General features: G+C 66.6%; 94 protein-coding genes, 1 tRNA gene and 1 pseudogene (1 of these 96 cut by a window edge). 48 read left to right on the top strand and 48 right to left on the bottom strand.

Annotated features, from left to right (window positions below):
• The 5 genes from thiD to AC1DCJ_RS09220 form a co-directional block, all read right to left on the bottom strand.
• A protein-coding gene (thiD, locus tag AC1DCJ_RS09200; RefSeq protein ID WP_478070759.1) for a bifunctional hydroxymethylpyrimidine kinase/phosphomethylpyrimidine kinase crosses the window boundary here: on the bottom strand, nt 1-775 show its 5' portion. Its footprint begins 23 nt before the window's first position; the window shows 775 of its 798 coding nt (coding positions 1-775); it begins with the start codon at nt 773-775; the stop codon falls past the left edge of the window.
• Between the two features lie 79 nt (nt 776-854).
• Nucleotides 855-2,204 (bottom strand): acyl-CoA thioesterase/BAAT N-terminal domain-containing protein, encoded by a 1,350-nt coding sequence (locus AC1DCJ_RS09205; RefSeq protein WP_478070760.1) that lies wholly within the window; start codon nt 2,202-2,204, stop codon nt 855-857.
• A gap of 105 nt (nt 2,205-2,309) precedes the next feature.
• On the bottom strand, nt 2,310-3,014 hold the full coding sequence (locus AC1DCJ_RS09210) for a LytR/AlgR family response regulator transcription factor (protein ID WP_038687758.1): 705 nt from the start codon (nt 3,012-3,014) through the stop codon (nt 2,310-2,312).
• Nucleotides 3,011-4,015 (bottom strand): sensor histidine kinase, encoded by a 1,005-nt coding sequence (locus tag AC1DCJ_RS09215; RefSeq protein ID WP_478070761.1) that lies wholly within the window; start codon nt 4,013-4,015, stop codon nt 3,011-3,013. Before AC1DCJ_RS09215 ends, AC1DCJ_RS09210 begins: the two co-directional genes overlap by 4 nt.
• Nucleotides 4,016-4,507: 492 nt before the next feature.
• A complete protein-coding gene (locus AC1DCJ_RS09220; RefSeq protein WP_478070762.1) occupies nt 4,508-5,752 on the bottom strand; it encodes an MFS transporter in 1,245 nt (414 codons plus the stop codon).
• Between the two features lie 104 nt (nt 5,753-5,856).
• Here AC1DCJ_RS09220 and AC1DCJ_RS09225 point away from each other — a divergent pair, with 104 nt between their 5' ends.
• The 9 genes from AC1DCJ_RS09225 (at nt 5,857) to AC1DCJ_RS09265 (ending at nt 18,747) form a co-directional block, all read left to right on the top strand.
• Nucleotides 5,857-6,822 carry an AraC family transcriptional regulator gene (locus tag AC1DCJ_RS09225; protein ID WP_478070763.1) on the top strand — a complete coding sequence of 322 codons (966 nt, stop codon included), beginning with the start codon at nt 5,857-5,859 and terminating at the stop codon, nt 6,820-6,822.
• 424 nt (nt 6,823-7,246) lie between these two features.
• The gene (locus AC1DCJ_RS09230) at nt 7,247-7,669 is read left to right on the top strand and encodes a hypothetical protein (RefSeq protein WP_448136083.1); all 423 of its coding nucleotides are present in this window, start codon (nt 7,247-7,249) and stop codon (nt 7,667-7,669) included.
• Between the two features lie 79 nt (nt 7,670-7,748).
• Nucleotides 7,749-7,943, top strand: a complete 195-nt coding sequence (locus AC1DCJ_RS09235; protein WP_259203111.1) for a hypothetical protein — start codon at nt 7,749-7,751, stop codon at nt 7,941-7,943.
• 18 nt (nt 7,944-7,961) lie between these two features.
• On the top strand, nt 7,962-8,300 hold the full coding sequence (locus AC1DCJ_RS09240) for a hypothetical protein (RefSeq protein WP_478070764.1): 339 nt from the start codon (nt 7,962-7,964) through the stop codon (nt 8,298-8,300).
• A 96-nt stretch (nt 8,301-8,396) separates the two neighbouring features.
• Entirely contained in the window at nt 8,397-8,897 is a 501-nt protein-coding gene (locus AC1DCJ_RS09245; RefSeq protein WP_478070765.1) for a DUF4189 domain-containing protein, read from the top strand.
• A gap of 61 nt (nt 8,898-8,958) precedes the next feature.
• A complete protein-coding gene (locus AC1DCJ_RS09250; RefSeq protein WP_478070766.1) occupies nt 8,959-9,405 on the top strand; it encodes a lysozyme inhibitor LprI family protein in 447 nt (148 codons plus the stop codon).
• 419 nt (nt 9,406-9,824) lie between these two features.
• Nucleotides 9,825-10,406: a gamma-glutamylcyclotransferase gene (locus AC1DCJ_RS09255; RefSeq protein ID WP_478070767.1), complete on the top strand. Its 582-nt coding sequence runs from the start codon at nt 9,825-9,827 to the stop codon at nt 10,404-10,406.
• A 36-nt stretch (nt 10,407-10,442) separates the two neighbouring features.
• The gene (locus AC1DCJ_RS09260; RefSeq protein ID WP_478070768.1) at nt 10,443-14,381 is read left to right on the top strand and encodes a hypothetical protein; all 3,939 of its coding nucleotides are present in this window, start codon (nt 10,443-10,445) and stop codon (nt 14,379-14,381) included.
• 121 nt (nt 14,382-14,502) lie between these two features.
• Nucleotides 14,503-18,747: an NACHT domain-containing protein gene (locus AC1DCJ_RS09265; protein WP_478070769.1), complete on the top strand. Its 4,245-nt coding sequence runs from the start codon at nt 14,503-14,505 to the stop codon at nt 18,745-18,747.
• Nucleotides 18,748-19,032: 285 nt separating this feature from the next.
• On the opposite strand, the gene AC1DCJ_RS09270 is transcribed toward AC1DCJ_RS09265, so the two are convergent.
• Both AC1DCJ_RS09270 and AC1DCJ_RS09275 read right to left on the bottom strand, forming a co-directional pair.
• Nucleotides 19,033-19,122, bottom strand: a tRNA-Ser gene (locus AC1DCJ_RS09270).
• A 156-nt stretch (nt 19,123-19,278) separates the two neighbouring features.
• Nucleotides 19,279-20,271, bottom strand: coding sequence for a LysR family transcriptional regulator (locus AC1DCJ_RS09275; RefSeq protein ID WP_038692047.1), 993 nt, complete (start codon nt 20,269-20,271; stop codon nt 19,279-19,281).
• Between the two features lie 125 nt (nt 20,272-20,396).
• Between AC1DCJ_RS09275 and AC1DCJ_RS09280 the strand changes: the two genes are divergently transcribed.
• Together AC1DCJ_RS09280 and AC1DCJ_RS09285 are read left to right on the top strand one after the other, a co-directional pair.
• Nucleotides 20,397-20,978, top strand: coding sequence for an FMN-dependent NADH-azoreductase (locus tag AC1DCJ_RS09280; RefSeq protein ID WP_038687745.1), 582 nt, complete (start codon nt 20,397-20,399; stop codon nt 20,976-20,978).
• Between the two features lie 196 nt (nt 20,979-21,174).
• Complete coding sequence (locus tag AC1DCJ_RS09285; protein ID WP_478070770.1) at nt 21,175-21,525, top strand: SH3 domain-containing protein; 351 nt, start codon at nt 21,175-21,177, stop codon at nt 21,523-21,525.
• Between the two features lie 119 nt (nt 21,526-21,644).
• Here the strand turns inward: AC1DCJ_RS09285 and serS are convergent, their stop codons facing one another.
• Entirely contained in the window at nt 21,645-22,925 is a 1,281-nt protein-coding gene (gene serS, locus AC1DCJ_RS09290) for a serine--tRNA ligase (protein WP_447594489.1), read from the bottom strand.
• 133 nt (nt 22,926-23,058) lie between these two features.
• On the opposite strand from serS, the gene AC1DCJ_RS09295 reads away from it, so the two are divergent.
• Nucleotides 23,059-23,688, top strand: a complete 630-nt coding sequence (locus tag AC1DCJ_RS09295) for an energy transducer TonB (protein WP_448136085.1) — start codon at nt 23,059-23,061, stop codon at nt 23,686-23,688.
• 157 nt (nt 23,689-23,845) lie between these two features.
• The gene (locus AC1DCJ_RS09300) at nt 23,846-24,424 is read left to right on the top strand and encodes an energy transducer TonB (protein ID WP_478070771.1); all 579 of its coding nucleotides are present in this window, start codon (nt 23,846-23,848) and stop codon (nt 24,422-24,424) included.
• Nucleotides 24,425-24,736: 312 nt separating this feature from the next.
• On the opposite strand, the gene aroA is transcribed toward AC1DCJ_RS09300, so the two are convergent.
• The 4 genes from aroA to AC1DCJ_RS09320 form a co-directional block, all read right to left on the bottom strand.
• Nucleotides 24,737-26,050, bottom strand: coding sequence for a 3-phosphoshikimate 1-carboxyvinyltransferase (gene aroA, locus AC1DCJ_RS09305; protein ID WP_478070772.1), 1,314 nt, complete (start codon nt 26,048-26,050; stop codon nt 24,737-24,739).
• Nucleotides 26,051-26,163: 113 nt separating this feature from the next.
• A complete protein-coding gene (gene pheA, locus AC1DCJ_RS09310; RefSeq protein ID WP_141056912.1) occupies nt 26,164-27,357 on the bottom strand; it encodes a prephenate dehydratase in 1,194 nt (397 codons plus the stop codon).
• 51 nt (nt 27,358-27,408) lie between these two features.
• Entirely contained in the window at nt 27,409-28,494 is a 1,086-nt protein-coding gene (gene serC / locus AC1DCJ_RS09315; protein WP_428710567.1) for a 3-phosphoserine/phosphohydroxythreonine transaminase, read from the bottom strand.
• A gap of 273 nt (nt 28,495-28,767) precedes the next feature.
• Entirely contained in the window at nt 28,768-29,568 is an 801-nt protein-coding gene (locus tag AC1DCJ_RS09320; RefSeq protein ID WP_478070773.1) for an FHA domain-containing protein, read from the bottom strand.
• 119 nt (nt 29,569-29,687) lie between these two features.
• Here AC1DCJ_RS09320 and AC1DCJ_RS09325 point away from each other — a divergent pair, with 119 nt between their 5' ends.
• From AC1DCJ_RS09325 to AC1DCJ_RS09335, 3 genes are all read left to right on the top strand, one after another.
• The gene (locus AC1DCJ_RS09325; protein WP_038687727.1) at nt 29,688-29,963 is read left to right on the top strand and encodes a polyhydroxyalkanoic acid system family protein; all 276 of its coding nucleotides are present in this window, start codon (nt 29,688-29,690) and stop codon (nt 29,961-29,963) included.
• An 87-nt stretch (nt 29,964-30,050) separates the two neighbouring features.
• Nucleotides 30,051-30,551 (top strand): phasin family protein, encoded by a 501-nt coding sequence (locus tag AC1DCJ_RS09330; RefSeq protein WP_137189799.1) that lies wholly within the window; start codon nt 30,051-30,053, stop codon nt 30,549-30,551.
• A gap of 270 nt (nt 30,552-30,821) precedes the next feature.
• On the top strand, nt 30,822-31,847 hold the full coding sequence (locus AC1DCJ_RS09335; RefSeq protein WP_137189800.1) for a restriction endonuclease: 1,026 nt from the start codon (nt 30,822-30,824) through the stop codon (nt 31,845-31,847).
• A gap of 208 nt (nt 31,848-32,055) precedes the next feature.
• Here AC1DCJ_RS09335 and hutC read toward each other — a convergent pair whose 3' ends face one another.
• Together hutC and AC1DCJ_RS09345 are read right to left on the bottom strand one after the other, a co-directional pair.
• Nucleotides 32,056-32,784, bottom strand: coding sequence for a histidine utilization repressor (gene hutC, locus AC1DCJ_RS09340; RefSeq protein ID WP_137189801.1), 729 nt, complete (start codon nt 32,782-32,784; stop codon nt 32,056-32,058).
• Between the two features lie 30 nt (nt 32,785-32,814).
• A complete protein-coding gene (locus AC1DCJ_RS09345; RefSeq protein WP_478070774.1) occupies nt 32,815-34,194 on the bottom strand; it encodes a formimidoylglutamate deiminase in 1,380 nt (459 codons plus the stop codon).
• A gap of 63 nt (nt 34,195-34,257) precedes the next feature.
• Between AC1DCJ_RS09345 and hutI the strand changes: the two genes are divergently transcribed.
• From hutI to hutU, 4 genes are read left to right on the top strand one after another with little or no spacing between them, the layout of a single operon-like run.
• The gene (hutI, locus tag AC1DCJ_RS09350) at nt 34,258-35,457 is read left to right on the top strand and encodes an imidazolonepropionase (RefSeq protein ID WP_478070775.1); all 1,200 of its coding nucleotides are present in this window, start codon (nt 34,258-34,260) and stop codon (nt 35,455-35,457) included.
• Nucleotides 35,458-35,480: 23 nt separating this feature from the next.
• Complete coding sequence (hutH, locus tag AC1DCJ_RS09355) at nt 35,481-37,022, top strand: histidine ammonia-lyase (protein WP_478070776.1); 1,542 nt, start codon at nt 35,481-35,483, stop codon at nt 37,020-37,022.
• Nucleotides 37,019-37,873: an N-formylglutamate deformylase gene (gene hutG, locus AC1DCJ_RS09360; protein WP_478070777.1), complete on the top strand. Its 855-nt coding sequence runs from the start codon at nt 37,019-37,021 to the stop codon at nt 37,871-37,873. The genes hutH and hutG overlap by 4 nt, the downstream gene beginning before the upstream one ends.
• Nucleotides 37,870-39,537: a urocanate hydratase gene (gene hutU / locus AC1DCJ_RS09365; RefSeq protein WP_313422358.1), complete on the top strand. Its 1,668-nt coding sequence runs from the start codon at nt 37,870-37,872 to the stop codon at nt 39,535-39,537. Before hutG ends, hutU begins: the two co-directional genes overlap by 4 nt.
• A gap of 189 nt (nt 39,538-39,726) precedes the next feature.
• Here the strand turns inward: hutU and AC1DCJ_RS09370 are convergent, their stop codons facing one another.
• The gene (locus tag AC1DCJ_RS09370; RefSeq protein ID WP_478070778.1) at nt 39,727-40,140 is read right to left on the bottom strand and encodes a hypothetical protein; all 414 of its coding nucleotides are present in this window, start codon (nt 40,138-40,140) and stop codon (nt 39,727-39,729) included.
• Between the two features lie 198 nt (nt 40,141-40,338).
• Here AC1DCJ_RS09370 and AC1DCJ_RS09375 point away from each other — a divergent pair, with 198 nt between their 5' ends.
• From AC1DCJ_RS09375 to AC1DCJ_RS09385, 3 genes are all read left to right on the top strand, one after another.
• Nucleotides 40,339-40,560 (top strand): hypothetical protein, encoded by a 222-nt coding sequence (locus AC1DCJ_RS09375; protein ID WP_313422354.1) that lies wholly within the window; start codon nt 40,339-40,341, stop codon nt 40,558-40,560.
• Between the two features lie 156 nt (nt 40,561-40,716).
• Entirely contained in the window at nt 40,717-42,825 is a 2,109-nt protein-coding gene (locus tag AC1DCJ_RS09380) for a TonB-dependent receptor family protein (protein ID WP_478070779.1), read from the top strand.
• 148 nt (nt 42,826-42,973) lie between these two features.
• A complete protein-coding gene (locus AC1DCJ_RS09385) occupies nt 42,974-43,390 on the top strand; it encodes an EF-hand domain-containing protein (protein ID WP_478070780.1) in 417 nt (138 codons plus the stop codon).
• Between the two features lie 15 nt (nt 43,391-43,405).
• Here the strand turns inward: AC1DCJ_RS09385 and AC1DCJ_RS09390 are convergent, their stop codons facing one another.
• The 5 genes from AC1DCJ_RS09390 to AC1DCJ_RS09410 form a co-directional block, all read right to left on the bottom strand.
• A complete protein-coding gene (locus AC1DCJ_RS09390) occupies nt 43,406-43,939 on the bottom strand; it encodes a hypothetical protein (RefSeq protein WP_478070781.1) in 534 nt (177 codons plus the stop codon).
• Nucleotides 43,940-43,972: 33 nt separating this feature from the next.
• A complete protein-coding gene (locus AC1DCJ_RS09395; protein ID WP_478070782.1) occupies nt 43,973-44,344 on the bottom strand; it encodes a hypothetical protein in 372 nt (123 codons plus the stop codon).
• Entirely contained in the window at nt 44,341-45,126 is a 786-nt protein-coding gene (locus tag AC1DCJ_RS09400) for a hypothetical protein (protein ID WP_478070783.1), read from the bottom strand. The genes AC1DCJ_RS09395 and AC1DCJ_RS09400 overlap by 4 nt, the downstream gene beginning before the upstream one ends.
• Nucleotides 45,123-45,503, bottom strand: coding sequence for a VOC family protein (locus AC1DCJ_RS09405; RefSeq protein ID WP_478070784.1), 381 nt, complete (start codon nt 45,501-45,503; stop codon nt 45,123-45,125). The genes AC1DCJ_RS09400 and AC1DCJ_RS09405 overlap by 4 nt, the downstream gene beginning before the upstream one ends.
• Nucleotides 45,504-45,582: 79 nt before the next feature.
• Nucleotides 45,583-46,167, bottom strand: coding sequence for a TetR/AcrR family transcriptional regulator (locus AC1DCJ_RS09410; protein ID WP_478070785.1), 585 nt, complete (start codon nt 46,165-46,167; stop codon nt 45,583-45,585).
• Nucleotides 46,168-46,237: 70 nt separating this feature from the next.
• Here AC1DCJ_RS09410 and AC1DCJ_RS09415 point away from each other — a divergent pair, with 70 nt between their 5' ends.
• Nucleotides 46,238-46,780: a thioesterase family protein gene (locus AC1DCJ_RS09415; protein ID WP_137189815.1), complete on the top strand. Its 543-nt coding sequence runs from the start codon at nt 46,238-46,240 to the stop codon at nt 46,778-46,780.
• 9 nt (nt 46,781-46,789) lie between these two features.
• On the opposite strand, the gene AC1DCJ_RS09420 is transcribed toward AC1DCJ_RS09415, so the two are convergent.
• The 4 genes from AC1DCJ_RS09420 to AC1DCJ_RS09435 all read right to left on the bottom strand — a co-directional run bounded on the left by AC1DCJ_RS09420 (nt 46,790) and on the right by AC1DCJ_RS09435 (nt 50,530).
• Nucleotides 46,790-47,569: an SGNH/GDSL hydrolase family protein gene (locus AC1DCJ_RS09420; RefSeq protein ID WP_478070786.1), complete on the bottom strand. Its 780-nt coding sequence runs from the start codon at nt 47,567-47,569 to the stop codon at nt 46,790-46,792.
• Between the two features lie 30 nt (nt 47,570-47,599).
• Nucleotides 47,600-48,748 carry a CDP-glycerol glycerophosphotransferase family protein gene (locus tag AC1DCJ_RS09425; protein ID WP_478070787.1) on the bottom strand — a complete coding sequence of 383 codons (1,149 nt, stop codon included), beginning with the start codon at nt 48,746-48,748 and terminating at the stop codon, nt 47,600-47,602.
• Entirely contained in the window at nt 48,741-49,742 is a 1,002-nt protein-coding gene (locus AC1DCJ_RS09430) for a glycosyltransferase (RefSeq protein WP_478070788.1), read from the bottom strand. The genes AC1DCJ_RS09425 and AC1DCJ_RS09430 overlap by 8 nt, the downstream gene beginning before the upstream one ends.
• 119 nt (nt 49,743-49,861) lie before the next feature.
• The gene (locus AC1DCJ_RS09435) at nt 49,862-50,530 is read right to left on the bottom strand and encodes an HAD family hydrolase (RefSeq protein ID WP_478070789.1); all 669 of its coding nucleotides are present in this window, start codon (nt 50,528-50,530) and stop codon (nt 49,862-49,864) included.
• 130 nt (nt 50,531-50,660) lie between these two features.
• Between AC1DCJ_RS09435 and AC1DCJ_RS09440 the strand changes: the two genes are divergently transcribed.
• On the top strand, nt 50,661-51,638 hold the full coding sequence (locus tag AC1DCJ_RS09440) for a hypothetical protein (protein WP_137189819.1): 978 nt from the start codon (nt 50,661-50,663) through the stop codon (nt 51,636-51,638).
• A 19-nt stretch (nt 51,639-51,657) separates the two neighbouring features.
• Here AC1DCJ_RS09440 and AC1DCJ_RS09445 read toward each other — a convergent pair whose 3' ends face one another.
• The 4 genes from AC1DCJ_RS09445 to AC1DCJ_RS09460 all read right to left on the bottom strand — a co-directional run bounded on the left by AC1DCJ_RS09445 (nt 51,658) and on the right by AC1DCJ_RS09460 (nt 57,430).
• Nucleotides 51,658-53,934 carry a patatin-like phospholipase family protein gene (locus tag AC1DCJ_RS09445; RefSeq protein ID WP_478070790.1) on the bottom strand — a complete coding sequence of 759 codons (2,277 nt, stop codon included), beginning with the start codon at nt 53,932-53,934 and terminating at the stop codon, nt 51,658-51,660.
• Between the two features lie 110 nt (nt 53,935-54,044).
• On the bottom strand, nt 54,045-54,368 hold the full coding sequence (locus AC1DCJ_RS09450) for a hypothetical protein (protein ID WP_478070791.1): 324 nt from the start codon (nt 54,366-54,368) through the stop codon (nt 54,045-54,047).
• A gap of 86 nt (nt 54,369-54,454) precedes the next feature.
• Nucleotides 54,455-56,917, bottom strand: coding sequence for a S9 family peptidase (locus tag AC1DCJ_RS09455; protein ID WP_478070792.1), 2,463 nt, complete (start codon nt 56,915-56,917; stop codon nt 54,455-54,457).
• Between the two features lie 144 nt (nt 56,918-57,061).
• Entirely contained in the window at nt 57,062-57,430 is a 369-nt protein-coding gene (locus tag AC1DCJ_RS09460) for a hypothetical protein (protein ID WP_478070793.1), read from the bottom strand.
• Nucleotides 57,431-57,521: 91 nt separating this feature from the next.
• On the opposite strand from AC1DCJ_RS09460, the gene AC1DCJ_RS09465 reads away from it, so the two are divergent.
• Together AC1DCJ_RS09465 and AC1DCJ_RS09470 are read left to right on the top strand one after the other, a co-directional pair.
• A complete protein-coding gene (locus AC1DCJ_RS09465; RefSeq protein WP_141056890.1) occupies nt 57,522-58,298 on the top strand; it encodes a HipA family kinase in 777 nt (258 codons plus the stop codon).
• Nucleotides 58,276-58,665, top strand: a complete 390-nt coding sequence (locus AC1DCJ_RS09470) for a DUF3037 domain-containing protein (RefSeq protein ID WP_478070794.1) — start codon at nt 58,276-58,278, stop codon at nt 58,663-58,665. Before AC1DCJ_RS09465 ends, AC1DCJ_RS09470 begins: the two co-directional genes overlap by 23 nt.
• Before the next feature lie 499 nt (nt 58,666-59,164).
• Here AC1DCJ_RS09470 and AC1DCJ_RS09475 read toward each other — a convergent pair whose 3' ends face one another.
• The 9 genes from AC1DCJ_RS09475 to ligA form a co-directional block, all read right to left on the bottom strand.
• Nucleotides 59,165-59,617, bottom strand: coding sequence for an REP-associated tyrosine transposase (locus AC1DCJ_RS09475; RefSeq protein WP_428710588.1), 453 nt, complete (start codon nt 59,615-59,617; stop codon nt 59,165-59,167).
• Between the two features lie 204 nt (nt 59,618-59,821).
• Nucleotides 59,822-60,328, bottom strand: a complete 507-nt coding sequence (locus AC1DCJ_RS09480; protein WP_478070795.1) for a DUF4952 domain-containing protein — start codon at nt 60,326-60,328, stop codon at nt 59,822-59,824.
• 60 nt (nt 60,329-60,388) lie between these two features.
• Nucleotides 60,389-62,908 carry a membrane-bound PQQ-dependent dehydrogenase, glucose/quinate/shikimate family gene (locus tag AC1DCJ_RS09485; protein WP_478070796.1) on the bottom strand — a complete coding sequence of 840 codons (2,520 nt, stop codon included), beginning with the start codon at nt 62,906-62,908 and terminating at the stop codon, nt 60,389-60,391.
• Nucleotides 62,909-63,133: 225 nt separating this feature from the next.
• Nucleotides 63,134-65,848 carry a DNA gyrase subunit A gene (gene gyrA, locus AC1DCJ_RS09490; RefSeq protein ID WP_320491493.1) on the bottom strand — a complete coding sequence of 905 codons (2,715 nt, stop codon included), beginning with the start codon at nt 65,846-65,848 and terminating at the stop codon, nt 63,134-63,136.
• Between the two features lie 462 nt (nt 65,849-66,310).
• A complete protein-coding gene (mtnA, locus tag AC1DCJ_RS09495) occupies nt 66,311-67,372 on the bottom strand; it encodes an S-methyl-5-thioribose-1-phosphate isomerase (RefSeq protein ID WP_478070797.1) in 1,062 nt (353 codons plus the stop codon).
• A gap of 43 nt (nt 67,373-67,415) precedes the next feature.
• Nucleotides 67,416-68,060 carry a DUF3011 domain-containing protein gene (locus AC1DCJ_RS09500; protein WP_478070817.1) on the bottom strand — a complete coding sequence of 215 codons (645 nt, stop codon included), beginning with the start codon at nt 68,058-68,060 and terminating at the stop codon, nt 67,416-67,418.
• A 225-nt stretch (nt 68,061-68,285) separates the two neighbouring features.
• Nucleotides 68,286-69,230 (bottom strand): EF-P lysine aminoacylase EpmA, encoded by a 945-nt coding sequence (gene epmA / locus AC1DCJ_RS09505; protein WP_478070798.1) that lies wholly within the window; start codon nt 69,228-69,230, stop codon nt 68,286-68,288.
• On the bottom strand, nt 69,227-69,712 hold the full coding sequence (locus tag AC1DCJ_RS09510) for a GNAT family N-acetyltransferase (RefSeq protein ID WP_137189830.1): 486 nt from the start codon (nt 69,710-69,712) through the stop codon (nt 69,227-69,229). Before AC1DCJ_RS09510 ends, epmA begins: the two co-directional genes overlap by 4 nt.
• A 51-nt stretch (nt 69,713-69,763) precedes the next feature.
• A complete protein-coding gene (ligA, locus tag AC1DCJ_RS09515; protein ID WP_478070799.1) occupies nt 69,764-72,226 on the bottom strand; it encodes an NAD-dependent DNA ligase LigA in 2,463 nt (820 codons plus the stop codon).
• Between the two features lie 137 nt (nt 72,227-72,363).
• Between ligA and AC1DCJ_RS09520 the strand changes: the two genes are divergently transcribed.
• Nucleotides 72,364-73,470: a pyridoxal phosphate-dependent aminotransferase gene (locus AC1DCJ_RS09520; protein ID WP_478070800.1), complete on the top strand. Its 1,107-nt coding sequence runs from the start codon at nt 72,364-72,366 to the stop codon at nt 73,468-73,470.
• 277 nt (nt 73,471-73,747) lie between these two features.
• On the opposite strand, the gene zipA is transcribed toward AC1DCJ_RS09520, so the two are convergent.
• The 6 genes from zipA to AC1DCJ_RS09550 all read right to left on the bottom strand — a co-directional run bounded on the left by zipA (nt 73,748) and on the right by AC1DCJ_RS09550 (nt 80,649).
• Nucleotides 73,748-74,479 (bottom strand): cell division protein ZipA, encoded by a 732-nt coding sequence (gene zipA / locus AC1DCJ_RS09525; RefSeq protein ID WP_478070801.1) that lies wholly within the window; start codon nt 74,477-74,479, stop codon nt 73,748-73,750.
• Nucleotides 74,480-74,527: 48 nt separating this feature from the next.
• Entirely contained in the window at nt 74,528-78,031 is a 3,504-nt protein-coding gene (gene smc / locus AC1DCJ_RS09530) for a chromosome segregation protein SMC (protein WP_428710595.1), read from the bottom strand.
• Between the two features lie 829 nt (nt 78,032-78,860).
• Nucleotides 78,861-79,313 carry a 50S ribosomal protein L9 gene (rplI, locus tag AC1DCJ_RS09535; RefSeq protein ID WP_038687658.1) on the bottom strand — a complete coding sequence of 151 codons (453 nt, stop codon included), beginning with the start codon at nt 79,311-79,313 and terminating at the stop codon, nt 78,861-78,863.
• Nucleotides 79,314-79,464: 151 nt separating this feature from the next.
• Nucleotides 79,465-79,695: a 30S ribosomal protein S18 gene (gene rpsR / locus AC1DCJ_RS09540; RefSeq protein WP_002804494.1), complete on the bottom strand. Its 231-nt coding sequence runs from the start codon at nt 79,693-79,695 to the stop codon at nt 79,465-79,467.
• Between the two features lie 11 nt (nt 79,696-79,706).
• Nucleotides 79,707-80,144 (bottom strand): 30S ribosomal protein S6, encoded by a 438-nt coding sequence (gene rpsF, locus AC1DCJ_RS09545; protein WP_038687655.1) that lies wholly within the window; start codon nt 80,142-80,144, stop codon nt 79,707-79,709.
• A gap of 166 nt (nt 80,145-80,310) precedes the next feature.
• On the bottom strand, nt 80,311-80,649 hold the full coding sequence (locus tag AC1DCJ_RS09550) for a HesB/IscA family protein (protein WP_038687654.1): 339 nt from the start codon (nt 80,647-80,649) through the stop codon (nt 80,311-80,313).
• A gap of 129 nt (nt 80,650-80,778) precedes the next feature.
• Here AC1DCJ_RS09550 and asnS point away from each other — a divergent pair, with 129 nt between their 5' ends.
• The 12 genes from asnS (at nt 80,779) to AC1DCJ_RS09610 (ending at nt 91,936) form a co-directional block, all read left to right on the top strand.
• On the top strand, nt 80,779-82,173 hold the full coding sequence (gene asnS, locus AC1DCJ_RS09555; RefSeq protein WP_137189835.1) for an asparagine--tRNA ligase: 1,395 nt from the start codon (nt 80,779-80,781) through the stop codon (nt 82,171-82,173).
• Between the two features lie 23 nt (nt 82,174-82,196).
• Nucleotides 82,197-82,502 (top strand): hypothetical protein, encoded by a 306-nt coding sequence (locus AC1DCJ_RS09560; protein ID WP_137189836.1) that lies wholly within the window; start codon nt 82,197-82,199, stop codon nt 82,500-82,502.
• Entirely contained in the window at nt 82,499-82,813 is a 315-nt protein-coding gene (locus AC1DCJ_RS09565) for a hypothetical protein (protein WP_038687649.1), read from the top strand. Before AC1DCJ_RS09560 ends, AC1DCJ_RS09565 begins: the two co-directional genes overlap by 4 nt.
• Nucleotides 82,814-82,819: 6 nt before the next feature.
• On the top strand, nt 82,820-83,455 hold the full coding sequence (locus AC1DCJ_RS09570) for an FMN-binding negative transcriptional regulator (RefSeq protein WP_478070802.1): 636 nt from the start codon (nt 82,820-82,822) through the stop codon (nt 83,453-83,455).
• A gap of 76 nt (nt 83,456-83,531) precedes the next feature.
• Nucleotides 83,532-84,194 (top strand): carbonate dehydratase, encoded by a 663-nt coding sequence (gene can, locus AC1DCJ_RS09575; protein WP_137189838.1) that lies wholly within the window; start codon nt 83,532-83,534, stop codon nt 84,192-84,194.
• Between the two features lie 26 nt (nt 84,195-84,220).
• The gene (locus AC1DCJ_RS09580) at nt 84,221-84,748 is read left to right on the top strand and encodes a 3-hydroxyanthranilate 3,4-dioxygenase (protein WP_478070803.1); all 528 of its coding nucleotides are present in this window, start codon (nt 84,221-84,223) and stop codon (nt 84,746-84,748) included.
• Between the two features lie 757 nt (nt 84,749-85,505).
• Complete coding sequence (kynU, locus tag AC1DCJ_RS09585) at nt 85,506-86,783, top strand: kynureninase (RefSeq protein WP_141056876.1); 1,278 nt, start codon at nt 85,506-85,508, stop codon at nt 86,781-86,783.
• A gap of 38 nt (nt 86,784-86,821) precedes the next feature.
• A complete protein-coding gene (locus AC1DCJ_RS09590) occupies nt 86,822-88,186 on the top strand; it encodes an FAD-dependent oxidoreductase (RefSeq protein WP_193557434.1) in 1,365 nt (454 codons plus the stop codon).
• Nucleotides 88,186-89,625, top strand: a complete 1,440-nt coding sequence (sbcB, locus tag AC1DCJ_RS09595; protein ID WP_478070804.1) for an exodeoxyribonuclease I — start codon at nt 88,186-88,188, stop codon at nt 89,623-89,625. The genes AC1DCJ_RS09590 and sbcB overlap by 1 nt, the downstream gene beginning before the upstream one ends.
• Entirely contained in the window at nt 89,622-90,308 is a 687-nt protein-coding gene (locus AC1DCJ_RS09600) for a DUF2461 domain-containing protein (protein ID WP_128096740.1), read from the top strand. Before sbcB ends, AC1DCJ_RS09600 begins: the two co-directional genes overlap by 4 nt.
• Nucleotides 90,309-90,313: 5 nt before the next feature.
• The gene (locus AC1DCJ_RS09605) at nt 90,314-91,300 is read left to right on the top strand and encodes an aldo/keto reductase (protein ID WP_478070805.1); all 987 of its coding nucleotides are present in this window, start codon (nt 90,314-90,316) and stop codon (nt 91,298-91,300) included.
• A gap of 63 nt (nt 91,301-91,363) precedes the next feature.
• Entirely contained in the window at nt 91,364-91,936 is a 573-nt protein-coding gene (locus tag AC1DCJ_RS09610; RefSeq protein ID WP_478070806.1) for a DUF2939 domain-containing protein, read from the top strand.
• 197 nt (nt 91,937-92,133) lie between these two features.
• Here AC1DCJ_RS09610 and AC1DCJ_RS09615 read toward each other — a convergent pair whose 3' ends face one another.
• From AC1DCJ_RS09615 to AC1DCJ_RS09625, 3 genes and pseudogenes are all read right to left on the bottom strand, one after another.
• On the bottom strand, nt 92,134-93,081 hold the full coding sequence (locus AC1DCJ_RS09615; RefSeq protein ID WP_038687632.1) for a 5'-nucleotidase: 948 nt from the start codon (nt 93,079-93,081) through the stop codon (nt 92,134-92,136).
• A gap of 79 nt (nt 93,082-93,160) precedes the next feature.
• Nucleotides 93,161-93,931, bottom strand: a complete 771-nt coding sequence (locus tag AC1DCJ_RS09620; protein ID WP_038687630.1) for an NAD kinase — start codon at nt 93,929-93,931, stop codon at nt 93,161-93,163.
• A 668-nt stretch (nt 93,932-94,599) separates the two neighbouring features.
• Nucleotides 94,600-99,495, bottom strand: a pseudogene (locus AC1DCJ_RS09625) (NAD-glutamate dehydrogenase); the annotation flags it as partial.
• Nucleotides 99,496-99,839: 344 nt separating this feature from the next.
• Between AC1DCJ_RS09625 and AC1DCJ_RS09630 the strand changes: the two are divergent.
• The 3 genes from AC1DCJ_RS09630 to AC1DCJ_RS09640 are packed head-to-tail and all read left to right on the top strand — an operon-like array spanning nt 99,840 to nt 104,968.
• A complete protein-coding gene (locus tag AC1DCJ_RS09630; RefSeq protein ID WP_313247068.1) occupies nt 99,840-100,499 on the top strand; it encodes a TetR/AcrR family transcriptional regulator in 660 nt (219 codons plus the stop codon).
• The gene (locus AC1DCJ_RS09635; protein ID WP_478070807.1) at nt 100,499-101,779 is read left to right on the top strand and encodes an efflux RND transporter periplasmic adaptor subunit; all 1,281 of its coding nucleotides are present in this window, start codon (nt 100,499-100,501) and stop codon (nt 101,777-101,779) included. The genes AC1DCJ_RS09630 and AC1DCJ_RS09635 overlap by 1 nt, the downstream gene beginning before the upstream one ends.
• 15 nt (nt 101,780-101,794) lie before the next feature.
• A complete protein-coding gene (locus AC1DCJ_RS09640) occupies nt 101,795-104,968 on the top strand; it encodes a multidrug efflux RND transporter permease subunit (RefSeq protein ID WP_137189849.1) in 3,174 nt (1,057 codons plus the stop codon).
• A 293-nt stretch (nt 104,969-105,261) separates the two neighbouring features.
• Here AC1DCJ_RS09640 and AC1DCJ_RS09645 read toward each other — a convergent pair whose 3' ends face one another.
• A complete protein-coding gene (locus AC1DCJ_RS09645; RefSeq protein WP_478070808.1) occupies nt 105,262-105,555 on the bottom strand; it encodes a hypothetical protein in 294 nt (97 codons plus the stop codon).
• Between the two features lie 106 nt (nt 105,556-105,661).
• Nucleotides 105,662-106,810 carry an acyl-CoA dehydrogenase family protein gene (locus AC1DCJ_RS09650; RefSeq protein ID WP_038687618.1) on the bottom strand — a complete coding sequence of 383 codons (1,149 nt, stop codon included), beginning with the start codon at nt 106,808-106,810 and terminating at the stop codon, nt 105,662-105,664.
• Nucleotides 106,811-106,958: 148 nt separating this feature from the next.
• Here AC1DCJ_RS09650 and AC1DCJ_RS09655 point away from each other — a divergent pair, with 148 nt between their 5' ends.
• From AC1DCJ_RS09655 to AC1DCJ_RS09675, 5 genes are all read left to right on the top strand, one after another.
• A complete protein-coding gene (locus AC1DCJ_RS09655; protein WP_478070809.1) occupies nt 106,959-107,888 on the top strand; it encodes an ArsR/SmtB family transcription factor in 930 nt (309 codons plus the stop codon).
• A gap of 8 nt (nt 107,889-107,896) precedes the next feature.
• Nucleotides 107,897-109,006 (top strand): homocysteine S-methyltransferase family protein, encoded by a 1,110-nt coding sequence (locus AC1DCJ_RS09660; protein ID WP_478070810.1) that lies wholly within the window; start codon nt 107,897-107,899, stop codon nt 109,004-109,006.
• A gap of 57 nt (nt 109,007-109,063) precedes the next feature.
• Entirely contained in the window at nt 109,064-111,748 is a 2,685-nt protein-coding gene (gene metH / locus AC1DCJ_RS09665) for a methionine synthase (protein ID WP_478070811.1), read from the top strand.
• A gap of 141 nt (nt 111,749-111,889) precedes the next feature.
• Complete coding sequence (locus AC1DCJ_RS09670; protein WP_478070812.1) at nt 111,890-113,095, top strand: MFS transporter; 1,206 nt, start codon at nt 111,890-111,892, stop codon at nt 113,093-113,095.
• Nucleotides 113,096-113,188: 93 nt separating this feature from the next.
• Complete coding sequence (locus AC1DCJ_RS09675) at nt 113,189-114,523, top strand: amidohydrolase family protein (protein WP_478070813.1); 1,335 nt, start codon at nt 113,189-113,191, stop codon at nt 114,521-114,523.
• Nucleotides 114,524-114,945: the final 422 nt, after the last annotated feature.

The following is a 114,945-nucleotide window of genomic DNA, read 5'->3' on the forward strand; positions in this document are numbered from 1 at the left end:
GGTGGACAGGGCCCTGACCTTGGCCTACGTCGAGCTTCTCAGCTGAGCTTATCGCAGCGCTTAGATAGGCCTTCGCCTCCCCGACTGCATCAGCTACAGGCATTTTGGGAATCAACGCGGCAAGTGCCGCAGATAGCGTACAGCCGGTTCCATGCGTGTTTCGCGTGGCGATCCTCGGGGCGTTGAAGGTCCACCTCCCTCCATCTCCGGCCAGCAGGTCGGTGCTCTCATCACCCTTCAGGTGTCCACCCTTCAACAGCACCCACTCGCTCCCAAGCTTCACCATTGCATCCAGGGTTTGATGCATCTGCTCAATGCTGGCGGCCTCGGGCACACCAAGCAAGTCGCTGGCCTCGGGCAAGTTGGGAGTGACGATCGTGCATAGCGGAAGCAGCTCATCCCTCAGCACCGCAACCGCGTCTTCCTCCAAGAGGCGGTCACCACTTTTGGCCACCATCACTGGATCCAGGACAATAGGGCACGTGGCACGCTCACGGAGCGTCTTCGCGATAGCTCGGGCAACGCCCGCGTTGGCAACCATACCAATTTTGATTGCATCCACGCGTACGTCATCGAAGACAGCCTCAAGCTGCGCCCGCACGAAATCGGGGTCAAGTGCTACAAATCGCCGGACACCTTGGGTGTTTTGGGCGACAACGGCAGCAATGACAGTCATGCCATAGGCACCCAGCGCTGAGAACGCTTTAAGGTCTGCTTGAATGCCGGCGCCGCCGGTGGGGTCTGTTCCTGCAATGCTCAGAACGTTGGGGATCACGTGTTTCTCCAAAAACCCGTTCAACCGCAGAGCCCGAGAGCTTAACGCTCGGCCTGCGCAGGGTGAACTGCCTATTCGTTCACTTCGACGCGGGGAGCGAATCACGGTCACTTTTCAGTGCCGATCGCAGGAACCGGATGACAGCCGCACCCCCCTCGCGATCTGCGCGCGCATAGCCCGTTGGGGTGCCGCCCACTTGCAGGTAAGGACCCAGGTCGTGTCGATAGGAGGTTGGCTGCCAGAACGGGGAGATCAAGTGCCCGGCATCACTGAAGTAGACGATCTCGTCCGACTTATCACGATGATGCTTCGCCAAATAGCGACTCGCCACCGCCGCCATCTCACCAGAGAAACCAAGCTGATCGTCTCCAGCCGCCACGAGCATGAGCGGGCCGTTGATATTCTCGATCGGCAACATGGCAGATTTCAACGCCGACTGCGCCGTAGCGTCTTCCTCATCAAGCCATCGCGAATCCTCCCTATACGGCAGGAAGGGCAGATCGTTCCCCTTCAAAGTCAGACCGGGCTCATCGACCGCACGGAAGTCAGCCGGTGCGATATCGCGCCGTATACCGCGGAAGGGCGCGGGACTTCCCACTATCGAGACCACGGCGCGCAGGCGCTGATCATGCGACGCGGCCGCCATGGCAATCGTGCCGCCCCAGGACCCTCCCAACACACCTATTCCAGACGCGTCGACGTAGCTTTGCTCTTGCAGCCAATCCACAGCCACCGACACAGGATCAATCGGAACCCGCACGAGGTCCTTAGGCAAGCCAGGCATGCGGTAGTAGGCCACTGACATGGCCAAGAACCCATGAGAGGCAAGCCAGGCGGCATACATGTTTGCGCTCTCAATGCCACCCTCGGAGCCACCGAGCGTAATGACGACGGGATGACGGCGGCCGTCTGTCAGCACTCCCCTGGGTGCATAGATGTTGGCGACCAGGCCAGGAGACGCCACAGTGAACGCGGAGACGTCTTCGCCGTCGATCCAGCGGCGGAGTTCGACGGTTTCCGCGACGTTTCCTTCAATAACCATTTCGAGCGTGAAAATCGCAGGCTCGAATCGCAGGTCTCCATCCCTCCTTTTGATGGGGAAAGGCGAAGGTCTTCCTGGACCGTCCGGCTTCATCGACCAGAGCAGCCCCGTCTGATCGACTCCCGTATAGCTACCCGCCTCGGCGGCCGTCGTCGAGGGGTCAACCCTGCCTTCCAGATCCGCTCGATAGACCGCGTTGGAGCGCCAGCGGGTGCCCTTTGAGTCACGCATGGCCAGCCTGAGCTCAACGACATCCGTGGGCCGCACGCCTGAGACAGACACCCCCAGTGGCGCGTCAGCTCGACTGTCTGCCGAGATGATGTTCAGCGTCGCGGCGTAACTATTGGCGCAAGCCAAAAGAAGCGATAGGAGGGCGAATCGACGCATCGAGGTGGCGCTCTTAGGGAGACCTCAAAGCGTGCGGGCAGGACGCATACCTGAGACGGACTTTGGCGTGAGCCGTGCTCTACGTGGCACCAATCGTGCAGACATCTACGGCAATCGCGGCAAACTGGCTTCGAGTTGTGTTCGGAACTGTCGACTGACCCGAAGGATCGTGCCGTCAGTGAGTTCCAAGAGAGCGTCCTGGTTTCGCGCGGAACGAAGTGCTGCGATGCGCCTTACATTCACCAATGAGGATCGGTGGATACGGAGAAACCCACTTGGTTCCAACGCCTCCGCAAGACTTGCCATGCTATCGCGGCGCAAATACGTATCCTTTCCCACATGGATGCACACGTAATGGCCAGCTACGTCGACATAGTCAATGTCTGCCGGCAACAGATAGACCGTCCGATCGCCCGATTGAACCGCTAGACGCACGGTGCGCTCGACCTTTCCATCGAGGCGCTCCCGGACACGGCGCATGGCCAACTGCAGGCGATCTGGGTCCACCGGCTTTAACAGGTAATCCAACGCCCCGGTCTCGAAGGCGCGAACGGCGTGTGCACTGTAAGCGGTGATGAAGACGATGTGCGGCACCAGTTCCTCAAGATGCTGCACGAGATCCAAGCCGCTGCCATCCGGCAGCCCGATATCGAGAAGAATGAGATCGACATCCCCAAAGTTCGCGCGCTCAAGCGCAGCTTCCAACGTTGATGCCTCCCCTACGATCGTGACGTCAGGTTCGCTCGCCAGCAACCGAATGAGTCGCGCTCGCGCAAGAGAAATGTCGTCAACAATCAGCGTGCGAATCACGGTTGATAGTGTTCCATCAGCGGGAGACGGATTGAAGCAATGAACCGATTCTTTTCACATTGAGTCGTCAACGATGCCCCAGCCCCATGCGCCAGTACCAATCGCTTCCTGAGGTGGTCCAAGCCAATGCCCAGACCGCCAGATGAGCGCCTGTTGACCGAGTTCACCACACTGATGACAAGGTCCCCGTCTTGAAGGTTGGCCCCAATATTGATCTCGACTGCCCCGTCAGTATCCGGGCCGTGTTGGATGGCATTCTCTAAAAGCGGCTGCAACACCATCGAAGGGACGGATGCGTCCCAAGCACCAGGCTCGATTTCCGCAACGAACGTAATGTTGCCGGATAGCACCTGATGCAATTCGATGAACTCAGCGCATGCCCCAATCTCGTCCCTCAAAGCCACCGCAGGAGCGCTTTCCAGCAACGCTCGAAGCAAGTTTGCGACATGACCCAAGGCCCGGTCAGCTTTGGGAGCATCACGATATCCAAGCTCGCCGATGGCATTGAGCGCGTTGAAGATGAAGTGCTGGTGTAGCCGTGATCTCAATGCTTCTTCGTTCAAACGCGCCAGAAGCCTCTCTCGCTCGCCTTTCAGGGCCGTATGGGCCAACAGCTGCCCTACCCCCATGACAGCCAGGTAAAGCGGGATGGCAAATAGAGCGGTGGCCACCAAAGCACGCTGACTGCTGCCCAGATCCAACTGCCCTTGCCCAGCAAGTCCGAACATATTCAAGACGCCATGCCCCAATCCCCAGCCCGCCCCTGTTAGAAGGGGAATCGCTAGAAGACCGAACAATGCAACCCAAATCAGGTGGTAAGCAGACCGGCCAGCTCCGATGATCCATCGTTCTGAGAGACCGAACAGCATGGGGGTGGCCAATGCCCATGGCGTGTAGCTGCCGACGAGAAACAGGAAGGCATGCAGGATATCCGAAGCGCTCCGCGCGCCATCTGATGGGCTCGTCAAGACGACGGCAGGTGTGTAGGCAAACGCGAGCACGAGCCAAGACAGCCCAACCCAACGCCATCGAACTCTCAAGATGGACTGATTGCCAGGCATTCAAGTGTTCAAAGACGTGGGAGTGGTGTTCGACTTGGTCAAAGGAGCCGCAGGGATCGAATCATCCAAGCCATTTTCTACTCCCCTAGACAGAATGCAAGAGTAAGCCATGGCACTCCAGGAAGTGGATATGCCCGGCTCTTTATGACGACTCATCGCCAAGCAACCAAGCACAAGCACGCCGAGCGCAGGGAGCATGCTCGTCAACGTCACTGTATCGCCGGGCTTGTCTTTGTCGCCGGCACCTAGGCTATGGACGATGCCGAGCTGGCCGGCGCGCTCTCGGTCCACCTGCAGCGCCGCACGTCACATGGCAACCTATACACAGCCTCTGACCTGGTTGAGGGCCATCCATCCGGGATAGCCAGCGTACTGCCCCTTCTCCTTTTCGCCATTCGGGCTGATCCCCCTGCCACTCAGGGGGGAGGACGGCTAGATGTGAAAGGCCGGACCCGCCGAGACCGTCGCCGAGCTCACCCTGACCCGAAGCGCAATGAGCAGGCTGGCCAGCAGCATCACCACCGCAGCAACGGTGAGGACGGCAACGATACCCCCAAGCCCGAACACCAAGCCGCCCAACGCGGCCCCCGCCGCGATGGAAGACTGCACAGCAGCGACCACCATCCCACCGGCACTCTCGGCCTGATCGGGCACCGCACGGGCGACCCAGCTCGACCAGGCAACGGGCACGCCGCCGAAGGCCAGGCCCCAGAGCGCGACCAGGATCGCCAGCCCGCCAACGCCCACCGGCAACAGGAGCATGCCGAGCGCGGCTGCGCCCACCAGGGCAGGCATGATCACCAACGTGACTTTCAAACTGCGCTCCATGAGCCAGCCGGCCAGTAGCGTGCCGACAAAGTTGGCCACACCGAATCCGAGCAGAATCAGGGCCAGGCCATCGGCGCTCATCTGCCCCAGGCTTTCCAGCGTCGGGCGGATATAGGTGAAGAGCGCGTACTGGCCGGTGTGCGCCAGAACGCAGCCGAGCATGCCGACCGCAACACCGGGCCTGCGCAAGAGACCCACCACCGACTCCGGGAGCGCCGCCTTGCGCGGGGCCATTCGGGGCAGCGTGAACCACTGGAACGCGAACGTGAGTCCACCTACCGCCGTCGCCGCCCAGAAGGCACTGCGCCAGCCCAGCAGCCCGCCGAGGTAGCTCCCCAGAGGAACCGATACCACCGTGCCGACCGCAATGCCGCTGAAGATGATGGACAGCGCGCGAGGCACGCGCTGCGGCGGCACCAACCGCATGGCCACGGCCGCTGCCATGCTCCAGAAACCGCCCAGCGCGACGCCCAGAAGGACGCGCATCACCAGCAGGACGCCCATGCTGGACGACAACGCCACCAACGCGTTGGAGAGGATCATCAGACCCGTGAAACTCAACAGCACCAGGCGCCTGTCGATCGACCGGGTCAGCCGGGGCACAAGCAGGCCAGCGAACAGCGCCACCACAGCGGTGACCGTCACGGCTTGACCGGCCAGCGCCTCCGACACCCCCAGGTCCGCCGCCATCGGCGTCAATAGGCTGGCAGGCAGGTATTCGGCCGTGAGCAGCCCGAAGACACCCATGGCCAGCGAAAACACGGCCACCCATGCCGACGAAGACGGCTCCCCGCTCTCCCGGGTCACAGAATCAGGCGCGCCTGCGGCATCCACTACGTTATTGCTCATCAAAGATCCCAGTGCATTCGTGCAGCCGAGAGTCTAGGGAGCGACGTCTGGATGATCTATGATTGTTCAACCTGTATTTTTGATCGAAACCCCGAGCCGTCTCCATGAGCCACGCTCCACCCCAGCCCTCCGACCTGATCAGCGAGCTGCTGACCGGCATGCGGCTGCATGGCGTTCAATACCGACGCATTCAGACCGGGCCGACCTTTGGGCTTGGATTTCCCCCGAAGCCAGGGCATGCCTATTTCCATTACCTGGCAGTGGGCGCCGCGATTCTTCGCGGCGCGGACGGCAGCCAACACCTTCTCTCCGCCGGCGATGTCGTGCTTCTTCCGCGCGGAGAAGGCCACGCGTTGCTGTCGGGCGAGGACCATCCCGTCCAGTGCCTGGAAACGATAGACGCCGCCCCGCTGGGTGACACGGTGAGTGGCATAGACACATGCCCGAGCACCCATGCCGTGCCAAGCGCCGTGCTCTTCCACGGATGCATGGTGGTCGATCTGGGGGGCATGCAAGGGTTGAGCAAGGTGATGCCGGCGGTGATGTTGGCCGATGGCAACGGCATTCAGTTTACTGGGCTGTTGCCGATGGTCGACGCGATGAAGCGCGAGGTGTGTTCCGGACGCATTGGCTTTGCAGGCATCCTCGCCCGGCTGGCGGATGCCGTTGCCGCCATGATCGTCCGTGACTGGGTGGAGCGCGGTTGCGACGGCGCATCCGGCCTGGTCATGGCCATGCGCGACCCGCGTCTATCGCTGTCGTTGCTTGCCCTGCACAGAGACCCTGGGCGTGACTGGACCGTCGAAGCGCTAGCTGCAGAGTCCAACATCTCACGTTCTGTCTTTGCAGACCGGTTCCAGACCGTCATAGGAACCGCGCCCCTGCGGTACGTGACGGAGCTGCGCATGCAATTGGCCAGCCAATGGCTGACCCACCAAAGCCTCTCCATCGAGGTCGTGGCAGAGCGTCTCGGCTACGCGTCGCAGGCAGCCTTCAGTCGCGCCTACAAGCGCGTGATGGGGCACTCGCCTGGGGCGACCCGGCGCGGGCGCGCCTTGGCCTCGCCATAGGGGGTCAGCTTGGCGGCCGCTCAAGCCGCCTGGGCGTCGTCAACGGGCTGCAGCCGGTTGGCGATCCCATCGAAGCGCGCCGCCTCTGTTCGAAGGCGATCCGCAGCAGCGCGTCGACTCGCCCTCGCCCGCCAGTCGCCACCCCGCTGCAGGTCCAGTGTGTCGGCCTGCTGCCACAGCGAAGCCGCCCGTGCGCGCGCCCAGCGCGCCTTTCCGATGTCTGCTTTCGTCATGGGTCCATGGTGAATACGGGGAGTCGCACGGCGCGATACGGAGGCAACGCTGGCTGACTGTCGTCCTGTCGCCTGACCAGGCACGGCCTGCCGGTGCCCAGCTGCCTGCGGTCCAATCGCTGAGGCCGCCTGACGTGATCGTCCAGCCATTTGGTATCTTGGGCGCCAGCTCTGCACAGATCCCGACCCCCATGCCCCGCAATACCTCGAACAATCCCTCCGCGTCGCTGCTGGACCTCCCTGCCGGCGCGATCCCGTCGGGAACAGCAACGGACAAGGCACTTCTCAGTGCAGCGACCAAGGAAGCCTACAAGCGCGTCAATCTGCTCCTGAGCGCTTACTTCGAGGATTTCAGCCCTGCGCAGCAGCGCAGGATCCGCGAGGCGATCGGAGCGAGCGCCAGTCCGAAGCCACCTAAACAGGCCAAGGTTCCCAAGGCACCCAAGGCTCCAAAGGAAGACCTGCCGCCCCGGTTCTGGCTGCCCTTCAGTGGTGAGACGTGGTCGGGACGAGGACGCCCGCCAGCAGCATTCCTCGCCTGGGAAGGCACCGTCGCCCATACCGAGTGGAAGAAGCGGCACCCCGGCGAGCGATTCCCGACCTACCCGGGCTGATTGCGGCTGCAGGGATCGCAGGCGTTTTCCAGCGCCAGCGTCTTCCTCCCCCGTCCATCCCTCTAAGCAGGAGCGGGAAATGACCCCACTCGACAAAGCAATTCGTAGAGAACTGCAGGTCGGCGACGACACGTACACACTGACCATCGACCCGAGCGGGCTCAAGCTCGTGCTGAAGGGGCGGAGGAAGGGGTTGGAGCTGCAGTGGACGGAGTTGGTCAACGGTGACGCCGCGTTGGCTGCAGCACTTCAGGCATCCCTTGCGGCCAAGTGAATCCAGGCTGGCGATCAGATGGCGCGATTCTCGATCTATAGCGGAATGATGTTGGTTGGCTACTCGTCTCTGGAGAGTGGCGATCCTCCCATGGGCGTTGCTTTCGGCCAGTTCGAGCCAGCCGCTGGGTATCTCGCCATTCAAAACGAGTGCCGCACAAATCACGTCGACCAGTCCTGCCTGACCCTTTCAGTAAAAACGGAATCGGGCGTGGTTGTTCCATCCATGGCAGTTGCCATTCTGGACTGCACTGAAGAGCTTCTGCCTGATTGCATCGAGATAACCATCCTCGGCATTCCCAGCGCTTTTTATGAAGCGTTGTTTCCTGACCATGTGATCAATTACACTCGCCAGTAACAGGGTCACGACACGTTGGCGGCAGAGGGGTCAACCGTCCAATCCATCGCCCGTTTTGGATGCCATCGGGCCATACCAAAGCGAAGGAGTTCGTACTTGAAACGCATCAGTGTTTTAGGCGCACTACTTTTGTTTTCGTGCGTCAGCGCTGGCGCGCATGCCGAAGGAAACTGCCCGGCAGGTTTTTACCCGATTGGCGGACGCGCGGCTGCAGGATGTGCTCCCATCCCTGGTAACGGCAGAGGACCACAGCAAGTGCCAAGTGCTCCAGCGCCTGTGTGGGAGGACCGCTGGGGTGCGATTGCCGGCGACAAACCACAGGGCATTCTTGGTTTCTCGACCGGATTGCCAAGTGAACCTGCCGCACAGCAAGCAGCGTTGGCTGACTGCGCGTCGAAAGGCGGCGGCCGCTGCCAGATTGAGAACTCGTATAAGAACGGCTGCACAGCCATGATTGTTGGCGAACGGGTGTACAACATCGCGTCCAGAGCGACCGTGGATGAAGCGATTGCATCCGGCATTCAAAAGTGTGAAGAGGTCGACAGGAATTGCGTGGCTTCGTACAGCGCATGCAGCCCCCCAGTCCGTATCCGCTAACTGAAAGCTTCAAACAAAAATACTCTTTCTTGACGCATCCTACGGACGGCAATCTCCCCGCATGAGAACACCAACCAGAACTTTTATCCTCAGCCTTGCACTCGTTATGTATGGATCGGGCGCGCAGGCGTATGAAAGCACCGCCCAGGTCATCAAACGTCAAGCGCCTGCAGGCATCAGCAATGTGTTCTATGGCTGCGTTGAAAAAGCGGAGTCAGACACCATCGCCCTTGCTGAATGTCAATCTGCGGAGAAGAAACGACAAGACGCGCGATTGAACACCGCTTACAGTTCGCTACTCAGCAAGCAGCGTGGTACGGACAAGGAAAAACTGATCCGCGCCGAACGCGACTGGCTGGATTTCCACAGCACCAGCAATGCCTTCGAGGTGTCACTCTATGGCAGCGAAACGGTGAGCAGCTTTCAAGTCATGCAGCGAGAAATTTTCCGTCTCTGCGAGCGCGCCAATGTTCTGGAAGAATACGTATCGATCGCAAACGATCGGTAGCCGCAACTTGTTTCGTCTGCATGCTTCCTGCCTTCCCATCGAAATCAGGATGTTGATTTCAAATCAATGATTCAGGGATCAGTGGCGGGGCATGCGGGATAGTGATGAGAACTATATCTACTCCATAGCCCTCTATACCCCTCCAAAATAGGCATAAGGGGGCGGCAGAGCTGACTGATAGCCATCAGACCTCCGCTTCGCGCGCCCATCGCGGATGGTTCAGGTAACCACCGCGGCGCTCCGCAAGCGGACATCCGATCTATGAATTGCAGCCGGCCACTTTGCGTGGGAAAACGATGGAACGCCCAACGCACGACCAAAGGTTACTCCCGACATTACATGGTATTGTTTCTAAGTTCTGGGTCGGGACGATCGGCTATATGAAGATATCACATTGTATAGAAAATGGAGGGAATGGAATGTGGGTGTTCGGATATGGGTCGCTTATGTGGGACAACTGGCAAACACCGCATGGCGGCGCGAATGGGGTGTTGGCGGAGCTAAAAGGTTATGAACGATCTTTCAACAAAGCGTCGCAAGTGAACTGGGGGACCAATACCACACCTGGCCCTACCTTAAACTTGATCGAAAAGGCTGACGGGACTTGCGTCGGCTATGCGTTTGAGTTTGACGACTCGAAACAGACCGAAGTGTTCGCTGACCTTGAACAGCGCGAAGGCAAGAACTTTCCCCTACGAAAGATGAGGGTCAAACTGGGCGACGGCCGCAAAGTGGAGGCGTATTTACCAGTCTATGTGGGGAAAAACGTCATCACAGGAAAAACTCTCGACGAGTTGGTTGCGATGGCCATGGCAGCCGTTGGGAAGGATGGTAAGGCTTCGGACTACGTGCTCAATATTGCCAAAAAGCTCAACGCGGCTGGTGTTGAAGATTGTACCGTCAACGCGTTCGCAGCCGCTGTCAGGAAGGCTCAACAGTCTGACGGCTGGCCTGTTGCTGAAGAAATTGCTGATCGCAAATCGACTCAACCCGGCGCGTAGTCGCGGCACGCCGAGTTTGCGCTAGGGATCGAATACTTGGATAAGAAGCCTGAACACAACAAGCGGAGTCGCGACCCAAAGCTGGCGTCTAAACCGGCCAAGGGTGCGTCTAGGGCCGGCTCCAACGCAGGCCGCGGCTTTCGCTACCAAGACGCCATATCCGCTTGGTTGTCGGTGAAAATATGGGCTGGCCAGCGAGCGCCCGCCATCGTGATCCCGGAAGGTGGTGACGACATCGAGCTGCGTGGCGAAGCAACGAGCTTTGTCCAGGTCAAGAGCCGACGGGAACACCTTGGGGACTATACAGAAGGCGAGACGGTCGGACACATTGAAGACCTGTGGAACCGGTCGCTTGGCTCCGCACCGCGGCCGCAGCGACTGGAACTCGTTCTTGAGCGGGAGGTGACGGGCCTCAGCCCCCTCGACGACCACCCCGCAGTCCGCTCAATCGAAGGTCCGATCAGCACCAGACTTTCAAAGTTCGGTGGAGCCTCTGATCTTCTCCCGAGAACATCGCTCACCGTTGTGACCTCACCGCAGGAATCGGCGATCAGCCTGATCGTAGATCGGTTGAACTGCGCCCCGATTGCGGCCCAGATGTGCTTTGCCGAACTGCTTGTTCGCGTGGGCTCTTTGGCAGACGCCAATGGCCGGTTGGCGCCGGAGAAATATCGTGGCGTTTCGATCTCTGACACTGAAACGGCAATCCGAGATGTCTTGGCTGCTATCGACGTTGACGCGATCGAACGCGCCCTGATGGATGGCGTCTGTGAGCCGGTCGATTTCCTCACACCTCTCAACGATCCGAACTTCTATCTTGGGGTTGATGTGGAACCCGGTCACATCGCGGCAGGTTTGGTGGCTGAACGCCCCGGAAGCAGATCGGCGTTGGTGCAAGGTATTGAACAACGCCGGGCCGCGTTGATCGTCGGACCGTCAGGGGCCGGAAAATCCGCTTTAATGTGGGAGGCCGCCAACACATTGCGCCATACGGTGCGGTGGTTTCGTATCCGTCGTCTGAGCGCGGCGGATATTCCATCTCTGCGCCAGTTGGTCCGGACGTTTCGCGCTTCAGAAGACAGTCCCCTGGGCTTTGTCATGGATGACGTCGGCCGGAATGGGCCGGAAAGCTGGGGCGGCTTGCTCAAAGAAGCGATGTCTGTGCCCGGCGTCGTCCTGCTCGGCTCGGTCCGGGAAGAAGATGTCACGCTGATTGCCGAGCGTGCGCGTGCAGCCGAAGTACGTGCCGATCCTGATGATGAACTCGCAGAACGACTCTGGCGAGAACTGCGCGAAGCTGAAAAGACGAACTGGGCAGGCTGGTACGAGCCGTGGAAGATGAGCGATGGTCTTCTTCTCGAATATGTCCATATCCTGACGCGCGGACAGAGGATGCACGAGCTCCTCGCCGACCAGGTTGCGGCCAGGGTTTCAGATCCGATGCGTTCCCTCGAACTTGATATTTTGCGATCCGGTGCTTGGGCAGGCGTAGCGAGTGCCGAAGTCGATGCATCACGATTGGCGCGCGCGCTCTCGGTCAGTGAGGCCGATCTGTCACGCGCCTTACAGCGCCTCATCAAGGAACATCTGGTCCGCTCACCTGCTCCGGGCGCGGTCACCGGTCTACACCAGCTTCGATCGGAAGAATTGCTGCAGCTCACACACCAGACGACATTGCCGACCCTCGAAACGAGTTTCGAACGGACGATCGCAAGTGTGCCCGCCACCGATCTCGGGCCCTTGGTCGCGGACACGCTATCTGCGGTGCGCTTACCTGTTTCGGCGGTGCTCGATGGCTTAATTGCCCGCTTGGAGGGCGAACAGGATGCGCGAGCGTTGGCTTCAGCGCTCCGGGGTCTGGGTTCGAGCCGCGTGTCTTCGGGCGTCGACGAATGGCTGCACACGCCTGAAGCGCGTGCGCTGCCGCGAACGCAAGTCGGAAGCGCCGCAATGTTCGGGATCGCGGGTATTGATCTGAGTAGTCTCAGCATCATCCCGGAGGTCCAAGCCGCGGCGAATCGACTTTCGCAGATCAAAGGTTCGCCGGAAGATGACCCTCGCCGCCTGTTGATGGAGCGTATGTCACCCTCTGCCTTGTCTGCTCTAATCGAGACAGCGGACCTCACGAGCCTTGATGAGATTCTCTCGGCCTTGGTCGGAATGCCTTTACCAGCCATGGTACGGACCAGCCTCGTGCATGCTCCAGAAGAGCTGTTGAACGCCGATCTAAATCTTGTGGGGTCGGTGATGGGGACACTCTCCGCTCTGGATCGTGAGATCGCCAGTCACTGGGTCGTCGAGGTCGGGCAAGAGGCGTTGTTCGCACGGGTTCAGGCAGAGACGGCTTGGGCCGGCCCTGTAACAATCAAGAGCACCGATGATGGAGTGATCGTCCGTTGCGATCTTTGGTACGTTGCGGGCTCCGTACAGGGAAATCCGCATGAAGCAGTTGTGAGTTTGTGCGAGTTAATCTTAGCCCTGTGTCCGTCGGCGGACATTGCGGTGGCCAACGCCATTACGGCAAGCGGCGAGTTGGCTGGCCTTGCCCAGCTGCCGCTCGCAACAAAGCGGATTCCCCGAGAAAAACTTCCCCCACCTTCAGTTCCTCAGTGGAATCGGCGGTGGGGTGATCTGATTTCCCGCCGCGTCGCCGCTCCGAGCTATAGCGACTATCTTGCCAGAGGCGTGACAATTCTCGATGCCCTTGTGCCGACGTTGGAGAAGGTCTTCGACGCGCATTTTCGAGGAAAGGATGCACTCGGCAATCTCGCCGACAGACTGAATGCGCTTAATGCTGATACTGAAGCGCTGACACCCCCCGCTGTTTCGTCATTGGAAGCGTCGGGTGCGGGAAGCGGAGAAGCCAATACCGCCGTCACCAAATTTCAAAACCTCCTGCACAGCGCAAGCGTCAATCTTGTCAAGAGGTTCGCGATACTGCCCGACCAAGCTGGCGCATACATTGCCTGGCTGAGCGATCTCATCGCCGATGTCGACACTGCAATTGCCGAAGAGCCTTGGCAGCTCATCGCCGACGGTCCTCCGCCAATGCTTGCCCGTCTCAAGACGCTATTGCAGACGTTGCGACTTCTGGCCGGAGAAGCCCATGAAAGGAAGCAAGCGCCAGCGGTAACTTGGGCGGCACGAGGCAAAGATGCGCGAGTAGGCAACTCCGTTCGGCTCGTATCACTCTCTGCCAAAGTTGCCGGAGAAACACGACTAGCTCAGCGAAAGGCAGAAATTGAGCGCCTGGCAGAGGAAGCCGGGGTCGCCGCACAGTTCCATCTTCGCGTTAATGCCAAGGGTATTTTACCGTGGCCGCCAGCTGATGTTCTCGCGTTCTTACCCGCGCCCGACATTGCAGATGCGGCGGTCAAGCTCGCTGAACAAGCCGAACTCGTGCGGTCGTTGGTGGACTCATCTATCCACCTGACGATCATGCCTAACATTGAGGGTGTCGCGTTCCCGGCACTCGCAAAGTCTGGTTACCAGACCCTCCTTCCTGACGTGGAAGGCGCTGCCTTCTGGGCTGAACAACTCGGATTGCCACAAGCCCCATCTGCTATGGCAAGCATGTTTGGGGAGGTGCTGAATCTTGCCGGCGAACTTGGGGCAATGGATCAAAAGTTCCTTGGCAATGAGACTCGTCCCGAAGAAGAGATTGTTGCCCGTCGGAGCTTGGAGGTCGCCTTCACAAGAAAGTATGAGGAACTGACCCGACGACTCAATGCTTTTGACCAAGCCCTGCAATCGGATGTGTCCGAATTGATCGAGCATCTGCGAACTGGGGACATTGACTTCGCCGCTGAAGCGCAGGCTGCGATTGGCGGGGCTTCAAGCAATATCGCCGAGGCGGCGGGATATGTGTCTCTGCTTTTGATGTCAGCCGAGATCGTCGAAATGTCCATCGACGGGAAAACTATCAAACGTGTTCACGCGACCGAATCCGAGCAGATCGTCGATGACCAAGAGTAAAAATAGGGACGACTTCACTCAGGCAACCAAGAATCGCCTTGCGAAGCAAGCCCGGCATCATTGTAGCAATCCTAGTTGCAGGAAGCTGACGTCAGCGCCGACCAGCGATGGCTCAAAGGAAATGAATATTGGAGTTGCCGCTCATATCTGCGCTGCAGCCCCCGGAGTTGGTGCACGCCGCTATCGCGCCGATATGACGCCCGACCAACGGAAATCGCATGAGAACGGGATTTGGCTTTGCCAAGACTGTGCAAAGGCAATTGATTCAGATGATCCCATTTTCACCGATGCATTTCTGCACTCTTGGAAGCAGAAGCACTCTGAGGACATGTGGCGCAGCGTTATCGACAAGCTTCCCTTCGGCCCGACCATGCCGCCGACGGTTGCGGAGATCAGTGCACGCTTTCAAAAAGCTGCCGCTGCAGATTTGGCCGTCTTTCGTCGAACACCCAAATGGCCGGGAACAAACGTGGCGCTCACGCTGACATTAAAGGTAAAGCATGTGGACGAGGCGCTTAGTACGCGCGCGCTTGCCAACGCGGTGACCACACTGGATGACCTCATCCTTGTCGCGGCACCCGGAATGGGAAAGACGACAACTCTCTTTCAGGTCGCCGACGGTCTGTTGGAAATCGGCAATGGCACGCCGCTTATCGTGCCGTTGGGAGATTGGGCCACCGAAGGCGACGCGTTGCTCGTATCCATCCTGAAGCGCCCTGCGTTCAACGGAATTTCCGAACAGGATTTCCACGCCGTCGCGACGAACCCCGGCGTCGTGCTACTTCTTGACGGCTGGAACGAACTGGATCCCGCCGCACGCGAACGCGCGCGCGTGCAAATCACGGCCCTCAAGACTGAATTGCCGGAGCTTGGTCTTGTCATTTCCACGCGCAGGCAGGCTCTCGACATTCCTTTCGGTGGGACGCGGGTCGATTTGCTGCCGCTTGACGACGAGCAGCAAATGGAGATTGCGCGCGCCATGCGCGGCGAGGATGGCGCACAGCTCGTCGATCAAGCCTGGCGAACAGCGGGCGTCCGGGATCTTGTGACCATCCCTCTCTATCTCACGGCACTGCTGTTGCTGCCAGAGGGCGCGCCTTTTCCGACCACAAAGGAAGAAGTGCTACGGCGCTTCGTTGCCGCGCACGAGCAGGAAGCCCGCCGTGCGGCGGCGCTTCATGCCGTGGCCCTCGGCTTCCAGCAGGACTATTTGGATGACCTCGCCGTGTTCGCCACGACAACGGCCAACACGGCGATCACGGACAGCAACGCGCGCAAATCGGTTGCCGAGACCGCGCGGGTCCTGATGACCGATGGGCAGATCACCATCACCACACAACCCGACACGCTGCTCGACACGCTTGTCAGCAATCACGTTCTGACGCGCTCCGGCGATGCGCCGGGCTATTCGTTCCAGCACCAGCAATTTCAAGAATGGTACGCCTCGCACTACGTCGAACGACTGATGCTGCAGGCCGCCAACGACCCGGCAGAACGCGAGAAACTGAAGGCCGACGTGCTGGACCAGCGCCCGTGGGAAGAAGCAATCCTGTTCGCTGTCGAACGGAGCGCGCGCGGCGACGCCGCACATAAGGCCGCATGCAGCGCGGCCATCCGCGCAGCATTTGACGTCGATCCTGTCTTCGCGGGCGAGATGATCTTCCGCGCCACCGAGGAGGTATGGGCACCGATCGGCACCGAAATGCGGGATCTTGCTGAGCAGTGGCACGCGCCAGGCAAGGTGGATCGCGCCGTGCGTTTCATGATCGCGTCCGGCAGGCTGGAATTCGCCGATCTTCTTTGGCCGCTTATTTCGCACGCAAACACCCAAGTGCATCTGCCCGTCCTCCGGGCGGCGAAGCGATTTCGCCCATCCGTGCTTGGGAACCACGCGCCGGCGCGCATCGCAGCACTGCCACCGGAAATCCGCAAGAACGTACTGCATGAAATCGCATTGCATGGCGGAATCGACGGCCTCGACCTTGCTACCGCAATCGCGAAGACTGACAGCGATCCGGACGTGAAGGCGACAGTGGTCGATGCGCTCTCATTTCGACGGGCGGATCGCCACGTCGCCGACTTGCTCGCTGACGCGGGCGACGCGACCTACGACATCCTCGCTGAAAAGGGTCACCTCGACGACATTGCAGTCGATGCCGTCCAGCAGGAACTCCGGCGAGCGGGCGAACGGCGCAAGGTTGCTGGCATTTCGCACTTTCAGCGCCTGCGCACGCTCGTTCACGCGCCGGTCGGAGATGGCCACGATACCGACGTTACTGAGATTGTTGCCGAAATGGAGATCGACCGGAAACGCGATGGCGAAATGCACTTGTTGAATGAAGTGCGAAAGCGATTTCCAGAGGCTCTCGCTAACGGGCTACTGCGCCGCGTGCGGGAGCACCGCGAACTCTTCTACGGCGCCGACGATATTCTTGCGGCCGCCGGGTTTGCCCTTGAGGACGACGCACTGCTCGGGATCGCCCTCGAAGAAACAAGCCGCCACGAAGCCCGCGCCGAGGCCGCCGCTTCAGTGCTGGGACCAAACGCTGTTGGCCGGCTGATAGACGCGTATCTTGCCGCTGGGAAAGTCGTGCGCGACGCCAGCGGGAAGTACAGCCAGGCGGCGGGTGACCGCTATCACGATCTGCGCGCCCGTATCGGCCACACGCCGGGCGCAAGTTTGGTGGCCGCCGTTCAGGCGCGGGCGGTAAACGCTGACAATGAGGAAATCGCCCAACTGGCCGAGCTGTGTTCCCGTGAGACCTACGGCGACGAAGAGCGGGCGCGACCCTTCAATGAGGAAGGCTTGGCCGCAATCGGAGTGCTGGCGCGCGAATGGGCAGAGCGCATGCTCGCCGCCGGGGATGAGAAGCGTTGGCGAGTGGCCACCATTGCAACGATGATGAGCCACGCACCGTCCGTCGCACATCTTCCATCCTTGAAGAGATTGCTTGACGACAACTTACGTCGCTATCGGGCTTTCCGCGAAAAAGCGACTGCGAGCGGCTGGAAGGATCGCGACGCTGTACACGAAGCGCAGCACCCGCACATGCACGAGTACCAACGTGCGTTCTTGGCGATCAATGCGCAGGAGACCTTTGCGCTGATGCGTGAATACCTGACGGATGAGCAATTTGGCGAGCTGGCGGCGCGTGTGCTGGCTGCCCAGTGGTTTGAGGCGAACGAACCCAAGGACGACAAGAAGTTCCGCAGCGGCGTAGATTTCTCGCGCGTGGAAGCGCGCCGCGAGGCGCGCGCCGGCGATCCCGCCGCGACATCGGTCGAGGCAGAGGCAATCTTCGACGCAATCGAGACCTTGATTGTCGACGGTTCGACGGATGCGCAGGTGAAGCTGGCAGTTGCGCTCGGCATTGTCGGAGCACGGCTCCCGCACGGCCAGCGTGACGCGACGATCCAGAAGCTCATTTCTCTCGCGCCGAGGCAGGCGCGCGCAGCCTTGCTGTTGTCGCTGAGCCTCTCTGGCGAGGACATCGACATCAAGCTCGCGGCCGACGGCATAGCTGAGACCTTTGAGGCGGCCAAGAAGGAGGCCTGGATTCTGACTCAGAGCGACGCGTATCAGCTACGTGCTTGGTTGCGCCTTTTGCCGTTCACCACGCCTATCACCGATCTGCCCGCCATCGTGCGCGGCATACCGGACGCACAGCGCAACCCACGAATGCTCGAAGAGATGGTCAGCGGACTCAGCAGTTCGTGCTCGGACGACGCAGAAGGCGTGACTTTCACGCTCGCAGAAGAAGACCCGCGTCTCTACCAGAACCACCAGTGGCGCGCGACCGCGTTGAGGCTCGGCACCGTATCCGCCGCGCGCCGCCTTGTTGATTTGACCGTCAGCGGCGCGCTCGACGGCAAGTCATACGACGGGTGGCGTTGGCAGCGCGAACTGGGCGGCTTACTTTCGGAGTTCCCAGAGGTGCGCGCCTACGTCTACTACCTTCTGAAGGATGGGCCGACAACGAAGCAGCTTGCCTTGCTAGCCAGCGCAGCTGCCGAAGACCCTGGCACGGACGGCGTACTGATGCTGATCGATTTTGAGATGAAAACCGGACGCTCGTTCCTGGCGTGGCAGGCGATCCAAAGCGCCGTCACGCAGCACGTCCCGGCAGAGAACTGGGAAGGTGCTTACAATGTCCTGCCCGTCCCCGCGGTCGAGCTGCGCCGGAAGCTGCTGGCGATGACGGGCGGCGGCGGCAAGGATGACCCCGCCGCCCGCTGTCTCAACCTCATAGACAAGCTCCGGGACGAGTACGGTGCGCCAGAATCGGAACCACGCCATCCCTATCTTGCGTCAGGGCGCCCTTGGCCGATCTTGACGCCGGATCCCGACGCAGAGGCCGGGAACTGATTCGGTAGGCGAATGATCCGGGCGAAATGTCGGCCCGAAAGCAAGCGCGTGTCTGCATTCCGGCTCTCCTATCGCAAAGCCACCAGTCCGTTCACGGCCCTAACCCGGTCATGCCGAGCAGAAGGGAAGCACGCTATGGCGTATGACCGGCGGTTGTGACGAAGGGATATCCCACATGGCAAGGCGTGCGCGAACCCCAGCCCGAAGCGCGACTGCTCAGAATGGTGCTATCTATCTGATAACAAAAGATATGGCGGGATTATTTGTGCGGTAATCGGCGGTGATTGGCGGAGAGAGTGGGATTCGAACCCACGGAAGGTTTGACCCTTCGCCGGTTTTCAAGACCGGTGCCTTAAACCGCTCGGCCATCTCTCCGTATCGGTAGCGCTGTCCGCGCCCCCGCGTGCCCAGGTCATTGCAACCTGGGCATCCGGTCGGGGCAGCGCCCCGTCCGGCATGGTTACCCGGCACTGGCCGGGGGTCGCATTCTCGCATTTCAGGTGAGGTTTGCCCACCCGGTCGGTGTCGGGCTCAGCCCGCATCCACCGCCAACGCACCCAACGCACTGGCCTTGATCTTCTCCTTGGCCCGCTCACACGCGCCATCACAATGCAGGCGCGAGGCCTCCAGCTGCGGCGGCAGGTGTTCGGCCAGGAAGTCGATGAACACACGCACCGCCGGCAGCAGGCCGCGGCGCGAGGCGAACACGGCGTGGCAGATGCCCTGCGGCAGCGACCATTCCGGCAGCACCACTTCCAGCTCGCCGCTGCGGACGGCGTCGGCGCAGACGGTTTCGGGCAGCATGGTGATGCCGAACCCGTCCTTCACCATGCTCTGCAGCAGCGGGAAGTCGAACCCGGCCACGCGCGGCTGCAGGTCCACGCGGCGCACCGCGCCTTCCGGGCCGTGCAGTTCCCAGCGCTGGCGGGCTTCGTCTTCACTGATGCTCAGGGTGACGTGGTTGGCCAGTTCGTCCGGGTCCTTGGGGCGGCCGGCGCGGTCGAGGTACTTCGGGCTGGCCACCAGTAGTTCCTGCACCTGGCCGAAGCTGCGCATGACCAGGCTGCCGTCGTCGTCCAGCCGCGAGCGCACGCGCAGGGCGACGTCGTAGCCTTCATTGATGATGTCCACGCGGCGGTTGCTGATGTTCAGCTGCAGGCGCACCTTGGGGTACTGGGCCAGGAACTTGGGCAGCAGCTTGGGCAGCTGCATCTGCGCCAATGAGACCGGCACACTGGCGCGCACCAGGCCGCGTGGCTCGGCGCTCAGCCTGTCCACCACCTCACGTGCGGCCTGGGCCTCGGCCAGCATGGTCTGGGCATGGCGGTGCACGCTGGTGCCCACGTCGGTCACCGCAAAGCGGCGCGTGGAGCGCTGCAGCAGGCGCACGCCCAGGTCGGTTTCCAGCTGGCTGATGCGCCGGCTCAGGCGGGATTTTGGGATGCCCAGCGCGCGTTCGGCCGCGGCAAAACCGCCGTGGTCGACCACCATGGCGAAGTAATAGAGATCGTTTAGGTCGTGCATACCGAAGTTCCAGATATAGAACAATACGTGGTATTCAACCACCTTTATCCCAGCCAAGCAACAACCTAACCTGTTCTCCGTCGGCGGCGCCTTGCCCGCCCCTCCCCAGATAACAGGTGATTGCCATGAAGCTTCTTCACATCGATGCCAGCGTCCTTGGCGACAACTCGGTTTCCCGCCAGCTCTCGGCCGCCGTGGTCCAGCAGTGGCGCGACCAGGTGCCGGGCCTGGAAGTGACCTACCGCGACCTGGACGCCCAGCCCGTTGCGCACCTGCGCAGCAGCTCGCTGGCCCAGACCGACGCGGCTGAAGTGGCCGACGCGGCGCTGGTGCTGGAACAGTTCCTGGCCGCCGACGTGGTGGTTATCGGCTCCCCAATGTACAACTTCAGCGTGGCCTCCACCCTCAAGGCGTGGATCGACCGCCTGGCAGTGGCCGGCAAAACCTTCAAGTACACCGATACCGGCCCGGTGGGCCTGGCCGGCGGCAAGCACGTGATCGTGGCCAGCAGCCGCGGCGGCCTGCATACCGGCGCCCCGACCGACTTCCAGGACCCGTACCTGCGCCAGGTGTTCGCGTTCTTCGGGATCGACGATGTGGAATTCGTGCGCGCCGAGGGCATTGCCTATTCGCCGCAGCACCGCACCGATGCCATCGCCCAGGCGCTGGCCACCCTGCCGCAGCCGCGTGAGCTGGCTGCTGCCTAAGGTGTAACACCACGCCGTTCCTCCTCGTCGTGGCGGCGTGGCGCGCAGCACCGGTTCTCCCTCCCCCGCCGGTGTTGCGCCTGATGGCCCCTTTTGGGGCCATCTTCTTTTTCAATGGCGCAACTGCGATGCAGGTGCTGGGCAAGGTCGATGAGCGTCATTACGCTGACCGCTTACTTGTTCAGGACGGGCCCGCATGCGCTATCTGGTCGTTGCTCCGCACCGGAGCGAATTCCCCCACCCCATCACGCTGGCGCGTGGCCAAGCGCTGCAGGTGGGTGAGCGTTATGAAGGCGCGGAAGGCTGGGACGACTGGTTCCTGTGCGAAGCCGCCGACCAGGCACCGGGCTGGGTGCCGGCGCAGGTGATCGAGCGGGATGCGCAGGGCGATGCGTTTGCCAAGGAAGACTACTGCGCGCGCGAGCTGGACGTAGACCCGGACCAGGTGCTGGTGGGTGGGCGCGTTCTGAACGGCTGGGCGTGGTGCGCGCCGGCGGGCGGCGGGGTTGAGGGGTGGGTGCCGTTGCGGGTGTTGCGGGCGATGTAACCCAGGTGAGGGGTAGAGCCACCCCATGGGTGGCTGCACGCAATGCCCGAATCGCCCCGCCAGAGCCCCCGAGGTGCTGCACAAACAAAAAACCCGCCGTTCGGCGGGTTTTTCGTGGATCAGGCGATGGTGTCCAGGCCGCCCATGTAGGGCTTGAGCGCATCTGGCACGGTGATGCTGCCGTCGGCGTTCTGGTAGTTCTCCATCACTGCAATCATCGCGCGGCCCACGGCTACGCCGGAGCCGTTGAGGGTGTGCAGCAGCTCGGGCTTGCCGGTTTCCGGGTTGCGCCAGCGGGCCTGCATGCGGCGGGCCTGGAAATCACCGCAGTTGGAGCACGAGGAGATTTCGCGGTAGGTGTCCTGCGAGGGCAGCCACACTTCCAGGTCGTAGGTCTTCACCGCGGCAAAGCCCATGTCGCCGGTGCACAGCAGCACCTTGCGGTACGGCAGGCCCAAGGTTTCCAGCACCACTTCGGCGCAGCGCGTCATGCGCTGGTGTTCGTCTTCGCTCTGCGCGGCGGTGCACGCGGCCACCAGCTCCACCTTCTCGAACTGGTGCTGGCGGATCATGCCGCGCACGTCACGGCCACCGCTGCCGGCTTCGGCGCGGAAGCACAGCGAGTGGGCGGTCATGCGCAGCGGCAGCTGGTCGGCGTCGATGATTTCGTCGCGCACGATGTTGGTCAGCGGCACTTCCGAGGTCGGGATCAGGTACCGGGTGGACTCGCCCACGGCGGTCTTGAACAGGTCGTCCTCGAACTTGGGCAGCTGGCTGGTGCCGCGCAGCGAGTCGGCGTTGACCAGCGCCGGCACGTTGGTTTCCTGGTAGCCGTGGGTGTCGGTGTGCAGGTCCAGCATGAACTGGGCCAGCGCGCGGTGCAGGCGGGCCAGCGGGCCGCGCAGCACGGTGAAGCGCGAGCCGGACAGCTTGGCCGCGGTTTCCGCGTCCAGCCAGCGGTTGCGGGCGCCCAGCTCCACGTGGTCCAGCACCGGGAAGTCGAAGCTGCGCGGGGTGCCCCAGCGCTTCTGCTCCACGTTCTCGGTTTCGTCCGCGCCGGCCGGCACGTCGTCGCCCGGCAGGTTGGGAATGCCCAGGGCAATGGCTTCGATCTTGTCGCGCAGTTCGTCAAGGGCCACTTCCGAGGCCTTCAGCTCGTCGGCGAACGCGGCCACTTCGGCCATGATCGCCGAGACGTCTTCGCCCTTGGCCTTGGCCTGGCCGATGGCCTTGGAGCGGCTGTTGCGCAGGCTCTGCAGTTCCTGGGTGCGCACCTGGATGCGCTTGCGGTCTGCTTCCAGCGACTCCAGCCCGGACACATCCAGCTCGAAACCGCGCGAGGAGCGCAGGCGTTCGGCAAGGTCGGCGGGGTGTTGGCGAAGCAGGGCTGGATCAAGCATGGCGTGTGCGATGGGGTTGGGACTGGAGGGGGATTATCGCCTGTTATGCGGATTTCTGCCGCCCGGGGGCCGCCATGTACCCCTCAGTCATTCCGGGCGTGTCAGAATCGGGGGGTTCACTACGGTATGGCTCATGTCCGCTTCCCGCTCCTCGTCTGGCAAGAACATCACCTTCCACCTGCCCCGGCGCAGCCTGATGATCGCCGGCATCGCCTTCGGCGTTGGCGTGCTGCTGTTCCTGGTGGTGTGGCTGAGCAGCCGCAACGACGACTTCTACAAAGCCGGCCCGGCGGCAACGCCGCAGCAGGTGGCCGATATCGAGCCGTTGCCCGAACCCCTGCCCGCCGCGGCCGGGTCGAGCGACATGCCCGACGCCAAGCCGCTGCCGCCCGGCGAAGAAGCCCCGCAGCTCGTGGAAACCGCGCCCCCGCCGCCGCCGGCCGCCGCCGCTGCGCCGACCGCCGAGGCCCCGGTGGCCGCCGCTGCCGGTGACCGCCCGCAGCCGATCGCCGACCAGTCGCCGCCGCCCTCGTATCCGCCTGCCGCGCTGCGTCGTGGTGATTCCGGCACGGTGGTGGTGCGCGTGGATGTGGATGCCACCGGCTACCCATCGAACGTGACGATCATCGAACGCAGTGGTTCACGCGATCTTGATCGCGCCGCATCGGATGCAGTGCGCCGTTGGCGCTTCCAGCCGGCGCAGAGCAATGGCCAGCCGGTGCCGGGCAGCATCGAGGTACCGTTCGACTTCAAGCCGCAGTAATCCGCGGCCGCCGGATCATCACGTAACGCTGATTCGGCAACGGCTCATCAAGCTGAACCTCGATGGCAATGCAGTCGCCGCGTTGACGGTGCGCTGACACATCCACAACCGGGTACGGGCAAGACTGCGGGTGTCAAAACGACATCAGGAGTTCGCCATGAGTATTACCCATGCCCATGACATGCACACGTCGCCGCAGCACCAGCGCGACGTGACCGATGAACCGGCCCGCCGTGGCACCTCGCCGTGGTTGTGGATGGCGCTGATCGTGGCGATGTTTGCCGCCGCGCTGGTCTGGTTGCGCTACGCCAACCCCAACGAAACCAGCACCGCGCCGGTTGGCGAGCGCATGTTGCCGGCGACCGAGACGCCTGCCGCCACCACTGCACCGACCCCGGCAACGCGCCAGGCCGCACCGGCCACCACCCAGCGCAAGCCGGCCGTGGCCGCGCGTAACCGCGAGGCGCGCCCGCTGGCCAGCAATGCCAAGCCGACCTACCCGGCCAGTGCGCTGCGCAGTGGCGTGCAGGGCAGCGTGGTGGCCAGCCTGAGCGTGGACCCGCGTGGGCACGTGACCGATGCCAACATCGTGCAGCGCACCGGTTCGCGTGACCGCGACCTGGACCGCGCGGTGCTGACCACCGTGCGCAACTGGCAGTTCGAGCCGGCCATGAACAATGGTCGCGCCGTGGCCAGCGTGGTGCGCGTGCCGGTGGATTTCCGTACCGAGCGCTAAGTTGAGGCGCTGAGGCGGGAACCAAAAAGGGAGGCCAATGGCCTCCCTTTTTTGTGCGGCGTAGTGCCGGGCGCTGCCCGGCAACCAGGCACATCCCGACGCAACCGCAGACACGTAGTGCCGGGCGCTGCCCGGCAACCACGCATATGCCAACGCAACGGCAGCCGGGCAGAGCCCGGCTCTACGAGCAATCACGCACCATCGTAGTGCCGGGCTCTGCCCGGCAACCATGCGATGCAACCGCAGTCACGTAGTGCCGGGCTCTGCCCGGCAACCAGGCAACGGCCGCCGGGCAGTGCCCGGCGGCGTGCGTCAGGCACTTCGCAACCCGAAGCCCGCCCCCGTGGACAGGCCGTCGAAATCCGGGAACGAGGTGGCGACGTTGGCGATGTCGTTCACCCGCACTTCGCCACTGCTGAGCTGGCCGGCAATGGCGAAGGCCATGGCGATGCGGTGGTCGCCGTGGCTTTCGATGGTGCCGCTGCCCAGCGTGCTGCCGCCGTGGATGGTGGCGCCGTCGTCGGTTTCATCCACCTGCACGCCCAGCGTGCGCAGGCCGGTGGCCATGGCGGCCAGGCGGTCGGATTCCTTGACCCGCAGTTCGGCGGCGCCGCGCACCACCGTGTTGCCCTGCGCGGCAGCGGCAGCCACGAACAGAGCGGGGAACTCGTCGATCATGTCCGGCACCAGCGCTTCGGGAATCTCCGCACCGTGCAGCGGGGCATAACGCACCACCAGGTCAGCCACGACTTCCCCGCCCTGCTCGGCATGGTTTTCTTCGCTGATGTCCGCGCCCATCAGCCGCAGTGCGGCCAGCAGGCCGGTGCGGCGCGGGTTGAGGCCCACCGCGCGCAGGCGCAGCTCGGAGCCGGGAATGATGCTGGCGGCCACCAGGAAGAACGCCGCGGAGGAGAAGTCGGCGGGCACCACGATGTCGGTGGCGCGCAGGCGCTGGCCGCCGCGCAGGCGGGCCTTGCCGGGCGAGAAGTCGATGTCCACGCCGAACGCGCGCAGCATGCGCTCGCTGTAGTCGCGGGTCGGGTGCGGTTCGCTCACCGTGGTCTCACCATCGGCATACAGGCCGGCCAGCAACACCGCGGATTTGACCTGCGCGCTGGCCACCGGCGAGGCGAAATCGATGCCCTTCAGCGTCTGCCCGCCATGCACGTGCAGCGGCGGGGTGCCGTCGCTTTCGGTGTCGATCTTGGCGCCCATCAGCGCCAACGGGCCGGTGACACGGCGCATCGGCCGGCGCGACAGCGATTCGTCGCCCACCATCACGCTGTCGAACGATTGTGCGGCCAGCAGGCCGGCAAGCAGGCGCATGCCGGTGCCGGCGTTGCCGCAGTCCAGCGGCGCGGCGGGGGCCTTCAGGCCGTCCACGCCTACGCCATGCACCACGCGCTGCGACGGCGACGGGGTGTCGATGCGCACGCCCATCTGGGCAAAGATGGCGGCGGTGGCGCGGGTGTCTTCGCCTTCCAGGAAGCCATCGATGTGGGACACGCCGTCGGCCAGCGCGGCGAACATCACCGAGCGGTGCGATACGGACTTGTCACCGGGAATGGTCAGAGTGCCCTGCAGGGGCTGGCCCTTGTGGGCAATCCAGTACGGCGTAGCGGTCATCGAAGGATCCTGTCAGGCAGCCGCGCGGGCGGCGATGCAGCGGTATGCGGGAAAGGCGGCGCGCCGGCATGGCGACGCCACCGAAGGCGCAGCGCAGGGCTGCGCCGAGACGGTCAGGGCACGGCCACCGGGTAGGAACCCAGCACCTTGATCTGTGCCGAGTGCGCGTCCAGTTCGGCCAGCGCGGCCTGCATCGAGGCGTCCTCGATGTGGCCGGCCAGGTCGATGAAGAAGCCGTACTCCCACTTGGCGTTGTGCGACGGCCGCGACTCGATGCGGTTCATGCTGATGCCGTGGCGCGCGAACGGGCTGAGCACGTCGAACAGCGCGCCGGGCTTGTCATGGATGAACACCAGCACCGAGGTGCGGTCGTGGCCGGAGGTGGGGAAGATATTGCGGCCCACCACCAGGAAGCGGGTGGTGTTGTCGGCATCGTTCTGGATGGGCTTGGTCACCACCTTCTTCAGGCCGTACACGTGCCCTGCACTCTCCCCGCCAATGGCGGCGGCGTCGTCGGCATTGCGGGCGCGGCGGGCGCCTTCGGCATTGCTCGACACCGGGATCTTCTCGGCCTTGGGCAGGTTGGCGCGCAGCCACGAGGAGGTCTGCATGAACGACTGCGGGTGGCCATACACGCGCTCCACGTCGTCCAGCCGACCACTGCGCGACATCAGGTACTGCTGCACGCGCAGTTCCACTTCGCCGCAGATCTTGAGGTTGGAGGTCAGGAACATGTCCAGGGTGATCTGGATGGTCCCCTGCCCCGAGTTCTCCACCGGCACCACGCCGAAATCGGCGTTGCCCGCTTCCACTTCCTGGAACACTTCTTCAATGCTGGCCAGCGGCAGGCCCAGCGCCGAGCGGCCGAAGTGCTTGAGCACCGCCTGCTGGCTGAAGGTGCCTTCCGGACCCAGGTAGCCAATCTTCAGCGGCTCCTGCTGGGCCAGGCAGGCCGACATGATTTCGCGGAACACATGCACCAGCACTTCATCGCTGAGCGGGCCTTCATTGCGGTCCACCACCATGCGCAGCACCTGCGCTTCGCGCTCGGGGCGGTAGTAGTCCACCGCGGCGGCGAGCTTACCCTTGGCCTTGCCGACCTGGTGGGCGAAGTTGGCGCGCTCGGCGATGAGCGCCTGGATGCTGCGGTCGATGTGGTCGATCTTGGCGCGCACGTCCGACAGCACCGGTGCGGGCGTGCTAGCAACGGCAGCGGCCTTGCCGGGGGCGGCCTTCGCAGGTGCGGCGGCTTTGGGCTTGGACGGCGGCGCTTTGGCGGCCTTGGGCTTGGCGGGTTTGGTGGCCATCTGGGTTCCAGGTGCAGTGGGGCGTCGCGCGCCCCGGGAAATACGAAAACGTCAGCCGTGGCGCTGCTGGAAATCGGCCATGAAGGCGACCAGCGCCTGCGCGCCTTCCACCGGCATGGCGTTGTACAGCGAGGCACGGATACCGCCCACGGCGGCGTGGCCCTTCAGCGCGAGCAGGCCGGCGGCCTTGGACTCGCTGACAAAGCGCGCGTTGAGGGTGTCGTCGGACAGGAAGAACGGGATGTTCATGCGCGAACGGGCGGCGGGCACCACCTCGTTGCGGTAGAACCCGCCGGAGGCATCGATGGCGCCATACACCAGCGCGGCCTTGGCGGCGTTGCGGCGGGCGAATTCCTCGACGCCGCCTTCGGCCAGCATCCACTCGAACACCAGCCCGGCCAGGTACCAGTTCCAGGTGGGCGGGGTGTTGAGCATCGAATCGCGCGCCACGTGCGAGCGGTAGTTGAAGATATCCGCGCGCGGCTGGCCGGCGCGTTCGAGCAGGTCGCGGCGGACGATCACCACCGACACGCCCACCGGCCCCAGGTTCTTCTGCGCGCCGGCGTAGATCAGGCCGTACTTGCTGACATCGAGCGGTTCGCTGGCGATGGAGGAGCTGAAATCGGCGAACAGCGGCACCTGGCCGACATCGGGGGTGTCACGGAACTCGACGCCGTGGATGGTCTCGTTGGCGGTGATGTGCACGTAGGCCGCATCCGCCGAGAGCTGCCACGTGTCGCGCGCGGGGATGTCGTGGAAGCCGTTGGCTTCGCTGCTGGCGGCAACATTGACGTTGACGTAGGGCGTGACCTGCTTGATCGCGGTCTTGCCCCAGTGCCCGGTGAGCACGTAGTCCACGGTCTGGCCGGGCTGGGCGAAGTTGAGCGCCAGCAGGGCCTGCTGGGTGGTGGCGCCACCGGCCAGGAACAGCACGGCGTAGTCGTCGGGGATACCGATCAGGCGGCGGAGGTCGGCGTCGGCCTTGGCCGCGACGGCCATGAATTCCGGGCCGCGGTGGCTCATTTCGACAATGGAGGCGCCAGCGCCGTTCCATTCCAACATCTCTTCCTGCGCCTTGCGCAGGACCGATTCCGGCAGGGTTGCAGGGCCGGCACTGAAGTTGAACGCGCGCGTCATGTCACACCTATGGGGCAAGACCCCTAGTATGCCGCAGCGCACCAGGCTTTAGGCCTTGCAGGACTAGGCGAATTTGGTTGCAAACGAATCTATCGGGGCGGGCATTGGGGCGTCACGACCAACGGTGGTGATCTACCGGCGGTGTGGGCGTCACGACCAACGGTCGTGATCTACCGGGTGGTGTGGGGTCGCGACCGACGGTCGTAATGTGCCGCGTGCGTGGTTTGCGGTAGGCACCGACCGTTGGTCGGTGCGGCGGGTGCCGATGGGGCCTTACCGCGCGCCGAACCAGAGGAGGCCGCTGATCACCGCCGCCAGCAGCAGCGCGCTGGCCAGCAGCCACGGCCAGCGGCTTACGCGCGGCGGCTTGGTCGGCGCTGCGTCGTGGGTGGGCAGGTCCAGCAGGTCGTCCTCGTCTTCGCTGACGATCCGGGTGCGGGCGTCGTGCGGCACTTCCAGCACGAACCGGTGCTGGGTATCGAACACCAGCTGGTCGCCGGGCAGCAGCCAGCAATGGCGAACCGCCACGCCGTTGACCCGGGTGGATTCGCCCGCGCCGAGGTCGCGCAGCAGCACGCGCTCGCCGTGCAACTCCAGGCGGGCGTGCTGCTCGGCAAAGGCGGGGTCGTCGATGGCGATGTCGGCCTCGGTGCTGCGGCCGATCAGACGCGGACGGTCCAGGGTGAAGCTGCGGCCGTGGTGCTGGCCGCCCAACCCGCGCAGCAGGCGCAGTTCGTCGCTGCCGGCGTCACTGCGCGGCGGCGCCTGGGCAAGCACCTCGCACTCGCCCTGGATCACCATCTCCACGCCGTCCACATACACCGCATCGCCCGCGCGGAGCATGGCCATGCGCCGCACCGGGCGGCCGTTGACGTGGATGCCGCGCGTGCCGGTGGCCACCTGCAGCCAGAGGCCGCGGTCGTCCAGGCAGAACTGTGCAAGGAGCAAGGTGCCGGTGGCGTCACCGCCCAGCCGGACGGTGCCCGAAGCGTGGCGCACGATGCGCTGCACCCCGGGCCGCAGCGGCTGGTCGGGGTGTTGGCGTTGGGTGAAGTGAACTAGCAGGTTCTGCACGCGGCGAAAGCCTAGCAGGTTGCATGTCATCGAAGAAGAAGTGTGATGCAGTCCTTGGAGTTGGGCGCAAGGATGCGCACAATGCACGCCCTTCCCGCTGCCGCCCGCCAGGAGCTCCCATGTCCAGCATTGATATCCGCCACGCCCATTCCCTGCCCGTCGATGGCGCCCGCAAGGCGATCGAAGACGTGGCCGCCAAGCTGTCCGAGCGCTTCGGCCTGCAGAGCAACTGGGTGGGCGACGTGTTGAACTTCAACGGCTCCGGCGTGGACGGTGCGATCGAACTGCAGCCCGGCCAGGTGCACGTGACCGCCAAGCTGGGCTTCCTGCTGTCGGCGATGAAAGGCATGGTCGAGGGCGAGATCCAGCGCGTGCTGAAGGAAAAGCTGGGCTGAATCCTGGCCCGTCCGCAGGCGCCGGCCATCACATGGCGCAAAGCTGACGCTGATTAGCATCGGGGTGTCCATCCACAGGATCGCCCCATGACCGCACACGACGACTTCGACGACCGCGACACCCGCAGCCCCGACGACAAGCCCTCGCTGGGCGAACAGGCCGAGCGCTTTTCGCGCAAGCTCACCGGTTCGGCCCAGCAGGTATGGCTGGCCGGTCTGGGTGCCTTTGGCCGCGCCCAGGCCGAGGGCAGCCGCGTGTTCGACACCCTGGTGCGGGAAGGCGAAACCATCGAGGCCCGCAACCGCGAACAGAGCGGCGACACGCCGCGCTGGCGCGACAACGTGGAAGAACAGCTTGGCGAGGCCCGCGAAAAAGCCGCCGGCACCTGGGACAAGGTGGAAAAGGCCTTCGATGACCGGGTGCAGGGCGTGCTCAAGCGCCTGAACATCCCCACGGCCGAGGACGTGGCGGCCTTGAACGCCCGCATCGATTCACTCAATGCCCGCGTCAACCGTGCCGAGGCGCGTAATGCCTCCCCCAACGCCGACCCGTCCCCGGGAACGCACCAGGGTCCGGGCGGCGCCTGAGACCGCTCCGGGGCCCATCGGGGCCGGATGTTGCAAAGCAGCACGGCATTGATGACAATCGAAACCGACCCGCCAATCGCTTCTTCGCCGTTTGTTCCCTCCCCTCACGGCTACGGATTGGCGGGTTTTCTGTGTCTGCTGCTCGAAAGTGAGACGTCGGTCACTGGCTGCGGCTCGGACTTCCGAGGCTTCGCATTGAAGAGCCCCCGCAGACGCCTGCGAGCGCATATAAACTGTCAATCGCACATCCGTGTTCATCTCTAGCGCCCCATGTTCTCCTGGATTCTGGCTTTACTGTTGGCCCTCATTGTCTGGACGCTTGCCGCCGCCTGGTTCTGGCTGGTGAAGCGCCGCCGCAAGGAGACCCGGCTTGGGCTCAATGCCCTGGCTGGCATGCATTGGCGTGACTTTTCCGAGATCGTCCGGCGCGCCATGCGCGAGCAGCGCGGGCTGCAGGACGTGCCCGGCGAGGTGGACGACAGCCGCGAGCCACGCAGCGATTTCCTCATGCAGGACGCTCAGCACCGCTGGCTGCTGTCGTGCAAGCATGGCCGCGCGTACCGCATTGGCACCGCGGCGGTGAACGAACTGGGCGCCGCCGCACGGCTGGCCGGGGCCCGGGGCGGCATCCTGATCACCGAGGGCATGGTCGAGCGCGATGGCCGCGTGGCCGCCGAGAAGCAAGGCGTGGAGGTGCTCGACGGGTACCTGCTGTGGCCGCTGCTGCAGCCGTACCTGCCCGGCGACATGGAAGCCCAGGTCAAGAACGCGGCCCGCCGCGAGGCGATCCGGCGGATCTCGATTGCCGCACTGGGGTCGCTGACCCTGGGGCTGCTGGTGGGCATGGGCTACCTGACCTCACGGCTGGACCAGCAGGCCGCCCCGGTGGCGGTGCCCGCGCCGGCCGCGCCACCGGTTCAAGCTGCTGCTGCGCCTGCGGACGCTCCGGTGGCGGGCGAGACGCCGGCCGCCGATGCGCCCGCCGCTGCCAAGCCGGACGCGCCTGCTGCCGCGCCGGGCATCCTGGGCGATGTGGCCGACCCGGACCCGGCCACGCTGGCGCGCTACCAGAAAGAGCTGGCCCGCACCCTGGCCGCGCAGCCGGGCGTGTTGAGTGCGTTCTGGCTTACCCGGCAGACGTTGGCGGTGAACCGGAGTGAGGAGATCGACGTGATCTGGCCGTTGGTCTGCACCGAGGTGAAGCGTTACCCGGCGCTGCGTACCGTGCGTATCCAGTTGAATCCGCGTTTGGGCGTGGACGAGCCGGTGCGTTGGCGGCAGTGCGCTACGCTTTGATGGGGTTTTAGAGCAGCCGGGCAGAGCCCGGCTCTACGCATCGCGCGTGCGGTAAGTACTGCGCGCATGGCGATGCGTTCGTCGTAATGGCGCCCGCCGGTCATGGGGCGCGGCAGAGCCCGGCTCTACGACCTTGCAATAGCGATAAATTCCGCGCGCATGGCGATGCGTTCGTCGTAACGGCGCCCACCGGTCATGGGGCGCGGCTCTACCGGGCGCCGGGGGCGAATTTTGCGACGAGGTCCCAGGCGTCGCCGAGGAACATCTGGCGCACGCAGGTGATGGGCTGGTCGCCGCGCCAGGTGAGGCGGTCGATGACCAGGCAGGCCGTGCCGGGCTTGACCTCCAGCAACGCCGCGGCGGCGTCATCGGCGCCCCAGGCGCTGATGCGGTGCTGGGCGCGGGTCCAGGACACGTTCTGCAGCAGCCAGCTGCCCGGCGCGGTGGTGTCGAAATCCACGTCCAGCACCTCAGGCACGCCCACGGGGCTGATCAGGCGGTGTTCCAGCGCGAACGGACGGCCATCGGCGCGGTGCAGGCAGCGGATGGCCAGCAGCTTGTCGCTGCCCGACAGGGCCACCTCTTCGGCGGCCTGCGGGCGCGGCGCCCGGTAGGCCCGCTCCAGCAACTGGTAGCCGTAAACGTGGCCGCGTGCGCCCACGGCCATGGCGATATCCGGAATTTCCAGCGCCACCTGTTCGAGGTGCGGTGGCTGCCGGGCCACGAACGAACCGGCGCGGCGGCGGCGCTCGATCATGCCGCTTTCAGCCAGCGCGGTCAGCACCTTGTTCACGGTCATCCGCGAGCAGCCATACTGCTCCATCAGTTCGTGCTCATAGGGAATGCGGAACCCCGGCTCCCACTGCCCACTGAGGATACGGCTTTCCAGATCGGCGCGGATGCGCTGGTTGAGGGTTTCTGCTTTCTTGCCCGTCACTCGGGAGTCCTGGATGGGTGCGACCGGCACTCAGCCGGCCGACAACAACGTCTGCAATGCGCGGGCGAAACGGGCGGCCACGGCATCACGCTGCAGGTGACGGCCCTGATGGACCAACTGGCGACCCTGGCGCCACACCGAACGCACCGCACCATTACGTGCGGCGAACACCCAGCTGTCAAGCAAGGCGTCGCCGTCGCGGGCGATCAGGGCCGGGTGCGTGGGGTCCAGTTCGACCACGTCGGCCGGGGCGCCCACCTGCAGCCCGGTGGCCACGCCCAGCGCCTGCCCGGCACCGTGCAGCGACTGCTCGAACAGCCAACGGCCGCTGGACTGGCCATCGCCCGGCGCCAGCACATTGCGCCCGCGCAGCTGCAGGCGCTGGCCGTACTCGAGCAGGCGCAGCTCTTCGGCCGCATCGATCAGCACGTTGGAATCCGAGCCGACGCCGAAGCGCCCACCGGCGCGCGCGAACGCCTGCATCGGGAACAGCCCGTCGCCCAGGTTGGCCTCGGTGATCGGGCACAGCCCCGCCACCGCGCGACTGGCCAGCATGCGCTGCACTTCGTCGTCGTCCACGTGGGTGGCGTGCACCAGGCACCAGCGTTCGTCCACGGCGGCGTGTTCGTACAGCCAGCGCACCGGGCGCAAGCCGCTCCACGCCACGCAGGCGTCCACCTCGCGGGTCTGCTCGGCGATATGGATGTGCACCGGGCCGGGGGTGAGCGGCAGCAGTGCGTTGAGTTCCTCGCCGGTCACCGCGCGCAGGCTGTGCGGGGCGATGCCCAGCACGGCGTCATCCAGGCCCTGCAGCGCCTGGGTGCAGCCCTGCAGCAGCGCGGCGAAACCGTCCACGTCGTGGATCAACCGGCGCTGCGCCGGGTTGGGCGCGGCACCGCCGAAATCGGCATGGGCGTAGAACACCGGCAGCAGGGTCAGGCCGATGCCACTGCCCTGCGCGGCGGCGGCGATGCGCTCGGCCATCTCGGCGCGGTTGGCGTACGGGGTGCCATCGGCGGCATGGTGCAGGTAGTGGAACTCACCCACGCGGGTGAAGCCGGATTCGAGCATTTCCACGTAGGCCTGCTCGGCGATGGCCTGCACCGCGTCGGGCTGCAGGTGCGCCAGGAAGCGGTACATCAGCTCGCGCCAGCTCCAGAAGCTGTCACCGCTCTGGCCGCCGATCTCGGTCAGCCCGGCCATACCGCGCTGGAAGGCATGGCTGTGCAGGTTACCCAGCCCCGGCAGCGCGATGGCCAGCGTGGTGTCGCCCGGCTGGGCCGGCACGCCGGCACGCACCTCGGTCAGGCGGCCGCCGGCACACACAATGCGCACATCGCGGGCCCAGCCCTGCGGCAGCAGTGCGTGGGTGGCATGGAAAACAAGGGTCGCGGCGGGGGTGGCTGGCATCACTGGACATCCCGGAAGTGGCGCCTATATTGTATAGACATATAAGCCGATGTGGTTGCTGCCATGCACTGTGACACCCTCTGGTACCACGCCCACCTGATCACCGTCGATGGCCCGGGCCTGGGCGTGATCGAAAACGGGGTGATCGCCGCCACCGACGGCCGCATCGTGTACGTGGGCGCGGCCGGTACCGAGACGCACCTGCAGCCGGCGCAGCGTATTGACTGCGGCGGCCGCTGGATCAGCCCCGGGCTGGTCGACTGCCACACCCACCTGGTCTATGCCGGCAACCGCGCCGGCGAGTTCGAGCAGCGCCTGCAGGGCGTGAGCTATGCCGACATCGCGCGCGCCGGCGGCGGCATCGTCTCCACTGTGCGCGCCACCCGCGCCGCCAGCGAGGCCGAGCTGATCGCCGCCAGCCTGCCGCGCCTGGACGCGATGCTGGCCGAAGGCATCACCACGCTGGAAATCAAATCCGGCTACGGGCTGACCTTGGACGATGAAACCAAGCAGCTGCGCGTGGCCCGCGAACTGGGCCGCGTGCGCGCGATGGAGATCGTGCCGACCTTCCTGGGCGCGCATGCGATTCCGCCCGGCCGCGATGCGCAGGACTACATCGACGAGGTGTGCAACGTGATGATTCCGGCGGTGGCCGCGCAGGGCCTGGCCGAAGCGGTGGACGTGTTCTGCGAGAACATCGCCTTCAGCGCCGCGCAGGCCGAGCAGGTATTCGTGGCCGCCCGCCAGCACAGGCTGGCGATCAAGATCCACGCCGAACAGCTCAGCAACCAGCATGGCGCGGCGCTGGCTGCACGCCACGGCGCCTTGTCGGCCGACCATATCGAACACCTGGATGCCGAGGGCATCGCGGCGATGGCGGCGGCCGGCACCGTGGCGGTGCTGCTGCCGGGCGCGTTCTATTTCACCCGCGACACCACCCTGCCCCCGATTCCGGCGCTGCGTGCAGCCGGCGTGCCGCTGGCACTGGCCACCGATTCCAACCCCGGCACCTCGCCACTGACCAGCCCGCTGCTGGCCATGAACATGGCCGCCACCCTGTTCCGCATGACCGTGGACGAGTGCATCGCCGGCTTCACCCGTGAAGCAGCGCGCGCACTGGGCCGTACCGATCGCGTGGGTCGGCTGGCGGTCGGCCTGGACTGCAACCTGGCCCTGTGGGACATCGAGGCACCTGCCGACCTGGTGTACCGCATGGGCTTCAACCCCCTGCACGCGCGCGTGATGCGCGGCGTATCCGTCTGATTCTTGTGATGTCTGGAGATTCCATGAGCACTACCCTGACCCTGCAGCCCGGCGCGGTGACGCTGGCGCAATGGCGCGCGATCTTCGATGGCGCGCACGTGCGCCTGGACCCGGCCTCCGCCGCGGCGGTGCTGCGCAGCGCGCAGACCGTGGCCGATATCGTGGCCAAGGGCGCGCCGGTGTACGGCATCAATACCGGCTTCGGTAAGCTGGCCAGCGTGCGCATCGAGCGCGAAGACCTGGCCACCCTGCAGCGCAATATCGTGCTGTCGCACGCCGCCGGCGTGGGTGAGCCGATGCCGGCGCCGGTGGTGCGGCTGATGATGGCGCTGAAGCTGACCAGCCTGGCCCAGGGCGCGTCGGGCATCCGCCCGGAAACGCTGGCGCTGCTGGAGGCCTTCCTGCAGCACGACATCGTGCCGGTGATTCCGTGCCAAGGCTCGGTGGGCGCATCGGGCGACCTGGCCCCGCTCTCGCACCTGGCGAGCGTGATGATCGGCGTGGGCGAAGCGTTTGTCGGTGGCGAGCGGCTGCCGGCCGCCGACGCGCTGGCCCGGCACGGCCTTGCACCGCTGGTGCTGGGGGCGAAGGAAGGCCTGGCCCTGCTCAACGGCACCCAGTACTCCACCGCCTACGCGCTGGCCGGCCTGTTTGCGATCACCACCGTGTTCCAAGCCGCGCTGGTCACCGGTGCGCTGTCGGTGGAAGCGGCCAAGGGCTCGGACACGCCGTTCGACCCGCGCATCCACAGCATCCGCGGCCAGCGCGGGCAGATCACCACCGCCGCCACGCTGCGCACGCTGATGCAGGGTTCGGCCATCCGCGAATCGCACCGCGACAACGACGTGCGCGTGCAGGACCCGTACTGCCTGCGCTGCCAGCCGCAGGTGATGGGCGCGGCGTTCGACGTCATGCGCCAGGCGGCCACCACGCTGGCGATCGAAGCCAACGGCGTGTCCGACAATCCGCTGGTGTTCACCGACACCAATGAAGCGCTGAGCGGCGGCAACTTCCACGCCGAGCCGGTGGCCTTCGCCGCCGACATGCTGGCCATGGCCATCTGCGAGATCGGCTCGATCAGTGAGCGCCGCACCGCGATGCTGGTGGACCCGGCGCTGTCCGGCCTGCCCGCCTTCCTCACCCCGAAGCCCGGCTTGAATTCGGGCTTCATGATTCCGCAGGTGACCGCCGCGGCGCTGGTCTCGGAGAACAAGCAGCGCGCCTATCCGGCCAGCGTCGATTCGATTCCGACCTCGGCCAACCAGGAAGACCATGTGTCGATGGCCGCGCACGGGGCGCGCCGGCTGCTGGCGATGGCCGAGAACGCGGCCAACGTGGTTGGCATCGAGCTGCTGGCCGCCGCGCAGGGCTGCGACTTCCATGCCCCGCTGCGCTCCAGCGACGCGCTGGAAGGCGTGCGTGCGCGCCTGCGCGAGCAGGTACCCACGCTGCAGGACGACCGCTACTTCCATCCGGACATGGTGGCTGCCACCGCGCTGGTGCGCAGCGGCGCACTGGCCGAGGGCCTGGCCGACGTGCTGCCGCAGGTGGAGCCGCTGGCATGACCACCCACCCGGACTGGCTGCAGGTGCACGAGGGCGATGCGCCGCTGATCGTCAGCTTCCCGCATACCGGCAGCGAGCTGCCGCACGACCTGATCGAGGGCTACCACTCGCCATGGCTGGCGCGCCGCGATGCCGACTGGTGGGTGCATGAGCTGTACGACTTCGCCCGCGGCATGGGGGCCACGACCGTGCGCTCGGCGATCTCGCGCTCGGTGATCGACCTCAACCGCGACCCCAGCGGCGTGTCGCTGTACCCGGGCCAGAACACCACCGGCCTGTGCCCGCTGACCACGTTCGACAACCAGCCGCTGTACCACCCGGGCAGCGAGCCGGACGAAGCCGAGATCGCGCGCCGCCGCGACACGTATTTCGCGCCGTACCACGACGCGCTGGCCGCGCAGATCGCACGGCTGCGCCAGCACCACGGCACCGTGGTGGTATATGACGCGCACTCGATCCGCTCGCATATTCCGCACCTGTTCGACGGCGAGCTGCCGCAGTTCAACCTCGGCACCGCCGGCCCGTCGGGCGCGGTCGATACGTCCTGCGACAACACGCTCAGCGACGTGGTGGAGAACCTGCTGAAGATCAGCGGCCTGTCCCACGTGCGCAACGGCCGCTTCAAGGGCGGCTGGATCACCCGCCACTACAGCAACATTCCCGGTGGCGTGCACACCCTGCAGATGGAACTGGCCTGCCGTGGCTACATGCACGAGCCGGCCCCGGACCAGGTGGACGAACACAGCTGGCCCACCCCGCTCGACCCCGACCACGCCGCACCGCTGCGCCACACCCTGGCGCAGGTGCTCAACGCCTGCCTTGCATTCGCTACGAACCGGAGCGCCGCATGACCCGCAACGACCCGTCCCGCACCATCATCGCGCCTACCGGCACCACGCTCACCGCCAAGAGCTGGCTGACCGAAGCGCCGCTGCGCATGCTGATGAACAACCTGCACCCCGACGTGGCCGAGCGGCCGCAGGAACTGGTGGTGTACGGCGGCATCGGCCGCGCCGCGCGCGACTGGGAAAGCTTCGATGCGATCGTGGAAACGCTCACCCGCCTGGACGACGACCAGACCCTACTGGTGCAGTCGGGCAAGCCGGTGGGCGTGTTCCGCACCCATGTGGATGCGCCGCGCGTACTGATCGCCAACTCCAACCTGGTGCCGCGCTGGGCCAACTGGGACCACTTCAACGAGCTGGATAAGAAGGGCCTGGCGATGTACGGCCAGATGACGGCCGGCAGCTGGATCTACATCGGCGCGCAGGGCATCGTGCAGGGCACCTACGAAACCTTCGTGGAGATGGGCCGCCAGCACTACAACGGCAGCCTGGCCGGCAAGTGGCTGTTCACCGGTGGGCTGGGCGGCATGGGCGGCGCGCAGCCGCTGGCTGCGGTGATGGCCGGTGCCTCGTGCCTGGCGGTGGAATGCCGCAAGAGCAGCATCGAGATGCGCCTGCGCACCGGCTACCTGGACACCTGGACCGACAACCTGGATGAGGCGCTGCGCCTGATCGAGGAATCGTGCACGGCCAAGAAGCCGCTGTCGGTGGGTCTGCTCGGCAACGTCGCCGACGTGCTGGACGAACTGCTGCTGCGCGGGGTAAAGCCGGACCTGCTGACCGACCAGACTTCCGCACACGACCCGGTCAACGGCTACCTGCCGCAGGGCTGGACGGTGGAAGAATGGGACGACAAGCGCGTGTCCGCGCCGAAGGTGGTGGAGAAAGCCGCACGTGCCTCGATGGCCACCCACATCCGCGCCATGCTCGCCTTCCACGCGCTCGGCGTGCCCACGGTGGACTACGGCAACAACCTGCGCCAGATGGCGCTGGAAGAAGGTGTGGAAGACGCGTTCGATTTCCCCGGTTTCGTGCCCGCCTACATCCGCCCGCTGTTCTGCCGCGGCATCGGCCCGTTCCGCTGGGCCGCGCTGAGCGGTGATCCGGAAGACATCGCCAAGACCGACGCCAAAGTCAAGGAGCTGATCCCGGACAACCCGCACCTGCACCGCTGGCTGGACATGGCCGCCGAGAAGATCAAGTTCCAGGGCCTGCCCGCGCGCATCTGCTGGGTGGGCCTGGGCGACCGTGACCGCCTGGGACTGGCCTTCAACGAGATGGTCGCCAACGGCGAGCTGAAGGCCCCGGTGGTGATCGGCCGCGATCATCTGGACAGCGGCAGCGTCGCCTCGCCGAACCGCGAAACCGAGGCGATGGCCGACGGTTCCGACGCAGTGTCCGACTGGCCGTTGCTCAACGCCCTGCTCAACACCGCCAGCGGTGCCACCTGGGTGTCGCTGCACCACGGCGGCGGCGTCGGCATGGGCTTCTCGCAGCACGCCGGCATGGTAATCGTCTGCGACGGCACCGAAGCGGCCGCCAAGCGCATCGCACGCGTGCTGTGGAACGACCCGGCCACGGGCGTGATGCGGCATGCCGATGCCGGGTATGAGATCGCGGTGGAATGTGCGAAGGAGAAGGGGCTGGATCTGCCGGGGATTCTGGGCTGATCCCGATGCGTCCCGACCCACGGTCGGGACCTACCGCGCCTGATGCGTCCCGACCAACGGTCGGGATCTACCGTTCCGGATGCGTCCCGACCAACGGTCGGGATCTACCGCTCCGGATGCGTCCCGACCAACGGTCGGGATCTACCGCGGGCCGCGTAGAGCCGGGCTCTGCCCGGCTGCTCCTGTTGCCTAATCGTCCAACGGCACGTCACCGTCCCAATTGAACGACGGCATCCACTTCGCCACATCCTCCACCGGCTGCGGCAGCCGACCTTCCAGCCAACCCAGCAGATCATCCGGCGAGAATCCTGCGTCACTGGATTGAATCTGCCATGACAGAAACTCGCTGGCCGGACCATTGAGGTACGGCGGCGGCGCGACGGGCATGAACGTCGTCGGCAACGCTTCGGTCACCGACAACCCGTTGATCACGTAGGCAAGCTCCTGCACGGCACTCCAGGCCAGCGGATGCGCAAGATTCAGCGTGAACCCCACGTACCAAGTAATGTCCCCGCCCCGGCCCCAGTGCATCGGCGACGCCGACATGGCCGGAATCTTCTGCAGGTACTCCAGCAGTTTCTTGAATTCGCCTTGCTTGGCCAAGTGGTTCTCCAGAGAAGGTTTGTGCAACCGCCAGTATCGCTGAAGCAATCCGTGCTTCCACAAAGATATGCATGCGATTCAGTACGCAGCGCGACTCAAGGTTTCAGATTTTCTGCCGATCGTGTGACAGCGCCAACAACTGTCGATATCAATGCGACGGCGGCGCAAGGATCACTCAACCACAATGGAGTTGTACGCATGGCACACGAAATCACCATGGACCTGTCCACCAAATTCGTTCTGCACAAGGACGTGGAACTGGCGGTCAGGAAGGACGGCAAGCTGCTCGGCACCGCGTTGATCAGCAAGGGGAACATCCAGTGGGTTCCGGCCGGAAACTCGGTGAACAAGAAGCAGTTGAGCTGGACGAAGTTTGCCGCCCTGATGGAGGAGCACGGCAAGGACGTCAAGATGAAGTAACCGGCCGTACCACCCGGGAAGCCGCCCACCGGTCAGTTTCCCGGGGGCGGACGCCAACGGAACCCGGTTGGGCTGGGCCGTACGGCATGGACGGGTGACGTGCTACGCCAGACCTGTTAACTTGCGCGCCATCTTTTTGGTTTACAGCCCTTACGCATGTCGCTTTCGTCGTACCGCCCCTGCCCGACCCTGCTGTCCCTGGCCGTCGCCCTCGGCCTGTCTGCCGCCGCCCACGCCGCCCCTCAGGCAACCACCCTGGACGCGGTCAACGTGACAGCCTCCTGCGAGACCGAGCAGGCGCGCGCCGCGCTCAAGCGCGTACCCGGCGCCAGCAACGTGGTGGACCTGACCAAGGCCGACGGCCGACTGTCCACCAGCGCCGATGTGCTGGCCTACCAGCCCGGCATCAGTGCGCAGTCGCCGGGCAACGAAGGCGCCAAGGTGTCCATCCGTGGCTCGGGCATCAACCGGGGCCCGGGCGCGCATGCATCGGGCATTGCGGTGTCGCTGGATGGGCTGCCGTTGAGTGGCCCCGGCGGCACGCCGTATGAGCTGCTTGAGCCGATGTGGTTGAGCCGGGCCGAGGTGCTGCGCGGTGCCAACGGGTTCGAGCGCGGCGCCTTGGCGCTGGGCGGTGCCATCAATTACGTTAGCCGCAACGGGCGCGATTCGGCCGGGCTGGAACTGCAGTACGAAGCGGGCAGTCGCGGGTACCAGAAGCGCAGCGTCGGCTATGGCGGGGTGAGCGGTGATATCGACTACTACCTGGCCTACACCGATACCGAATCGGACGGCTACCAGCGCCACGCCGCCAGTGACGGCAAGGGCGCCATGGCCAACCTGGGCTGGCAGATCACCCCGACCCTGGAAACGCGCTTCTTCGTGCGTTACCGCGAGACCAATCACGAAACGCCCGGGCGCCTGACCCGCGACCAGATCCGCAACGACCCGCGTGCGGCCAACCCGGCCAACCTGGCCATCGATGCACGCCGTCCGCAGCCGGGCAGCACCTGGATCGGCAACATGACCACCTGGCAGATCGACGAGGCGTCCTCGCTGCAGGCCGGGCTGGTGTATCACAAGTACCCGATGGACTTGAACGAAAGCCTGTACCGGCAGCAGCTGGACTACAGCAACCTCAACGCCACCGTGGACTACCGCCACCGCCACCTGCTGTTGGGCCGCACCAGCGTGACCACGCTGGGCCTGCGCGTCACCCACGACCTGGACGCGGACGTGCGCGAAACGCTGCGCTTTGCCAGCAACGGCTATGCCGCCGGCACCCACACGCGCGACTTTTCGCACCACGGCACCGACAGCACGCTGCACATCGGCAACGACCTGGCCCTGACCGACGCGCTGCACCTGCAGACCGGGCTGGCGCTGATCAACACCCGCCGCGATGTGCAGGTGACCTGGCCGGCCACGCCCGAGCGCCTGCGCGAGCACCAGAGGGACTATGCGCCGCGGCTGGGCTTCACCTGGCAGCAGACCCCGCAGACGCAGTGGTTCGGTAACCTGAGCCGCTCGGTGGAACCGGCGCATCCGTGGTCGATGATCTGGGGCTCGAACCAGTATTTCGCGGCAGGCAACGGCGCATCCACCGGTCGCCAGCGCGCGCCGGTACAGCTGGACAACCAGACCGCCACCACGCTGGAACTGGGTGCGCGCGGCAACAGCGTGCTCGGCCGCTGGGAGCTCACCGGCTACTACGCCCGCGTGCTGCATGAACTGCTCACCGTGGAAGTGATGCCGGTACCGAACCTGTTCGTGGCCGAGAACAACGCCAGCCCGACCGTGCACCGCGGCCTGGAAGCCGGGTTGGACAGCACGCTGTGGCAGGGGCGCGATGGCCGCCTGTCGTTGCGCCAGGCCTACACTTTCAGCGACTTCCGCTACCGCGATGATGCGCTGTTTGGCAGCAACCGCCTGCCCGGCCTGCCCCGCCACTACTACCAGGCCGAGCTGCGCTACGACCACCCCACCGGTTTCTACGCCGCGCTCAACACCGAGTACGCCTCGGCGATGTTCGTGGACTACGCCAACAGCGTCCGCGCCGACAGCCACGCCATCGTCGGCAGCCGGGTCGGGTTCGATGCCCCCAGCGGGCGCTGGCAGGCGTGGGCGGAGATGCGCAACATCGGCGACCGCCACTACGCGGCGACGGTAACGCCGGGCTACAACGATGCCGGCAAGGACGTGGCCCGCTCCACCCCGGGCGAAGGCCGCGGCGTGYATGCCGGCCTGCGCTGGCGCTTCGACTGAGCGAGCCGGCCAGCAACGGCAGCGTTGCTGGCCCTCACGCAAGCCGCGGGAGACCAGTAGAAATACTGAGCCAAACCGGCAGGATTGCCGTGGCGCGCACGCCACGCCAGGGCGACACTCGGCACATCCCCCGCCTGTGGAGCCCGCCGTGACCCCCATCCTTCCGCGCATGCTGTGCGTGCTGTCGCTGGCCCTGTGTGCGGTCGCCGTGGGCCACGCCCAGGACATGCCGGGCACGGCGAGTGCGCGCTTCGACCAGCTGGACCGCAACCACGACGGTCGCGTGACGGCCGACGAGTACAACGGCAAGGCCGTATTCGCCGCACTGGACGCCGACCGGAACTACCGGCTGACCCTGGACGAACTGCAGGCGGTACTGGGACCGGACCGCGACGGCCAACTGTCCGCGGCCGACCGCCTGCGCGTGGCCGACCTCAACGGTAACGGCGAACTCAGCCAGGACGAAGTGAGCCGCTTCGCGCAGATGCGCTTCCAGGGCCTGGACAGCAACCGCGACGAGCGCCTGGACCTGGCCGAATTCCAGCGCGGTTTTCTGCAACGCTGAGCGCCGTCGCATCGCTTATGTCGCCCGCGCCGCCTGCTGCCGCTGCCGCCATTCGGCCCAGAACAACGCCCAACCGCGTGCCTCCTCGGGATCGGTGGCCGGGTGTTTGGGGCTGCACCGCGCGTAGAAGGCGTCGACCGCATCCACGAAGGCAAGCACCGCTTGCCGCCATTCTTCCAGGGACACCCGGCAAGGGCCGTCGCCAGCGTCCAGCAGCACGTCATCGCCCTGATGGGTCACCGTGACATCGCGCCCGCTGGGGCACCCCATGCAGAACACCGGAAACACGCCGCTGGACGGTAACGCGATGTAGCCACAACAGGGAAACAGCGCATTGCCGTCGCTCACGTTGTCCGCCGGCGCGTGGTCATGCTGCAGCGTACGCAGCAGATACAACCCGGCCGCGCTCAAGGTGAGGCTGCCATCGGCGGGCGTGACCAGCGCTTTGCCGTCCACCGCCAGCACCACCGTGCCGTGCGCGCAGGGGTCGTCCGCATCATCGGCTTCGCCGCTGATCCAGCTCAATTCAAGGATGCGCAACTCAAGCATCGGGGATATCCATTCCACGTCTTTCCCACACCGTCAGACGGCAGCTGCCTGGACGAACAGCGACAGATACATGGCCAGCACCGCGAAGCTGCCCCACAGCAACATGCTGACCATCCCCACCACGCCGGCCAACCAGTAACGCAGCCCGCCACCTAACACCGCCACCAGCACCACCAGCACCGGGCCTGCCCAGACCCACGGGTAGCTGCTGACGAAGGCAGCGGAGAGTGCAGGCGGTTCCATGCCCGCCTGCAGCAACGGCGCCAACAGGCGCGGCAGCAATGCAACGCCCATCGCCGTGACCAGCACCGCGGTGATGCCGCTGCAGGCCAGCCCGATCACCAGTGCGCCCACCCCGGCGATGCCGCCGGTGGCACCGGCCAATGCGCGTTGCAGCAGGCTCATTTGCCGCGCACCTTCTGCAGGACATCGGCCAGGGTGTTTGCGTGGGGCGCAATTTCCTGCGCCACCCAGCCCAGCCCGGCGGAAAACACCAGCACGCCGATCAGCGGCCAGAAGGTATGGGCCAGGCACAGCCGCCACCACCCCTGCGCACGCATGCCTTGCATGCGCCGGTACAGGCCCCCGGCAATGGCGGTGTCGACCAGCAGCTCGGCCATCAGCACCGGCGCGGACCAGATCACCCAGCTGGCCGCCACCAGCATTCCGGCAGCGATCGCCAGTACCGCGATGAGGGCCATGACCGGCACGCCCGCATCGCCGTCGGCGAGATCCAGCAGTGACCCGTCGCTGCTGGGGGTGCCTGCGCTGGAGCCGGTCGCCGGCGCCCACGACGCCGATGCGCCACCGCCACCGGAGTGCCCACCCTGCCCGCCCCACTGCGGGCCTGTGTTGGGCGACGACGAACCGCCACTGCCGCCGCTGTTGATCACCGCCTCTGCAACGTCATTGCGGCGCAGGTGCAGCCATAGCCACATCAACAGCAGGAACGTCAGGTACGCCACCAGCACGGCCAGCGGATACCGCAGCAGCATGGTGTCCAGGCCACCCAGACGCAGCAGGTGTGCCGCCAGCAGGCCCGCCACGGCGGTGACCATCACGATCACGGCCATCTGCAACCGCGGCCAGCCACCCCGCTGCAGCTGCTGGCGGGCGCGGGCAATTTCGCTGCCGCGGGTCAGCGGCAGCAGCAGCGGCCTGGGCGGTCGCACCACCCGCCGGTTCATGGCTGCACCTGCTTGGTGACCGCCTCGATGCGATGGCCATCGGGGTCGATCACGAACGCCGCGTAGTAACGGTCACCGTAATCCGGCCGCAGTCCGGCGGGGCCATTGTCATGCCCGCCGGACTGCAGCGCGGCGCGATGGAAGTCCTGCACCGCGGTGCGCGTGGGGGCGCTGAAGGCCAGGTGGAAGCCGGGCCCGGGGGCGGCGGCATCGTCGCGCAGTTTCAGGCACAGCATGTCTTCGTCGTCGACCAGCCCGTACCCGATTGCGGTGTCATCCTCGAATACGCGGCGGTAGCCCAGCGCGCCAAGTGCGGCGTCGTAGAACGCGCCGGCCGCAGCCAGGTCGCGGACCCCAAGGGACAAGTGATGCAGCATGCGGACGTCCTTGCCGTGGAATGCGGAATGCACGGCAACAGTGTAAAGGCGCGTCGCGCTCAACGGCGCTTGCGGGTGCTCATCCGCGCGCAGGCAGCGCCACCAGCGCCTGCAGCTGCGCCGCTACCCGATCGAACGGTGCGATGTCCTGCATCGCCCGGCACATCGCCACGGCACCTTCCACGCTGGCGATGATCAACGTGGCCTGCGCGGCCGCCTGTGCCGGCGCATGGCCGGCAGCGACCAGCGCAGCTCCCAGCCGGTGTTCCCACTGCGCAAACACCGCCGCCGCGGCACCGCGTGCCTGGCTGGCCACCGCATCCACCGGTTCTTCCACCGCCGCCGCCAGCACCGGGCAGCCGGCAGCGAACTGGGTGCGCAGCAGGCGTGCGCGCCACATCTGCAGAAACTGCTGCAGGCCCGGCGCCGCGCCGTCCCGCAAAAGTTCGGCCAGCAGGGCATCCACCTTGTCGCCGGCCTGGGTGGTGGCGCGCGCCAACAACTCCTGCTTGCCGCCCGGGAAATGGTGGTACGTGGAGCCCAACGGCGCATCGGCGGCCTTGGTCACCTCGCGGATGCTGGTGGCATTGAGGCCCACCCGCGCCAACATGTCGGCCGCCGCCGCGATCACGCGCTGGGGTGCATCGGTAGGGCGAGGCGACATGGCGTGATTCCTTGCTATGACAGTCGTCATACATTAGCGTATCCGGACTATAACAGTCGTCATATTCCGCATGAATCTCTGGTTCCGCCTGCTGTACCTGCTGCTGTGCAGTTTCTTCCGGCCACGGCTTGCCGCGCCGTTCGGGGTGTCACGGCTGCCGTTCCGGGTGCTGCCCAATGACCTGGACAGCAACCTGCACATGACCAATGGGCGCTACTGGAACATCTTCGATCTGGGCCGGCTGGACCTGATCCTGCGGATGGGCCTGGGCCGGGTGGCGCTGCGCGAAAAATGGGCACCGATCGTCGGCGCCGGCACCATCCAGTTCCGTCGCGAACTGAAACCCTTCCAGCGCTTCACGCTGGAAACGCGGCTGGTGGGCTGGGTGGGCACGCGGGTGATCATGGAGCAGCGCGTGCTGCTGGGCGAGGAGAAGATCGCCACCCGCGCGCTGCTGGTGACCGGCATCTACGACCGCCGCCAGCGCCGCTTCGTGGACATGCCGCGGATGATGCAGTCCATCGGTGCCGACGACGTGCCCTCCCCGCCCCTCAGTGCCGCCGCCGACGCGTTGCTGGCGGCAGATGCCGCGCTGAAGCAGGACGACGCCTGAGCGCGTCGTTCAGCGCGGTCGCGACAGCGCCTGGGTGATCGCCGCCTCGGCCAGTGGCGCCATCCGCGCGTAGCCGGCTGGCGTGGGGTGCACGCCGTCAGCAGCCAGCGCCTCGTCCAGGCCACCGTCGCGGTTGGCCAACGGCGTGTGGTAATCCAGATACACCACGTTGTGCGCGCTGGCGTACCGCTTCAACGCCGCATTCAACGCGCGCACCTTCGGCGCCGGCTGCACGCCGCGCTGCCACGGGTAGTCGCTGACCGGCAGCACCGAGCTGAGCACCACCGCGATGCCGTGTGCCTGGGCCAGTTCCACCATCGACTGCAGGTTGTCTTCGATCATCGCCTGGCTGGCTGCGCCGGTGTTGCCGGCAATGTCGTTGGTGCCGGCCAGGATCACCACCACCGCCGGCTGCAGCGCGATCACATCCTGGCGGAATCGCACCAGCATCTGCGCGGTGGTCTGCCCGCTGATGCCGCGGTTGAGGTAGCCCTTGCCGGGGAAGAAGGTGTCGCTGCCGGTGCGACCCCAGCCTTCGGTGATGGAATCGCCGAACAACACCACGCGCGGCGTGCCGGAAACCGGGGCCGCCAACGCGGCATTTTCATCCCGGTAGCGCTGCAGCTGCGGCCAATCGAGCAGGCGCTGCTGCAGTTCAGCGATCTGACGCTGTTCCAGCGTATCGGCGGGCTGCAGCAGCAGCGGATTGACCGCCTCCTTTGCCTGCGCGGCAGGCAACAGCAGCGCAACCAGCGCCAGCGGCAGCGCGGCGTGCAACATCGAAGGCATCGTGCGGTCTCCCTGGGTGACCCGGTCAGCCTAGCATGCACCCCGCCGACGCTTGCCGGGCAGCAATGCGCGCCACAATTTCCATGAGCGCCAGAGGCGGCGGAACACGCGTCGGCTGCGTCGGCGCAGCCCCGGCGAGCCGCTGCGCAGCCGGTGTTCCACCGCGTCCAGCACGCGCTCGGCGGCCCGTCCATCGGGCTGCGGGTGGATGCTGGCCGCATAGGCGTGACGTGCATCGGACAGCGCGTGCGGCGCCGCCAACGCCTGCTGGATGGCCGCACCGATGTCCGCCGGCGCGCGAACATCCTGCATGCAAGGCTGCGGCTGGCGATGGCACACCGTCACGACGGGCTTGTCGAGCAGCACGAACTCTTCCACCACCGACGAGGTATCGCAGACCAGCACGTCGGCGGCGTGCAGCATCGCGGCCAGGTGCGCCGAATCCAGGAAGCAGGCATGTGGGCCCGCCAACGCCTGGTAGTGCTGGCGCAGATCGGCGGGCGCCAGGGGATGCAGGGTGAGCAGCCAGTAGCGATCCCCGCGCGCGATCAGCGCCTCCAGTACCGGCAGGCAGTCACGGGCCTGGCTCAAGGGCGCATTGAAGGTGGAGGCAAACATCACCGTCGGCCGGCCAGCGGCAGCTGCGCGCAGTGCGTGTGCCTGCGCGCAGGGCCCGGCAAACAGGGTATCCAGCTTCGGCCACCCGGTCTGGACCACGCTGAAATCGCGCCGTTGCCCCGCCAATGCCTGCAGCGGCCCGGTCGTGGCCGGGCCGTGCGCGCAATACAGGTCGAACAACCCGAGCATGCGGAACTGGCCTTGGCGCGGATCCCGCTTGTGCAGGTTCAGCCCATGGAACAGCTGCACCTGCAGGCCGGGAAGAAACGGCGGAATGCGGTTGACCGTGGCGAACACGGCGTGCGGCCGGAACCGCCACAGCGCGCGTGCGCTGGACAGACGCGACTCGTCCGCGCGCAGCCCGGCGGCAACCGCGTCGGGTGCCAGCCAGGCCACGCGGTGGCCACGTGCCTGCGCCTGTGCGGCAAGCGGGCGCAGGATGGGCAGCGCGTACTGCTCCGACGCCAGCATTACCCAGCGTCGAGGTGCCGGTGCGTCCAGGCCATCGGCAAGCGCATCAGTCGCCAGCGATGGCAGGCCCGCCATGCAGGCCTCACCCATGCCGGTGACCTGCTTCCTGGCCCTGCACCGATGCGGGCGCGCCGCTGAGGACCGCAGCAAGGCGCTCACGAAACGCCGCGTCACGCTGCAGGAAACGCGCGCGTGCCCGCTGGCCCAGCGCTACGCACGCCGGCGGTGACAACTGCAGTGCCCGGGCAACACCGGCTTCGATCGCGTCGACCGATACGCGGTAGCGCCGGCCCAACCCCATCTGCTCACCCGGCGTGCAGTGCAGCAGCAGCCCGCAGGCCGCATCAACCAGTTCGTTCATGGGCGCCGCGTCGGTGGTCAGCACCACGGCGCCCACGCTCATTGCCTCGGCAATGGAATGACCGAAGCCCTCGATCTCGGATGGACAGATGTGGAAACGATGGACGTTCTGCAGCCGTTGCAACCCGGCATCGTCGAGGTAGCCGGCCATGACCACGATGTTGGGTGCGGCCCAGTCCGTGCGCGCATGGCGCTTGCGCTGCACCACCGTCAGGCACGGCCACTCGGGATGACGTCGCCAGGCCTCGACCACCACGTCGGTGCCTTTGGCAGTGCTGCGTCCGGCAAGGTGGAAGAAGGTGGCCTGCCGGGGCACGGCGGGATCGAACCGGTCGGCGCAGGTGAAGCCCGTATAGCGCGTTGCACACCCCAGCTGCGCGAACAGCGGTTCGGCGTGCCGGGTTTTGCACAACACCTGGTCGAACCGCGGCAGCAGCGCCACCCATTCCGGCTTGAACCACTCGGGATTGGGGATCAGCAGGTTGCGCCCCGCGCAGTCCAGGGTGGGTGCGTAGATCCGCTCCAGCGACAGCTGCGCATCGTAGCGGCCGTGCAGGCGGCAGCGCGCGCGGGTCCACCAGTGTCGCAACCGGGCGCCCAGCCGGGAGCGTCCCAGGCCCACGGCAGACACTTCGTGGTGGGCACGCAACACGTCGGCCACGATGGCCAGATCGCGACTCAGCCCTGCCCCGTTGTCGCGGGTAATGACACGCACCTTGCTCACGTCGTCGCCCTGGAGCGCCGCAGCACCGCCAACATGGTCGGTGTGGGTCGTCCTTTCCCCGGGCCATCATCTGCTGGCGAAGGCCGGCCGTGCAAGCGGCGCGGGCGGCGCTGCGCGGTTCAGCCCCTCCAGGCCAGCACCGGGGCCCGCGTTGCCAGCGCCGTTTCAATACGCTGCAGGCAATCGGGCGTGGGGCTGACCAGGCACCACTGTGCGCTGTGGCGCAGCAGCGGCAGGTCGGCGTGGTGGTCGGTATAGGCCATCGCCCACGGCGGTGCGAAGCCACGCGCGGCCAGCATCGGAATCTTGTTCTCGCCCAGGCAGTGGTGTTCGCTGACCCAGCCGCCCCATAGCGGGCGCAGCGTGGAGGCCACCAGCGGCACCTCGCCCAGCCCGCCATGGACCAGCAGCGCGCGTGCCAGCGGCTCCCAGCAGCCGGTAGCGATGACCACCCGGTCCCCCTGCGCCAGATGCTCGCGCAGGCGTGCGACGGCCGGGGCGATGAACAGCGCTTCGTCCCCCGCGAACACGGCATCGGCATGCGCCTGTGCCAGCGCCTGCATTGCCTCACGGCTGCGCCCGAAGGTGGCCAGCCATACCGCACACCGCATGGGCAGGCGGCGCGTACGGGGTAGTAGCAGCAAAGGCGCCAACAGCGGCAGCGCCACGATCAGCGCGGCCAGGCGCCACGGCTGGCGGCGCAGCAGGCCCTTGAAGAAGCGACGCGCCGTTTCCCAGCGGGTCAGGGTGAGGTCGAAATCGAACACAACCACGTTTGCATCGGGCATCCGCGCACTCCCTGTTGCGGTGAAGGCCCGATCATAGCGGCACTGCCGCACACGCGTCCGGGGTGCTGCCGTGCGGACGCACAACATGGCAGACTCCGCTGCGCCCCCGATTCACAGCACAAGGATGTCCATGATCGTTCCCGAATACTGGGCAGAAGCCCGACGCGAAGTACGGCACAACCGCAAGCAGTTGATCGTGCGCCGGTTTGGCTGGTCCGATGAAAGCGTGGCGGCTGCGCAGGCACATGCCGACGCGCGCGCCCAGGACGCCCTGCATGCCATCGCCGCCGGGCAAGCCCTGCCGCGCAGCGAACGTCGCACCAACTACGGCGTGGACGGCGTGCCGATCCGTGAGCAGATCGTCGAGCGCCATGGCGATATCGTGCTGACCCGCAACAGCTACGGCGCGCTGTGCCTGAACACCCCGGACGTGCTGTTTGCCGATATCGACCACCGCCCGCTGCCGTCCGGGTGCGTCATCCCTTCGCTGCTGGCGGCCGCACTGTGGGCGGTCGTGGCCATTGCCGCAGGCAACCTGTGGAACGGGATGGTCGGCGCGGGGCTGGCCAGCGTCGTGCTGGTCGCGGTGAACGCGGTGGTCCTGATGGTCAAACGCGCCCGCCATCGCGACGAGCAGCTGGAAGCCGGGGCGCTGGCCCGGGTCGAACAGTTCACCCGGCAGCACCCGGGCTGGCACCTGCGCGCGTACCGCACCCCGGCCGGCATGCGCGTGCTGGCGATGCACAGCACCTTCTCGGCGCAGGATCCCGAGGTGCACGCCCTGTTCCAGGCGCTGCAGACCGACGCGCTGTACGCGCGCATGTGCCGGGTGCAGAACTGCTTCCGCGCCCGGCTCACGCCCAAGCCTTGGCGGATCGGCATGCGTCGGCGCATCCGCCCGCCGGTGGCGGCATGGTCGGCCGAGCAGGCATTCCTGCCCGGTCGCCTGCAATGGATTGCCGACTACGAGCGCAAGGCGCAGGGCCATGCGGCGTGCCGGTTCCTGAAGGCGTTCGGCGACGAACGACGCGTGGACGCCAAGGCCGACGTGGTGCGCGCCCTGCACGACCGGATCGCCAGGGCGTATGAGCCGCTGCCGCTCGGCTGAGCAGCAACGGCCGTTCCGCTCAGAACCCGTCGAGCGTGCGCAGCAATGAGCCGAAGGTGAGGTAGAACGAATCGTGGCCGCCCTGGGCGCGGCCATAGCCCAGGAACACCGGCCCCAGGAAGGTGTCCGCGCCGATGAAGAGGCTGCCGGCGGTCTGCATGCCGTCGATGTTCACCGCGTCGCGGGTCTGCCAGAAACCGCCCCATTCCATGCTGCCCCCGACATACAGCGGAATGGTCAACAGCGAGTCGGCGTGCGCGACGCGGCGGTAATACACCACCCGCGCCAACGCAGTCTGTGGCGCGAAGATCGCCTCTTCCGGATACCCGGACAGGTTGCCCAGCCCGCCCAGGAAACCATACGTCGCCAGGACGTCATCGCCGCCATGCGCCGACGATGCCCGCACGCCACCCAGCCAGCGGTTGCGGCCGTGCGACCACGCACCATCCCACTGCAGGCGCGTGACCGCGGCCGAATCGGCGGTGCCGAGCGTGTCCAGGTAGTGCTGGCGGGTCAGCGACAGGCGCTGGCCGCGGCTGGGGAACGCCGAACTGTCGATCGAATCGTGGCGCAGCTGCCAGCCCACGCTGCCCATGTCGGCGCGATAATTGCCCAGTTCGCTCGGGTTGCCCACGTCCAGCCGCAGCCGCTCGCGGCCACGCTCCAGGAAGCCGGCCAGCTCCCAATCCGGATGCGGCGAATACGCCCAGCGCACACCGCCCAGCCATTGGCTGTAACGGAACTCCGCCAGCGCGCCCCCACGCATCAAGGCCAGGTCCAGGTCGGTCGCGCGGTACTTCGCATAGGTCGATAGCGCGTGTCGTCCGCTACCGCCAAACGGGCGGTAGTACTCGGCGAAGGCCTCCTCCACTTCGCCGAGGCCGATGCGCAGCTTGAGTTCGGCGCCCTGGTCGCTCAGCCCGGTACGGGTCAGCTCGCTAATCAGCTGGTAATTGCTGCTGCCGTCGAAATCATCGGACAGGCGCAGCGCGAAGTGCAGGAAGTCCGGCCCCCAGCGCTTGTCCTGCGGGGCCAGCACCAGCCCTTGGCGGCCATCACGGTCTTCCAGCCGCCACTGCACCTGCTGATAGCGTCCTTCGCCGTAGGCGGTCGCTACCTGCTGCTCCACCTCGTCCGGCACCAGCGGCCTGCCCACCTGCGGTTGCAGGCGTTGCTCGATATAGCGTCCGGTGCGGGTGCCGTCGCGCAGTACATCGACGAAGGCGACGATCGGCGCCGCATAGGCGGGCGGTCGGTGCTGGCGCTCGAATGCGGCGTAGCGTGCCGGGTCCACCTGGTAGCGGCGGATCCCGTCGACCTCTGCCTGCGCGGCCTGCTCGCCCACGCCAACGGCCTGCGGTGAGCGGTTGAAATCCTGGCTGCCCATGTCACCCAGCGCCGGGGTCACCAACAGGTCCTGCGCGCCGAGCGTGGCCAGCTGCGCCTGGATCTCGCGCTGCATGAGCACGCTGGCCATCTGGTGGCTGATCGCCAGGGGGGAATCCAGCTGTGCTTCGGTCATCAACGGCGTGCCCACCCGCGACACGATCAGCCGCTGCGCACCCAGCCGACGTGCTTCATCGATGGGCAGGTTGTCCACCACGCCACCATCGACCAGCAGCCGGTCCTCGTAGCGAACCGGCGCAAACACGCCGGGCACCGACATGCTCGCGCGAATCGCCAGGGCCAGGTCGCCCTGGGCGAACACCACTTTCTCGCCACTCACGATATCGGTGGCGATGGCACGGAAGGGAATCGGCAGCTGATCGAAATCGCGTACCTGCCAGGTGGGCAGCAACAGGCGACGCAGCAGCATTTCCAGCTTCTGCCCCTGGATCAGCCCCTGCGGAAAGGCGATCTTGCCGTTGCTCAGGCCGACCTCCACGCCACCCAGCAGGCGTAGGTCGTCCTCCTTGCGGCGCATGCTGCGCTCGTTGCGCGGCGGCTTGTCGCGCAGCACCTCGGCCCAGTCGATGCGGTCCAGCACCGCCTCGATCTCGTCGGCGGTGTAGCCGGAGGCATACAGGCCACCGACCACCGCGCCCATGGAGGTGCCGACGATGCAGTCGATCGGCACGCGCTCGCGTTCCAGTACCTTGAGCACGCCGATATGGGCTGCACCGCGCGCGCCGCCGCCGCCGAGGACCAGGCAGGTGCGGGGGCGTTCGGGGGCGTGAGGGCCGTCCTCGACGGCGGGCGCCTGCGCGCCTGCCAGCGCAGGCAGGATCGCCAGCATGCACACCGCCAGCACCCCGCGCACGCGTTCACCGCGCCGTGCTGCGCGTCCGATCTGCATCAGGCTTCTCCCCGGGTGCGGCCATGCACCGCGTCACCCGCGCACTCTGCCTGCCGGTGACGGTCGCGTCCAGACGTACCGCACCTACAACGAGGACCCGTGCCGGCCCTTCACTCACTCCCCAGCAGCAGCAAGTGACCGTCGTCGGTGGGATCCATGGCCAGATAGACAACCTTGTCGCCCCGGCGGAAGCCCGCCGAGCACACCGCCTGCCAGCCTTGGCCACAGTCGACCTCGGGGAACGCGGCGAACGGTGGCGCCCCTTCGTAGTCGTGTGGTTCAACGGTCCAGCCATCGCGCAGCAACGCGCTGCGTACCGGCACGTACTCCATGCCGCGGTGGAGGCCGAGCTGCTCCAATGTGGTGGTGGATTCGGTGGCGGCGTCGGTCGCTGGCGCGACGGCCAGCAGCAGGGCAATCAGCAGTGTGTTCATTGCGGTGCAGGATAACGAAGATCGGCCGCCCGTTGCAGGGCGGCCGATCAGGCGGGGCATCACGCGCTGTCGAGCAACGGTCGACGTTACCGCGCGTTCTTCACGTAGGTATCGAACCAGGTGAGCATTTCGTACACCAGCTGCTCGTTGGACTCCAACGCGGTGTACCAATGCGGCTCGTTGGGCAGCATCACCAGGCGCGTGGTGCCGCCGTTGCCGCGGATGGCCTGGTAGAGCTTGCGCGACTGGAACGGCTCGGTACCCGGATTGGCATCGTCCTCGCCGTGGACCAGCAGCAGCGGCAGCTTGATCTTGTCGGCGTAGAAGAACGGCGACGCCTTCAGGTACACGTCCTGTGCCTGCCACACCGAGCGACGCTCATTCTGGAAGCCGAACGGGGTAAAGGTCTTGTTGTACGACCCACTCGTGGCCACGCCGGCCTTGAACAGGGTGGTGTGCGCGATCAGGTTGGCGGTCATCAGGCCGCCATGGCTGTGCCCGGTCACGCCGATGCGGTTGCGGTCGACCACGCCCAGGTCCACGGCCTTGTCCACCGCGGCCTTGGCATCGGCTTCCAGCTGCTCCAGGTAGGTGTCGTAGGCGTTCTTCGGGTCGCCCACGATCGGGAACGACGCGTTGTCGATGATCGCGTAGCCGGCCAGCAGCATCAGCCGGTACGGCGCCAGACGGGTGAAGGTCTGCTGCGAACCGGACACCTGCCCGGCCTGCGCGGCGCTGGCGAAGTCGGCCGGGTAGGCATACAGGATGGCCGGCACGCGCTGGCCTTCCTTGTAGCCGGGCGGCGTGTACAGGGTGAACGACAGGTCCACGCCATCGGCGCGCTTGTAGGTCACCAGCCGCTTCTGGATCTGGCGCACTTCCGGGGTCGGGTCGGTGAGTCGGGTCAGCGCGGTGGCGGTGGAGGCGTACTGCGCTTCGCCTTCCTTCGCCGCGGCGTTGCGCTCGCCCTGCTGGCGCACGAACGCGTTCGGCGGGTCCATCACCGACTGGTGCCAGGTGAGGTAGCGGCCGGGCGTGGCGGTCAGGCCGAGGATCTGCTCATACGCATCGGCGTCGCTGCGGAACAGACGCTCGGTCTTCAGCGAGCCCAGGTCCAGGCGGTCGAGGAACGGGCGGTCGCCCTGCGGCGAGGCCCCCTGCCCGCGCAGGAAGACGAACGCGCCGTCCTGGCGCACCACCGACGCGCCGTTGGGCAGGCGCGTGAACACCAGGTTGCCCGGGTCGGCGTACTGCTCGTCGCTGGACAGATCCCACAGCAGGCGACCTTCCTTCTTCGGCTGGTCCACATCGACGATGCGGGTCTGCCGCCAATGGCGGTTTTCGTCGTTCTCAAACAGGAACGACACCGCCGGATCGGCGCTCCACGCGATGCCTTCGAAGCGCTGCGCGGTGCGGGCGATCTCCTGCGGCTTGCCGTTGAACGGGGCCTTCAGCACAAGCACGCGGTCGCGGTGCGGCACCGTCACCTTCCAGTCGCCCTTGTCCAAAGCCTCGGCATAGACCAGCGTGGCCGGGTCGGTGGCGCGCCAATCAAAATCACGCGGACCTTCCGGCACGCCGTGCACCGGCACGCGGTCGGCCAGCGGCAGGCTGGCGATCGGGGCAGCGCGGCCCGTGGCCAGGTCGAGCACGGCCACGTCGTTGGCGAAGCGCTGGTAGGTCACGGCGTGGGAGAACGGCGCCTTCAGGGTCTCGGTCAGCACGTGCACGCCATCCGGCGCCGCGTTGACCTCGTTGTACAGCGCCGGTGTGCCGACGTTGCGCACCTGGCCGGCGACAACATCGACCACTGCCAGCTGCGACGCACCGTAGTAGGCAAACAGTTTTTCATCGTGCGCGCTGGTCAGCGTATCGCGCGCTTCATAGGTGCTGCTTTCGCCGCTGCTGCCAAGCGATTCCTGCACGTCCGGGCCACCGGGTCCATTGCCGCTGGTCGGTGCGGGGCCCTGGTTGGCAGGGACCCGCTTGACCAGCAGCTGCTGCCCGCCGCCCAGCCACTGCAGGGTGTAGCCGAAGATCGGATTGAGCTGCACGTCCGGCACCTGCTTCACCTGGCCGGTCACCGCATCGCCCACCCACAGCTGCACCGAGGTATCCACGGCGTTCTGGAACGCAAACCGCTGGCCATCGGCAGACCACTGCGCCGCGCCCGCACAGCCCTGCGGCAAGGCCACCTTGGTGTGCTTGGCGGTCCCCACGTCGACCAGGGTGAAATCGGCCACGCAGGCCGGGATGCCATAGCCGCCCTGGGTGTCATGGCGGCTGCGGTTCTTCGGCTCCAGGCGCACGCCAGCCAACTTGAGGTACGGCTGGGCCACGCGCTCGATCGAGGGATAGGTCTGCGCGGTGGTCAGCAGCAGGCGCTGCCCGCTCGGGTCCAGGCTGGGCGCCGGCGGCGGCGGGGCCTTGAGCACCTTGAGCAGGTGCTCCGGCGGCTTGGCGTAGTCGGCAAAGGCCGGCGCGGTGGCGAACAGACTGAAGGTGGCAACAGCAACGGCCGCGGCCAGGGTGGTACGACGAATCGGCATGTGGGTCCCCTTGCGATGGTGGGTACCCGGCGGCAGGGACGTCGCCGGGCAAACGTCGAATCTAGCACCGGGCGTCCGGGTCGGAATGGGCCGAAAGCACTGGCTTGCCGCCGCAGGCGCGAGCCGGCGCGAGCCGGCGGGCCGTTACTCCAGCGAACGCGGGGTGCTGGTGAAGGTGTGCAGGCGGTCGCCGTAGAACATGAAGAACAGCTGCAGGGTCATCGGGTGGGTGGCGGTGCCGCCCCTGGCCTGCGGATCGTCGGCCAGGCACTCGGTGATGTCCGACCCGGCGGGAACGGCGTCGCACTGCAGGGTCAGCCGATGGTGTGCGGCAAACCGCTCGACCGCTGCGCGGGAGCCGCCGTCCAGTGCGGCAGCCTGCACCTGCTCGCGCCAGAAGGTCTCGCGTGCCTGCAGGTTGCTGCCCCCGCGGAATTCATCCAGCAGGCCGCTGTACCACAGCAGCAGCGCCCCCAGGACGACCAGCACCAGATATGCCATTCCCTTGCCCATGTTTCCTCCCTGTGCCGCAGCCTGCATCCGGTTCCGTACCGGGCTGCCGGCCACGGTAAGATGACGCTGCAGCCTCGTCAATGGACGCTCCGTGCGCACACTCCACGCCCTTCGTTACATCACGCCCCTTCGTGAGGGCGGCTCCCTGCCCGCTGTTGTCGAGACCGATGACGACGGCATGGTGGTGCTCAAATTCCGCGGTGCCGGGCAAGGCCCCAAGGCGCTGATCGCCGAGCTGATCGCCGGTGAAATGGCGCGCAGCGTCGGCCTGCCGATCCCGGAAATCATGTTCGTCGAACTCGACCGCGAGTTCGCCCGCACCGAGCCGGACCCGGAGATCCAGGACCTGATCCGCGCCAGCGAGGGCGTCAACCTCGGCAGCGATTATCTGCCCGGCGCCATCAACTACGACCCGGCGGCCATGCCGGTGGATGCCGACCTGGCCTCGCGGATCGTGTGGTTCGACGCGCTTACCAGCAACGTCGACCGCACCGCGCGCAACCCCAACCTGATGGTGTGGCACCGCAAGCTGTACCTGATCGACCACGGTGCGGCGATGTACTTCCACCACGACTGGGCCAACGCCGGCGAGGCCTGCGAAAAGCCGTTCGTGCTGATCCGCGACCATGTGCTGCTGCCGTTCGCCACGCAGATTGCCGAGGTGGATGCGGCGTTGGCGGCGTTGCTGCCCGATGCCGAGATCGAGCGCATCGTGGGCCTGGTGCCGGACAGCTGGCTGGTTGACGAACCCACCTTCGACAGCCCGGCACAGTATCGCCAGGCGTATATCGACTATCTCAAGCGCCGCCTGCAGGTGCGTGCCGTCTTCGTCCAGGAGGCCGTCCGTGCCCACGCTGCACACGTATGACTACGCGGTGATCCGCGTGGTGCCGCGGGTTGAACGCGAAGAGTTCATCAATGTCGGGGTGATCGTGTCGTGCCCGGGTGCCAAACACCTGGAAGCGGCCATCGAGATCGACCCGGCGCGCATGCACTCATTCGCCCCGTCCCTGGACATGGACGCCCTGCAGCCGTGGCTGGATGCCATCGTGGCCATCTGCCGTGGCGACGCGGACGCCGGCCCGATCGCACAGCTCCCGGCCCGGGCGCGCTTCCACTTTCTCACCGCCAAGCGCAGCTCGGTGGTGCAGATGTCGAGCACGCACGTAGGCCGCACCGCCGACCCGGCCGGCGTGGTGGCGCACCTGCTGACGAAGATGGTGCGGGTGCCGTAAGGCCGGATGGCAGGCGCCAACGGACACGCGCATTGATCCACGCGTAGAGCCGGGTTCTACCCGGCTGCCTCTGGGACACGTAGCGCCGGGTTCTACCCGGCTGCTTTTGGCGGTGCTGCGAAGAGCAACAGCGGCCGGGCAGAGCCCGGCGCTACGGGGGTGCGCGTAGAGCYGGGTTCTACCCGGCTGCTCTTGGCGGTGCAGCGAWGRGCAACAGCGGCCGGGCAGAGCCCGGCGCTACGGGGTTGCGCGTAGAGCCGGGTTCTACCCGGCTGCKCTTGGCGGTGCWGCGAARAGCAACAGCGGCCGGGCAGAGCCCGGCGCTACGGGGTTGGCCGCGTAGAGCCGGGTTCTACCCGGCTGCTCTTGGCGATGCAGCGAAGAGCAACAGCGGCCGGGCAGAGCCCGTCGCTACGGGGCAGGACGCGTAGAGCCGGGTTCTACCCGGCTGCTCTTGCCGCTGCGGCGAAGGGCAACAGCGGCCGGGCAGAGCCCGGCGCTACGGGGGTGGCCAGCGGCACCAGGCGAAGGGGTATTCGCCAACCGCCGTCGTCAATCCGGCGCGCACCGGGTTGGCAAGAATGTAATTCGCCTCGGCCAGCCACTGGGGTTCGTCGCGCTGAAGCTGATCGTAGTAGCCTGGCTGCCAGATCGCGCCCTGCGTGCCGTTGCGTTGATTGATCGCCTTGGCGGCCCGCGATTTGGTGGTGCGCACGATGGTGGCCAACGTCGTACTGCGCAAGGTAAACATCCAGTGCACGTGGTCCGGCATGACCACCCAGGCCATGGATCGCGTGCGGCCTTCATGATCCGACGCCTGCATCCAGCGGATCATTTCATCCGCGTTGGCAGCAACGGCGAAGAGGCGTTGGCGACGTGCGGTGACCGTGGTCACGACGTAGCAGTGCCCTTGGCAGGAGAATCGTCCACGTTGCAATGCGGGGCTGGCCATGGCGGCATCGTGCGACAGTCCAGCGCCTTGTCGCAGCGGCCAATACCGCGCCCGCATGTAGGAAAAATGCGCCGCGCCCGTAGAGCCGGGTTCTACCCGGCTGCCTTTCGCGCCACAGCGAAGTGCAAGAGCGGCCGGGCAGGGCCCGGCGCTACGGGGCAGGATGCGTAAGCCGGGTTCTACCCGGCTGCTCTTGCCTCGATATCAGGGGCTTTGCCGCGTCACGCCCACCGTGATGTCAAACGTAGGAATCCGCGCCCACTCCTCCCGCGGGTAATGCAACGACTCCACGCCCATGCCGATTTCGTAGCGGACGCCGTCCGCGCCTGCACGCCAGGCGTACGGCGCACCGCTGCTCCAGCCGCAGCATGCATAGCGGAGGAGAGGCAGGCCGAACGTGTCGTGCAGGTAGGTCTCCACCTGCGCCGCGGACGCGCCACGGACCCGATACCGGGCCGTCATCGGTTTGATGTAGGACGCGTCATCCTGCTCACAGCCCAGATACTCGAGGGTGTCCGGCTTGCGACCCATCGCCTGCAGGAAATCCTGGCACTGCGTGTCCGGTGCGGCCAGGCCCGCATGGCGGCCTTCGGCATTCCAATCGGCCACGGCCGCTTCCCGCGTCTGCGCGTCGGCCACCGCCGGGGCGGAAACCGCCATCGCGCAGCACAGCGATACCGCCAGCAGGCGCCAGGCGCAGGTCATGCTCATCGTCGGTCATGCAGTTGTGGGATGACCGCATCGTAATCGACACGGCCACCCCGGCACCATTTACTTCGGCAGCGCGTAGGCAATCACGTAATCGCCTGCGGGGGTTTCCATGAAGTGGTGGCCGCCGGCCATGATCACCACATACTGGCGCCCACCGAAGGCATAGATCATCGGGTTGGCCTGGCCGCCGGCCGGCAGCTTGGCGTGCCAGAGTTCCTTGCCGGTCTTCAGGTCGATGGCGCGCAGCAGGTCATCGGTGGCCGCGGCGATGAAGATCAGGCCGCTGGCGGTGACCACCGAGCCGCCGTTGTTGGGCGTGCCGATCTCGATCGGCAGACCGGAGCGGATACCGAACGGGCCGTTGCCGCGGGCACTGCCGAACGGACGGTCCCACAGGGTCTTGCCGGTGCGCATGTCCACCGCGCGGATGCCACCGTAGGGCGGCTGCTTGCATAGCAGCTTGGTGAACGGCAGGCGCCAGCCGGCGTTGACGTCGATCGCGTACGGCGTGCCGGTCTGCGGGTCCCCTGCCCCTTCGGCGCCGCCCTTGTCGGCCCGCACGTCTTCGCGCGGCACCCAGCCCAGCTTGTCGGCGGTGGCACGCGGCACCAGCAGGTTGTAGTTGGGCATGTCGTTGTAGTTGGCCACGATCACGCCACGACGCGGATCCACCGACACGCTGCCCCAGTCCGAGCCGCCGTTGTAGCCGGGGTACTCGATGGAATGCCGGTCGGCGGTGGGCGGGGTGTAGAAGCCCTCATAGCTCGCCTTGCGGAACTGGATGCGGCACACCAGCTGGTCGATCGGGGTGATGCCCCACATATCGCGCTCGGTGAGGTCCGGCTTGCGCAGCGTGTGGTACAGCGAGAACAGCTGCGTGGGCGAACGCTGCTCGGGCTCCACGCCGCCGGTGGGCACCTTGCGTTCTTCGGCCGGGGTGAGGAGCTGGCCGGTGCGGCGGTCGAGCACGTACATGTCGCCCTGCTTGGTCGGCAGCAGGATCGCCGGCACCTTGCCGGCGGCGGTCGGGTAATCGACCAGCGTGGCCTGCGAGCCCATGTCGTAGTCCCACACATCCTTGCGCACCGCCTGGAAATGCCAGACCGGCTTGCCGGTGTTGACGTCGATGGCAACCAGCGAGGTGGCGTACTTGTTCTGGTTCTCGGTACGCGAGCCGCTCCAGTAGTCGCCCGCCGAATTGCCCATCGGCAGGTACACCAGGCCGAGCTGGTCATCGCCGGTGGCGGTGGTCCACATGTTCGGGGTACCGCGCGTGTAGGTCTTGCCCTGCGCCGGCAGGCCGGTCAGTTCGGGCTGATCCATGTCCCAGGCCCAGCGCAGCTTGCCGGTGATGGCGTCGTAGGCCTGGATCACGCCGGACGGTGCGTCGCGACGCTGGCCGTCCAGCACCTGATGGCCGGTCACGATCACGCCCTGCACGATCGCCGGCGGCGAGGTGATCGACACATACCCGGCCGGGCTGTCGCCCATGCCCAGGGTAATGTCGACCTGACCGTTGTTGCCGAACCCCGCGCACGGCTTGCCGGTGGCCGCGTCCACGGCGATCAGGCGGCCATCCAGCGTGCCTTCGATGATGCGCGCCGAACAGGCGCTGCGCGGCAGCTGGGTCAGCACCGGCACCTGCGACTGCCCCGAGGCGAGGTCGGCGGCCACATCGGCGTCGGCGGCCTGCTGCGCGGTTGCCGGTACTTCGTAGTACGACACGCCACGGCAGGCCGCGGTGTAGGGAATCGACTTGTCCTTGATCTTGGGTTCGAAGCGCCAGCGCTCGGTGCCATCGGCGGCGTTGAGCGCCACCAGCTGGTTGCGCGCGGTGCACAGGTACAGCGTGTCCCCCACCTTCAGCGGCGTGGTTTCAGCGCCCCAGCGCTTCTGCGGCAGATCGCCGGTACGGAACAGCCATGCCTGTTCGAGCTTGGCCACGTTGTCCGGGGTGATCTGCTGCAGCGGCGAGAAGCGGGTGGCCGCGTTGTTGCGACCGTAGGCGGCCCAGTCGTCGTCGACCGGCTTGTCGGCGGGCTGCAGCGGTGCGTCGGCGGTGGGTGCCAGGCCGGTGCTGGTCATCGCCTCGGGGAAGCTGCCGCTGGCCGCGGTGACCCCGTGCGGGACGAACGCCAACGCGAAGGCGGCCACGAACACCAGCGCCAGTACGCCGGCAATGCTGCGCGAGAGCCGCCGCGAGAAGGGTCGGTCCAGCGTCGGCAGCAGCAGCGACAGCACCAGGCCGATACCGACGATCAGGCCCAGCCGCGGCACCCAGCGCCAGTAGTCACCGCCCGACTCCCACCACGTCCATAACAAGGTGCCCACGAACACCGCGCCGAACCACAGCGCACCGGCGCGCCGGTTGCCCCACAGCAGCACGCCGGCCACCAGCAGGCCAACACCTGCGAGCACGTAGTACCAGGAGCCGCCGAGGCTGGCCAGCCATGCGCCCAGCCCGCCCAGCACCAGGCCGAGCAGCATCAGGACGAGGGACAACACGGTCACCAGCGCATGGCGCGGGCGCCGGGCGGTGGACGAAGGATCGGGGCGTGCGGCGCGGGGGGCGGCGGACATCGTGGTCTCCATGCGGCGTGGCGCGAACCGGGTCCGGCCACTGGTGGACTGCCATCGCGGACGCGAATGTCCGCTGGTTCGGGAGCCGTTATCCCACCGCCGCCGTGAAGTACATGCGTTCTTTCAGCGGGCCGCCACGATAGGCAAGGTGCCGGCCCGGACAGGTGCAGAAACGACGACGCCGGCACAAGGCCGGCGTCGTCGTGGTACTGCCTGTCAGCGCGATCAGCCCTGCGGGGTCTGCTCGTCGGTGGCGGCAGGCGCCGCCGCGGCGGCGTCCCCGGCAACGGGCACCACGTCCACCAGTTCGTCGTCACCGATCGACGCATCCATGCGTTCAACCGCCTGCAGCTTCTCGTCCTTGGACAGACGGATCAGGGTGACGCCCTGGGTGTTGCGGCCGACGCGGCTGATTTCCGAACCACGGGTACGCACCAAGGTGCCGCCATCGGAGATCAGCAGCACTTCATCGGCTGCGCCCATCAGCACCGCGCTGACCAGCTTGCCGTTGCGCTCGGTGGTCTGGATGCCGATGACACCTTGGGTGCCGCGGCCCTTGCGCGGGTAATCCGGCAGCGGGGTGCGCTTGCCGTAGCCGTTCTCGGTAGCGGTCAGGATGTACATGCCGTCGTCGTCACCGACCTCGATCACGGCATCGCCGTTCTCGATCACGGTTTCTTCGACGGTGACGTCGTCCTCGTTCTCGTCCTCGTTGCCGCCGGCACTCTCGGCCACGATCAGGCTCACGACCTCTTCGCCCTTGGGCATCTTGATGCCGCGCACGCCGGTGGCGGTACGGCCCATCGAGCGGACCTTGTCTTCACCGAAGCGCACGGTCTTGCCGTTGGAGGCGAACAGCAGGATGTCGCGCTCACCGTCGGTCAGGCCGACGCCCACCAGCGCATCGCCTTCGTCGAGGTTGATCGCGATCTTGCCGCGCGCCAGACGGAAGGCGAACTCGCTGAGCGGGGTCTTTTTGACCGTGCCGTTGCGGGTGGCGAAGAACACGAACTGGCGTTCGGCGTACTCGCGCACCGGCAGCACGGCCTGCACCCGCTCACCGGGTTCCAGCGGAATCCAGTTGATGATCGGGCGGCCACGCGCGTTGGAACCGGCTTCGGGCAACTGGTGCACCGGCAGCCAGAACACCTTGCCCGCGCTGGTGAAGGTCAACAGCGTGTCATGCGTGTTGACCAGCCACAGCTGCTCGATGAAATCCTCTTCCTTGGTCGACGCCGCGCTGCGGCCACGGCCGCCACGACGCTGGGCGCGGTAGGCGCTGACCGGCTGGCGCTTGACGTAACCGGCATGCGACAGGGTGACCACCACGTCTTCCGGGGCGATCAGGTCGAGGATGTCCAGGTCTTCTTCGCTGTGGCGGATCTCGGTGCGGCGTTCGTCGCCGAACTCGGTACGCACGTTGATCAGCTCTTCGCGGATGACCTGCAGCAGGCGGTCCGGATCTTCCAAGATGTGGATCAGCCCGGCGATGGTTTCCAGCAGCAGTTTGTACTCTTCGGTCAGGCGGTCCTGCTCCAGCCCGGTCAGGCGGTGCAGGCGCATTTCCAGAATCTGGGTGGCCTGGATCTCGGTCAGCTGGTAGCCGCCGGTGATCAGGCCCACGCCCTTGGGCAGGTCTTCCGGACGCGAGGTTTCCGCGCCGGCAGCGCCCAGCATCGACCCGACCAGGCCCGGCTCCCACAAGCGCGCCAGCATGCGCTCGCGTGCTTCACCGGGATTGGGCGAGGTCTTGATCAGTTCGATCATCTCGTCGATGTTGGCCAGCGCAACGGTGAGGCCTTCCAGCACGTGGGCACGGGCGCGCGCCTTGCGCAGCTCGTACACGGTGCGGCGGGTGACCACTTCGCGGCGATGGCGCACGAACGCCTCGAGCATCTGCTTGAGGTTCATCAACTGCGGGCGGCCATCGACCAGCGCCACCATGTTGATGCCGAACACCGACTCCATCTGGGTCTGCTGGTAGAGGTTGTTCAACACAACTTCCGCCGACTCGCCGCGCTTGATCTCGATGAAGATGCGCATGCCGTCCTTGTCGGACTCATCGCGCAGTTCGCTGATGCCTTCGAGCTTCTTTTCCTTGACCAGCTCGGCGATCTTTTCGATCAACCGGGCCTTGTTCACCTGGTACGGGATCTCGGTGACGATGATCGATTCGCGGCCGTTGTCGGCCACCTCGATGTCCGCCTTGGCACGGATGCGCACCCGGCCACGCCCGGTCCGGTAACCGGCGACGATGCCGGCGGTACCGTTGATGATGCCCGCGGTCGGGAAGTCCGGGCCCGGGATGTACTCCATCAGGCCGTCGACGTCGATCTCGGGGTTGTCGATCAGCGCGATGCAGGCGTTGATGGACTCGGTGAGGTTGTGCGGCGGAATGTTGGTCGCCATGCCCACCGCGATACCGGCCGAACCGTTGACCAGCAGGTTCGGGAACCGGGTCGGCATGACCGTCGGCTCCAGTTCCTTTTCGTCGTAGTTGGGCTGGAAATCGACGGTTTCCTTGTCCAGGTCGGCCATCAGCTCATGGGTGAGCTTGGACATGCGGGCTTCGGTGTATCGCATGGCGGCGGCGGAGTCGCCGTCGACCGAACCGAAGTTACCCTGGCCATCGACCAGCATGTAGCGCAGCGAGAACGGCTGTGCCAGACGCACCAGCGTGTCGTACACCGACTGATCGCCATGCGGGTGGTACTTACCGATGACGTCACCGACGATACGGGCCGACTTGAAGTAAGGCTTGTTGCTGTGCGCGTTCAACTCGCTCATCGCGAACAGCACGCGGCGATGCACCGGCTTGAGGCCATCGCGCGCATCCGGGAGGGCGCGGCCCACGATCACGCTCATCGCGTAATCGAGGTAACTCTTGCGCATCTCGTCTTCCAGGTTGACCTGGATGATTTCCTTGGCGGTTTCTGCCATTCGGGTTCCGTTGTCTGGGAGCGGTCCAGTCCGTCGCGCCCGCCCTTTCGGGGCGGTCGCGTCGGAATCTCGATTAACCGTTGAAGTCTAGCACAACGGGCCGTTTTCCGCCTGCTTTTACGGGCGTTTTACCGGCAAGAATCAGGAACTTACGGAGGCGTTGCGGGTGCGGCCGGGGTTCTGCCGGGAAAGCCGTACCGACCAACGGTCGGTACCTACCCGGGCGGGGCCAGGCCACCACCCCAAGCCCGGTACGCCACCCACCCCGATGATCCGGCATGCCCCCACCCCGATCTGGTATGCCCCCACCCCGATCCGGTAGGCCACGACCGTTGGTCGTGGCATCAAACGACCCATCCCGATCCGGGTAGGCCACGACCGTTGGTCGTGTCATGCGGCGACCGTTGGTCGTGGCATGGGGCCACCGTTCGTGGCGCGCGGCGGCCGCACGCCGCACCGGCATCAGCCGAACGCGGCCTGCATGTTGGTCACCGTCGGATTCAGGATCACCCCGCGCTCGGTCACGATGGCATCGATCAGGCTGCCCGGGGTGACGTCGAACACCGGGTTCCAGGCGGCGATGCCTTCGGCCACGGTGCGCGTGCCCCCTACCCCGTACAACTCGCCCGGATCGCGCTGCTCGATCTCGATCTGCTCGCCGTCGGCGGTGTCCATGTCCACCGTGGAGGACGGCGCCACCACCATGAACTTGACCCCGTGGTGGCGGGCGGCGATGGCCAGCTGGTAGGTGCCGATCTTGTTGGCGGTGTCACCGTTGGCACAGATGCGGTCCGCGCCGACGATCACCCACTGCACCGCCCCGGTCTTCATCAGGTGCGAGGCGGCCGAATCGGCGATCAGGGTGGCGTCGATGCCGTCCTGCTGCAGCTCCCACACGGTCAGGCGCGCGCCCTGCAGCCACGGCCGGGTTTCCCCGGCGAAGACCTTGGCGATGCGGTGCTGGGCCATGCCGGCGCGGATCACGCCCAGCGCGGTGCCGAACCCGGCGGTGGCCAGCGAGCCGGTATTGCAGTGGGTGAGCACGCCACTGCCGGCCTCGATCAGGCCCGCGCCGAGCGCGCCCATGTGGCGGTTGGCGGCCAGATCTTCATCGGCGATGGCCTGGGCCTCAGTGGCCAGCACCTGCTGCCAGTCGGCACCGGCCGGGGCCAGCGCGCGGCGCATGCGGGCCAGCGCCCAGGCCAGGTTGACGGCGGTCGGGCGGGACGCGTTGAGCCGCTGCAGGGCCGGTTCCAGCTTCGCCAGCGCCTGCGCGCCATCGTCGGCCTGCACCCCGACGGCGGCCAGCACCACACCCCAGGCGGCGGCAATGCCGATCGCCGGCGCGCCACGCACGGTGAGCGCATGGATGGCCTCGGCCACGGCGTCACTGTCGCGGCATTCCACGTGCTCCACCACGAACGGCAGCTTGCGCTGGTCGAGCAGTTGCAGGGTATCGCCGGTCCACAGGATCGGGCGGATATGGTCGTAACGGGCGTAGTCGATGTCGGTGGATGCGTTCATCGCATCATTGTAGCGGCGCACGGCGAAGCCGCCAAAGCGCGGCTCAGTTGACCTGGAACTCGGCGCGGCAGCCGTCGTCCACCCACACCCCGCGCGCATCCCAACCCCAGCCGCGGCCTTCCTCGCAGGGGCTGCCGGACAACTGCTTGGACAGGCGCGCGCCCTTGCCGATGGTCGCCCCGCAGAAACGGCGCTGGCGCGACTTGGATTCGCACACCAGCGTGCGCGGCGCATCCAGGAAACCGGAGCCGTCGGCGGCCCCTACCTCGAAGTCGCCTTGGCAACCGCGGGTCACCCACACTTCGTTGCGCCGCACGCCCCAACTGTGGCCTTCGCGGCACGGCATCGCCGACAGCTGGCGCAGCAGGCGCACCGGTGCGCCCTGCAATGCCACCGGGCAGCTCTGCGGCCGGCCACTGGATTCGCAGCGCAGCACCCGGCGCACCTGCCGTGCAGTGCCGGTACTGGCGCCGCCTGCCGGTCGGCTGCGGAATTCGGCACGGCAGCCCAGCGTGACCCACACGCCGGAACGATCGGTGCCCCACTCGGTGCCGCGGATGCAGCTGCTGTCGGACAACTGGCGGATCAGCTCCACGCCGTTGGCCACGGGCATGTCGCAATGCACCCATTCCATGTCACGCGACTGGCAGCGCACTACCTGCGCTTCGTACCCCGTCTGGTCGGCCATCGCCGTGGCCGGCAGCACGCTGCTGCACAACACCAGCGTCCACCACGTCCACGTCCAGCGCGGCGCGCTCCATGACGGCAGTTCGGCAACTTCCCACAGCTTCATCAACCCTTTCCCCGCCGCAACTGAACGATCACGCGCCTACCTTCGGGCATGCGCTGTGATCAGAGCATCATCGTGCAGGTCGCGCAAGACGTACACGCGGCAATCACGCACCTTATGCGTTCAGGCGTGGGCGAAATCGATGGCCAGCACGTCCGCAATCCGCGTGGTGCGGTTCATCGCCATCAACAGGCGGTCCACCCCGACCGCAACGCCGGCGCAATCGGGCAGGTCCGGCAAGGCCTGCAGCAATGGCTCGTCCAACGGCGGCAGCACAGCGCCACGCGCCGTACGCACGGCATGGTCGCGGGTGAAGCGCGCGCGTTGTTCAGCGGCGTCGTTCAGCTCGTGATAGCCGTTGGCCAGTTCCACCGCGCCAAGGTACAGCTCGAAGCGCTCGGCCAGCGGGGGCGTGCCCGGGCGAATGCGCGCCAGCGCGGCCTGGCTGGCCGGCCAGTCGTGTACGACGGTCATGCTGTCGTCATCGAACGCGGGCTGGATGCAATGGGTCATCAGCAGGTCCAGCCAGTCGTCGCGGGTGAGGCCCTCGGCATCGATGCGCACCGCCGCCAGCGGCGCCTGCAGCTGTTCCAGCGGCGCGTCGAACGGGTCAACGCCGAGGTGCTGCTGGTACAGGCTGCGGTAGTCGACCACGCGCAGATCGGCGGTGCGCTGCACCAGGCCGAGTGCGGCGCGGACCAGCGCAACGGTTTCCTCGATCAGCCGGTGGTGGTCCCAGCCCACCCGGTACCACTCCAGCATGGTGAACTCGGGATTGTGGCGGCCACCGGCTTCGCCATTGCGGAACACCCGCCCGAGTTCGTAGCAGTCGCCCACGCCGGCGGCGAGCAGGCGCTTGAGCGGGTACTCCGGCGAGGTGCGCAACCAGCGCTGCGGGCTGCCGGCATCAACGTGGCCACTGAAACGGGTGTGGAAGCTGTCGATGTTCGGCTCGGTGTTGCCGGCGGCCGACAGGATCGGCGTTTCCACTTCCAGCACATCGCGGGCGGCGAAGAACGCACGGATCAACGCGTTCAGCGCGGCACGCTGGCGCAGCGCGGCGATCATGCGCGCGCGTCCTTCAGCCGCTGCGCGAGTGGCAGGGTGAGCAGGTCGCGGGTGTCGTCGACGTAGCCGGTGGCCAGGTACAGCCGCCGCGCCAGTTCGTTGTGGTGGTTCACTTCCAGCCGCATGCGCGCCACACCGCGCGCATTGGCACGCTGTTCCAGGATGGCCAGCGCCTGCTTCCCGCGCCCACGCCCGCGCGCGGCATGCTGCAGGTACAGCTCGTCGAGCAGCGCGAAATGACCGCCCTGCTCCAGGCTGAAGCCCATCGCCAGCGCCGCATAGCCAACCACGCTGCCCGCGTCGTCCAGCCACAGCAGCACTTCGCCGTTGCGGGGCTCTTCCAGCAGCGCGGCCAACGCGATGCGGACCCGTGCATCGTCGAAGTCCAGCTGGTCTTCGGCGTAGAACTCGCGCATCAGCCCGATCAGCAGATCGGTGTCGGCCACGGTGGCCAGGCGGAAGTCGAGGACGGCAGTGTGCATGGGGCTCTCCGGTGATGCGGGACGGCGGGGCGCAGCCGCCCCGCCGTGGGTTCAGTGCTGCGCCAGGAACGCAACCAGGCGGTCTTCGTCCCACACCTCGATGCCCAGTTCCCCAGCCTTGGTCAGCTTGGACCCGGCCTCGGTGCCGGCCACCACGAAGGCGGTTTTCTTGGACACGCTGCCCGACACCTTGGCACCCAGCGCTTCCAGCCGCGCCTTGGCTTCGTCACGGGTCATCTGCGCCAGCGTACCGGTCAGCACCACGGTCTGACCGTCCAGCGGGCCGGCCACCTGCTCGGTCTGTTCCGGCGCGCGGGTCAGCAGCGTGTGGCGGTACGCATCGGCCTTGAGCAGCATCTGCGCATGGCCGTCGCGGTCCAGCCAGTCGGCCAGGCCAAGCGCCACTTCGTTGGGCAGACCGGCCGCCACGAAACGCACCGGCTCGGCGTCCACCAGCGCGGCCGCATCGGGCAGCGCGGCGGTGAGCTTTTCGGCGCGCAGGCGGGTGATGCCGGGAATCTCCGCCTCCACCAGCACCTGGGCGAAATCCAGGCCGTCACGCAGCTTCGCCGACGGCGCGTGCATATCGCCGATGCGCACCTGGCCCACCTGCAGCAGCGCGTCGATGGCGTCCTGATTGCCCGACTGCTCGAAGAAGTGACCGAGCGAGCGCGCCACTTCCCCGCCGATGTCCGGCACGCGCTTGAACAACGGCCACGGCAGGTGGCGGATCAGCTCCAGGTCGCCGAACCAGGTGGACAGCCCCTTGGAGGTGTTCTCACCGACGTTTTCGATCCCCAGCGCGAACAGCAGGCGTTCCAGCGTGGTGTCGCGGCTGGCGTCGATCGCCGCGATCAGGTTGTCGGCCCAGCGCGTGGCGATCTTCTTGGTGTTCCAAGCGAAGGCGGCCGGCATCGCCAGCGCCGTGGCGCGCCAGCCGGCGTCGTTGCCATCGAGCTCCAGGATGGCGCGCAGGTAGTCGCCGCTGCCTTCCGGTGGCAGGTGCAGGCCGATCTGCGCCGCAAGGGCCTCGGGCGTTTCAGCGTCCAGCACCAGCTTCAGGTGCAGCAGCTGGTCGCGGGTGAGCCGGTACAGGTCGGCTACGCCGCGTACGATGCCGGCGTCGACCAGGGTTTCAATGTACTTGCCGCCCAGGCCGTCGATGTCCATGGCGCGGCGCGAGGCGAAGTGCGCGATGGCTTCCTTGCGCTGCGCCGGGCAGCTCAGTTCGCCCGAGCAACGCCACACGGCTTCGCCCTCTTCGCGCACGATCTCCGACCCGCACACCGGGCACTGCGCCGGCATCTGCCAGGGCGTGGTGCCGGCCGGACGGCGTTCGGCGATGACGCTGACCACTTCGGGAATCACATCGCCGGCACGGCGCACGATCACCGTGTCGCCCACGCGCACGTCAAGGCGCTGGATCTGGTCGGCGTTGTGCAGGGTGGCGTTGGACACGATCACCCCCGCCACGGCCACCGGATTCAGGCGCGCCACGGGGGTGGCGGCGCCGGTGCGGCCGATCTGGATCTCGATCGCCTCCACCGTGGTGGTCTGTTCCTGCGCGGGGAATTTGTGCGCGATCGCCCAGCGCGGCGCGCGCGACACGAACCCCATGGTTTCCTGCCCGGCGCGGTCGTCCAGCTTGTAGACCACGCCGTCGATGTCGAAGGCCAGCCCGTCGCGGCGTTCGCCGATGTCGCGGTAATAGGCCAACAGGCCCGCGCTGCCCTCCACCACCTGGCACAGGTCGCTGACCGGGAAGCCCCACGCCCGCAGCTGCGCCAGCGTGGCCGAATGGGTGGGCGGCAGTTCACCGCCCTCTACCTGCCCGGTGCCGTAGGCGTAGAAGCTGAGCTTGCGCCGGGCGCTCATCTTCGGGTCCAGCTGGCGCAGGGAACCGGCCGCGGCGTTGCGCGGGTTGGCCAGCACCTTGCCGTCGTGCAGGCGCGCCTGCGCGTTGTAGGCCTCGAAATCGGCGCGTGCCATGTACACCTCGCCGCGCACTTCCAGCACGTCCGGCCAGCCGGCGCCCTGCAGCACCTGCGGAATCACCGCGATCTGGCGCAGGTTGGCGCTGACGTCCTCGCCGGTGCTGCCATCACCCCGGGTGGCGCCCTGCACGAAGCGCCCGTTCTCGTAGCGCAGGCTGATGGCCAGGCCGTCGAGCTTGGGTTCGGCGGAGAAGTACAGCGCATCGCGGCGCAGGCGCTCGCTGATGCGGCGCACGAAATCCTGCACTTCCTCGTCGCTGAAGGCATTGCCCAGCGACAGCATCGGCACGGCATGGCGTACTTCGGCAAACCGCGATGAGGCCTTGCCGCCCACGCGCTGGGTGGGGGAATCGGCAACGGCCAGGTCCGGGTGGGCCAGCTCCAGTGCTTCCAGCTCGCGCACCAGGCGGTCGTACTCCGCATCCGGAATGAGCTGCTCGTCGCGCTCGTGGTAGGCCGTGCCGGCATCGTCGATCTGGCGGCGCAGTGCCTCGGCACGTTCAGCGGGGCTGGGGCTCATCCGGGAGGGATCCTGAAAGGGCTGTTGATTTTATGGCCTGCGGTGCCCGGCAGCCACCCCGCAGCGGTGCCGCGTGGCTATTGCCGGCAACCCGGCACAGGGTTAGCGTGCGCCAAGTCCCTCTGTGCAGGTGTTACGTGACCGTTGCCGCCCCTTCCCGCCGTTCGTTCCTGCAGTTGGCCGGTACCGGCCTGGCCTTGTCCGGACTGGGTGTGTCGACCGTGTCGGCCTCCCCGTTGCGTGCCAGCGCTGTCGGCGGCCCGGTGCTGCTGAACTTCAACGAATGCCCGTATGGCCCGGCGCCGGTGGCGCAGGCAGCCGCGCGCGAGATCGTGGCTGGCAGCGGGCGCTATCTGTTCGCGCTGGCCGGTGAGCTGCGCGACCTGTTCGCCATGCAGGAAGGCATCGGCAAGGACCACGTGCGGCTGTACCCGGGCTCCAGCGAGCCGCTCAACCGCGCCGCGATCCTGTGGACCTCGGCCAGCGCCGGGCTGGTGGTGGCCGACCCCACCTTCGAAGCGCTGGGCGACCTGGCTGCCGCGCGCGGCGCCACCGTGGCCAAGGTTCCGCTGCGCGAGGACGGCGCGCATGACGTACGCGCGATGGCTGCTGCGGCTGCGCGGATCAACGCCGGCCTGCTGTATCTGTGCAATCCGAACAACCCCACCGGGTCGATCACCCCGGCCGCCGACATCGCCTGGCTGCTGGCCAACAAGCCCCGGCAGACGCGGGTGCTGGTTGACGAGGCCTACCTGCAGTACAGCGAGCAGCGCTCGGTGATCGGCCAGGTGATGCAGCGCGACGATGTGATCGTGCTGCGCACGTTTTCCAAGCTGTACGGCATGGCCGGGTTGCGCCTGGGCGTGGCCGCCGCACACCCGGACCGGCTGCGCGAGCTGGCCAGCCTGGGCGACAACCCGCTGCCGGTCACCGCGCTTGCGGCCGGCCTGGCCAGCCTGCGCGCGCCGGGCCTGGTGGCGCAGCGCAAGGCGGAGAACGCGCAGGTGCGGCAGGCCACCGTGGCCTGGCTGGCGGCGCGCGGCTTCGCCTGTGTGCCGACCGAAGCCAACTGCTTCGTGGTGGACGTCAAGCGCGATGGCAGCGCCTTCACTGCGGCCATGGCCGAGCACGGCGTGGTGATTGGCCGCAGTTGGCCGATCTGGCCGCAGCGGGTGCGGGTAACGGTGGGCACGGCGGCAGAGATGGCCCGGTTCCGCGACGCGTTCGCGGCGATAACCGGGTAGAGCCGACCGTTGGTCGGCTGCTCTTGCTTCGGCCGACCGTTGGTCGGCTGCTCTTCGTTCCGGGTATCCGAGGTTGCCGGCCAGCGGCCGGCACTACCGCAAAGGGCATCGACCAACGGTCGATGCCTACCATTGCATCGTACGTTGGGCCGCAAAACGCATCGACCAACGGTCGATGCCTACCGCCTCAACGTACGTTGGGCCGCAAAGCGCATTGACATCGCGCGTCGGGCCGCCATCGCGCATCGACCGACGGTCGATGCCCACCGGGTGGGCGTTACCAGCGCGGGGCTTTCGTGAGCGGCGGGGCCTGGTGCTGGCGGTCGTAGGCGCGCAGTTCGTCGCGGATGTGCGCGATGCGCTGGCGGCCCAGGGCGTTGCGGCTGTCGTCCAGGACCACGCCGTCGAGCAGTTCGCCCATGCGCTGCACGGTCGGCAGCATCTTTTCCCACGCGTCCAGCGCGGTCAGCGGCGCCGGCAGGGTGAGGAAGAAGGCGATCGCCGGGGTTTCCATCTCGCGGATGTTGGCCATGTCGAAGCTGCCCGGCTTCATGATGCTGGCCATCGAGAAGATCGGGCCGCGCTCGGGGTGACCCTCGACCAGGCGGTGGAACACGTTCATGTGGCCAAACACCAGGCCGGTCTTTTCAGCGGCCACCACGATGTCTTCGCCCCGCAGCTGTTCACCGGCGCGGGCGGCCACGAACAACGACACGATCTTGTCGAAATCCTGGCTGGCGCGCTTGCCCAGGTCGCTGGCGGCAGCGTCGACATCGGGCAGACCCAGTTCGGGTTGGGTCACACCGTCCTCGCCAGTGCTGCCAGCGACGGCATCGCTGCCCTCGCCTTCGCCCAGGCTGGGCTCACGGCGCGCGCCCGTACCGTTCTCGGCGGTGTCGACGCGGCGACCCTGCGATTTTTTCTTCGGACGGCCAAACAGGAAGATCGCGGCGATCAACAGCAGGCCGGCGGCCAGGATGCCGATGCGGAGCAGTGCCATGTCGGACATTCGGTGGGGGTCTCCGGCTAAATACGTTCAGGTACTAAGGATGGCACGTCAGGCGGCGCCCGCCAATCGTGCCGCCTCTTCCAGGTCCACGCTGACCAGGCGGCTGACGCCCGGTTCGCGCATGGTCACGCCCGACAACTGGTGTGCCGCTTCCATGGTGGCCTTGTTGTGGCTGACGAACAGGAACTGCACCTTTTCACTCATTTCCTTGACCATGTTGGCCAGGCGGCCGACGTTGGCTTCGTCCAGCGGCGCGTCCACCTCGTCCAGCAGGCAGAACGGCGCCGGGTTGAGCTGGAAGATCGCAAACACCAGCGCCACCGCAGTCATCGCCTTCTCGCCACCGGACAGCAGCGAGATGCTCGACACGCGCTTGCCCGGCGGTCGCGCCATGATGGCCACACCGGTGTCGAGAAGGTCTTCACCGGTCAGTTCCAGGTAGGCATGGCCACCGCCGAACAGGCGCGGGTACAGCTGCTGCACGCCGGCGTTGACGCGGTCGAAGGTGTCCTTGAAGCGGCCACGGGTTTCGCGATCGATCTTGCGGATGGCGTCTTCCAGGGTTTCCAGCGCGGTGGTCAGGTCGGTGTTCTGCGCGTCCAGGTACTCCGAACGCTGCGAGGCCTCGCCGTACTCCTGGATGGCGGCCAGGTTGACCGGCTCAAGGCGGCGCATGCGCCCGTCGATCTGGTGCACCGACTGTTCCCAGTCGGTCACGCGGGCATCTTCAGGCAGGCTGTTGATCACGTCCTGCAGGACGAAGCCGGCCTTCTCCACCGAGGCCGACAGCTGGTCGGCACTCAGCACCAGCGCCTGCTGGTCCAGTTTGCGCTGGGAGATGCGCTCGCGCTGGGCCAGCGCCTGCTCGTCGCGCTTGTGGCGGGTCTGTTCGAAGTTGCGCAGTTCGGCGTCGATGCCATCGAGCAGGGTGCGCGCTTCGCCCAGTACGCGGTCGGCGCGCACGCGTTCGCTGAGGGCATTCTGGTGTTCGGCCTGCAGGGTCTGTACGGGCGTATCGCCCTGGTCCAGCTGGGAATGCAGTTCGCCCAGACGGGTGTCTAGCTGGCCACGCTGGGTGCTCATGCGCTCCAGCGCCTGGCTCAGCGAGGCAATCTGGGTGCGCTGCGATTCCAGCGTCAGCGCCAGCGAATGCGCGCTCTCGCGCACGTTGCGGGCGTGGTCGCGGGCCTGGTCACGGGCATCGGTGAGCTGGCGGCGTTCGCCTTCCAGCGACGCCCGCACCGATTCCAGGTCGCCCATGCTGGTGACCGCATCGTCGAGCCGCGCACGCGCCTCGCGCACCTGCTCACGGCCGGTATCCAGCGTTTCCTGCAGCTGCAGCAGTTCGCCTTCGATACGGTCGATGCGGGTCCGCGCGGCCTCTACCTTGCCCTGCTGGCTCTGCAGCTGGCCACCCAGTTCGGAGACGCTGCGATGGGCCTGGTACAGCTGCCGCTGCGCGTCTTCGCGGTGTTGTTCGCCGGCCAGCAGCTGCTCACGGAACGCGGATAACTGCTGTTCCAGTTCGGCTTCGCGCTCCTGCAGCGTGTCGATCTGACCGCGCAGGGTGACGATCTCGCGTTCGCGCAGCAGCGCGCCCTGCTTGGCCGCACCGGAGCGCGAGACGCGCACCCAGCCGTCGCCCAGGCGCTCGCCGCCACGGGTGATGACCGAGTCGCCCTCGGCCAGCGTGGGCTGCAGTGTGCGTGCGGCGTCCAGGTCTTCGGCGGCATGCAGCCGGGCCAGCAGCCGGCGGATGGCGGTGGGGCCCTGCACCTTGGCGGCCAGCGAGGTTGGCGCCACATTGAGCGGCGCCTGGCTGTCGGACACCAGCGCAATGCGGCCCTCACCGAGTTCGGCCAGTTCGGCCACCAGCTGTTCGGGAGCGTCCACCAGCACGCCTTCGATCAACTGGCCCAGTGCGCTTTCCACGGCGTTTTCCCAGCCGCTTTCCACGGTCAAGCGTTCGCCGACGCGCGCACCCGAATCCAGTCCGCGCGCCTTCAGCCACGCCACCGCCGCACCCTGCTCCTGGCCCAACGCGGCCTGCTGCAGGGTTTCCAGCGACGACAGGCGGCCGCGCGCGGCCTGGGCCTGCTTGCGGATCTCGGCCAGTTCGGTCTGCCCGGTGCGCTGGCGGTCCTGCAGGCCGGCCACGGCCTGCTTGCGTTCTTCAACCTGCTCGTTGAGGCCGTCCAGCGCCTCTTTCTGGGTCTGGTGCTGCAGGTGCAGTTCTTCGAACACCTCGGCCAGCGCATCCAGGTCCAGGCTGGCGCGTTCGGCGCTCAGCGCTTCGCGGCGGCGGTCGGCTTCCAGTACCTGGCGGTCGAGGTAGTCGACGCGGGTGCGTTCGACTTCGCCGGCGCGCGAGGCTTCGGAGGTGCTGCGGGTGTGGGCTTCCCAGCGCTGCTGCCAGTCGGCCAGGCGGGCCTCGGCGTCACGCAGGGCTTCCTGCTTGATTTCGTTTTCTTCCTGCAGCTGTTCCAGGCGCGGCTCGGCGTCGTCCACGGCCTCACGCAGGACCATCAGTTTGGCTTCGTCGCCGCTGATGTGCTGGCCCAATTCGGCCAGGGCCTGCTGGGCTTCATCGCGCGCCTTGTTGAGGCGCTGCGACATTTCGCGCTGGTGCTGGATCTGCTGTTCGAGGCGGGCCAACGTGCTGCCCACCTGGTACACCTCGGCCTGGGCGGTGCTGAGCGCATCGGCGGCTTCTTCGCGGCGCACGCGGCTGGTTTCGATGCGGGCTTCGGCGTCGCGCTGTTCGGCGATGAACTGCTGCAGGCGGGTTTCTTCCTGCGAGAGCGCTTCGCGCAGGCCGCCGAGGCGGCCGTCGAGGCCGCGGTATTCCAGCGCCTTCCACTCGGCATCCTTGACCCGGCGCTCTTCCTGCAGGGCCTGGTACTGCTCGGCCTGGCGCGCCTGGCGCTTGAGGTGTTCAAGCTGCTTGCCGATTTCCTCGCGCAGGTCGCCGAGGCGGTCGAGGTTTTCGCGGGTGTGGCGGATGCGGGTTTCGGTTTCCTTGCGGCGTTCCTTGTACTTGGAGATGCCGGCGGCTTCTTCGAGGTACACGCGCAGGTCTTCGGGGCGGGCTTCGATGATCTGGCTGATCATGCCCTGTTCGATGATGGAGTAGCTGCGCGGGCCGAGGCCGGTGCCGAGGAACAGGTCGGTGATGTCGCGGCGGCGGCACTTGGTACCGTTGAGGTAGTAGTTGCTACTGCCGTCGCGGCTGACTTGGCGCTTGACGGAGATTTCGTTGAAGGAGGCGTACTCGCCGGTGATGGTGTGGTCGGTGTTGTCGAAGATCAGTTCGACGGTGGCCTGGGAGACGGGCTTGCGTGCCGAGGAGCCGGAGAAGATGACGTCGGTGAGGGAGTCACCGCGGAGGCGGCTGGCGGAGCTTTCGCCCATGACCCAGCGGACGGCGTCGATGATGTTGGACTTGCCACAGCCATTGGGCCCCACCACGCCGGTCATGTTGGTCGGCAGGTGCAGGGTGGTCGGGTCGACGAAGGATTTGAAACCGGACAGCTTGATCGTGGACAGACGCATGGCGGGATTGGTTTCCGGGGCAAGGGCCTGAAACGACCCCCGCCAGGGTGGATGTCGGAGCGATTCCCACCCTCAAGCCATTGATGTTGCTGGGTTTCAATGGCCCCAAGGGCGACGCGATAGCCTGAGTATAACGGGGCGGGTGTTCCACGGGCGGTGGGGGTGGGTTGGTTTTGGTTAGAGGCGTAGAGCTAAGGTCCAGAGCCGGAGCCAGAGCCAGAGCTGGAGCTGGAGCAAAGGCTCGGTGCGTCGGCCTCGGCTGGGCGGTCGGGGGGGGGGGGGGGGGGGGGTGCGCTGCGATCTGTTCCGGAGCGTCCAATTAAGGAGCGTCAGGGTTACGGGTGAGTTGGGGAGTAGAGCCACGCCAATGGCGTGGCTCTACCTACCCCACCCCACGCATCACATAACCCTACCCACCGCTTCATTGCCCCAGCCACGCATGGCGTGGCTCTACCCGCCCGCGGTGGAAAAACTGGCAGAGGGTGTCGGGTGGCCTTGGCCGGGACCGTTGGGCGCCATGGGTCCGGCGCATGCGCCGGACGGGTTGGGCAGGACGCCCAACCCCGGTCTTGCCGTTTGTGCAGGACTGCACAAACGAGCAAGGCGCCCACGAGCCTCCAAGGATGGATTTACGGCGTGTCCCGGCCAAGGCCACCCGGCACCCTCTCACCGGAAGAACCAAAGCGCCGGCACCTGCCGTTGATCTGGCTTCAAACTTCAAGCTTCAAGCTTTTAAGCTCTTAAGCTTCGAAAAAAACAAAACCCCCACATACAAAAACGGGCACCCTCGCGGGCACCCGTTTTGGTGACTCCAGCCTTTCGGCAGGGATCAGGCCTTTTCGGCTTCCACAACCACCTTGACGGTGGTTTCGACGTCGGCGTGCAGGTGAACAGTCACCTCGTACTCGCCCACGTTGCGGAAGGCGCCTTCGCCCAGGATCACTTCGCTCTTTTCCAGCGGCAGGCCGGCCTTGGTGAAGGCTTCGGCGATGTCGCGCGGGCCAACCGAACCGTACAGCTTGCCTTCCGTCGACGCGTTGGCGGCGATGGTGACGCTCTTGCCTTCCAGCTGAGCCTTGCGGGCTTCGGCGTCAGCGTGGATCGACTGAGCCTTGGCTTCGTAATCGGCGCGCTTGGCTTCGAACTCGGCAACGTTGGTGGTGGTGGCCGGAACGGCCTTGCCGGTCGGGACGAGGAAGTTGCGGCCGTAGCCCGGCTTCACGTCGACCAGATCGCCCAGACCGCCGAGGTTGGTGACCTTCTGGAGAAGAATCAGCTTCATGGTGTAGCTCCAAATATGTATTCGTTAGCGAGGCGTGGCCCCGCAGCGATGGCTGTCCGAATATCCGAACGGTAGACCGTGAAACCGCCCGACGCTTTGCAGCGCGGGCGGCCAGGTCCACGAAAGCGGCGACCGAAGCCGCCGGCTTTCATCAGACGTCGTGGTTGTCGGTGTACGGAATCAGGGCCAGGAAACGGGCGCGCTTGACGGCCGTTGCCAGCTGGCGCTGGTACTTCGACTTGGTACCGGTGACGCGGCTCGGCACGATCTTGCCGTTCTCGGTCAGGTACTGGCGCAGGGTGTTGAGATCCTTGTAATCGATCTCCTTGACACCTTCGGCCGTGAACTTGCAGAACTTGCGGCGACGGAAGAACTTGGACATGTCAGTGCTCCTTAAGCGGCCGAAGCGGCGTCTTCGCCGGCATCGGTGTCAGCGGCGGGGGTGGTTTCACCTTCTTCGTCATCACGACGACGACGCTCGCCACGCTCGGGCTTGTCACCCTTCTCGTCCTTGCTCTTCATGATCAGCGACTGCTCGGTGTCAGCTTCGTCACGCTTGATGACGAGGTTGCGCAGCACGGCATCGTTGAAGCGGAAGCTTTCCACCAGCTCGCTCAGCACGGCCTGGTCGCACTCGATGTTGAGCATGACGTAGTGGGCCTTCACCAGGTTCTGGATCGGGTAGGCCAGCTGACGACGGCCCCAGTCTTCCAGACGGTGGATGGTGCCGTTGCCGTTCTCGACCAGCGCCTTGTAGCGCTCGATCATGGCCGGGACCTGTTCGCTCTGGTCCGGATGGACCAGGAACACGACTTCGTAATGACGACTCATGTGTTTTTACCTTTCGGATGTGGCCCGCAGGGGCCGGACAGCCCCCCGCAGATGAACGCGGTGGGGCAAGGGTCCTGCCCGGAATCAGGCAGGAAGCCGCAAAGTATGGCAGCACAAGCGCCCGCAGGCAAGCAGCCGCGGGGCTGGGCGCTTCTGCCGGCCCGGATCAGGCCTTGTCGGCTTCGGTGGTGAAGCTCTCGCCGCAGCCGCATTCGGCGGTGGCGTTCGGGTTCCTGAACGTGAACGTCTCGCTCAGCCCGTGCTTGCCGAAGTCGATCTCGGTGCCGTCGACCAGGCCCAGACTGTCGGCATCCACGTAGATGCGCACCCCGTCCTGCTCGAACACGGTGTCGCCCTGGCGCTCGTCGCGGGCCAGGTCGGTGATGTGGCCCCAGCCCGAGCAACCGGTACGGGTGACGCCGAAACGCAGGCCCAGCGCGCCCGGGGTCTGGGCGACGAACTTCTGCACACGGGCAAAGGCAACAGGGGTAAGGCTTACAGCCATGACAGGCAACTCCAGCGGATCGGGGTCATTATAGGAGTCCTCGGCGGCTAAAAATGCCTCGCAAGCAGAACGCTGCACCCGTTAAACTCCTCGTTCAGAGATCGAGTCGATCAATAGAGGATTCAAGTCATGACGGTGGTCAGCGTTGAACATGCGCTTGCCGGGAAGATCCCGGAAGGCGGCGAGGCAACCGTACGCGGTTGGGTGCGTACGGTGCGTGGGTCGGCAGCACTGGCCTTCGTCAATGTCACCGATGGCTCCTGCTTTGCCCCCATCCAGGTGGTGGCCAATGACACCCTGGGCAACTTCGACGAGATCAAGGCGCTCACCCCCGGCTGCTCGGTGATCGCCCGCGGCACCCTGGTCAAGTCGCAGGGCAAGGGCCAGTCGTTCGAGATCCAGGCCAGCGGCATCGAGATCGTCGGCCTGGTCGAAGACCCGCTGACCTACCCGATCCAGCCCAAGCCGATGAGCGCCGAGTTCCTGCGTGAAGTGGCGCACCTGCGCCCGCGCACCAACCTGTTCGGCGCGGTCACCCGCATCCGCAACTGCCTGTCCCAGGCCGTGCACCGGTTCTTCCACGAGAACGGGTTCAACTGGATCAGCACCCCGATCATCACCACCTCCGATGCCGAAGGCGCCGGCCAGATGTTCCGGGTGTCCACCCTGGACATGGCCAACCTGCCCCGCAACGACAAGGGCGAGGTCGATTTCAGCCGCGATTTCTTCGGCAAGGAAACCTTCCTGACCGTGTCCGGCCAGCTCAACGTCGAGGCGTACTGCCTGGCCCTGAGCAAGGTGTACACGTTCGGCCCGACGTTCCGCGCCGAGAACTCCAACACCACCCGCCACCTGGCGGAGTTCTGGATGATCGAGCCGGAAATCGCCTTCGCCGACCTGGCCGAAGACGCGCGCCTGGCCGAGCAGTTCCTGAAGTACCTGTTCCGTGCGGTGCTCGACGAGCGCGGCGACGACCTGGCATTCCTGGCCGAGCGCGTGGACAAGAACGCGATCACCAAGCTGGAAGCCTTCATCAACGCCCCGTTCGAGCAGATCGACTACACCGAGGCGGTGAAGCTGCTGCAGAACTCGGGCAAGAAGTTCGACTTCCCGGTCGAGTGGGGCCTGGACCTGCAGACCGAGCACGAGCGCTGGCTGACCGAGGAACACATCGGCCGCCCGGTGGTGGTGACCAACTACCCCGAGCACATCAAGGCGTTCTACATGCGCCTGAACGACGACGGCAAGACCGTTGCGGCGATGGACGTGCTGGCCCCGGGCATCGGCGAGATCATCGGCGGCAGCCAGCGCGAAGAGCGCCTGGACGTGCTGGACGCGCGCATGGCGCAGTTCGGCCTGGACCGCGAACACTACGGCTGGTACCGCGATTTCCGCCGCTACGGTTCGGTGCCGCACGCCGGCTTCGGCCTGGGCTTCGAGCGCCTGGTGGTCTACGTCTGCGGGCTGGGCAACATCCGCGATGCGATCGCCTACCCGCGCGCACCGGGCACCGCCGAGTTCTGATCCACCTACGGAGGCACTGACCCATGACCTTGTTCTTCGCGCTGTGCTTCGTCGGCGTGGCGATCGCCGGGTTCAGTGCCTTTGTGATCTTCTGGCCGCTCACCCTGGTCCACATCCGCGACCGCCACCCGCTGCTGGCGGAACGCTTCGGCAACGGCGCGTTCCTGCGCCCGGACGCGCTGCGCTGGCTGCTGGGCCGTGATTACCGGAAAACCCCCGACCGGGCGCTGTCCGGGCTGGCAACGCCGGCCTGGGTATCGCTGCTGACCCTGCTGGCCGGGCTGGGCATGGCTGCCCTGCTCTGGCTGCTTTCGATGGTATTGATATGAACGACACGACCCCTGACCGCGACGAGTGGTTCCTGGCCAGCCTGGGCAACACGCTGATCTGGGCCCGCCTGCGGATCCGCCCGGCGGGCACCGCCGAAGTGCTCGACAGCGACGGCAACACGCTCAGCTACGACAGCGAAGACACCGCGCGTTCACAGCTGTTCGACGCCGAGTTCGTCTCCTATGACGGGCTGGACGAGGAAGACGCGCTGATCCGCGGCTTCTCGCTGCATGAAGTGCAGCCGCCGCAGGGTGCCAGCGATGCGGACCTGCATGGCCGCATGGTGCAGAGCCTGGGCGCCCGCGCGTAACCGACGATGTTCATTCCGTCCGCCTTCGCCGAGACCGACCTGATCTGGCTGGACCGGCTGCTGGCGCGCGATGCGTTCGTCACCCTGGTGACCAACGGCGCCGACGGCTACCCGCAGGCCACGCGCCTGCCGGTGGTCTACACGCGGGAGGCCGACGGCATCCTGATCGAGGGCCATTGGGCCAAACCGAATCCGCAGGCCGGCCACGCCGGCCCGGCCACGCTGCTGGTGAATGGCCCGCACGCGTATGTGTCGCCGGGCTGGTATCCCGACAAAGATGCGCAGGCGCGCGTCCCCACCTGGAACTATGCCGCGGCCGAACTGCGCGGCGTGCTGGAGCCGGTCACCGACCCGGACGCACTGGTGGCGATGCTGGATGCACTGAGCACGCATTACGAAGGCACCGTAGGCGGCGACTGGGACCTGCTGCCGATCGAGCCGCGCCAGCAGCGCATGCTGGCCGGCATCGTCGGCTTCCGCTTCCGCCCGGCCCAGGTGCAGATCAAGCTCAAACTGAGCCAGAACCACCCGGAGGCGAACCAGCGCAGCGTGATCGACGCGCTGTCGACGCTGGACGCCCCGGCTTCCCGCGAGCTGGCGCAGTGGATGCGCTGGCGCCGCGACGGCGACACCGCCGGCTGACCCTCCCCGTTTCCCGCGACGCCGCGGCCAGGCTGGCCGCGCCTTGCCCCCACCTTACGTCAGGGACACCTGCCCCATGAAAGACATCCACAAGCTGCTGCAGAACAACCGCGAATGGGCGGACCGGATCGAGAAAGAAGACCCGGAATTCTTCCACCAGCTGGCCAAGCAGCAGCATCCGGAATACCTGTGGATCGGCTGTTCGGATTCGCGCGTGCCGGCCAACCAGATCATCGGCATGGCACCGGGCGAGGTGTTCGTGCACCGCAACGTGGCCAACGTGGTGGTGCACACCGACCTCAACTGCCTGAGCGTGATCCAGTACGCGGTGGACCAGTTGAAGGTGAAGCACATCCTGATCGTGGGCCATTACGGCTGCGGCGGCGTGCACGCCAGCCTGCACAACACGCGGGTGGGCCTGGCCGACAACTGGCTGCGGCACGTGGGTGATGTGGCGCAGAAGCATGCGTCGATCATGGATGCGATTGAAGACCCGGACCTGAAGCATGCACGGCTGTGCGAACTGAACGTGATCGAGCAGGTGGTCAACGCCTGCCGGTCGACGATCGTGCAGGACGCCTGGGCGCGCGGCCAGAAGCTGATGGTGCACGGCTGGGTCTACAGCCTGAAGGACGGCCGGGTGCGCGAGATGGGCATCGACGTAGGCGCGCCGGAAGACCTGCAGCCGGCCTACGAGCGGGCGCTGGCGCACGTGCCTCGCCGCGGCAAGCGCGACTGACCCTTCCCCACTACGGACATCGCACCATGCTCCCCATGCCGATCAACCTGCTGGGCTGGATCGAAGAAAACCGGCACCTGCTGAAGCCGCCGGTGGGCAACAAGATGATCGAGAACGGGGACTTCATCGTGATGGTGGTGGGCGGGCCGAACAGCCGCACGGACTACCATTACGACGAAGGCCCGGAGTGGTTCTACCAGCTCGAAGGCGAGATGGTGCTGAAGGTGCAGGAAGACGGCGCAGTGCGCGACATCCCGATCCGCGCGGGCGAAATCTTCCTGCTGCCGGGCAAGGTACCCCATTCACCCCGCCGCCCGCCCGGCGGCGTCGGCCTGGTAGTGGAGCGCAAACGGCTGGCGCACGAACGCGACGGACTGCTGTGGTTCTGCGAGCGCTGCAACCACAAGCTGTACGAGGAATACTTCGCCCTGGAAAACATCGAAACCGACCTGCCGAAGGTGTTTGCGCGGTACCAGGCATCGGTGGAGATGCGCACCTGTGCGGCGTGCGGGCATGTAGACCCGCTGCCGGGTGTTGTTGCGGTTGAAGGTTGAGGATTGAAAAGCGCCGAGCTGCACGCGCGCGTTTGAGCGAAAAGCAGCCGACCAACGGTCGGCTCTACCCCGGGTGACGCCGCGTGGCGTCGTGTCACCCCGGCCCTGGTAGGGTCGATCCTCGATCGACTGCCGATAGCTCTTCGTCGTTCGATGGCAACATGACCTCTGAGCGGAGAGCAGCCGACCAACGGTCGGCTCTACCAGCGTGGCCCGACGACACCCCGCGTGGCCCCGCATCACCCCCATCACCCCGCGTGGCCCCACGCCACCCCGCTTGGCCCCGCGTGGCCCCACGCCACCCCGCTTGGCCCCGCTTGGCCCCGCGTGGCCCCGCATCGCCCCGCATGGCCCCGCGCCATCCCGCATTACCCGCATCACCCGCATTACCCGCATCACCCACGTCACCCACGTCACCCACGTCACCCGCATCACCCCACTTCGCCACGGCATCACCCGCATTTCCCCTGCGCACCGGCCCTGTGTCAGGGCGTGGTGCGGGTGGGTGGCCGGGACCCTCCACCGCATGGATGCGGTGGCGGAGCCTCCAGGGACGGATTTACGGCGTGTCCCGGCCACCCACCCGCACCGCGCCAGCCCACCCACCGCACAGACACCACGCTTCTGCCGTGGCCGTGGCCGTTGCCGTGGCCGTTGCACTTGCACCTGCACTTGCCTCACGCCTCGAAAAAAACACAATCCCCCCCACCCCCACCACCCGGATAAACTGTCGGTCACTGTCACCGCTGGTTGCACCATGTCCGAACTCCTCAGCCGCACCCATGCAGTTGCCCTGGACGCTGCCGACCCCCTGCGCACCCTCCGCAGCGAATTCGTCTTCCCTCAGCACAACCACCGCGACCAGACCTACTTCGTCGGCAACTCGCTGGGCCTGCAGCCGCGCGGCGCCCGTGCCGCCGTCCAGGACGTCATGGACAAATGGGCCAGCCTGGCCGTCGAAGGCCACTTCACCGGCGACACCCAGTGGCTGCGCTACCACCGCCTCGTCAGCGAACAGCTCGCCCGCGTCGTCGGCGCGCTGCCCAGCGAAGTGGTCGCCATGAACACCCTCAGCGTCAACCTGCACCTGATGATGGTCAGCTTCTACCGGCCCAGCCGCGAGCGCCCCGCCATCCTCATAGAAGCCGGCGCGTTCCCCACCGACCGCCACGCCGTCGAATCGCAGATCCGCTTCCACGGCTTCGACCCGGCCACCGACCTCATCGAAGTCCAGCCCGACGAACCCAACGGCACCATCTCCCTGCAGGCCATCGAACGCGCCATCACCGAACACGGCCCGCGCCTGGCGCTGGTGCTGTGGCCCGGCGTGCAGTACCGCAGCGGCCAGGTCTTCGACCTCGACGCCATCACCCGCATGGCCCGCCTGCAGGGCGCCCGCGTCGGCTTCGACCTGGCCCACTCGGTCGGCAACATCCCCCTGCAGCTGCACGACATCGCCCCCGACTTCGCCGTCTGGTGCCACTACAAGTACCTCAATGCCGGCCCCGGCGCCGTGGCCGGGTGCTTCGTGCACGAACGCCACCACCGCGACACCAGCCTGCCGCGCTTCGCCGGCTGGTGGGGCCACGAAGAAGCCACCCGCTTCAAGATGGCCCCGCAGTTCGTGCCCGCCGTCGGCGCCGAAGGCTGGCAGCTCAGCAACCCGCCCGTGCTCGGCCTGGCACCGCTGCGCGCCGCCCTCGACGTGGTCGACAAGGCCGGTGGCATCGCCGCCCTGCGCGAGAAGTCGCTGCGCCTGACCGGCCTGCTCGACGCGCTGGTGCGCGCCCGCCTGACTGGCGTGCTCGAGGTGCTCACCCCCAGCGAACCGGACCGCCGCGGCTGCCAGCTCTCGCTGCGCGTGGTCGGTGGTCGCGAACGGGGCCGCAGCCTGTTCGAGTACCTGCAGACTGTCGGCGTGCTCGGTGACTGGCGCGAGCCGGACGTCATCCGCATCTCGCCGACCCCGCTCTACAACCGTTACCAGGACCTGCACCACTTCGTCGACGAAGTGGACGCCTGGGCAGGGCTGTAATCCGCCCCGCCCTCCCCGCCCCCACGGACATTGATGTGATCGCACCCCCTTCCCGCTCGCTGAGCATCATCGGCGCTGGCCTGGCCGGCTCGCTGCTCGCCATCCTGCTGTCCCGCCAGGGCTGGCGGATCACCCTGTACGAACGTCGCGGCGACCCGCGCATCAGCGACTACGAGTCGGGCCGCTCGATCAACCTGGCCCTGGCCGAACGCGGCCGCAATGCGCTGCGCCAGGCCGGGGTCGAAGACGCGGTCATGGCCAAGGCGGTGATGATGCGCGGGCGCATGGTGCACCCGCGCCAGGGCGAGCCGCAGCTGCAACGCTACGGCCGCGACGACAGCGAAGTGATCTGGTCGATCCACCGCAAGGACCTCAACACCACGCTGTTGCAGCTGGCCGAAGACGCCGGTGCGCAGGTGCATTTCCACCGCCGCCTGCACACCGTCGATTTCGATGCCGGCTATGCCCGCTTCATCGACGACCGCGACGACCAGCCGCACGACATCCGGTTCGACACCCTGATCGGCGCCGATGGTGCCGGCTCGGCGCTGCGCGCGGCGATGAACCGCAAGCAGCCGCTGGACGAGCGCACCGAGTTCCTCGACCACTCCTACAAGGAGCTGGAGATCCCGCCCACCGCCGACGGCGGCTTCCGCATCGAAGCCAACGCGTTGCACATCTGGCCGCGCGGGCACTACATGTGCATTGCGCTGCCCAATGACGAAGGCACCTTCACCGTCACCCTGTTCCTGCCCAACGAAGGCGACCCGAGCTTTGCCACCACCACCACCGGTGCCGAGGCCGAAGCGCTGTTCGCGCGCGACTTCCCCGATGCGCTGGCGCTGATTCCCAACCTGCGCCGCGACTGGGAAGAACACCCGCCCGGCCTGCTGGGCACGCTGCACCTCAAACACTGGCACCTGCAGGGCCGCGCCGTGCTGCTGGGCGACGCCGCGCATGCGATGGTGCCGTTCCACGGCCAGGGCATGAACTGCGCGTTTGAAGACTGCGTGGCGCTGGCCGGCCACCTGCTGGAACAGGACACGCTGGCCGCGGCCTTCGCCGCCTTCGAGGCCGACCGCAAGCCGAATGCCGAAGCGATCCAGCAGATGGCGCTGGAAAACTACCTGGAAATGCGCGATCGCGTTGCCGACCCGGCCTTCCTGCTGCAGCGCGAGCTGGAACAAGCCCTGCAGGCACGCTGGCCCACCCGCTTCGTGCCGCACTACACCATGGTGACCTTCCTGCACACGCCGTATGCGGTGGCGCACGCGCGCACCGAACTGCAGCGTCGCATTCTTGAAGACGCCACCGCCGGGCACGACAGCCTGGACCACATCGACTGGGCCGCGCTGGAGCACATCGTGCATGCGCAGTTGCCCGTGCTGGAGGGCGCGCACTGATGGCTGACAGCTTCCTGTTCTACGACCTGGAAACCTTCGGTCAGGACCCGCGCCGCACCCGCATCGCCCAGTTCGCCGCGATCCGCACCGACGCCGACCTGAACATCATCGACGAACCGGTCAGCTTCTACGTCAAACCCGCCGATGACCTGCTGCCCTCGCCGGTGGCCACCCTGATCACCGGCATCACCCCGCAGCATGCGCTGTCGGCCGGGGTCAGCGAAGCCGAGGCGTTCGCGCGCATCAACGACCTGATGGCGCGCCCGGGCACCTGCTCGCTGGGCTACAACACGCTGCGCTTCGACGACGAGTTCGTGCGCCACGGGTTGTTCCGCAACTTCCATGACCCGTATGAGCGCGAGTGGCGCAACGGCAATTCGCGCTGGGACCTGCTGGACATGATGCGGTTGCTGCACGCGCTGCGCCCGGAAGGCGTGGTGTGGCCGCAGCGCGAAGATGGCGCCACCTCGTTCAAGCTCGAGCACCTGGCCACCGCCAACAACGTGCGCCAGGGCGATGCCCACGAAGCGCTGTCGGACGTGCATGCCACCATCGGCCTGGCCCGCCTGTTCAAGCAGGCCCAGCCGCGCCTGTGGGACTACGCGCTGAAGCTGCGCGACAAGCGCTTCGTGGCCGGCCTGCTCGACGTGGACGCCCTGCAGCCGGCGCTGCACATTTCGATGCGCTACCCGGCCCAGCGCATGTGCGCCGCGCCGGTGCTGCCGCTGGCGCGCCACCCGTACATCAACAACCGCATCATCGCGCTCGACCTGGACGGCGACATCGACGCGCTGCTGACGCTGCCGGCCGAGACCCTCGCCGCACGCCTGTACACCCGTGCCGCCGACCTGGCCGAAGGCGAGCAACGCGTGCCGCTCAAGGAAGTGCACCTCAACAAGGTGCCGGCGCTGGTGGCCTGGAACCACCTGCGCCCGGCCGACCACGCCCGCCTCGGCATCGATCCCGCGGAGATCGAGGCCAAGGCCGCACGCCTGCGCGCCCTGGGCCCGACCTTGGCCGAGAAGGTGCGCCAGGTGTTCGGCGGTGAGCGCGTGCTGCCCCCCAGCGACGTGGACGCCTCGCTGTACGACGGCTTCCTGGCCGACGGCGACAAGGCGCTGATGACCCGTATCCGTACCAGCCCGCCGGCCGAACTGGCCAGCTACGCCGAACGCCTGCGCGATCCGCGCATGCCCGAGCTGCTGTTCCGCTACCGCGCGCGCAACCACCCGCAGACCCTGGACGCGACCGAACGCTCACGCTGGAAGGACTATCGTCGCCAGCGCCTGCTTGGCGACACCGCGCTGGGCGAGCAGACCCTGCCGCAGTTCCGCGCGCAGCTGGACGCACTGGCCACCGAGCATGCCGACGATCCGGCCAGGCTCGCCCTGCTGCAGCAGCTGCGCGACTGGGGCACCCACCTGGAGCAGAGCCTGTGAGCACGTATTTCAGCCCGAAGAGCTTCACCTTCCTGCGCGGCCTGGCCCGCAACAACGACAAGACCTGGTTCAACGAACACAAGCCGCAGTACGAAGAGCACGTGCGCCAGCCGTTCCTGCGCCTGATCGCCGACCTGCAACCGGACCTGGCCGCGGTCAGCGAGCACTTCCGCGCCGACCCGCGCGGTGTTGGCGGCTCGCTGTTCCGCATCTACCGCGACGCGCGCTTCTCCAACGACAAGTCGCCGTACAAGAGCTGGCAGGGCGCGCGGTTGTTCCATGAGCGGCGCAAGCAGGTGCCGGCCCCGTCGTTCTACATCCACCTGCAACCCGGCGAGAGCTTCGTCGGTGCCGGCCTGTGGCATCCCGAACCGGCCACCCAGCGCAAGGTGCGGCACTTCATTGTCGACAACCCCGGCAGCTGGAAGGCGGCCGCGCATTCGCCGGTACTGCGCAAGAAGTTCGACTTCGAGGAGAGCGAGAAGCTGGTGCGCCCGCCGCGCGGGTTCGAGCCGGATTTCGAGTTCATCGACGACCTCAAGCACCGCAACTGGGTGTTCTGGCGCTCGCTGGACGATGCGGTGATGACCGGCCCGCGCCTGCGCCAGACCATCGCCGCCGACCTGGTCACGCTGGGCCCGTTCGTGGACTACCTGTGCGCGGCGCTGGACCTGGAATTCTGAGCACCATGCCCGCGCACACCGCCATTCCAACGCGCCCGCTGGGACGCAGCGGCCTGCAGGTATCGCAGGTGGCGCTGGGCTGCTCCGGGTTCTGGGGCAACCACCGGTTCGCCGAAAGCGAGGCCGAACGCATCGTGCGCCGCGCGTTGGAGCGCGGCGTGAACCTGTTCGACACCGGCCACAACTATTCGGCGTTCAACGCCGAGCCACGGCTGGGCCGCATCCTGCAGCGCGCCTATGCCAGCCACCCGCGCGACGGGCTGGTGATTTCCAGCAAGGCCGGCACGCTGACCGGCCAGGCCGGCATCAGCGGCGCCGAGCACCGCGACTTTTCGCCGGCGAACATCGAGCGCAGCTGCGCGGCGTCGCTGCGCAACCTGCACTGCGACCACCTGGACATCTTCCAGCTGCACGGCATCGGCCTGCACGAACTGAGCGATGAACTGCTCACCGCGCTGGAGCGCATGCGCCGCAACGGCATGTTCCGCCTGCTGGGCATCAACACCCACACCGGCGCGATCATGCAGCACATCGCCGACCACCCCACCCTGTTCGACGTGGCGTTGATCGACTACAACGTGCTGCAGCAGGACCGCGAACCGCTGATTGCCGCCATGCACGCGGCAGGCATCGGCGTCCTGGCCGGCACCGTGCTGGCCCAGGGCCACCTGCTGCCGGCGCGCGTGCGGCTGCCGCGGCTGGCCGACGCCTGGTACCTGGCGCGCGCGTGGTTGAAGCCCTCCAGCCGCCAGCTGATGCGCAGCGCGCGCACCCTGCAGAAGGCGGTGGCGGGCGTGCATTCGCAGCTGCCGGGGCAGACCGCGTTTGCCTACGTGCTGCAGAACCCGGGCATCGCCAGTGGCGTGCTGGGTACGACCCGGGTGGGCAACCTCGACCAGATCCTGGACACCCGCGTGGACGCCCTGCAGCCCGACGAACGGGCGCGACTGGTGGCCGCGTTCCAGCGCGCCGGCAGTTCGCCCAGCCAGTAACGTTCACACTTCTCCACCGGCGCTGCGGCAAGCTCGGGGCAGTCTCCTGCAGGTACCGGATCGATGAAGAAACTTCCGTGGTTGCTGCTGGCCCTGCTGCTGGTGCTGGCAGGCCTGTTTTTCAGCGGGCCCTACCTGACCGTGCGCGGGCTGGCCCAGGCCATCGAAACCCGCGACACCGCCAAGCTGGACCGCTACGTCGACTTCCCGCTGCTGCGCGCCAACCTGCGCGCCCAGCTCAACGACTACGTGGTGCGCCAGGCCGGCCCGGAGGTGCAGTCCAACCTGTTGGGGGCGCTGTTGCTGTCGGCCAGCGAGACGCTCACCGGGACCGCCGTGGACGCGATGGCCACACCCACCGGCATCGGCGCGCTGCTGGAAGGCCACACGTTGTGGAAGCGCGCCAGCAACGACCTGGAAAGCAACGACGCCTACGCGGCGCCGCGCAAGCCGCGCCCGCTGAAGGGCGCCGAACACCATTTCGAATCGCTGTCGCGCTTCACCGCCACCACGCACACCGACAGCGGCGCGCCGATCGTGTTCGTCCTGCAACGGTTCGGCCTGCGCTGGAAGCTGGTGGACATCCGCCTGCCGCTGGCCGACGACACCGCGCCCACCGGCCTCCCGATCCGGTAGGTACCGACCGTTGGTCGGTACGCCGATCTATGCGCGCCATGACCAACGGTCATGGCCTACCCGCCCGAAGGGTGCCCGGCCGCAGGCCGGGCATACCGTTGGTCGGTACGCCGATCTATCCGCGCCATGATCAACGGTCATGGCCTACCGGTCGTTGGTAACACCATGGCGCCCCTGCCATGACCAACGGTCATGGCCTACCCGTCGTTGGCGACGCCGTGGGGGACGTGCCCGGCGGCTACGCTCTGGTGCTGGCGGGCGCTGTCGATGTTGTGCTGCGAATCGTCGAAGAAGATGTCCGCGCCGAAGGCTTCCAGGAACGGGCCTTTGTGGCGTCCGCCCAGGAACAGTGCCTCATCCAGGCGCACGCCCCACTCGCGCAGCGTGCGGATGACCCGCTCGTGTGCCGGTGCCGAGCGCGCGGTCACCAGCGCGGTGCGGATCGGCGCGTCTTCGCCCGACGGGAACACCGCCTGCAGGGTGTGCAGGGCGGAAAGGAAGTTGCGGAACGGGCCACCGCTGAGCGGCTCGCGCGCATTCTCACGCTCATGCCGGCCAAACGCTTCCACGCCCTGCTCGCGCGAGATGCGCTCGCTTTCGTCCCCGAAGATCACCGCGTCACCATCGAAGGCGATGCGCAGCTGGCCCAGCGGCCGGCCCAGGTCCACCTGCTCGGCGGCGGCGATGGTCTCGCCCGGCGGCTTGGGCAGGATGGTGGCCGCGGCAATGCCGTGCGACAGCGCGCGGCGCACCGAGTCGGGGTTGGCCGACAGGAACAGGTCGGTGCCGAACGGCTTCACGTACGGCCAGGTGGGCTCGCCAGCCGTGAAGGTGGCCCGGATGATGCCCAGGCCGTAATGCTGGATCGAATTGAAGATGCGCAGCCCCGTATCGGCCGAGTTGCGCGACAGCAGGATCACTTCCACCCGCGGCGACTCCGGCGACTGGCCCTGGTTGAGCGCCAGCAGCTTGCGTACCACCGGGAATGCCACGCCGGGGCGCAGCACGTCGTCCTCATGCTTGCGCTGGTACTCGGCGTAGGCGTCCACGCCCTCGGCCTCGAACAGCGCATGGCCTTCTTCGAGGTCGAACAGCGCGCGCGAGGTTACCGCGACGGTCAGCAGACGGGGGGTGTTGTCGCCCATGGCACTCAGCAATCCAATGCGGCCGCAGCGGCCGGCCAGTCATTGTCCCACAGTGGATGGCTGCTACGGCCCGGCCCGTTCAGAACATGAACTGTTCGCTGAGAATGCGGTCTTCCAGGTTGTGCTCCGGGTCGAACAGCAGGGTGACCCGGCGCTCGCGCGATTCGCGGATGGTCACTTCGACCACGTCGCGGGTTTCGTGCGAGTCGGCGGTCACACTCACCGGCCGCTTGTACGGGTCGAGCACGCGGAAGCGCACCTCGGTGTCGGCCTTGAGGATCGCCCCGCGCCAACGGCGCGGCCGGTACGGGGCCAACGGGGTCAGCGCGATGGTATGCGAGCCCAGCGGCAGGATCGGGCCATGCGCGGAATAGTTGTAGGCGGTGCTGCCGGCCGGGGTGGCCACCAGCACGCCGTCCCCAATCAGTTCGGCCACCCGCTCCTGGCCGTTGAGATCCACGCCGATATGCGCGGCCTGGCGGGTCTGGCGCAGCAGCGAGACGTCGTTGTAGGCGAGCGAGCCGGTGGTGGTACCCGATTCGGTCAGCGCCAGCATCTCCAGCGGTCGCAGGTGGGCCGGCTCGGCCGCCGCGAGGCGCGCCGGCAGGTCGTCGTCACGGAACTGGTTCATCAGGAACCCGACCGTGCCCAGCTTCATGCCGAACACCGGCTTGCCGAGTGCGGCATGGCGATGCAGGGTCTGCAGCATGAAGCCGTCGCCCCCCAGCGGGCACAGCACATCGGCCTGCTCGGGCGTGCAATCGCCATAGCGGGCCAGCATCTGCGCCAGCGCCTGCTGCGCAGCCTCGGTGTTGCTGGCCAGGAAGGCGATACGGGGGGAAGCGCTCATCGGTGGATCCGGTGCGGCAGTTTGTTGCACAGAGCATACCTGCCGCACCACGGCAAAGCAGCCGTCGCTCTCTGTTCCTGGGCTGGGCCGGGGGGTGTGGGTTCACGGGACACGCCGCAAGTACATCCTTGTAGGCTCCGCAGCGCCATCCATGGCGCCGAGGGTCCCGTGAACCCACACCCCCCGACCCTCGACAGGTGGCTGGTTGCCATGGAAGAGCGAAAAGCTGGCGGGCAATGGGTGACGCCCCTCCAACGTCAGCGCACGTGCTGTGTTTCCGCACGTTGCTCTGCGATGGCCACCGATCAACTGTCGAGGGCGGGGCTGTGTGGGTTCACGGGACCCTCCACCGCATGGATGCGGTGGCGGAGCCTACAAGGACGTACTTGCGGCGTGTCCCGTGAACCCACACAGCCCCGCCCAGCCCAGGAGCAAACGGCACGCGCTGCCTTTCGCCTTTGCCGCACCAAGCCAAACAACCAAACAAAAGCGGCCCCGCGTGAGCGGGGCCGTTGGTTACTCATGCAGCTGCAGATCCAGAGACACGCGGCTGGAGCAGAGCCCCCCTGAGTAAGGGGGCCGCGCCGAAGGCGCAGGGGTCTGGAAGCACGGTCCGCATGGGGCCCGCGGTTTGCAACGCAAACCGTGGGGCGTCAGCGCGAATGCGCTTACGCACCATGCGCGGCGAGCTGACCCAGGCGCTGCACCGCGACCGAGACGGTCGGGTAGTCCAGGGTCTTCTGCTCGGCCAGTTCGGCCAGCATCGACAGCGTGAAGCGCAGGCTGCTGTCGTCACGGCCGATCCAGGCCGCCACCTTGGCTTCGGCGCTGCTGCCCTTCATCGACAGCACCTGGGCAGCCAGGTTGCGATGATGGGCGGCCAGCTCGTCGCGCAGCACGCCACGCGCCACGGCATGCCAACGGCCGTTGACCTCCAGCGCGTCGATCTGCTCGAACAGCCACGGCAGCTGCAGGGCGTCGCCCAGGCGGAAGTGGATCTTGGACACGTCCACCGGCTTCAGCTTGCGGGTCCGGGCCAGTTCGATGATGTCGAACGCCGGTTCCAGGAACTGTAGCTCGGACAGCTGCTGTGCCAGTGCCGGCGGCAGGCCCTTTTCCTTCCACTCGGCCACGCTCGCCTCGTAGGCCGGGCGCTGCGAATCGGGCAGCACGCCCGATGCCACGCGGATGTCGTTGAACGCGGCCTGGTAGCGGTTCACCGCCTCGGTGATGCCCGGCATCGTGCCCGGGCGCGACAGCAGCCAGCGCACGAACGAACGCTGCAGCTTCCAGATCACTTCCAGCGCATCGATCTGCACCGATTCCGGCAGCGTGCCGTCGAGCGCATCGATCTGCGCCCACAGCGCACGTGCGTCCAGCGTTTCACGGCTGATCGTGTAGGCCTTGGCGACCTCGGCCACGCTGCGGCCGGTGTCTTCCTGCATACGCATCAGGAACGTGGCGCCCATCCGGTTGATGGTCTGGTTGGTCACGGCCGTGGCGATGATTTCGCGCTTCAGGCGGTGACGCTCCATCGCATCGGCATACTTCTTCTGCAGCGGCGTCGGGAAGTAACGCTGCAGCTCCTTGGACAGGTACGGATCTTCCGGGATGTCCGAATCCAGCAGCTGGGCAAACGCCACCAGCTTGGAATAGGACAGCAGCACCGACAGTTCCGGACGGGTCAGGCCCTGGCCGCGCGCCTTGCGTGCCGACAGCTCCGCATCGGAGGGCAGGTACTCGATCTGGCGATCCAGCAGGCCCTGCTGCTCCAGCGTGCGGATGAAGTGCTGCTTGGAGCCCAGGCGCTTGACCGCCATCCGCTCCATCAGGCTCAGGGCCTGGTTCTGGCGGTAGTTGTCGTTGAGCACCAGCGCGGCCACTTCGTCGGTCATCGACGCCAGCAGCTTGTTGCGCTGTTCAACGGTCAGCTTCTTGGCCCGCACCACATCGTTGAGCAGGATCTTGATGTTGACTTCGTGGTCGGAGGTGTCCACACCGGCCGAGTTGTCGATGAAGTCGGTGTTGAGCAGCACGCCGGCCTGGGCAGCCTCGATGCGGCCCAGCTGGGTCATGCCCAAGTTGCCGCCCTCGCCCACCACCTTGCAGCGCAGCTCGCCACCATTGACGCGCAGCGCGTTGTTGGCGCGGTCGCCCACGTCGCTGTGCTGCTCGGTGGCGGCCTTGACGTAGGTGCCGATGCCGCCGTTCCACAGCAGGTCCACCGGCGCCTTGAGGATGGCGCTCATCAGGTCGTTCGGCGACATCGCCTTGACGTTCTCGTCCAGGCCCAGCACCTCACGCACCTGCGGGGTGATCTCGATGGACTTCAGCGAACGCGGGAAGATGCCACCGCCCTTGCTGATCAGCTTGGCGTCGTAGTCGGCCCAGCTGGAGCGCGGCACGGTGAACAGGCGCTCACGTTCGACGAACGTGGTGGCCGCATCCGGGTTCGGGTCCAGGAAGATGTGGCGGTGATCGAACGCGGCCACCAGGCGGATGTGGCGCGACAGCAGCATGCCGTTGCCGAACACGTCGCCGGACATGTCGCCGACGCCCACCGTGGTGAAGTCCTGGCTCTGGCTGTCACGGCCCAGGGCACGGAAGTGGCGCTTGACCGACTCCCACGCACCGCGCGCGGTGATGCCCATGCCCTTGTGGTCGTAGCCCACCGAACCACCGGAGGCGAACGCGTCGCCCATCCAGAAGCCGTGCGCGACGGCCAGGCCGTTGGCGATGTCGGAGAAGGTCGCGGTGCCCTTGTCGGCGGCCACCACCAGGTACGGGTCGTCCATGTCGTGGCGGACCACGTCCACCGGCGGCACGATCTTGTTGTTGACGATGTTGTCGGTGATGTCCAGCAGGCCCTGGATGAACAGCTTGTAGCAGGCCACGCCGTTGGCGAACACCGCATCACGGTCGCCACTGGCCGGCGGCACCTTGGCGAAGAAGCCGCCCTTCGCGCCGACCGGCACGATGACCGTGTTCTTGACCATCTGCGCCTTGACCAGGCCCAGCACTTCGGTACGGAAGTCTTCGCGACGGTCCGACCAGCGCAGGCCACCACGGGCCACCGCACCGAAGCGCAGGTGGGTACCTTCCACGCGCGGGCCGTACACGAAGATTTCGCGGTACGGACGCGGCTTGGGCAGGTCCGGCACCAGCGCCGAATCGAACTTGAAGCTGATGACATGGCCGTGCTGGCCGTTGGCATCGGTCTGGTAGTAGCTGGTACGCAGGGTGGCGTCGATCACGCCCATGAAGCTGCGCAGGATGCGGTCTTCATCCAGGCTGGAGACGCGGTCCATCAGCTTCAGCAGCGCGTCGCGCGCGGCATCCATCTGTGCCTTGCGGTCGCCCTTGCGGGCATCGACCACGGTCTTGAGCACCTTCAGGGTGGCCTCGTCGCCGCCGGCCAGCACCGTCAGGTGCTCGCGCAGCTGGGCCTGGCCCTCGGCGATGGCGTCCTTGCTCTCGTGGCCGGTGGCCGGGTCGAAGCGGGCTTCGAACAGCTCCACCAGCAGGCGGGCCAGCAGCGGGTAGCGGGTGAAGGTGCCTTCCACATAGGCCTGCGAGAACGGCACGCCGGTCTGCAGCAGGTACTTGCAGTAGCCTCGCAGCATCGCCACCTGGCGCCAATGCAGGCCAGCGGCCAGCACCAGGCGGTTGAAACCGTCGTTCTCGGCATCGCCGTGCCACACGCGGGCGAAGGTTTCACCGAAGGCGGCATCCACGCTCGGGGCGTCGATCGCACCGGCCACCGATTCCACTTCGAAGTCCTGCACGTACACCGGCGCGTTGTCCACCGTGAGGCGGTACGGGCGCTCGGCGATCACGCGCAAGCCCATGTTTTCCATCATCGGCAGCGCGTCCGACAGCGGAATGTCGTCCAGCTGGCGGTACAGCTTCAGGCGCAGGCCATCGCCGCCTTCGCGCTGCACGGCCTGCAGGCTCAGGCGCAGGTCGTCCGGGCCGGTCAACGCATCGAGCTGGCTGACGTCGTTGGCCGCGATCTCGGTGCTGGAGTCTTCGATGTAGCCAGCCGGCAGTGCCTTGCCGATGCGGGCGGCAATGCGCAGGCCTTCGCTTTCACCGTGGCGGGCCACCAGCGCTTCGCGCAGGTCGTCCTGCCAGTTGCGCAGCACCTGGGCCAGCTTCTGTTCCAGCGCGCTGGTGTCCACTTCCAGGGTCTGTCCAGCCTTCGGGCGCACGATCAGGTGCACCTGGGCCAGCGGCGACTCGCCCAGTACCACCGAGCTGTCCACGTACTCGCCCTGCAGGGCGTCCTTGAGCATCGCTTCGATGCGCAGGCGCACATCGGTGTTGAAGCGCTCGCGCGGCAGGTACACCAGCGCGGAGATGAAACGGCTGTACTTGTCGCGACGCAGGAACAGGCGGCTGCGCACGCGCTCCTGCAGGCCCAGCACGCCCATGGCGGTGCGGAACAGTTCGTCCTCGCTGGACTGGAACAGTTCTTCGCGCGGCAGGGTTTCCAGGATGTGGCGCAGGGCCTTGCCGCTGTGGCTGCTTGGCGCCAGGCCGGACTGGGTCATCACATATTCGTGGCGCTGACGCACCAGCGGAATTTCCCACGGGCGGCGGTTGTAGGCGCTGGAGGTGAACAGGCCCAGGAAGCGCTGCTCACCGATGATCTTGCCCTTGGCGTCGAATTCCAGCACGCCGATATAGTCCATGTAGCCGGCGCGGTGAACGCGCGAACGTGCATTGGTCTTGGTCAGGATCAGCGCGTCCTTCAACCCGGTGGTGGCGTTGAGGCCCTGCGCAGCCAGGGTCTTGACCGGACGGGCGGCGGACTTGTCCTTGCCGCGCATCAGGCCCAGGCCGGTCTCGTTGAGCGGGGCCAGCACGTCTTCCTTGCCCTGCTTCTCCACGCGGTATTCGCGGTAGCCGAAGAAGGTGAAGTGGTTGTCGGCGGCCCAGCGCAGGAATTCCTGTGCTTCGGCACGCGAGGCGGCATCGATCGGCAGCTGGCGGGTGCCGAGGTCGTCAGCCAGGCTCTTGGCCTTGCTGCGCATCGCATCCCAGTCGCCGACGATGGCACGCACCTCGTCCAGCGCCTTGACGATCGCCTGCTCGACGTCGGCCATGGCCTCGGCCGGCTGGCGGTCGATTTCCAGCAGCATCACCGATTCGGCGTTGCCGTCGCTGACACCGCTCAGCTTGCCGGCCTTGTCGCGCGCGAAGCGGATCACCGGGTGGCCCAGCACGTGCACGCCGATGCCATGCTCGGCCAGTGACATGGTCACCGTGTCGACCAGGAACGGCATGTCGTCATTGACGATCTGCAGCACCGTATGCGGCGATTCCCACCCGTTGCCCTTCAGGGTCGGGTTGAACACACGCACATTGGCCTTGCCGGACTTGCGTACACGCGCGAATTCCAGCGTGTCGGCCGCCAGGGCAGCCCACTCCTCGGCGGTGTGGTGCGGGAACTCGTCCGCCTCCATGCGCTTGTAGAAGTCGGCGGCAAATGCCACGGCCTCGGCCTGCCCGGCCGCCGGGTAGCGCTTGCGCAAGGCCGTGTACACCGGCTCCAGCGAGAAGCCCACTGGCGAAACAGTCTGCGTATCGGCTGGTTTGGATTTGTTTTTCACGGTCTTGGCTGCTGGTTTCTGCGATTTCATGACGGAGCGGTGCGTGTTGCTCAGTTGGGAAAATGAAATTGTAGGCCTACCGCACAAAAATACCTTGCTGCAGGACGGAATAAGGTGATTCGGGTTGGGTGGCGTTTACGTCGCGATGGTCAATCCGCACGAGTACGGACGCTCGCGTAGGACATCCACGCAGCCAAGCATCGGCCACTTCCGTGGCAACTTGACGATGGGTATCAAATCCCGCGCAAACACAAGGCTTCTCCAATTCTGAACTGGACGGTATAGTCCACCGCGTGAATCCCCCCCACCCCGCCGCCAGCACCCTGGATGCGCGCGACCAGCGCGTGTTCGATGCCGTGCGCGACCTGTTCGCCACCCAGGGCATGCAGATCAGCATGGATGCGGTGGCCCAGCAGGCCGGGTGTTCCAAGCAGACCCTCTACAGCCGCTACGGCAGCAAGCAGGAACTGCTGCGCCGGGTGATGCAGCGCCACGTCAGTCGCGCCACCGCCGGCCTGCACAGCCTGGACCAGGGCGACCTGCGCGGCAGCCTGCTGCGCTTTGCCACCGACTACCTGGAGCACTGCAACCAGCCGCACGTGATGCAGGCGCGCCGGCTGATCGCCACCGATACCGCCCAGTTCCCGCAGGAAGCGCGTGCGCTCTACCGGGACGGCGCCGGCGCGCTGGTTCTTCACGTGGCTGAATGGCTTGCCGTGCGCAGTGCGCAGGGCCAGCTCAGGCATGACGACCCGCACTTCATGGCCGAACTGCTATTGAGCATGATCGCCGGCGTGGATTTCGAGAAACAACGCTTCCATACCCCCCATCGCGCCGACGCCGCCGAGCGCCGCCGCTGGGCCGAATTCTCCGTTGACAGCTTCCTGCGCGCGTTTGCCACGCCGGAAACCGCCGCGGCATCGCATTCAAACCAACACCGGAGTTTTTCCTGATGATCGCCCCACTCCGCAGCCTTGCCCTGACCTGCGCAGTTGCTGTTGCACTGACCGCTTGCAAGAAGCCAGAGCAGCAGACGCCCCCGCCGCCGGAAGTGGGCGTGATCGATGCCAAGCCGCAGACCCTGCCGTTGCAGCGTGAGCTGGTCGGCCGCCTGTCGCCGTACCGCAGCGCCGATGTGCGCGCCCGCGTGCCCGGCGTGCTGCTCAAGCGTGTTTACCAGGAAGGCGCCGACGTCAAGCAGGGCCAGGTCCTGTTCCTGATCGATCCGGCCCCGCTGCGCGCGTCCTTGAACGCCTCGCAGGCCGAACTGGCCTCGGCCCAGGCGACCTACGCCAACGCCAAGGCCGCGGCCAACCGTGCCCGTTCGCTGGCCCCCCAGAAGTATGTGTCCAAGTCCGACCTGGACGCGGCCGAAGCCACCGAGCGTACCGCCGCCGCCGCCGTGCAGCAGGCCCAGGCCGCCCTGACCAGCGCGAAGATCAACCTGGGCTATGCCGAGGTGACCGCGCCGATCAGTGGCCGCGCCGGCAAGCAGCAGGTCACCGAAGGTGCCCTGGTGGGCCAGGGGGATGTGACCCTGCTGACCACCGTGGACCAGCTGGACCCGCTGTATGTGAACTTCTCGATGAGCGTGGACGAGCTGACCCAGATGCGCGCCGCGCAGGCCAAGGGCCAGCTGGCCCTGAGCGGGGACGGCAAGTCCACCGTGCAGGTCAAGCTGTCCGACGGCACGGTCTACGACCAGCCGGGCACGCTGGACTTCTCCTCGACCACCGTGGACCCCACTACCGGTGCGGTATCGCTGCGCGCAGTGCTGCCCAACCCGCAGCAGATCCTGCTGCCGGGTGCCTTCGTCAGCTTCCAGGCCACCCTGGGTGAGCGCAACAACGCGTACCTGGTGCCGTTGCAGGCGCTGCAGCGCGATACCACCGGCGGCTACGTGCTGGTGGTCGGCAAGGACGGCAAGGTGGCGCGCAAGAACGTCAAGAGCGAAGGCCAGCAGGGCACCAACTGGCTGGTCAGCGGCGGTCTCGAAGCTGGCGACCAGGTGATCGTGGCCGGCGTGCAGAAGGTCAAGGAAGGCGCCCCGGCCAAGGCCACCCCGTGGAACCCGGACGCTGCTGCTGCCAATGGCAAGGCGCCTGCGGGTGCTGCGCCGGCCGGTGCCGCACCGGCCGCCGCCGCCAAGCCCGATGCCGCTGCCGCTGCCCCGGCCGACGCCGCCGCCAAAACGTCCGACGCCGCTCCGGCTGCCGAACCGAACAAGCAATAACGGGAACCCTCCGTCATGCCTAAATTTTTCATTGAACACCCGGTATTCGCCTGGGTGGTCGCGATCCTGATCTCGCTTTCAGGCGTGATCTCGATCCTGGGTCTGGGCGTGGAGTCCTACCCGAGCATCGCACCTCCCCAGGTGACGGTGAGCGCCACCTACCCCGGCGCCAGCGCCGACACCACCGAAAAGTCGGTCACCCAGGTGATCGAGCAGCAGCTGACCGGTATCGATCACCTGCTGTATTTCAGTTCGTCGTCGGCCTCCAATGGCCGCGCCTCGATCACCCTGACCTTCGAGACCGGTACCGATCCGGACATCGCCCAGGTCCAGGTGCAGAACAAGGTGTCGCTGGCCACCCCGCGCCTGCCCACCGAAGTGACCCAGCAGGGCGTGGTGGTGGCCAAGGCCAACGCCGGCTTCCTGATGGTGGTGGCGTTGCAGTCCGATAGCGCCTCGATCGACCGTGACGCGCTCAACGACATCGTCGGTTCGCGCGTGCTCGACCAGATCTCGCGTATCCCCGGCGTCGGCAGCACCCAGCAGTTCGGTTCCGAGTACGCCATGAACATCTGGCTCAACCCGGAAAAGATGCAGGGTTACGGCCTGTCGGCCAGCCAGGTACTGGCGGCGATCAAGGCCCAGAACGTGCAGTTCGCGGCCGGTTCGCTGGGCTCGGATCCGTCCCCACAGGGCCACTACTTCACCGCCACGGTCTCGGCCGAAGGCCGCTTCAGCTCGCCCGAGCAGTTCGAGCAGATCATCCTGCGCGCCAATGCCGACGGCTCGCGCGTGATGCTCAAGGACATCGCCCGGATTGCCTTCGGTGCCAACAACTACGGCTTTGACACCCAGTACAACGGCAAGCCGACCGGTGCCTTCGCGATCCAGCTGCTGCCGGGCGCCAACGCCCTGAACGTGGCCAACGCGGTCACCTCGAAGATGGACGAGCTGAAGCCGAGCTTCCCGGCCGGTGTCAGCTGGTTCTCGCCGTACGACAGCACCACCTTCGTCAAGATCTCGATCGAGGAAGTGGTCAAGACGCTGATCGAAGCGGTCGTGCTGGTGTTCCTGGTGATGCTGATCTTCCTGCAGAACTTCCGCGCCACCCTGATCCCCACCCTGGTCATCCCGGTGGCCCTGCTCGGTACCTTCCTGGGCATGAGCGTCATCGGCTTCACCATCAACCAGCTGACCCTGTTTGCGATGGTGCTGGCGATCGGCATCGTGGTCGATGACGCGATCGTGGTGATCGAGAACGTCGAACGCATCATGACCGAGGAGAAGCTGCCGCCCAAGGCCGCCACCCAGAAGGCCATGACCCAGATCACCGGCGCGGTGGTGGCCATCACCGTGGTGCTGGCGGCGGTGTTCATTCCGTCGGCCCTGCAGGGCGGTGCGGCCGGTGAGATCTACAAGCAGTTCGCGCTGACCATCGCCATCGCGATGGGGTTCTCCGCGTTCCTGGCGCTGGGCTTCACCCCGGCCCTGTGCGCGACCTTCCTCAAGCCGACCCACTCCGACAAGCCCAACGTCGTCTACCGCACCTTCAACAAGTACTACGACAAGATCAGTGGCACCTACGTGGGCCACATCACCTCGGCGGTGCGCCATGCGCCGCGCTGGATGATCCTGTTCGTGGTGCTCACCGTGCTGTGCGGCTTCCTGTTCACCCGCATGCCGGGCAGCTTCCTGCCCGAGGAAGACCAGGGCTATGCGCTGGCGATCGTGCAGCTGCCCCCGGGCTCGACCAAGTCGCAGACCAACCAGGCCTTCGCGCAGATGCGTGGCGTGCTCAAGGACCAGGAAGGCTTCGAAGGCATGCTGCAGGTGGCCGGTTTCAGCTTCGTCGGCTCCGGTGAAAACGTCGGCATGGGCTTCATCCGGCTCAAGCCGTGGGCCGACCGCAAGGTGACCGTGCCCGAGTTCATCCAGAACATGAACGGTGCTTTCTACGGCATCAAGGAAGCGCAGATCTTCGTGGTCAACCTGCCTACCGTGCAGGGCCTGGGCCAGTTCGGCGGCTTCGACATGTGGCTGCAGGACCGTGGCGGCGCTGGCTATGAACAGCTGACGCAGGCACGCAACGTGCTGCTGGGCAAGGCCGCCGAGGAGAGCGACCTGCTCACCGGCGTGCGTCCCAACGGCCTGGAAAACGCCCCGCAGCTGCAGTTGCATGTGGACCGCGTGCAGGCCCAGACGATGGGGCTGTCGGTGTCGGACGTGTACAGCACCATCCAGCTGATGCTGGCCCCGGTGTACGTCAACGACTTCTTCTACGAAGGCCGCATCAAGCGCGTGACCATGCAGGCCGACGGCCCGTACCGTACCGGCGCCGAGTCGCTCAACAGCTTCTACACGCCCAGCAGCCTGCAGACCAACGCAGACGGCACCCCGGCGATGATTCCGCTGAGCACCGTGGTGAAGTCCGAGTGGGTGTCCGCACCGCCGTCGCTGAGCCGCTACAACGGCTACTCGGCGGTCAACATCGTCGGTTCGCAGGCACCGGGGCGCAGCTCGGGTGAGGCGATGCAGGCGATGGAGCGGATCGTCAGCGACGACCTGCCGGCCGGCTTCGGCTACGACTGGTCGGGCATGAGCTACCAGGAAATCCTGGCCGGCAACGCTGCAACGCTGCTGCTGGTGCTGTCCATCGTGGTGGTGTTCCTCTGCCTGGCCGCGCTGTATGAAAGCTGGTCGATCCCGGTGGCGGTGCTGCTGGTGGTGCCGTTGGGCGTGCTCGGCGCGCTGGCGTTCTCGCTGGCTCGCGGCCTGCCCAACGATCTGTACTTCAAGATCGGCCTGATCACCGTGATCGGTCTGGCGGCCAAGAACGCCATCCTGATCGTGGAGTTCGCGGTGGAGCAGCGTGCGGCCGGCAAGACCCTGCGCGAGGCCACCATCGAGGCCTCCCGCCTGCGTTTCCGTCCGATCCTGATGACCTCCTTCGCCTTCATCCTCGGCGTGGTGCCGATGGCCATTTCCACCGGTGCGGGCGCCAATGCCCGCCACGCCATCGGTACCGGCGTGATCGGCGGCATGGTGTTCGCCACCTTCCTGGGCCTGCTGATGATCCCCGTGTTCTTCATCGTGGTCCGCCGCATGCTGGGCGACAAGCTGGACGAACCGTCCAAGGAGTTCGTCGAGCGCCAGAGCGAAGCCAACGCGACGCACCGCCCGGATCGTTGATCCGGCGCGGTGACGCTACCACGCCGGTAGGTGACCACCGTTGGTGGTCACGCTGAAACGAGGAAGCCCCGGCGCGAGCCGGGGCTTTTTTTGTGGGCGGTGCATTGCCAGGGGGTACAGCCTTTCATCGGCGGGCGCATGTTCGGATGCATGCCTCGAGCCGGTAGTGCCGGCCGCTGGCCGGCTCCTCCAGATACGTGCCATGCACGGACCGCCTGGTTGCCGGCCAGCGGCCGGCGCTACCCTGTCCTGCATGCACCGCCTGGTTGCCGGCCAGCGGCCGGCACTACCGCTCAGCGCAGCAGCGCCACCGCCGCGCAGGCGACCACGATCACCAGCGACGGCCACTGCATCGGCACGAAAAAGAAATGATGGCGGGCACGCTCACCCGGCGCACGTGGGCCGCGGTTGAGCACCAGACCCAGCAGCACATTGATCGCCGCACCAATGCCGAATCCGACCAGCAGCTGCGTCAGTGAGGTATTGCCCTTGGCAACGGCAGGATCGGGCCACAGCCACATCAGCAGCAGCAAGGTGGCGATGGGGGTGAGCAGGGTCAGGAAACCTGCGCCTCGGTAAATCAGCATGGGGATGTCCGGCAAAAAACGAGGGCACATTCTGCCTCACCCGCGTGCCGACCAACGGTCGGCACCTACCCGGCAGGCCACGACCGATGGTCGTGGCCCCGCACCCTCAGCGCAGCCCGGTCTCGTTGCGCGCGATCACCAGCCGCTGGATCTCCGAGGTGCCCTCGTAGATCTCGGTGATCTTGGCATCACGGAAGTACCGCTCCAGCGGCATTTCCTTGGAGTAGCCCATGCCGCCATGGATCTGCACGGCCTGATGGGTGATCCACATTGCCGCTTCGGATGCGGTCAGCTTGGCGATGGCCGCTTCATTGCTGAAACGCTTGCCCTGGCCCTTCACCCATGCCGCGCGCAGGGTCAGCAGCAGCGCTGCGTCCAGCTTGCACTTCATGTCAGCGATCTTGGCCTGGGTCATCTGGAAGGTACCGATGGCCGCACCAAAGGCCTTGCGGTCCTTCACGTACTCCAGGGTCGCCTCATAGGCCGCGCGGGCGATACCGATGGCCTGCGAGGCGATGCCGATGCGGCCGGCGTCGAGCACGCCCATGGCAATCTTGAAGCCCTCGCCTTCCTTGCCCAGCACGTCGTCGGCGCTGGCCACGTAATCCTGGAACTCGATCTCGCAGGTAGCCGAGGCACGGATGCCGAGCTTGGGCTCGGTCTTGCCACGGTGGAAACCGGCGTTGTCGGTATCGATCATGAAGGCAGTGATGCCGCGCGCACCCTGGTCCGGGTCGGTCATTGCAAACAGCACGATGTACTTGGCGACCGGGCCGGAGGTGATCCAGCTCTTCTTGCCGTTGATCACGAACGTGCCGTCGGCCTGCTTGACCGCGCGGCAGCGCATGGCCGTGGCGTCCGAACCGGACTGCGGCTCGGTCAGCGCGAACGCGCCGATGGCCTCACCCTCGGCGATGGCGCGCACGTACTTCTGCTTCTGCGCTTCGCTGCCGTGGGTCAGGATGCCGTTGCAGAACAGCGAGTTGTTGACCGACATGATGGTCGAATGCGCAGCGTCACCGGCGGCGACCTCCACCATCGCCAGCACGTAGGCAATCGGGTCCATGCCCGCGCCGCCGTATTCGGCCGGCACTTCGATGCCCATCAGGCCGTTTTCACCCAGCAGGCGGATGTTGTCCAGCGGGAATTCGCCGGTACGGTCGTGATGTTCGGCGCTCGGGGCGATCTTTTCCTGCGCGATCCGGCGCGCAACGTCCTGCAGCATCAGCTGCTCTTCGGTAAAACTGAAATCCACAACACCCTCCCGGGAACATGGTTGTTTTATGGCCGCGCAACGCGCGTCCAGGTGCGGCGATTGTACCGGGGGGCAGGCAATACCGGCTGACTTGACCCCACCCGGCCCAGGGACGAAAATATCTCTATATCGCGATAGGTAGATATTTATGGATCTTGAGGACTGGTCGATCCGGCTGAAAGTGTTCGCCGACGCCACCCGCGTACGCCTGCTGGCACTGCTGGAGCAGGAAGAACTGACCGTGGCCGAGCTGTCGGCCATCACCACGCTGGCCCAGCCACGCGTGTCCACCCACCTGGCCCGGCTCAAGGAGGCCGGCCTGGTGCGCGACCGCCGGGCCGGCGTGTCGGCTTACTACCGCTTCGACGACGCCGCGCTGGACCCCGCGCAGCGTGCATTGTGGCACGCGCTCAGCACCGGCAGCGACGACCCGCTGCTGCGCCAGGACGCTGAACGGGTGGCCTCGGTGCTGGCCAGCCGCGCTGCCGACCAGAACTGGGCCGACAGCGTCGCCGGCGACATGGAGCGCCATTACTCGCCCGGCCGCACCTGGGAGGCGCTGGCGCGCACCGCGCTGCCGCTGCTGGAAACCGGTGACGTGCTGGATATCGCCTCCGGCGACGGCGTGCTGGCCGAGCTGGTCGCCCCGCACGCCAAACGCTACGTGTGCATCGACACCAGCGCGCGCGTGGTCGCCGCCGCCAGCGAGCGCCTGCGCCGCCTGGCCAACGTGGAAGTGCGCGAAGGCGACATGCATGCCCTGCCGTTCAAGGACCGCAGCTTCGACCTGGTGGTGCTGATGCACGCCCTCACCTACGCGGCCAAGCCCGCCCAGGCCGTGGCCGAAGGCGCGCGCGTGCTGCGCTCGGGTGGGCGCCTGTTGCTGTGCAGCCTGGCCCRCCACGAGCACAAGGCCGCCGTGGATGCGTACGGCCACGTCAACCTGGGCTTCTCGGACAAGGAACTGCGCAAGTTCGCCGAGAAGGCCGGGCTGCTGGTCTCCAACCTGGAAACGGTGACCCGCGAGAAGCGCCCGCCGCATTTCGAAGTCATCTCGCTGATCGCCACCAAACCCTGAGGCCCGCCATGTCGTCCCTGCCCTGGTTGCACCCTGATCGCGTCCACGCCCTGCAGGAAGCGCTTGCCCGGCGCATCCTGATCATCGACGGCGCGATGGGCACGATGATCCAGCGCCACGGGCTGCAGGAAGACGACTACCGGGGCGCGCGCTTCGTCGATGGCTACGACAGCACCCACGTGGCGCATGTGCATGGCGCCGGCTGCGACCACGCCGCCCCCGAAGGCCACGACCTGAAAGGCAACAACGACCTGCTGCTGCTCAGCAAGCCGGAGGTGATCGCCGGCATCCACACCGCCTACCTGGAAGCGGGCGCGGACCTGGTGGAGACCAACACCTTCAATGCCACCTCGGTCAGCCAGGCCGACTACCACCTGGAGCACCTGGTCTACGAGCTCAACAAGGCCGGCGCCGCCGTCGCCCGTGCGTGCTGCGACGCGGTCGCGGCGACCACCCCGGACAAGCCGCGCTTCGTGATCGGCGTGCTGGGCCCCACCAGCCGCACCGCTTCGATCAGCCCGGACGTGAATGATCCCGGGTTCCGCAACACCAGCTTCGACGCGCTGCGCGAGACCTACCGCGAAGCCATCGACGGGCTGATCGACGGCGGCGCCGACACGCTGATGGTGGAAACCATCTTCGACACGCTCAATGCCAAGGCCGCCCTGTACGCCATCGAAGAAGCGTTCGACGACCGGGGCGCGCGCCTGCCGATCATGATCTCCGGCACCATCACCGACGCATCCGGGCGCACCCTGTCCGGGCAGACCGCCGAGGCGTTCTATGCCTCGGTGGCGCACAGCCGGCCGCTGTCGGTCGGGCTGAACTGCGCACTGGGCGCCGACGACATGCGCCCGCATGTGGAAACCCTGTCGATCGTGGCCGACTGCCTGGTCAGCGCGCATCCCAACGCCGGCCTGCCCAACGCGTTCGGCGAGTACGACGAAACCCCCGAGGAAATGGCCGGCACCCTGCGCGAGTTCGCCAGCGCCGGCCTGCTCAACCTGGTGGGCGGCTGCTGCGGCACCACCCCCGCGCACATCCGGGCCATCGCCGAGGCGGTGGCCGACCTGCCGCCGCGCGCCCTGCCCGGCCCCGCCCTGGAGGATGCCGCGTGAGCGCATCCGCCCCCCGTTGTCGTTGACCCTCCCCCGCCAGCACGTGCCCGCCTGCCCATGACGACTCCCCGCCCCACCCGCCTGTCCGGCCTCGAGCCGCTGGTGATCACGCCGGACCTGCTGTTCGTCAACATCGGCGAACGCACCAACGTCACCGGCAGCGCGCAGTTCCGCAAGCTGGTCAAGGAGGAGCGCTACGAAGAGGCGGTGGACGTGGCGCGCCAGCAGGTCGCCAACGGCGCGCAGATCCTCGATGTGAACATGGACGAGGGCCTCATCGATTCCGAAAAGGCGATGACGCGCTACCTCAACCTGATCATGTCCGAGCCGGACATCGCGCGGATCCCGGTGATGGTCGATTCCTCCAAGTGGAGCGTGATCGAGGCCGGGCTGAAGTGCCTGCAGGGCAAGAGCGTGGTCAATTCGATCTCGCTCAAGGAAGGCGAGGCGCAGTTCATCGAGCACGCGCGCAAGGTGCTGCGCTATGGCGCCGCCGCGGTGGTGATGGCCTTCGACGAGGACGGCCAGGCCGACACCTGCGCGCGCAAGGTGGAGATCTGCACCCGCGCCTACCGGATCCTGGTGGACGAGGTCGGCTTCCCGCCGCAGGACATCATCTTCGATCCGAACATCTTCGCCGTCGCCACCGGCATCGAGGAACACGACAACTACGCGGTCGACTTCATCGAAGCCACCCGCATCATCAAACGCACCCTGCCGCACTGCCATGTCTCCGGCGGCGTCTCCAACGTGTCGTTCTCCTTCCGCGGCAACGAAAGCGTGCGCCAGGCGATCCATGCGGTGTTCCTGTACCACGCCATCGCCGCCGGCATGGACATGGGCATCGTCAACGCCGGCGCCATGCCGATCTACGACGAGCTGGACCCGGAGCTGCGCGAACGCGTGGAGGACGTGATCCTCAACCGTCGCCGCGACGGCACCGAGCGCCTGCTGGAGATCGCCGAGCGCTACAAGGGCAAGAAAGGCGAGGTCAAGGGCGAAGACCTGGCCTGGCGCGAGAAGCCAATCGACGCACGCCTGGCGCATGCGCTGGTGCACGGTCTGGACGCCTGGGTGGAGGCCGATACCGAAGAAGCCCGCGCCCGTTCCAGCCGCCCGCTGGACGTGATCGAAGGGCCGTTGATGGACGGCATGAACGTCGTGGGCGACCTGTTCGGCGCCGGCAAGATGTTCCTGCCGCAGGTGGTCAAATCCGCACGCGTGATGAAGAAGGCGGTGGCCTACCTGCTGCCCTACATCGAAGCGGAAAAGGCACGCAGCGGCGACACCGCCAAGAGCAACGGCAAGATCATCATGGCCACGGTCAAGGGTGACGTGCACGACATCGGCAAGAACATCGTCGGCGTGGTCCTGGCCTGCAACAACTTCGAGGTGGTCGACCTGGGCGTGATGGTGCCGGCGCAGAAGATCCTCGACGCCGCGCGCGCCGAGAATGCCGACATCATCGGCCTGTCCGGCCTGATCACGCCGTCGCTGGAGGAAATGAGCCACGTCGCCCGTGAAATGGAGCGGCAGGGCTTCACGATGCCGCTGATGATCGGCGGCGCGACCACCTCGCGCGCGCACACCGCGCTGAAGATCGATCCGCACTACAAGGCGCCCACGGTCTGGGTGAAGGACGCCTCGCGTGCGGTCGGCGTGGCCCAGTCGCTTATTTCCAGCGAACTGCGCGAGGCCTTCGTGGCCGCCAACGAGGCCGACTACGCCGACATCCGCCAGCGCCACCGCAACCGCGGCGACGCCAAGCGTTTGGTAACGCTGGCCAAGGCGCGTGCGCAGCGCTTCAGCGGCGACTGGGCCGCCTACACGCCGCCCACGCCGCGCAAGCCGGGCCTGCACGTGCTGCACGACTACCCCCTGGCCGACCTGGTCGGGGTGATCGACTGGACGCCGTTCTTCCAGGCCTGGGAACTGGCCGGCAAGTACCCGGCCATCCTCACCGACGAGATCGTGGGCACGCAGGCCACCGAGCTGTACCGCGACGCGCGCGCGATGCTTGACCGCATCGTCAGCGAAAAATGGCTGACCGCCAAGGCGGTGTTCGGGCTGTGGCCGGCCAACAGCGTTGGCGATGACGTGCACCTGCGCACCGATGACGGCCCGGCGGTGCTGCACTTCCTGCGCCAGCAGGTCGACAAGCCGGTGGAGCGGCCGGATTTCTGCCTGGCCGATTTCATCGCCCCGGCCGACAGCGGCAAGCAGGACTGGATCGGCGCGTTCGCGGTGACCGCCGGGATCGGCATCGACGCGCACGTGGCCCGCTTCGAGGCTGACCACGACGACTACAACGCCATCCTGCTCAAGGCGCTGGCCGACCGCTTCGCCGAAGCGCTGGCCGAGCGTTTGCACCAGCACGTGCGCACCGACTACTGGGGCTACCAGCCCGACGAACAGCTGGACAACGAGGCGTTGATCGCCGAGAAGTACAGCGGCATCCGCCCGGCCCCGGGCTACCCGGCCTGCCCGGAGCACAGCGAGAAGGCCACGCTGTTCCGGCTGCTGGACGCCGAGCGCAACGCCGACATGCAGCTCACCGAGAGCTTTGCGATGCTGCCGACCGCGGCCGTATCCGGCTATTACTTCAGCCATCCGCAGAGCCAGTATTTCGTGGTGGGGCGGGTGTCGCGCGAGCAGGTGAGCGACTACGCCAAGCGCAAGGGTGTGGACCGCGTGCAGGCCGAGCGCTGGCTGGCGTCGAACCTGGATTACGATCCGGAGTGAGGGTGTCACCCGACCAACGGTCGGGTGCTACCGCGTCGTGGTGGGTCGGTGGTCGTTCACCCGACCAACGGTCGGGTGACACCGGCATAATGCACCGGTTGGTACCCACCGTTGATGGGTGCGCGCCCACCGAGATCCCGCATGACCGCCCCCACCCGCGACGCCGTGCCGGTCGTCCGCCTCTCTTCGTTCTACCTGGTCTACTACGCCGCGCTCGGCGCATTCACCCCGTACTGGTCGTTGTTCCTGACCTCTCGCGGGATGAGCGTCACCGCGATCAGCGTGATGATGGGCATCTGGTACGCCACCCGCATCGTCGCGCCCACCACGTGGACCTCGCTCGCCGCCGCCTCGCCGCGCCCGATCTTCTGGCTACGCTTGGGCTGCGTGCTGACCCTGCTCACCTTCTGCGCGTTCCTGCTGCCGCTGCCGCACCCGTGGCTGTACCCGGCGATGGTCGCGTTCTGCTTCTTCTACAACGCGGTGATGCCGCAATTCGAATCGATCACGTTGACCCACCTGGGCAGCGACAGCCATCGCTACGGGTTGATCCGCGTGTGGGGCTCGCTGGGTTTCATCGCGGTGGTGATGCTGTTTGGCTGGATCATCGAAGGCCACGGCGGCGCCGGCAACGCGCACCTGCTGCCGTGGCTGATGCTGCCGCTGTTCGGCCTGCTGACCGCCTCGGGGTTTGCCAACCACTACGCGCGCAACCTGCAGCGCAGCGACGGCGACGCCACCGGCTTCTGGCAGATCGTGCGCAAGCCGCAGGTGCTGGCCTTCTTCCTGGCCGCGTTCATGGAACAGCTGTCGTTTGGTCCGTACTACACGTTCTTCTCGGTCTACATGGACCATCACGGCTATGCCACCTCCACGCTGGGGCTGCTGTGGACCGTCGGGGTGGTATTCGAAGTGGGCGTGTTCTTCACCATCGGCCGCTTCTTCCGCCGCTATGACGCCAGCTGGATGCTGCTGATCGCCCTGCTCAGTTCCACCGTGCGCTGGGCGATCACCGCGCTGTTCCCGGAGAACCTGCCGGTGATGCTGATGGCACAGACCGCACATGCCCTGGGGTTTGCCGCGTTCTTCGCGGCCGCGATGCAGATGCTGGCCACCTATTTCCCCGGCCGCCTCAACGGCCACGGCCAGGGCCTGCTGTATGGCTTCTCTTCCGGCGTGGGCGGCGTGCTCGGCGCCCTGATCGCCGGCCAGCTGTGGGGCATCGACCAGGGCCGCACCGCCTTCCTGGCGGGCAGCGGCTTCGCACTCGCCGGCGCCCTGCTGTGCTTCTTCGCCATCAGCCTGCCCCTGCTCCGCGCCCGCCCGCGCCCCAGCCCCCGCAGATGACGGTAGTGCCGGCCGCTGGCCGGCAACCCGCGCCCGCCAACCCGCCCACGCCGATAAGGTAGGCTCACCCCTCCCCCAAGACTGGAGCCGCCGATGCGACCGACCCGCCTGTGGGCACTGCTGCTCGCCGCCGTCGCCCTGCCTGCCGCCGCCGAGCCGATCCTGTTCGAGAACGCGCGCGTCTTCGATGGCCAGCGCGACCGTGGCATCACCCCCGTGCTGATCGACGGCGCCCGCATCGTGCACATCGGCACGCCCCTGCCCGCCGCCGCCACCGGTGCGCGCCGGGTCGATTACACCGGCAAGACGCTGCTGCCCGCACTGGTCAGCGACCACGCGCATGTCGGCAACACGCAGGGGCTGAAGCACGGCGACCGCTTCTACACGCGCGACAACGTGGTGCGCGACCTGCGCCAGTTCCAGCGCTATGGCATCACCACCGTCACCGCGCTGGGCATGAATGGTGCCGACTTCTTCGCCCTCCGCACCGAGGTCAACGCCGATCCCCGCCTGGGCGCGCAGCTGTACGGCGCCGGCGGCGGGATCGGCGCGCCCGATGGCGCACCGCCGACTGACAGCATGGGTCTGCGCCACGATCCGGTGGCGCGTCCGCGTACCGCCGAACAGGCGCGCGCGGCGGTCGCCACCCAGCATGCCGACGGCGTGGACCTGATCAAATTGTGGGTGGACGACCTGGGCGGCAAGCGCCCGATGATGACCCCGGAGGTGTACCGCGCCGCCATCGCCGAAGCGCATGCACGCGGGCTCACCGTGGCCGCACACATCCACGACCTTGACCAGGCCCGCGACCTGGTCGATGCGCGGGTCGACATCCTTGCGCACGGCATCCGCGACCGTGCGGTCGATCCGATGCTGGCCAGGAAAATGCGCGACCAGGGCACGTGGTACATCCCGACGGTGGCCATCGACGAGGCCAACTACTGGTATGCCGAACACCCGCAGGCGCTGCAGCAGCCGTTCCTGCGCCAGGCCCTGCACCGCGACGTGCTGGCGCGCTGGTCGCAGCCGGAATGGCAGCGCGCGCAACTGGCCGGCAGCGGCAATCCGGCCGCACGCGCGGCGGTGGCGACCAACCTGGACAACGTGCGCCGCCTGCATGCGGCCGGGGTCAAGCTGGGTTTCGGCACCGACGCCGGTGCGATGCCGCACCGGGTGATCGGCGTTGCCGAGCACCGCGAGCTGCAGCTGCTGGTGCAGGCCGGGCTGAGCCCGGCGCAGGCACTGCAGGTGGCCACGTCACAGGCGGCCGACCTGCTGGGCCTGGCCGACCGTGGCCGGATCGCCGCCGGCAAGCGCGCCGACCTGCTGGTGCTGGACGCCGACCCACTCACCGACATCGCTAACACCCAGCGCATCGGCGCGGTCTGGCAGGCCGGGCAGGAAGTGGCCGGGCCGATCACGGAGTAACCCCCGCTCGGCACGATGCGCCCTGGACCCTAAAAAAGAGAGTTCTTCTTCCATCCAAGGGGAGCGTCTTGCTGCGAGGGCCGTCGCAGAGTCAGCACGACGCTACGCGGGTGGCCGGGTGTGCAGGCGCGGTTGGGATCGGCTGGCGTCTCCGATCGGACCGGTCGCGAGCGTGAGGGCCCCGTAGCAACCGGTAGGCCCCTGGCGCAAATGTCCCCCGGCCTGGCGGCCTCCTCCTTTATTTTGCCCAGGAGCCTACCGGCCGCTACGGGGCTCGGCTTGCGGTGAGTAGGGGAAGCTAGGCTTTTCTAGCGCCGTCGGCGGGTCGGGCGCTGGGTCCCCATGCCCTTGGAGGCGAAATAAAGGGGGAGGTGGCGGCCGCAGGCCGACGCCGGAGGACATTCGCCGGAAAGGGCATGGGG

It is taken from the genome of Stenotrophomonas sp. 10N36 (assembly GCF_056395005.1).

What these genes read in the sequence shown, in the direction of transcription:
- AC1DCJ_RS09205 (WP_478070760.1), bottom strand. Translation starts at nt 2,204, where the DNA reads ATGCGTCGATTCGCCCTCCTATCGCTTCTTTTGGCTTGCGCCAATAGT.
- AC1DCJ_RS09220 (WP_478070762.1), bottom strand. Translation starts at nt 5,752, where the DNA reads ATGAGCAATAACGTAGTGGATGCCGCAGGCGCGCCTGATTCTGTGACC.
- AC1DCJ_RS09225 (WP_478070763.1), top strand. Translation starts at nt 5,857, where the DNA reads ATGAGCCACGCTCCACCCCAGCCCTCCGACCTGATCAGCGAGCTGCTG.
- AC1DCJ_RS09230 (WP_448136083.1), top strand. Translation starts at nt 7,247, where the DNA reads ATGCCCCGCAATACCTCGAACAATCCCTCCGCGTCGCTGCTGGACCTC.
- AC1DCJ_RS09235 (WP_259203111.1), top strand. Translation starts at nt 7,749, where the DNA reads ATGACCCCACTCGACAAAGCAATTCGTAGAGAACTGCAGGTCGGCGAC.
- AC1DCJ_RS09240 (WP_478070764.1), top strand. Translation starts at nt 7,962, where the DNA reads ATGGCGCGATTCTCGATCTATAGCGGAATGATGTTGGTTGGCTACTCG.
- AC1DCJ_RS09250 (WP_478070766.1), top strand. Translation starts at nt 8,959, where the DNA reads ATGAGAACACCAACCAGAACTTTTATCCTCAGCCTTGCACTCGTTATG.
- AC1DCJ_RS09255 (WP_478070767.1), top strand. Translation starts at nt 9,825, where the DNA reads ATGTGGGTGTTCGGATATGGGTCGCTTATGTGGGACAACTGGCAAACA.
- AC1DCJ_RS09265 (WP_478070769.1), top strand. Translation starts at nt 14,503, where the DNA reads ATGAATATTGGAGTTGCCGCTCATATCTGCGCTGCAGCCCCCGGAGTT.
- AC1DCJ_RS09275 (WP_038692047.1), bottom strand. Translation starts at nt 20,271, where the DNA reads ATGCACGACCTAAACGATCTCTATTACTTCGCCATGGTGGTCGACCAC.
- AC1DCJ_RS09280 (WP_038687745.1), top strand. Translation starts at nt 20,397, where the DNA reads ATGAAGCTTCTTCACATCGATGCCAGCGTCCTTGGCGACAACTCGGTT.
- AC1DCJ_RS09285 (WP_478070770.1), top strand. Translation starts at nt 21,175, where the DNA reads ATGCGCTATCTGGTCGTTGCTCCGCACCGGAGCGAATTCCCCCACCCC.
- serS (WP_447594489.1), bottom strand. Translation starts at nt 22,925, where the DNA reads ATGCTTGATCCAGCCCTGCTTCGCCAACACCCCGCCGACCTTGCCGAA.
- AC1DCJ_RS09295 (WP_448136085.1), top strand. Translation starts at nt 23,059, where the DNA reads ATGTCCGCTTCCCGCTCCTCGTCTGGCAAGAACATCACCTTCCACCTG.
- AC1DCJ_RS09300 (WP_478070771.1), top strand. Translation starts at nt 23,846, where the DNA reads ATGAGTATTACCCATGCCCATGACATGCACACGTCGCCGCAGCACCAG.
- aroA (WP_478070772.1), bottom strand. Translation starts at nt 26,050, where the DNA reads ATGACCGCTACGCCGTACTGGATTGCCCACAAGGGCCAGCCCCTGCAG.
- pheA (WP_141056912.1), bottom strand. Translation starts at nt 27,357, where the DNA reads ATGGCCACCAAACCCGCCAAGCCCAAGGCCGCCAAAGCGCCGCCGTCC.
- serC (WP_428710567.1), bottom strand. Translation starts at nt 28,494, where the DNA reads ATGACGCGCGCGTTCAACTTCAGTGCCGGCCCTGCAACCCTGCCGGAA.
- AC1DCJ_RS09325 (WP_038687727.1), top strand. Translation starts at nt 29,688, where the DNA reads ATGTCCAGCATTGATATCCGCCACGCCCATTCCCTGCCCGTCGATGGC.
- AC1DCJ_RS09330 (WP_137189799.1), top strand. Translation starts at nt 30,051, where the DNA reads ATGACCGCACACGACGACTTCGACGACCGCGACACCCGCAGCCCCGAC.
- AC1DCJ_RS09335 (WP_137189800.1), top strand. Translation starts at nt 30,822, where the DNA reads ATGTTCTCCTGGATTCTGGCTTTACTGTTGGCCCTCATTGTCTGGACG.
- AC1DCJ_RS09345 (WP_478070774.1), bottom strand. Translation starts at nt 34,194, where the DNA reads ATGCCAGCCACCCCCGCCGCGACCCTTGTTTTCCATGCCACCCACGCA.
- hutI (WP_478070775.1), top strand. Translation starts at nt 34,258, where the DNA reads ATGCACTGTGACACCCTCTGGTACCACGCCCACCTGATCACCGTCGAT.
- hutH (WP_478070776.1), top strand. Translation starts at nt 35,481, where the DNA reads ATGAGCACTACCCTGACCCTGCAGCCCGGCGCGGTGACGCTGGCGCAA.
- hutG (WP_478070777.1), top strand. Translation starts at nt 37,019, where the DNA reads ATGACCACCCACCCGGACTGGCTGCAGGTGCACGAGGGCGATGCGCCG.
- hutU (WP_313422358.1), top strand. Translation starts at nt 37,870, where the DNA reads ATGACCCGCAACGACCCGTCCCGCACCATCATCGCGCCTACCGGCACC.
- AC1DCJ_RS09375 (WP_313422354.1), top strand. Translation starts at nt 40,339, where the DNA reads ATGGCACACGAAATCACCATGGACCTGTCCACCAAATTCGTTCTGCAC.
- AC1DCJ_RS09390 (WP_478070781.1), bottom strand. Translation starts at nt 43,939, where the DNA reads ATGCTTGAGTTGCGCATCCTTGAATTGAGCTGGATCAGCGGCGAAGCC.
- AC1DCJ_RS09395 (WP_478070782.1), bottom strand. Translation starts at nt 44,344, where the DNA reads ATGAGCCTGCTGCAACGCGCATTGGCCGGTGCCACCGGCGGCATCGCC.
- AC1DCJ_RS09400 (WP_478070783.1), bottom strand. Translation starts at nt 45,126, where the DNA reads ATGAACCGGCGGGTGGTGCGACCGCCCAGGCCGCTGCTGCTGCCGCTG.
- AC1DCJ_RS09405 (WP_478070784.1), bottom strand. Translation starts at nt 45,503, where the DNA reads ATGCTGCATCACTTGTCCCTTGGGGTCCGCGACCTGGCTGCGGCCGGC.
- AC1DCJ_RS09410 (WP_478070785.1), bottom strand. Translation starts at nt 46,167, where the DNA reads ATGTCGCCTCGCCCTACCGATGCACCCCAGCGCGTGATCGCGGCGGCG.
- AC1DCJ_RS09415 (WP_137189815.1), top strand. Translation starts at nt 46,238, where the DNA reads ATGAATCTCTGGTTCCGCCTGCTGTACCTGCTGCTGTGCAGTTTCTTC.
- AC1DCJ_RS09420 (WP_478070786.1), bottom strand. Translation starts at nt 47,569, where the DNA reads ATGCCTTCGATGTTGCACGCCGCGCTGCCGCTGGCGCTGGTTGCGCTG.
- AC1DCJ_RS09425 (WP_478070787.1), bottom strand. Translation starts at nt 48,748, where the DNA reads ATGGGTGAGGCCTGCATGGCGGGCCTGCCATCGCTGGCGACTGATGCG.
- AC1DCJ_RS09435 (WP_478070789.1), bottom strand. Translation starts at nt 50,530, where the DNA reads ATGCCCGATGCAAACGTGGTTGTGTTCGATTTCGACCTCACCCTGACC.
- AC1DCJ_RS09440 (WP_137189819.1), top strand. Translation starts at nt 50,661, where the DNA reads ATGATCGTTCCCGAATACTGGGCAGAAGCCCGACGCGAAGTACGGCAC.
- AC1DCJ_RS09445 (WP_478070790.1), bottom strand. Translation starts at nt 53,934, where the DNA reads ATGCAGATCGGACGCGCAGCACGGCGCGGTGAACGCGTGCGCGGGGTG.
- AC1DCJ_RS09450 (WP_478070791.1), bottom strand. Translation starts at nt 54,368, where the DNA reads ATGAACACACTGCTGATTGCCCTGCTGCTGGCCGTCGCGCCAGCGACC.
- AC1DCJ_RS09455 (WP_478070792.1), bottom strand. Translation starts at nt 56,917, where the DNA reads ATGCCGATTCGTCGTACCACCCTGGCCGCGGCCGTTGCTGTTGCCACC.
- AC1DCJ_RS09460 (WP_478070793.1), bottom strand. Translation starts at nt 57,430, where the DNA reads ATGGGCAAGGGAATGGCATATCTGGTGCTGGTCGTCCTGGGGGCGCTG.
- AC1DCJ_RS09475 (WP_428710588.1), bottom strand. Translation starts at nt 59,617, where the DNA reads ATGGCCAGCCCCGCATTGCAACGTGGACGATTCTCCTGCCAAGGGCAC.
- AC1DCJ_RS09480 (WP_478070795.1), bottom strand. Translation starts at nt 60,328, where the DNA reads ATGAGCATGACCTGCGCCTGGCGCCTGCTGGCGGTATCGCTGTGCTGC.
- AC1DCJ_RS09485 (WP_478070796.1), bottom strand. Translation starts at nt 62,908, where the DNA reads ATGTCCGCCGCCCCCCGCGCCGCACGCCCCGATCCTTCGTCCACCGCC.
- gyrA (WP_320491493.1), bottom strand. Translation starts at nt 65,848, where the DNA reads ATGGCAGAAACCGCCAAGGAAATCATCCAGGTCAACCTGGAAGACGAG.
- mtnA (WP_478070797.1), bottom strand. Translation starts at nt 67,372, where the DNA reads ATGAACGCATCCACCGACATCGACTACGCCCGTTACGACCATATCCGC.
- AC1DCJ_RS09500 (WP_478070817.1), bottom strand. Translation starts at nt 68,060, where the DNA reads ATGGCCGACCAGACGGGGTACGAAGCGCAGGTAGTGCGCTGCCAGTCG.
- epmA (WP_478070798.1), bottom strand. Translation starts at nt 69,230, where the DNA reads ATGATCGCCGCGCTGCGCCAGCGTGCCGCGCTGAACGCGTTGATCCGT.
- AC1DCJ_RS09510 (WP_137189830.1), bottom strand. Translation starts at nt 69,712, where the DNA reads ATGCACACTGCCGTCCTCGACTTCCGCCTGGCCACCGTGGCCGACACC.
- ligA (WP_478070799.1), bottom strand. Translation starts at nt 72,226, where the DNA reads ATGAGCCCCAGCCCCGCTGAACGTGCCGAGGCACTGCGCCGCCAGATC.
- zipA (WP_478070801.1), bottom strand. Translation starts at nt 74,479, where the DNA reads ATGTCCGACATGGCACTGCTCCGCATCGGCATCCTGGCCGCCGGCCTG.
- smc (WP_428710595.1), bottom strand. Translation starts at nt 78,031, where the DNA reads ATGCGTCTGTCCACGATCAAGCTGTCCGGTTTCAAATCCTTCGTCGAC.
- rplI (WP_038687658.1), bottom strand. Translation starts at nt 79,313, where the DNA reads ATGAAGCTGATTCTTCTCCAGAAGGTCACCAACCTCGGCGGTCTGGGC.
- rpsR (WP_002804494.1), bottom strand. Translation starts at nt 79,695, where the DNA reads ATGTCCAAGTTCTTCCGTCGCCGCAAGTTCTGCAAGTTCACGGCCGAA.
- rpsF (WP_038687655.1), bottom strand. Translation starts at nt 80,144, where the DNA reads ATGAGTCGTCATTACGAAGTCGTGTTCCTGGTCCATCCGGACCAGAGC.
- AC1DCJ_RS09550 (WP_038687654.1), bottom strand. Translation starts at nt 80,649, where the DNA reads ATGGCTGTAAGCCTTACCCCTGTTGCCTTTGCCCGTGTGCAGAAGTTC.
- asnS (WP_137189835.1), top strand. Translation starts at nt 80,779, where the DNA reads ATGACGGTGGTCAGCGTTGAACATGCGCTTGCCGGGAAGATCCCGGAA.
- AC1DCJ_RS09560 (WP_137189836.1), top strand. Translation starts at nt 82,197, where the DNA reads ATGACCTTGTTCTTCGCGCTGTGCTTCGTCGGCGTGGCGATCGCCGGG.
- AC1DCJ_RS09565 (WP_038687649.1), top strand. Translation starts at nt 82,499, where the DNA reads ATGAACGACACGACCCCTGACCGCGACGAGTGGTTCCTGGCCAGCCTG.
- AC1DCJ_RS09570 (WP_478070802.1), top strand. Translation starts at nt 82,820, where the DNA reads ATGTTCATTCCGTCCGCCTTCGCCGAGACCGACCTGATCTGGCTGGAC.
- can (WP_137189838.1), top strand. Translation starts at nt 83,532, where the DNA reads ATGAAAGACATCCACAAGCTGCTGCAGAACAACCGCGAATGGGCGGAC.
- AC1DCJ_RS09580 (WP_478070803.1), top strand. Translation starts at nt 84,221, where the DNA reads ATGCTCCCCATGCCGATCAACCTGCTGGGCTGGATCGAAGAAAACCGG.
- kynU (WP_141056876.1), top strand. Translation starts at nt 85,506, where the DNA reads ATGTCCGAACTCCTCAGCCGCACCCATGCAGTTGCCCTGGACGCTGCC.
- sbcB (WP_478070804.1), top strand. Translation starts at nt 88,186, where the DNA reads ATGGCTGACAGCTTCCTGTTCTACGACCTGGAAACCTTCGGTCAGGAC.
- AC1DCJ_RS09605 (WP_478070805.1), top strand. Translation starts at nt 90,314, where the DNA reads ATGCCCGCGCACACCGCCATTCCAACGCGCCCGCTGGGACGCAGCGGC.
- AC1DCJ_RS09610 (WP_478070806.1), top strand. Translation starts at nt 91,364, where the DNA reads ATGAAGAAACTTCCGTGGTTGCTGCTGGCCCTGCTGCTGGTGCTGGCA.
- AC1DCJ_RS09615 (WP_038687632.1), bottom strand. Translation starts at nt 93,081, where the DNA reads ATGGGCGACAACACCCCCCGTCTGCTGACCGTCGCGGTAACCTCGCGC.
- AC1DCJ_RS09620 (WP_038687630.1), bottom strand. Translation starts at nt 93,931, where the DNA reads ATGAGCGCTTCCCCCCGTATCGCCTTCCTGGCCAGCAACACCGAGGCT.
- AC1DCJ_RS09635 (WP_478070807.1), top strand. Translation starts at nt 100,499, where the DNA reads ATGATCGCCCCACTCCGCAGCCTTGCCCTGACCTGCGCAGTTGCTGTT.
- AC1DCJ_RS09640 (WP_137189849.1), top strand. Translation starts at nt 101,795, where the DNA reads ATGCCTAAATTTTTCATTGAACACCCGGTATTCGCCTGGGTGGTCGCG.
- AC1DCJ_RS09645 (WP_478070808.1), bottom strand. Translation starts at nt 105,555, where the DNA reads ATGCTGATTTACCGAGGCGCAGGTTTCCTGACCCTGCTCACCCCCATC.
- AC1DCJ_RS09660 (WP_478070810.1), top strand. Translation starts at nt 107,897, where the DNA reads ATGTCGTCCCTGCCCTGGTTGCACCCTGATCGCGTCCACGCCCTGCAG.
- metH (WP_478070811.1), top strand. Translation starts at nt 109,064, where the DNA reads ATGACGACTCCCCGCCCCACCCGCCTGTCCGGCCTCGAGCCGCTGGTG.
- AC1DCJ_RS09670 (WP_478070812.1), top strand. Translation starts at nt 111,890, where the DNA reads ATGACCGCCCCCACCCGCGACGCCGTGCCGGTCGTCCGCCTCTCTTCG.
- AC1DCJ_RS09675 (WP_478070813.1), top strand. Translation starts at nt 113,189, where the DNA reads ATGCGACCGACCCGCCTGTGGGCACTGCTGCTCGCCGCCGTCGCCCTG.